The organism is Pseudoalteromonas pernae, assembly GCF_039831865.1.
In the GTDB taxonomy this organism is placed as follows: domain Bacteria; phylum Pseudomonadota; class Gammaproteobacteria; order Enterobacterales; family Alteromonadaceae; genus Pseudoalteromonas; species Pseudoalteromonas pernae.
Map to the genome: position 1 here is coordinate 1 of NZ_JBDODM010000003.1, position 115,343 is coordinate 115,343.

102 protein-coding genes and 3 tRNA genes are annotated in these 115,343 nt (G+C 45.7%); 54 read left to right on the forward strand and 51 right to left on the reverse strand.

Annotation, left to right across the window (positions count from 1 at the left end; genetic code table 11):
- Positions 1-59 precede the first annotated feature (59 nt).
- Positions 60-359, forward strand: a complete 300-nt coding sequence (locus V1358_RS08135) for a hypothetical protein (protein ID WP_239407994.1) — start codon at positions 60-62, stop codon at positions 357-359.
- A gap of 200 nt (positions 360-559) precedes the next feature.
- On the opposite strand, the gene V1358_RS08140 is transcribed toward V1358_RS08135, so the two are convergent.
- The 3 genes from V1358_RS08140 to V1358_RS08150 form a co-directional block, all read right to left on the reverse strand.
- The gene (locus V1358_RS08140; protein ID WP_347390056.1) at positions 560-928 is read right to left on the reverse strand and encodes a VOC family protein; all 369 of its coding nucleotides are present in this window, start codon (positions 926-928) and stop codon (positions 560-562) included.
- Positions 929-1,115: 187 nt separating this feature from the next.
- On the reverse strand, positions 1,116-1,838 hold the full coding sequence (locus tag V1358_RS08145; protein WP_347393183.1) for an SIMPL domain-containing protein: 723 nt from the start codon (positions 1,836-1,838) through the stop codon (positions 1,116-1,118).
- A 65-nt stretch (positions 1,839-1,903) separates the two neighbouring features.
- On the reverse strand, positions 1,904-2,167 hold the full coding sequence (locus tag V1358_RS08150; protein ID WP_347390058.1) for a hypothetical protein: 264 nt from the start codon (positions 2,165-2,167) through the stop codon (positions 1,904-1,906).
- Between the two features lie 120 nt (positions 2,168-2,287).
- Here V1358_RS08150 and rlmF point away from each other — a divergent pair, with 120 nt between their 5' ends.
- On the forward strand, positions 2,288-3,217 hold the full coding sequence (gene rlmF, locus V1358_RS08155) for a 23S rRNA (adenine(1618)-N(6))-methyltransferase RlmF (RefSeq protein ID WP_347393479.1): 930 nt from the start codon (positions 2,288-2,290) through the stop codon (positions 3,215-3,217).
- On the opposite strand, the gene V1358_RS08160 is transcribed toward rlmF, so the two are convergent.
- The 8 genes from V1358_RS08160 to V1358_RS08195 all read right to left on the reverse strand — a co-directional run bounded on the left by V1358_RS08160 (position 3,209) and on the right by V1358_RS08195 (position 10,974).
- Positions 3,209-3,805: a thymidine kinase gene (locus V1358_RS08160; protein WP_347393184.1), complete on the reverse strand. Its 597-nt coding sequence runs from the start codon at positions 3,803-3,805 to the stop codon at positions 3,209-3,211. The two genes, rlmF and V1358_RS08160, sit on opposite strands and share 9 nt — an antisense overlap.
- 88 nt (positions 3,806-3,893) lie before the next feature.
- Positions 3,894-4,691 (reverse strand): transporter substrate-binding domain-containing protein, encoded by a 798-nt coding sequence (locus V1358_RS08165; protein ID WP_347393185.1) that lies wholly within the window; start codon positions 4,689-4,691, stop codon positions 3,894-3,896.
- 25 nt (positions 4,692-4,716) lie between these two features.
- A complete protein-coding gene (locus tag V1358_RS08170; RefSeq protein ID WP_347393186.1) occupies positions 4,717-5,193 on the reverse strand; it encodes a methylated-DNA--[protein]-cysteine S-methyltransferase in 477 nt (158 codons plus the stop codon).
- Entirely contained in the window at positions 5,190-6,539 is a 1,350-nt protein-coding gene (locus V1358_RS08175; RefSeq protein ID WP_347393187.1) for an AlkA N-terminal domain-containing protein, read from the reverse strand. The genes V1358_RS08170 and V1358_RS08175 overlap by 4 nt, the downstream gene beginning before the upstream one ends.
- A gap of 132 nt (positions 6,540-6,671) precedes the next feature.
- Positions 6,672-7,169 (reverse strand): GNAT family N-acetyltransferase, encoded by a 498-nt coding sequence (locus V1358_RS08180; RefSeq protein ID WP_347393188.1) that lies wholly within the window; start codon positions 7,167-7,169, stop codon positions 6,672-6,674.
- Between the two features lie 76 nt (positions 7,170-7,245).
- Positions 7,246-9,486: an aminotransferase class V-fold PLP-dependent enzyme gene (locus V1358_RS08185; RefSeq protein WP_347393189.1), complete on the reverse strand. Its 2,241-nt coding sequence runs from the start codon at positions 9,484-9,486 to the stop codon at positions 7,246-7,248.
- Between the two features lie 116 nt (positions 9,487-9,602).
- Positions 9,603-10,679, reverse strand: a complete 1,077-nt coding sequence (locus V1358_RS08190) for an AI-2E family transporter (protein ID WP_347390065.1) — start codon at positions 10,677-10,679, stop codon at positions 9,603-9,605.
- Positions 10,672-10,974, reverse strand: coding sequence for a hypothetical protein (locus V1358_RS08195; protein ID WP_347390066.1), 303 nt, complete (start codon positions 10,972-10,974; stop codon positions 10,672-10,674). The genes V1358_RS08190 and V1358_RS08195 overlap by 8 nt, the downstream gene beginning before the upstream one ends.
- Positions 10,975-11,069: 95 nt before the next feature.
- Between V1358_RS08195 and V1358_RS08200 the strand changes: the two genes are divergently transcribed.
- The 5 genes from V1358_RS08200 (at position 11,070) to V1358_RS08220 (ending at position 14,678) form a co-directional block, all read left to right on the forward strand.
- Positions 11,070-11,741: a hypothetical protein gene (locus V1358_RS08200; RefSeq protein WP_347390067.1), complete on the forward strand. Its 672-nt coding sequence runs from the start codon at positions 11,070-11,072 to the stop codon at positions 11,739-11,741.
- A gap of 1 nt (position 11,742) precedes the next feature.
- Positions 11,743-13,188, forward strand: a complete 1,446-nt coding sequence (gene bepA, locus V1358_RS08205) for a beta-barrel assembly-enhancing protease (RefSeq protein WP_347390068.1) — start codon at positions 11,743-11,745, stop codon at positions 13,186-13,188.
- A gap of 149 nt (positions 13,189-13,337) precedes the next feature.
- On the forward strand, positions 13,338-13,685 hold the full coding sequence (arsC, locus tag V1358_RS08210) for an arsenate reductase (glutaredoxin) (RefSeq protein WP_347390069.1): 348 nt from the start codon (positions 13,338-13,340) through the stop codon (positions 13,683-13,685).
- The gene (gene wrbA / locus V1358_RS08215) at positions 13,685-14,236 is read left to right on the forward strand and encodes an NAD(P)H:quinone oxidoreductase (RefSeq protein ID WP_347390070.1); all 552 of its coding nucleotides are present in this window, start codon (positions 13,685-13,687) and stop codon (positions 14,234-14,236) included. The genes arsC and wrbA overlap by 1 nt, the downstream gene beginning before the upstream one ends.
- On the forward strand, positions 14,229-14,678 hold the full coding sequence (locus V1358_RS08220; protein ID WP_347393190.1) for a DUF2069 domain-containing protein: 450 nt from the start codon (positions 14,229-14,231) through the stop codon (positions 14,676-14,678). Before wrbA ends, V1358_RS08220 begins: the two co-directional genes overlap by 8 nt.
- A 126-nt stretch (positions 14,679-14,804) precedes the next feature.
- Here the strand turns inward: V1358_RS08220 and V1358_RS08225 are convergent, their stop codons facing one another.
- Positions 14,805-16,142 (reverse strand): ankyrin repeat domain-containing protein, encoded by a 1,338-nt coding sequence (locus V1358_RS08225; protein ID WP_347390072.1) that lies wholly within the window; start codon positions 16,140-16,142, stop codon positions 14,805-14,807.
- 106 nt (positions 16,143-16,248) lie between these two features.
- Here V1358_RS08225 and V1358_RS08230 point away from each other — a divergent pair, with 106 nt between their 5' ends.
- The gene (locus V1358_RS08230; protein ID WP_347390073.1) at positions 16,249-16,437 is read left to right on the forward strand and encodes a DUF2897 family protein; all 189 of its coding nucleotides are present in this window, start codon (positions 16,249-16,251) and stop codon (positions 16,435-16,437) included.
- Here the strand turns inward: V1358_RS08230 and V1358_RS08235 are convergent.
- The gene (locus tag V1358_RS08235; RefSeq protein WP_347393191.1) at positions 16,434-17,798 is read right to left on the reverse strand and encodes a YjiH family protein; all 1,365 of its coding nucleotides are present in this window, start codon (positions 17,796-17,798) and stop codon (positions 16,434-16,436) included. The two genes, V1358_RS08230 and V1358_RS08235, sit on opposite strands and share 4 nt — an antisense overlap.
- Before the next feature lie 105 nt (positions 17,799-17,903).
- Positions 17,904-18,962: an NlpB/DapX family lipoprotein gene (gene bamC / locus V1358_RS08240; protein WP_347393192.1), complete on the reverse strand. Its 1,059-nt coding sequence runs from the start codon at positions 18,960-18,962 to the stop codon at positions 17,904-17,906.
- 337 nt (positions 18,963-19,299) lie between these two features.
- Between bamC and V1358_RS08245 the strand changes: the two genes are divergently transcribed.
- Positions 19,300-19,833: a glycine cleavage system transcriptional repressor gene (locus V1358_RS08245; protein WP_347390076.1), complete on the forward strand. Its 534-nt coding sequence runs from the start codon at positions 19,300-19,302 to the stop codon at positions 19,831-19,833.
- A gap of 10 nt (positions 19,834-19,843) precedes the next feature.
- Positions 19,844-20,317, forward strand: coding sequence for a thioredoxin-dependent thiol peroxidase (gene bcp, locus V1358_RS08250; RefSeq protein ID WP_347390077.1), 474 nt, complete (start codon positions 19,844-19,846; stop codon positions 20,315-20,317).
- 51 nt (positions 20,318-20,368) lie between these two features.
- On the opposite strand, the gene queE is transcribed toward bcp, so the two are convergent.
- On the reverse strand, positions 20,369-21,034 hold the full coding sequence (gene queE / locus V1358_RS08255; protein ID WP_347393193.1) for a 7-carboxy-7-deazaguanine synthase QueE: 666 nt from the start codon (positions 21,032-21,034) through the stop codon (positions 20,369-20,371).
- Between the two features lie 143 nt (positions 21,035-21,177).
- Between queE and queC the strand changes: the two genes are divergently transcribed.
- The 3 genes from queC to V1358_RS08270 all read left to right on the forward strand — a co-directional run bounded on the left by queC (position 21,178) and on the right by V1358_RS08270 (position 23,545).
- Positions 21,178-21,837 carry a 7-cyano-7-deazaguanine synthase QueC gene (gene queC, locus V1358_RS08260; protein WP_347393194.1) on the forward strand — a complete coding sequence of 220 codons (660 nt, stop codon included), beginning with the start codon at positions 21,178-21,180 and terminating at the stop codon, positions 21,835-21,837.
- Positions 21,838-21,987: 150 nt separating this feature from the next.
- The gene (locus V1358_RS08265; RefSeq protein ID WP_347390080.1) at positions 21,988-22,176 is read left to right on the forward strand and encodes a hypothetical protein; all 189 of its coding nucleotides are present in this window, start codon (positions 21,988-21,990) and stop codon (positions 22,174-22,176) included.
- 25 nt (positions 22,177-22,201) lie between these two features.
- Positions 22,202-23,545: a diguanylate cyclase domain-containing protein gene (locus V1358_RS08270; RefSeq protein ID WP_347393195.1), complete on the forward strand. Its 1,344-nt coding sequence runs from the start codon at positions 22,202-22,204 to the stop codon at positions 23,543-23,545.
- 1 nt (position 23,546) lies between these two features.
- Here V1358_RS08270 and uvrB read toward each other — a convergent pair whose 3' ends face one another.
- The gene (gene uvrB / locus V1358_RS08275) at positions 23,547-25,550 is read right to left on the reverse strand and encodes an excinuclease ABC subunit UvrB (protein WP_347393196.1); all 2,004 of its coding nucleotides are present in this window, start codon (positions 25,548-25,550) and stop codon (positions 23,547-23,549) included.
- Positions 25,550-26,911, reverse strand: a complete 1,362-nt coding sequence (locus V1358_RS08280; RefSeq protein ID WP_347390083.1) for an MATE family efflux transporter — start codon at positions 26,909-26,911, stop codon at positions 25,550-25,552. Before V1358_RS08280 ends, uvrB begins: the two co-directional genes overlap by 1 nt.
- 721 nt (positions 26,912-27,632) lie before the next feature.
- On the opposite strand from V1358_RS08280, the gene V1358_RS08285 reads away from it, so the two are divergent.
- From V1358_RS08285 to bfr (V1358_RS08315), 7 genes are all read left to right on the forward strand, one after another.
- Positions 27,633-27,709: transfer RNA gene (locus V1358_RS08285), tRNA-Asn, on the forward strand.
- Between the two features lie 23 nt (positions 27,710-27,732).
- A tRNA-Asn gene (locus V1358_RS08290) sits at positions 27,733-27,809 on the forward strand.
- Positions 27,810-27,828: 19 nt separating this feature from the next.
- Positions 27,829-27,905 (forward strand) — tRNA-Asn (locus tag V1358_RS08295).
- 349 nt (positions 27,906-28,254) lie between these two features.
- A complete protein-coding gene (locus V1358_RS08300) occupies positions 28,255-30,201 on the forward strand; it encodes an EAL domain-containing protein (RefSeq protein ID WP_347389515.1) in 1,947 nt (648 codons plus the stop codon).
- 150 nt (positions 30,202-30,351) lie between these two features.
- Entirely contained in the window at positions 30,352-32,469 is a 2,118-nt protein-coding gene (locus V1358_RS08305; RefSeq protein WP_347393480.1) for a TonB-dependent receptor, read from the forward strand.
- 185 nt (positions 32,470-32,654) lie between these two features.
- Complete coding sequence (gene bfr, locus V1358_RS08310; protein ID WP_347389516.1) at positions 32,655-33,143, forward strand: bacterioferritin; 489 nt, start codon at positions 32,655-32,657, stop codon at positions 33,141-33,143.
- On the forward strand, positions 33,140-33,604 hold the full coding sequence (bfr, locus tag V1358_RS08315) for a bacterioferritin (protein WP_347389517.1): 465 nt from the start codon (positions 33,140-33,142) through the stop codon (positions 33,602-33,604). The genes bfr (V1358_RS08310) and bfr (V1358_RS08315) overlap by 4 nt, the downstream gene beginning before the upstream one ends.
- A 50-nt stretch (positions 33,605-33,654) precedes the next feature.
- Here the strand turns inward: bfr (V1358_RS08315) and V1358_RS08320 are convergent, their stop codons facing one another.
- Both V1358_RS08320 and V1358_RS08325 read right to left on the reverse strand, forming a co-directional pair.
- Positions 33,655-35,208 carry a phospholipase D family protein gene (locus V1358_RS08320; protein ID WP_347393197.1) on the reverse strand — a complete coding sequence of 518 codons (1,554 nt, stop codon included), beginning with the start codon at positions 35,206-35,208 and terminating at the stop codon, positions 33,655-33,657.
- Positions 35,209-35,308: 100 nt separating this feature from the next.
- Complete coding sequence (locus V1358_RS08325; protein WP_347389519.1) at positions 35,309-35,503, reverse strand: (2Fe-2S)-binding protein; 195 nt, start codon at positions 35,501-35,503, stop codon at positions 35,309-35,311.
- Positions 35,504-35,820: 317 nt separating this feature from the next.
- On the opposite strand from V1358_RS08325, the gene V1358_RS08330 reads away from it, so the two are divergent.
- On the forward strand, positions 35,821-36,522 hold the full coding sequence (locus V1358_RS08330) for a TorF family putative porin (RefSeq protein ID WP_347393198.1): 702 nt from the start codon (positions 35,821-35,823) through the stop codon (positions 36,520-36,522).
- 15 nt (positions 36,523-36,537) lie between these two features.
- Here the strand turns inward: V1358_RS08330 and V1358_RS08335 are convergent, their stop codons facing one another.
- Positions 36,538-37,080 (reverse strand): isochorismatase family protein, encoded by a 543-nt coding sequence (locus V1358_RS08335; RefSeq protein WP_347393199.1) that lies wholly within the window; start codon positions 37,078-37,080, stop codon positions 36,538-36,540.
- A gap of 194 nt (positions 37,081-37,274) precedes the next feature.
- Between V1358_RS08335 and V1358_RS08340 the strand changes: the two genes are divergently transcribed.
- Positions 37,275-41,834: an EAL domain-containing protein gene (locus V1358_RS08340; RefSeq protein WP_347393200.1), complete on the forward strand. Its 4,560-nt coding sequence runs from the start codon at positions 37,275-37,277 to the stop codon at positions 41,832-41,834.
- Between the two features lie 22 nt (positions 41,835-41,856).
- Here V1358_RS08340 and V1358_RS08345 read toward each other — a convergent pair whose 3' ends face one another.
- Positions 41,857-42,786 carry a cation diffusion facilitator family transporter gene (locus tag V1358_RS08345; RefSeq protein ID WP_347393201.1) on the reverse strand — a complete coding sequence of 310 codons (930 nt, stop codon included), beginning with the start codon at positions 42,784-42,786 and terminating at the stop codon, positions 41,857-41,859.
- A gap of 193 nt (positions 42,787-42,979) precedes the next feature.
- Here V1358_RS08345 and V1358_RS08350 point away from each other — a divergent pair, with 193 nt between their 5' ends.
- From V1358_RS08350 to V1358_RS08375, 6 genes are all read left to right on the forward strand, one after another.
- Positions 42,980-43,660, forward strand: coding sequence for an ABC transporter ATP-binding protein (locus V1358_RS08350; RefSeq protein ID WP_347393202.1), 681 nt, complete (start codon positions 42,980-42,982; stop codon positions 43,658-43,660).
- The gene (locus V1358_RS08355) at positions 43,648-44,619 is read left to right on the forward strand and encodes an HlyD family secretion protein (RefSeq protein WP_347393203.1); all 972 of its coding nucleotides are present in this window, start codon (positions 43,648-43,650) and stop codon (positions 44,617-44,619) included. Before V1358_RS08350 ends, V1358_RS08355 begins: the two co-directional genes overlap by 13 nt.
- On the forward strand, positions 44,612-45,616 hold the full coding sequence (locus V1358_RS08360; protein ID WP_347393204.1) for an HlyD family secretion protein: 1,005 nt from the start codon (positions 44,612-44,614) through the stop codon (positions 45,614-45,616). The genes V1358_RS08355 and V1358_RS08360 overlap by 8 nt, the downstream gene beginning before the upstream one ends.
- Positions 45,613-46,818 carry an efflux RND transporter periplasmic adaptor subunit gene (locus V1358_RS08365; protein WP_347393205.1) on the forward strand — a complete coding sequence of 402 codons (1,206 nt, stop codon included), beginning with the start codon at positions 45,613-45,615 and terminating at the stop codon, positions 46,816-46,818. Before V1358_RS08360 ends, V1358_RS08365 begins: the two co-directional genes overlap by 4 nt.
- A complete protein-coding gene (locus tag V1358_RS08370) occupies positions 46,815-48,050 on the forward strand; it encodes an ABC transporter permease (protein ID WP_347389528.1) in 1,236 nt (411 codons plus the stop codon). The genes V1358_RS08365 and V1358_RS08370 overlap by 4 nt, the downstream gene beginning before the upstream one ends.
- Before the next feature lie 69 nt (positions 48,051-48,119).
- The gene (locus V1358_RS08375) at positions 48,120-48,953 is read left to right on the forward strand and encodes a patatin-like phospholipase family protein (RefSeq protein ID WP_347393206.1); all 834 of its coding nucleotides are present in this window, start codon (positions 48,120-48,122) and stop codon (positions 48,951-48,953) included.
- Here the strand turns inward: V1358_RS08375 and V1358_RS08380 are convergent.
- From V1358_RS08380 to ahpC, 3 genes are all read right to left on the reverse strand, one after another.
- Positions 48,950-50,575 carry a methyl-accepting chemotaxis protein gene (locus tag V1358_RS08380; protein WP_347393207.1) on the reverse strand — a complete coding sequence of 542 codons (1,626 nt, stop codon included), beginning with the start codon at positions 50,573-50,575 and terminating at the stop codon, positions 48,950-48,952. The two genes, V1358_RS08375 and V1358_RS08380, sit on opposite strands and share 4 nt — an antisense overlap.
- Before the next feature lie 242 nt (positions 50,576-50,817).
- Positions 50,818-52,368, reverse strand: coding sequence for an alkyl hydroperoxide reductase subunit F (ahpF, locus tag V1358_RS08385; protein ID WP_347389531.1), 1,551 nt, complete (start codon positions 52,366-52,368; stop codon positions 50,818-50,820).
- 73 nt (positions 52,369-52,441) lie between these two features.
- Positions 52,442-53,011: an alkyl hydroperoxide reductase subunit C gene (ahpC, locus tag V1358_RS08390; protein ID WP_347389532.1), complete on the reverse strand. Its 570-nt coding sequence runs from the start codon at positions 53,009-53,011 to the stop codon at positions 52,442-52,444.
- Positions 53,012-53,307: 296 nt separating this feature from the next.
- On the opposite strand from ahpC, the gene V1358_RS08395 reads away from it, so the two are divergent.
- Positions 53,308-54,630 carry a GAF domain-containing sensor histidine kinase gene (locus tag V1358_RS08395; protein WP_347389533.1) on the forward strand — a complete coding sequence of 441 codons (1,323 nt, stop codon included), beginning with the start codon at positions 53,308-53,310 and terminating at the stop codon, positions 54,628-54,630.
- Entirely contained in the window at positions 54,627-55,046 is a 420-nt protein-coding gene (locus V1358_RS08400) for a response regulator (RefSeq protein WP_347389534.1), read from the forward strand. The genes V1358_RS08395 and V1358_RS08400 overlap by 4 nt, the downstream gene beginning before the upstream one ends.
- Before the next feature lie 28 nt (positions 55,047-55,074).
- Here the strand turns inward: V1358_RS08400 and V1358_RS08405 are convergent, their stop codons facing one another.
- A complete protein-coding gene (locus V1358_RS08405) occupies positions 55,075-55,497 on the reverse strand; it encodes a GNAT family N-acetyltransferase (protein WP_347389535.1) in 423 nt (140 codons plus the stop codon).
- Positions 55,498-55,724: 227 nt separating this feature from the next.
- On the opposite strand from V1358_RS08405, the gene V1358_RS08410 reads away from it, so the two are divergent.
- The 5 genes from V1358_RS08410 (at position 55,725) to V1358_RS08430 (ending at position 59,782) form a co-directional block, all read left to right on the forward strand.
- Positions 55,725-56,123 (forward strand): DUF3429 domain-containing protein, encoded by a 399-nt coding sequence (locus tag V1358_RS08410; RefSeq protein WP_347393481.1) that lies wholly within the window; start codon positions 55,725-55,727, stop codon positions 56,121-56,123.
- Between the two features lie 60 nt (positions 56,124-56,183).
- A complete protein-coding gene (locus V1358_RS08415) occupies positions 56,184-56,552 on the forward strand; it encodes a hypothetical protein (RefSeq protein WP_347389536.1) in 369 nt (122 codons plus the stop codon).
- 12 nt (positions 56,553-56,564) lie between these two features.
- Positions 56,565-57,365: a class I SAM-dependent methyltransferase gene (locus tag V1358_RS08420; protein WP_347393208.1), complete on the forward strand. Its 801-nt coding sequence runs from the start codon at positions 56,565-56,567 to the stop codon at positions 57,363-57,365.
- A gap of 170 nt (positions 57,366-57,535) precedes the next feature.
- Positions 57,536-59,017: an FG-GAP repeat domain-containing protein gene (locus V1358_RS08425; protein WP_347393209.1), complete on the forward strand. Its 1,482-nt coding sequence runs from the start codon at positions 57,536-57,538 to the stop codon at positions 59,015-59,017.
- 198 nt (positions 59,018-59,215) lie between these two features.
- The gene (locus V1358_RS08430; RefSeq protein WP_347393210.1) at positions 59,216-59,782 is read left to right on the forward strand and encodes a DUF2799 domain-containing protein; all 567 of its coding nucleotides are present in this window, start codon (positions 59,216-59,218) and stop codon (positions 59,780-59,782) included.
- Between the two features lie 42 nt (positions 59,783-59,824).
- Here V1358_RS08430 and V1358_RS08435 read toward each other — a convergent pair whose 3' ends face one another.
- From V1358_RS08435 to V1358_RS08455, 5 genes are all read right to left on the reverse strand, one after another.
- Positions 59,825-61,201 (reverse strand): SLC13 family permease, encoded by a 1,377-nt coding sequence (locus V1358_RS08435; RefSeq protein WP_347393211.1) that lies wholly within the window; start codon positions 61,199-61,201, stop codon positions 59,825-59,827.
- Between the two features lie 182 nt (positions 61,202-61,383).
- A complete protein-coding gene (locus V1358_RS08440) occupies positions 61,384-62,832 on the reverse strand; it encodes an SLC13 family permease (protein ID WP_347393482.1) in 1,449 nt (482 codons plus the stop codon).
- Between the two features lie 11 nt (positions 62,833-62,843).
- Positions 62,844-63,791 carry a porin gene (locus V1358_RS08445; protein ID WP_347393212.1) on the reverse strand — a complete coding sequence of 316 codons (948 nt, stop codon included), beginning with the start codon at positions 63,789-63,791 and terminating at the stop codon, positions 62,844-62,846.
- Between the two features lie 165 nt (positions 63,792-63,956).
- Complete coding sequence (locus V1358_RS08450) at positions 63,957-65,312, reverse strand: sigma-54-dependent transcriptional regulator (protein WP_347393213.1); 1,356 nt, start codon at positions 65,310-65,312, stop codon at positions 63,957-63,959.
- Entirely contained in the window at positions 65,309-67,018 is a 1,710-nt protein-coding gene (locus V1358_RS08455; RefSeq protein ID WP_347393214.1) for a sensor histidine kinase, read from the reverse strand. Before V1358_RS08455 ends, V1358_RS08450 begins: the two co-directional genes overlap by 4 nt.
- Before the next feature lie 171 nt (positions 67,019-67,189).
- On the opposite strand from V1358_RS08455, the gene V1358_RS08460 reads away from it, so the two are divergent.
- Together V1358_RS08460 and V1358_RS08465 are read left to right on the forward strand one after the other, a co-directional pair.
- Positions 67,190-68,062: an EamA family transporter gene (locus V1358_RS08460; protein WP_347389544.1), complete on the forward strand. Its 873-nt coding sequence runs from the start codon at positions 67,190-67,192 to the stop codon at positions 68,060-68,062.
- 167 nt (positions 68,063-68,229) lie between these two features.
- Positions 68,230-70,509: a CHRD domain-containing protein gene (locus V1358_RS08465; RefSeq protein ID WP_347393215.1), complete on the forward strand. Its 2,280-nt coding sequence runs from the start codon at positions 68,230-68,232 to the stop codon at positions 70,507-70,509.
- 216 nt (positions 70,510-70,725) lie between these two features.
- Here V1358_RS08465 and V1358_RS08470 read toward each other — a convergent pair whose 3' ends face one another.
- From V1358_RS08470 to V1358_RS08490, 5 genes are all read right to left on the reverse strand, one after another.
- The gene (locus V1358_RS08470) at positions 70,726-71,262 is read right to left on the reverse strand and encodes a GNAT family N-acetyltransferase (RefSeq protein ID WP_347393216.1); all 537 of its coding nucleotides are present in this window, start codon (positions 71,260-71,262) and stop codon (positions 70,726-70,728) included.
- Entirely contained in the window at positions 71,259-71,639 is a 381-nt protein-coding gene (locus V1358_RS08475) for a VOC family protein (RefSeq protein ID WP_347393217.1), read from the reverse strand. Before V1358_RS08475 ends, V1358_RS08470 begins: the two co-directional genes overlap by 4 nt.
- A gap of 34 nt (positions 71,640-71,673) precedes the next feature.
- Positions 71,674-71,901 (reverse strand): hypothetical protein, encoded by a 228-nt coding sequence (locus V1358_RS08480; protein WP_347389548.1) that lies wholly within the window; start codon positions 71,899-71,901, stop codon positions 71,674-71,676.
- A 313-nt stretch (positions 71,902-72,214) separates the two neighbouring features.
- Positions 72,215-72,658: a MarR family winged helix-turn-helix transcriptional regulator gene (locus tag V1358_RS08485; protein WP_347393218.1), complete on the reverse strand. Its 444-nt coding sequence runs from the start codon at positions 72,656-72,658 to the stop codon at positions 72,215-72,217.
- Between the two features lies 1 nt (position 72,659).
- Complete coding sequence (locus V1358_RS08490; protein ID WP_347389550.1) at positions 72,660-73,142, reverse strand: glutathione peroxidase; 483 nt, start codon at positions 73,140-73,142, stop codon at positions 72,660-72,662.
- Between the two features lie 140 nt (positions 73,143-73,282).
- Here V1358_RS08490 and V1358_RS08495 point away from each other — a divergent pair, with 140 nt between their 5' ends.
- The 3 genes from V1358_RS08495 to V1358_RS08505 all read left to right on the forward strand — a co-directional run bounded on the left by V1358_RS08495 (position 73,283) and on the right by V1358_RS08505 (position 76,221).
- Entirely contained in the window at positions 73,283-74,998 is a 1,716-nt protein-coding gene (locus V1358_RS08495) for a collagenase (protein WP_347393219.1), read from the forward strand.
- Positions 74,999-75,196: 198 nt separating this feature from the next.
- Complete coding sequence (locus tag V1358_RS08500; protein WP_347389552.1) at positions 75,197-75,697, forward strand: GNAT family N-acetyltransferase; 501 nt, start codon at positions 75,197-75,199, stop codon at positions 75,695-75,697.
- Between the two features lie 26 nt (positions 75,698-75,723).
- Positions 75,724-76,221, forward strand: coding sequence for a nuclear transport factor 2 family protein (locus V1358_RS08505; RefSeq protein WP_347393220.1), 498 nt, complete (start codon positions 75,724-75,726; stop codon positions 76,219-76,221).
- Between the two features lie 7 nt (positions 76,222-76,228).
- Here the strand turns inward: V1358_RS08505 and V1358_RS08510 are convergent, their stop codons facing one another.
- On the reverse strand, positions 76,229-76,612 hold the full coding sequence (locus tag V1358_RS08510) for a TonB-dependent receptor (RefSeq protein ID WP_347389554.1): 384 nt from the start codon (positions 76,610-76,612) through the stop codon (positions 76,229-76,231).
- Between the two features lie 137 nt (positions 76,613-76,749).
- Between V1358_RS08510 and V1358_RS08515 the strand changes: the two genes are divergently transcribed.
- Positions 76,750-77,967 (forward strand): iron-containing alcohol dehydrogenase, encoded by a 1,218-nt coding sequence (locus V1358_RS08515; RefSeq protein WP_347393221.1) that lies wholly within the window; start codon positions 76,750-76,752, stop codon positions 77,965-77,967.
- Between the two features lie 27 nt (positions 77,968-77,994).
- Here the strand turns inward: V1358_RS08515 and V1358_RS08520 are convergent, their stop codons facing one another.
- The gene (locus V1358_RS08520; RefSeq protein WP_347393222.1) at positions 77,995-78,873 is read right to left on the reverse strand and encodes a LysR family transcriptional regulator; all 879 of its coding nucleotides are present in this window, start codon (positions 78,871-78,873) and stop codon (positions 77,995-77,997) included.
- Positions 78,874-79,069: 196 nt separating this feature from the next.
- On the opposite strand from V1358_RS08520, the gene V1358_RS08525 reads away from it, so the two are divergent.
- Positions 79,070-79,765, forward strand: coding sequence for a cation efflux transmembrane domain-containing protein (locus V1358_RS08525; RefSeq protein WP_347393223.1), 696 nt, complete (start codon positions 79,070-79,072; stop codon positions 79,763-79,765).
- 6 nt (positions 79,766-79,771) lie between these two features.
- Here the strand turns inward: V1358_RS08525 and V1358_RS08530 are convergent, their stop codons facing one another.
- The 5 genes from V1358_RS08530 to V1358_RS08550 all read right to left on the reverse strand — a co-directional run bounded on the left by V1358_RS08530 (position 79,772) and on the right by V1358_RS08550 (position 86,174).
- A complete protein-coding gene (locus tag V1358_RS08530; protein ID WP_347389561.1) occupies positions 79,772-80,065 on the reverse strand; it encodes a hypothetical protein in 294 nt (97 codons plus the stop codon).
- Complete coding sequence (gene lhpI / locus V1358_RS08535) at positions 80,055-81,005, reverse strand: bifunctional Delta(1)-pyrroline-2-carboxylate/Delta(1)-piperideine-2-carboxylate reductase (RefSeq protein WP_347393224.1); 951 nt, start codon at positions 81,003-81,005, stop codon at positions 80,055-80,057. Before lhpI ends, V1358_RS08530 begins: the two co-directional genes overlap by 11 nt.
- Before the next feature lie 2 nt (positions 81,006-81,007).
- Complete coding sequence (locus V1358_RS08540; protein ID WP_347393225.1) at positions 81,008-82,093, reverse strand: M24 family metallopeptidase; 1,086 nt, start codon at positions 82,091-82,093, stop codon at positions 81,008-81,010.
- Positions 82,090-83,115, reverse strand: coding sequence for a proline racemase family protein (locus V1358_RS08545; protein ID WP_347393226.1), 1,026 nt, complete (start codon positions 83,113-83,115; stop codon positions 82,090-82,092). The genes V1358_RS08540 and V1358_RS08545 overlap by 4 nt, the downstream gene beginning before the upstream one ends.
- Positions 83,116-83,183: 68 nt before the next feature.
- Positions 83,184-86,174 (reverse strand): TonB-dependent receptor, encoded by a 2,991-nt coding sequence (locus V1358_RS08550; protein WP_347393227.1) that lies wholly within the window; start codon positions 86,172-86,174, stop codon positions 83,184-83,186.
- Between the two features lie 598 nt (positions 86,175-86,772).
- Between V1358_RS08550 and V1358_RS08555 the strand changes: the two genes are divergently transcribed.
- The 3 genes from V1358_RS08555 (at position 86,773) to V1358_RS08565 (ending at position 90,210) form a co-directional block, all read left to right on the forward strand.
- Positions 86,773-87,342, forward strand: coding sequence for a hypothetical protein (locus tag V1358_RS08555; protein ID WP_347393228.1), 570 nt, complete (start codon positions 86,773-86,775; stop codon positions 87,340-87,342).
- A 17-nt stretch (positions 87,343-87,359) separates the two neighbouring features.
- Entirely contained in the window at positions 87,360-88,901 is a 1,542-nt protein-coding gene (locus tag V1358_RS08560; protein WP_347393229.1) for a S8 family serine peptidase, read from the forward strand.
- 190 nt (positions 88,902-89,091) lie between these two features.
- On the forward strand, positions 89,092-90,210 hold the full coding sequence (locus tag V1358_RS08565; RefSeq protein ID WP_347393230.1) for a hypothetical protein: 1,119 nt from the start codon (positions 89,092-89,094) through the stop codon (positions 90,208-90,210).
- Between the two features lie 45 nt (positions 90,211-90,255).
- Here V1358_RS08565 and V1358_RS08570 read toward each other — a convergent pair whose 3' ends face one another.
- The 4 genes from V1358_RS08570 to V1358_RS08585 form a co-directional block, all read right to left on the reverse strand.
- Entirely contained in the window at positions 90,256-90,924 is a 669-nt protein-coding gene (locus tag V1358_RS08570) for a GntR family transcriptional regulator (protein WP_347389568.1), read from the reverse strand.
- A gap of 165 nt (positions 90,925-91,089) precedes the next feature.
- Complete coding sequence (locus tag V1358_RS08575; RefSeq protein WP_347393231.1) at positions 91,090-92,586, reverse strand: aldehyde dehydrogenase (NADP(+)); 1,497 nt, start codon at positions 92,584-92,586, stop codon at positions 91,090-91,092.
- 10 nt (positions 92,587-92,596) lie between these two features.
- On the reverse strand, positions 92,597-93,598 hold the full coding sequence (locus V1358_RS08580; RefSeq protein WP_347393232.1) for a 4-hydroxyproline epimerase: 1,002 nt from the start codon (positions 93,596-93,598) through the stop codon (positions 92,597-92,599).
- 3 nt (positions 93,599-93,601) lie between these two features.
- Entirely contained in the window at positions 93,602-94,516 is a 915-nt protein-coding gene (locus V1358_RS08585) for a dihydrodipicolinate synthase family protein (RefSeq protein ID WP_347393233.1), read from the reverse strand.
- 178 nt (positions 94,517-94,694) lie between these two features.
- On the opposite strand from V1358_RS08585, the gene V1358_RS08590 reads away from it, so the two are divergent.
- From V1358_RS08590 to ygjK, 3 genes are all read left to right on the forward strand, one after another.
- Positions 94,695-95,975 carry an NAD(P)/FAD-dependent oxidoreductase gene (locus V1358_RS08590; RefSeq protein ID WP_347393234.1) on the forward strand — a complete coding sequence of 427 codons (1,281 nt, stop codon included), beginning with the start codon at positions 94,695-94,697 and terminating at the stop codon, positions 95,973-95,975.
- Positions 95,976-95,992: 17 nt separating this feature from the next.
- The gene (locus tag V1358_RS08595; RefSeq protein WP_347393235.1) at positions 95,993-97,204 is read left to right on the forward strand and encodes a M24 family metallopeptidase; all 1,212 of its coding nucleotides are present in this window, start codon (positions 95,993-95,995) and stop codon (positions 97,202-97,204) included.
- A gap of 84 nt (positions 97,205-97,288) precedes the next feature.
- Entirely contained in the window at positions 97,289-99,583 is a 2,295-nt protein-coding gene (gene ygjK / locus V1358_RS08600; protein WP_347393236.1) for an alpha-glucosidase, read from the forward strand.
- A gap of 27 nt (positions 99,584-99,610) precedes the next feature.
- Here the strand turns inward: ygjK and V1358_RS08605 are convergent, their stop codons facing one another.
- Together V1358_RS08605 and V1358_RS08610 are read right to left on the reverse strand one after the other, a co-directional pair.
- Entirely contained in the window at positions 99,611-100,012 is a 402-nt protein-coding gene (locus tag V1358_RS08605; RefSeq protein WP_347393237.1) for a cupin domain-containing protein, read from the reverse strand.
- A 572-nt stretch (positions 100,013-100,584) separates the two neighbouring features.
- A complete protein-coding gene (locus V1358_RS08610; protein ID WP_347393238.1) occupies positions 100,585-102,315 on the reverse strand; it encodes an MFS transporter in 1,731 nt (576 codons plus the stop codon).
- Positions 102,316-102,465: 150 nt separating this feature from the next.
- Here V1358_RS08610 and V1358_RS08615 point away from each other — a divergent pair, with 150 nt between their 5' ends.
- A complete protein-coding gene (locus V1358_RS08615; RefSeq protein ID WP_347393239.1) occupies positions 102,466-104,106 on the forward strand; it encodes a sensor histidine kinase in 1,641 nt (546 codons plus the stop codon).
- A gap of 30 nt (positions 104,107-104,136) precedes the next feature.
- Here the strand turns inward: V1358_RS08615 and V1358_RS08620 are convergent, their stop codons facing one another.
- Entirely contained in the window at positions 104,137-106,599 is a 2,463-nt protein-coding gene (locus tag V1358_RS08620) for an alpha/beta hydrolase family protein (RefSeq protein ID WP_347393240.1), read from the reverse strand.
- A 267-nt stretch (positions 106,600-106,866) separates the two neighbouring features.
- Here V1358_RS08620 and V1358_RS08625 point away from each other — a divergent pair, with 267 nt between their 5' ends.
- From V1358_RS08625 to V1358_RS08635, 3 genes are all read left to right on the forward strand, one after another.
- Positions 106,867-107,901, forward strand: coding sequence for a LacI family DNA-binding transcriptional regulator (locus V1358_RS08625; protein ID WP_347393241.1), 1,035 nt, complete (start codon positions 106,867-106,869; stop codon positions 107,899-107,901).
- Positions 107,898-109,127: a glycosyltransferase gene (locus tag V1358_RS08630; protein ID WP_347389581.1), complete on the forward strand. Its 1,230-nt coding sequence runs from the start codon at positions 107,898-107,900 to the stop codon at positions 109,125-109,127. Before V1358_RS08625 ends, V1358_RS08630 begins: the two co-directional genes overlap by 4 nt.
- Before the next feature lie 92 nt (positions 109,128-109,219).
- Positions 109,220-110,446 (forward strand): threonine/serine exporter family protein, encoded by a 1,227-nt coding sequence (locus V1358_RS08635; protein ID WP_347393242.1) that lies wholly within the window; start codon positions 109,220-109,222, stop codon positions 110,444-110,446.
- Between the two features lie 127 nt (positions 110,447-110,573).
- Here V1358_RS08635 and V1358_RS08640 read toward each other — a convergent pair whose 3' ends face one another.
- Positions 110,574-111,179, reverse strand: a complete 606-nt coding sequence (locus V1358_RS08640; RefSeq protein ID WP_347389583.1) for an MlaC/ttg2D family ABC transporter substrate-binding protein — start codon at positions 111,177-111,179, stop codon at positions 110,574-110,576.
- Positions 111,180-111,414: 235 nt separating this feature from the next.
- Between V1358_RS08640 and V1358_RS08645 the strand changes: the two genes are divergently transcribed.
- Together V1358_RS08645 and V1358_RS08650 are read left to right on the forward strand one after the other, a co-directional pair.
- Positions 111,415-111,954 carry an acyloxyacyl hydrolase gene (locus V1358_RS08645; RefSeq protein WP_347393243.1) on the forward strand — a complete coding sequence of 180 codons (540 nt, stop codon included), beginning with the start codon at positions 111,415-111,417 and terminating at the stop codon, positions 111,952-111,954.
- Positions 111,955-112,078: 124 nt separating this feature from the next.
- Positions 112,079-113,032 (forward strand): LysR family transcriptional regulator, encoded by a 954-nt coding sequence (locus V1358_RS08650; RefSeq protein WP_347393244.1) that lies wholly within the window; start codon positions 112,079-112,081, stop codon positions 113,030-113,032.
- Between the two features lie 10 nt (positions 113,033-113,042).
- Here the strand turns inward: V1358_RS08650 and V1358_RS08655 are convergent, their stop codons facing one another.
- A complete protein-coding gene (locus tag V1358_RS08655; protein WP_347393245.1) occupies positions 113,043-115,046 on the reverse strand; it encodes a GAF domain-containing hybrid sensor histidine kinase/response regulator in 2,004 nt (667 codons plus the stop codon).
- Between the last annotated feature and the right edge of the window lie 297 nt (positions 115,047-115,343).

Sequence of the window (115,343 nt, forward strand, 5' to 3'; positions counted from 1 at the left end):
TAACAGCTTATTAGTGAGACCTTGCAAGGTATGCTACCTTGTAAGGTAGGAGATTACCTATGTATAGACAAACTAATAAAGCTTCAAAAAATTATCGTAAATCATACACTAATCGAAAATTTGATATAGAACAAGAAAGCTTTGTAGAGCCACAAAATATTCCTGAACTAAGAAGAATAATCGAAATCACCGATTACGATAGTGGTGAACCCATTACTCATAAGCTTGAACTTTATAAAACTGATCGGATCGATTGTTATAAAGTTTTGGTCGACGGAAAGCTTTGGAAAAAGCGTATTGGTTGGAGCAACATCTTGGCAGGAATTAGAAAAGCCCTCCCTAGATTAGCTAGAGAGTGACAGTCCGTTTTACTCTAAGCCGCCTTAGAGCATTCACTCGTTTTGGGGCAAAAACGAGTTTTTCTGGCCGTCCGCTTTTGCTCACTGCTGCCATTTTTAAACTATCAATTGCGGGTATCAAGAATCTTTTGGCCCTATATTTCTAATCTCGGTGCAAAAGCGGGCATATAGTTCGTTATAAGAGTGTTTTGTAATGCGTATCAAGGCGACTCGACTTGCTCCCAAAGCTCAATCTTCACGCCATTTGGGTCCAGTATCCATGCGAATTTCCCGTATCCTTCGTCAACAGAATCAAGTACTTCAACGCCCCTTGAGGTAATTAATTCGATAAATCCGGCTAAGTCATCCACTCGCAGATTTATCATAAAATTATGCTCACTCGGTTTGAGGTATTGATTGTCTTTAAAATAGCTAATGAGGGAGTATGGGTTGTCGCCTTGCTCTTCTGTCCAACTTAATTGCGGGCCATAATCGCCATCTATACCCAGTTTTTCTCGATACCATTTCTTTGTCGCTTCTACATCACTCACTACGTAGAATACGCCACCTAACCCAGTAATCTTTGCCATGTTATTCTCCCCTATTGAGCATTGGCGTTGGGCCTTCTTCGCCAACAGCTATCAGTAGTAAATTGCCTTTACCATCTCAATGTGATCATTGGATAAGCTAATTGCAATCAAGCCCCCACTACACGCAATTCAGTAACCGATGGCTGCGTTTCATAGCAGCGCCTATCGCGTAACATTAAAGCATGACTTAGTTTATGACCAAGTCGAACACCACATTGATTGTCGAGGTAAACACAATGTTCTCTTGCAAATAACGCCCAGGCTCCTTACTTTTCATTCTTGAGCCGGTTACTTCAATACGCTCTATATCGCTGTTCGCACCATACCTGTAGTAACTGTTATTTGAATTTGAGTTAATGCTGTAAATATGCCCGAGCTTCGCACCGAAAGCGTTCGCCAACGATGTTCCCTTGTCCTTGGCATTTTTAACTGCCAACGCGTTCACTTCATCTTTGATGGCATCTTCATCGGAGGATTTGAGCGTAACACTCTCTATTTCATCAATGCGCACGCTTAAGGCAAAATCCATCAGGTCGTTTAACTTGGTCAAATCACCTAGGGTGACCTTCAAACGTCTATTCGCTGAATACCCCTCTAGTTGCTGTTTGTCATTGTCGTCATAGGTATAAAGAGGCTGTGTTGAAAGGCTCGACGCCGATACATTGTCTTCATTAATAGCAAAACGACTCAAACCCGCTAAGAAGTCATTTACTCTATTATCAACATCCTTTTTAGCATCAATACTCTTGGCTTTGAGGCTCTGTACTTCAAACTGGACCACTGCCAAGTCAGGCTTTGCTTCAAGTTGCGCCGTCCCTGTCACGGCAATATGGCGATTATTGGGTAAGCTATTATTTGCAATTGATGCACAGGAAAAGGCAAGCAACGCAATGATGGATATGTATTTCATGGACGCTCCGTGTGCTCAGGAGCGACGTCTTCGCTCCTGATTGATGGCGAAATAACTATTGGAATTTAATCAACGTTTTTCAGTGCTTTGCGCTGACGACCAAGCTTAAAAATGGTATATGCTTCCCAAAGCATAATTGCGCCACCAACACCAATCATGGCGTAGCAGTTTCGCTCATCATTCAAAAAGTCGATGAAGGCATCGCCGTTAGCGGCAAAAACACCGTACAGACCTAGGCCAAATAATATTGACCCTGGCGCACCTATAAATTGCACTTTCATCATTTTTTTGGTGATGGCTGCTTGTTTTTCTTCCGTGTTATTTGTCATTATTTTTCCTTTGTATGTTGAGTCGTTGTAGCTTTGATTTCCCCGCTCACAGAGATTACACCGCTAGGCATGAATGCCAAGCAGCTATAAACCTCTGAGGCAATCCCTTATACTTACCTTATTATTGCCTTTAGAGAAAGCCTTTTGCACCCAAATAACTGCCATATAAACGGATACGACTTCAACGCTTTATGTAAATCTTTGCCCAGCCTTGAAGCATTTCTTGTGCAGCGTCCAGATGGTAAAGACACCATCAATTTTAGTGATCCTGTTGCCTTAAAAACGCTTAATCAGGCGCTATTAAAGCATCATTACAATGTAGCGATATGGGATTTACCCGCTGGCTTTTTATGCCCACCGGTTCCGGGCCGCGCAGACTATTTACACCATTTGCACGATTTGATCAGTAAAGATACTTCGTTGAATATTAGCCAGCGAAAAGTGCGCGTGATGGACGTAGGTACTGGAGGCTCGCTCATATATCCGATACTGGGCAATGCCTTATTTGATTGGCAATTTTTGGCAAGCGATATTGATACACAATCGATAAAACTCGCTAAACAGCTTGTGCAACTCAACGGCTTGGCAATCAAAGTGGTTCAGCAAAAACAACCTACACGTTACTTCGACGGTATTATCAAAGCACAAGACACCTTAGTGGCAACCATGTGCAACCCACCCTTCCACGATAGTGAACAAAGTGCCAAAGCAGGTTCACAGCGCAAGTGGCGAAACTTAAAAGGTGAGCAAAGCAGTCAATTGAATTTTGGCGGACGCAACAATGAATTGTGGTGTGAAGGCGGCGAGTTCGCGTTTGTTCGCAACATGATTCTCGAGAGTACACATTTTGCGGAGCAAGTAATTTGGTTTACCTGCTTGGTCTCTAAAAAGGAAAATGAGCGCCCTCTAAAAGCTTGCTTGCGCAAAGCAGGCGCAGCACAGGTTGAGGTTGTGGCCATGAATCAAGGACAAAAAGTCAGTCGCTTTATCGCTTGGAGTTTCATGGACCAACAACAACGCACTCACGCACTGGAGAGTCTATTAGGCTAGTTGCCCCTGTTCGCTATTGAGTGCTTCTTTGTAGTGTGCGCGGCACACTGAAACATAGCGCTCATTGCCACCAATTTGCACTTGGTCACCACTGGCCACCGCGTTACCTTCACTGTCATAACGAAGTACATGATTGGCTTTGCGGCCACAGTGACACACAGTTTTCAACTCTATAAGTTTGTCTGCCCACGCCAGCAGATATTGCGAGCCCACAAACAATTCACCAAGGAAGTCGGTTCTCAACCCGTAACACAATACAGGAACACCTAATTTGTCAACAACTTCAGTAAGTTGCATAACTTGCTGCTTGGATAAAAATTGGCTTTCATCCACCAGCACACAATGCAATGGCTCTTCTTTGTGTTGACGCTCAACAAGGGAAAATACATCGGATTGGTCATCAAAAATAAACGCGTCAGCTTGCAAACCAATGCGTGATGCCACTTTACCAACGCCTGCGCGATCGTCAATTGCTGCGGTCATGATCATTGGGCGCATACCACGCTCACGGTAGTTAAACGCAGACTGCAATAAGGTTGTTGATTTTCCGGCATTCATCGCCGAGTAGTAGAAATATAACTGTGCCATGGGAATTCTTGTTAAAAAAGCGCGAGCCAAGCTTACACTATGCATGGAGTAAAGTCATATGCTCACTCCTGCTTAGCATGACACATCTCTATTTATACAGCGTAGTCATAAATAGGTAACGCAAATACATATCCGTGCTGTCTTGCTCTGCCACACTGTCCCACAGAGCTTCGATACGCGGTTGGTGCATTTTGTAGAACTGTGGCGTTACCGCAATGTAACCATGCAACTGTTCAAAAGGCGGATATATTGGGCTTACCCCTTCAATACCACTTTGATCAGCATACACATTGCGGCCATTCACTTGGCACACCCCCATGACTGCATGCACTCGGTCGTTTTTCAGTAAACGATAGCCATCTTTGGGTGAAAAAACAGTGTGCAGTAGCAAAGGTTCACTTTCCAACTTTTCAGCAATGGCATAGCCGTTGGGCACAGCAACAGAGAGAGGCTGGTTTTCAGTTACGTGTTTTTTGCGCCAATACTCATGAAATAATTGCGTACCAATAAAACAGTTACCCACTTGTGCCAATGAGCGGGAGGTATCGAGTTTCCCATCTTTCATCGGGTAATTGAGTTGATCAATGCGATGGCCGCGAAAACTGGCGATTACAGCATCCGCCTCTTGGCGCTCTAACATCTCCCAACAGCGCATCCATGGGCGGCGGACGAAGGAAAATTTTACGTCAGATTTTTTTTCTAATGCATACAAAATATCGATATTGGCACCTGGATTATTGCTAGGTACTTGCTCTCCCTCACCAAGGTAGAATGGAATCACTTCTTTATCTTCGTAACACAAACGAATATCCAATGGCGCGGCAACAGAATTACACGCGTAGATACATGCACTTATTATAATCAGCCAAGTAACAATCTTGCTCACAGCATACTCACCCTTTGTACCTTATTCATTGACGATTGAGTATAGCTTGTTCGAACTGTAACAACCACTGTTTACGCTCAAGTCCTCCTGCATAGCCAGTTAATGTACCGTTACTGCCAATTACGCGATGACATGGCACGATAATGCTGATCGGATTGCGGCCATTCGCAGAGCCCACAGCACGCACCGATTTGGGATTATTAATGGTGAGGGCAATATCTGAATAACTGTGTGTTTGGCCAAATCCGATGTCCGCTAATGCACCCCACACTTGAGCCTGAAAGGCTGTGCCCTTTACATCCAGCGGCACACTGAATTGTTGGCGCTGCCCTGCAAAGTATTCGCTCAGTTGTGTATGGCCGAGCTTTGTCATTGCGTTTTTCTCAGTGCATTTGGGCAAAAAGCGTGATGCATCAAATCCCACATAAGTGAGGCCTTGAGCTGTAGCCTGAATTACCAAATCGCCGAGTGGTGTTTCCATTATTTGTTGATAGGTAGTCATAGTTTTTGCCAAAGTTGAAATGTTAAATAGGAGCGAAATGGTGACGCTTTAAGAGCATCGAAATTCTCAACAGCGTTGAGTGCTTTTTTGACTCCCAAGTCGCCACCCAAATAGATATCAGGATCACTGGTTCCTCTCATTTTGGCGTAATCCACCGTCCACGGTCCTATCCCTTTAATCACCAACCAATCGTCTAAGTTGTCGCAACCATGTTCCACTACAAATGCACTCAGGTCCTTGATTGCTTGCTTACGTCTTGCTGGCATTTTAAAAAACGCCAGTTCGTCTTGGGCGACAACTGTGGGCGTGGGAAAATAGTGGCCGTTTTCGCCAAGTTGCTTCACTAATAAGGTGCATAGTTCACGCGCTGCAGCAACGCTGACTTGCTGCCCTAAAACAGCTCTAATGCCTGCTTCATAAGGGTCCCAAATGCCAGGCAACCTTAATCCTTGGACCAGCTCACACCGTTTATCTAGCGCCTTCTCAATCTGCGCATTAATAACTTGGCTGTCGGCATCTACATCCAAAATGCGGCGGATATTAGCAACCACTCCTTGCAGGTGCTGCCAATTATCCAGCGTGATATCGACCCAAAAGCCCTGTTTGTCGTCATCGAAACGTACTTCAAATTGACCTTTACTATCTCGAAAGGTAAAGGTGCGCCCGTATAGGTTATCCCCTACCCATTCCAACGGAGTAATTACACGTTTAGCCAGAAACGCCAACATCGCCGGCCAATTAAATGGTGGGCGAACACTGAGAAACAAACGAATGTTCTCAGCGCTTTGCTTGTGTGTTTTTCTAATTTCGCTGGGCGTTAGCTGCAGTGTCTTTTTAAATGCATCGTTGAATCGGCGCACACTATTGAAGCCAGACGCAAAGGCAATATCGGCAATTTTTAAATTCGTTTGTTGCAGCAGTTGTTTGGCAAACTGGCACTGGTTAAACAAGGCATATTGCCCGGGTGCGATACCATAATGGCGCTTAAATAGTTGATTCAAATAACTAGATGACACACCGAGTCGGTCACTGAGTTGCTGTGCATCACCGTTACTAAAGTGACCCTGATCGATAAGTTGCTTAGCGCGTAATGCGGTTGTTTGCGCTCCCAACCAAGGGTAACTGCCGGGGCTGGCGTCAGGTCGGCACCGCAAACACGGGCGAAAGCCAGCTTGGCTCGCTTGGTGCGCATGCTCGAAATACTGCACATTACTTTCTTTGGCAGGTGGCGCCGGACAAATAGGTCGGCAATAAATGCCAGTGCTGCGAACAGCCACATAAAACAAGCCATCAAAGCGCTTATCTCTGCTTAGGCGTGCAGTTTGACAGATTGAATCAGCAAACATAAATCTCAGTGAAGTAATCTTTTATAGCGCCAGCTTAGCGCATTTGCAGCACAACACTAGCCGGATTTTGCACTCAATAGTGCAAAGAAATGAAAAATGCCGAGACAAGCTCGGCACTCAAGTAGGTAAGTCTTATTTTTGTTCGGCGAATTGCTGTAGTTCGTCGCCATCTAAACGGTAGATGATCCATTCATCCTGCGGTTTTGCGCCAATACTGTGATAAAAATCTATCGCTGGTTTGTTCCAATCAAGCACAACCCACTCAAAACGCCCACACTGTTTTTCAACCGCTCGTCGCGCAAGGAACTGCATCAGTGCTTTACCTGCGCCTTTGCCGCGTTGATCTTCGTTGACAAACAAGTCTTCTAAATACAAACCATTACGGCCAAGCCACGTTGAGTAGTTGTAGAAATACACCGCAAAGCCAATTGCTTGAGCATCATGCGCATCACTGTCGAAGCATATTACGCTATGCGCGGTAGCCCCTTCTGAAAACAAGGTGCGTTCAATATCCGCCTCAGTTGCAACAACAGCATCGGGTTCTTTCTCATATACTGCGAGTGCATTGATAAACTGATAAATCAACGGCACATCATTAATGACCGCATCACGAATGTATACTTGGCTCATATTGGTTCCTTGGATGTAGCAAATTAAATTAATACCAATCGACTTAAATAGTTAAGTCGATTGGTGTAACTCACCATCATACAAGGGCAAGACCACCTTGCAAGTTATACACGTTATCAAAACCAAGAGACTTCAAGTTATTGATAGCCTGACCTGAGCGGTTACCTGTTCTACAGATCAACACATAACGTGTCTGCGGTGATAACTGATGCGAGAAAAACGCATTTGCAAGTCGGCTCAAAGGCACGTTCAATAATTGCCCGTCGTTAACGTTAAACAAAGAGCGAATATCTTTAGCGCCATGTTCATACGGTTCACGGACGTCTAATACCATGGTTGGGTGCTGTTCATCTTCAAGCATCTGTTGCACTTGCTCAACCGTCAGTTGTTGTGCATTTTCCTGTTTTGCAACCAAACTAAAACCACACAGCGCACCACAATCAGTGATCAGCTGTTCGTCCATTTTTGCTTTTTGCGCGACAAATTCTTGATCAGAAACTTGCTCATTAAGCAGCTGTTGCACAAGAGGTGTTGCTTGTAATTGTGCAGACCATGTTAGTGCAAAACATTGCTCGTAATCATGTGCAGGACAAATAACAGAATCATCACTTAGCGTCGCAGCTAAAGTACGAATAGATTCAGCCATTTGTACCGTGTCTGCATCTTCAAATTGTGTACTACCCAAACCACTGAATATGAATAAATCACCGCAGAAGCAAGCCGTTACATGCTCGCCGTGACGTAACACATAACTGTGACTATCAGCGCTGTGTCCAGGTGTAGCGATACGTGCAAGGGTTTGCGCGCCTAGGCTGATCGGGGCACCCGGCCAGCCTAGTTCGTCACCGTTATCGGCTAAAGACAAACGAGTGCTGAGCAATGCACGCGCAGAGTCTTTGTCTTGATGCTTGTGGGTTTCTAATACGGCTTTTACATGTAACTGTTGTTGAGACACAAGGCGCACTAAACGAGGCACTAGCTCAACAACAGGGTCGATAATTACCGCGTCATTGTTCGGTGCAACATACAACCAACAACAACTACCCTGGTGGCGCAATTGCGTCAGACCCAACGCGCATACTTCATGCTCAGGTTGCGCCGCATCAGATACGATCAAGCAGTTATTAGCAAGAACTGGTTTCAGCGCACAAATACGCTCGCACGCCAAAGCAATATCTTGTTCAGTGGCTGCTGGGCCAAAGGACATGCGAATGGCATTTTCACTTTGCCAATCGCTCGCATTCATCGCATCCAAAACGAAACTGCGCGATGCACCAGAGCTACACGCCGAGCCACCGCTCACGCGAATCCCCGCGGCATCGAACAAGTCCATCACCTCTTTGGAAGTGAGACTGTTCACACAGAAGTTTAATGTTGTTGGCACCGTACCAGACAAAGGAGCATTAAACGTAATGTCTCCAAAGGTGTTTTCCAGTGCGGTGATCAGCTGCTGGCGATAACCGTGCAAAGTCTCTACAGGTTTAAATACGTCTGAGGTTTTATCCAGCAACAAATCAAATAATTCGTAAAGACCGGCAATACCCGGGAGGTTCTCTGTGCCCGAGCGCATGCCGCTTTCTTGTCCACCACCGGCAATAAAGGGTGTGTACGGGCTGTTTTCGCGAATGTATAAAAAGCCAATGCCTTTGGGCGCGTACAGTTTGTGACCAGAGAATGGGGCGTAATCGATGGTGGTGTCGCTCAGAGCCAGCGCTTGCTTGCCTAGCGCTTGTACGCAGTCAACCATCCAGCTTACATCTTTGTTATGTTCGCGGATGACCTGCTCAAGTTGCTGAAGGTTCTGATAAACGCCAGTTTCATTGTTTACCGCCATGGTACAAATCATCAAGGCTCTACCGACGTGTTCAGCAATAAATTGCTCGTCGAGAAGGCCATTTTCGTCCACCGGAATAGCTAATACTTGTGCGCCAAGCCCAAGCACATCATTCCAGTGTTTTAAGGTATTAGGTACAGCTTTGTGTTCAGTGGCGCCATAAAGCAATACGCTATTTGATGTCGCTAGGTGACGTTTTGCCAATAAGGTAGAAACAACTGCAGTTTGTATGCCTTCCGTCGCTCCTGATGTGAATAGAATATCGCCCTGCTTTGCGCCTATGACCTGTCGCGCTTTGGCACGCGTTTGTTCAAGTAGATACTTAGCTTGTACACCGGTGATATGTGAACTTGAGGGATTACCAAAGCACACTCGCATGGTATGAGAAACAACATCAGCGATGCGTGGCAACACAGGGGTCGTTGCATTGGCATCAAGGTATACAAGATCTTGACTAGTCTGAGTGAAAAAACGCTGGGACATAAGACTCTATATTACAAAAAGCTATAACTTATAACCATTGTACACAATTGTGCCCAGCGTCATTAATACCGATTTGTTAGCACCAAAAATGCTTTTATCAGCTTTTCTTCTATAGGTTAGGTGGTTGCACTGTCTCCACTGTCTTCTAATTTAGAAGACCAGGCATTAGCCAGCGCACGTACTAGGGATGCCAACGGGATTGCGAAAAATACGCCCCAAAAACCCCATAAACCACCAAAAAACAGCACGGCGGTAATGATAAAGACAGGATTTAAATCCACTGCTTCAGAGAACAATAAAGGCACTAACACGTTGCCATCAAGCGCTTGAATGATGCCGTAAGCAACCAACACACTCCAGAATTCGCTGCTTAAACCAAACTGGAACAAGGCCACCGCAGCAACCGGAATTGTAACAAGTGCAGCCCCGATAAATGGGATCAAGACTGACAACCCAACCAACACCCCCAATAGAGCCGCATAACGCAAGCCAAACACAGTGAACACAACGAACGACACGCCACCGACAATGACAATTTCAAACACTTTGCCACGGATGTAGTTCATGATTTGCTGATTCATCTCCTGCCACACTTGCTGGATAAGGCGACGCTGATTCGGTAACAACGCGCTGACGCTGTTTACCAACTGGATTTTGTCTTTGAGCATAAAGAACACTAACAGCGGTACTAGCACCAGATAAATCAACCATGCGACGACGTCTTTAAGCGAGGTAAGTGACACAGATACCACCAACTGACCAAACTCCACCGCCTTCGTTTCAACACTGGCAACAATTGACTGAACTTGTTCTTGGGTGATCAGTGTGGGGTAGTCTTCAGGCAGATGAAGCAAGTAATATTTCCCTTGCTCCAACATCGTTGGCGCTTCCTGTAATAAATTAGTCGTTTGTTGCCACAGTATTGGACCAAACCCGAAGATGATCCCAATTGCGGTGGAGCAGAACACGCTCATGACAATAATAGTGGCAATAGTGCGCGAAAAGCCGACCCGCTCTAAACGCAGTACCGGCCAATCAAGCAAGTAAGCTATGACGATGGCAACCAGCACCGGCATTAACAACGCGCCGAAAAAATACAATGCTGCAAACGCACACAATAATAGCAGCAGCAGCGTTACTGAATGCGGATCAGAGAATTTACGTTGATACCACGAGCGCACAAATTCAAACACAGGCAACTGTCTCCACTGTAATTGTTACGTTTTTTTCTTGTTCTATTAATTTATAGGATACTTGTCGCGCCTTTAAGTAGCGCTGAATATCGTTCACGCTCGCACTTTCTTGTTTCGCCAAGGTGAACTCAATGGCAAGTCCTTGTTTTTGCGCAGCAATTAGCGCCAATTTAAAACGCACAAAAAGCTCTGGGCATTTAAAACTCGTTAAATCTGATTTTTCCATATTACCCGGATAATCTTGCTGATATGCAATTTTTTTAAGAGGTAACAACCTCTTATATTGTAACCTCATTTGCTATACCAACTATAATACCTTAAAAATACTTAAAAGGATTACGACATTCGTTTATCCTTATAAGAGCTTGGTGGAATTATAGGAAGAATTATATGGCGACATCGCACACTCGCGCGAAGCTTCCAGCCAACCCCACACTAAAGGAAATAAACTGGTATAAGAAACAGTTAAATTGGGGCGAGTTACCACCGTTTTATCACATGGTGTCTCAAAGCTTAAGCGAGTCCGAAAACCTGTTAGAGCACGGCTTTGATACGGCTATTAAACGTATTTTGGACAAACGTAACTGGAACTTAAAAGCACTCGGCGGCCAAGCTGATGACAATGGTATTATTCGCTGTGATAACAAACCGCATATTGGTCTTCAACAAATGTTTACCGAGCGAGGCTATGAGCTAAAAGCATTCGCTTACGATGGTGACAAGCCAGTAAAGCATTACACTCGCGATGACCCAAAGATGGAGTTTGATGTATGGGAACCTGCGACCATGGAAAATGTGATCCGCATTGGTCAGTTGCATAAGTTTATTGCATTCTATTTCAGCAATGGCGATGATGCTGATAAAGCGCTCATTCTGCACGCCCATAAAGTTGTCCACAATACGGTGGATTTATTACGAAATGAAGTGAACGTTCGCAGCTTTAGTGGTGTCTCAATCAAAGAGTTCTACCACATGTGCGAGAAGAACCAAGGAAAGCAGGACTTCGATCTGGCGATTTCGCGCATGATCCAAATAGACGACGACCCGTATCGCAAGGAATAATATGCTATTTAAACGTATGCTGTTGTGCTGTGTTATGTTGAGCACAACGTTTATACCGGCACAAGCAAAAAGCAATTTTGAGTTACCAGATTTAGGCACTTCCGCACTGCAGGCTTTACCGCTAGAAAAAGAACGCGCTATCGGTGAGGTCATGATGATGCAAGTCCGGGGCACCTCGCCCGTGGTAGACGACCCTGTACTCAACGAATACTTAAGTACGCTCGGCAATACCTTAGTATCACATGCCAATGATGTGCGTTTTCCATTCTCGTTTTTCCTAATTAACAATCCAGAAATAAACGCCTTTGCTTTTTATGGCGGCCACGTCGGCGTGCATACAGGGTTAATTGCGCAAGCGGACAATGAGAGTCAATTGGCGTCCGTTATCGGCCACGAAATAGCACACGTAACTCAGCGTCACTTAGCTCGTCGATTGCAACAACAGCAGGATAACTCGGGGTTAACCATCGCTGGTATGATTGCCGGTTTACTGGCGACCTTGGTTTCACCTGATGCGGGTTTAGCCATTATTTCTGGTACGCAAACACAATCGGCGTTAAGCCAACTCACTCATAGTCGCGGCGCTGAGCAAGAAGCAGATAGAATCGGTATGCGCACGCTCTATGACGCAGGATTTGACCCTAAAGAGTCCGGCGAGTTTTTAACAAAGTTGTCAGCGCAATTACGCTACAAACAAAAACCCCCTGTATTTTTACTGACCCACCCGTTGCCGCAAAGCCGTGTCAGCGATGTACGCTTACGTGCTCAGCAATATGAATCGCGCCAATATACTGATAGCTTGTCTTTCCAATTAGCTAAGGCACGCATAATTGCTCGCTATGGCAGCGACAGTGAACATGCCGAGAATGAATTTAGAAAATTATTAAAACATAACAGCTTCGGTGATACCTCTGCGCTGCGTTATGGCTTAGCGCTTACCTTAATCGACCAAAAGAAATACAAAGAGGCTAAGCCCTTACTTGATGACTTATTAGACGCTTCTCCTGATAACTTATTCTATCTTGATACCCTAACCGATTATTACGTTGGTTTAGGCCAACCACAAAAAGCAGTTGAGTATTTAGCGCCGTTTCATCAGTTACGCCCTAATAATCAAGTCGTCACACTAAACTACGCCCATGCTGCTATCGAGGCCAAGCAATATGATTTGGCAAAAGACCTATTACGTAGTTTCGCACTGGAAAAGCCGGATCATTTCTTAGCGAAGCAACTACTGACAGATACCTATAAACAACAAGACGACAAAGCGGCGTATCACGAAGCCAATGCCGATTTGATGGCGCAAGTGGGCGCCTACATGAAAGCGGCAGATGAAGTGCAAAAGGCCCTCAACTTTATTGAGCCCGATGAAGCGATTAAACAAAAGCGCCTAAAAGCATTACTCGCCCAATACCGCGCCATGCAAAAAGAGTTGGCACGGATGTAATATCACGGATGTAATATCGCGGATGCAAGTTAGAAAAGGAAGCAATGAGCTTCCTTTTTCGTGTTCAGCGGTGCTGTTTTGCGCCAACACTACCTTTTACCCTTACTATCTTTTAAACTACCGCTACTGTAAGAAATTAAGGAAGTTTTATGTCTTTAGTGATTTATCACAACCCACGTTGTTCAAAGTCTCGCCAAACCCTCGAGCTTATCGAAGAAAAAGGTGCAAATGTAGAAGTAGTTAAATACCTAGATGACACACCCAGCGCAGCTGAACTCGCCGAACTGGTTAAAAAGTTGGGTTTTGGCTCTGCACGCGAACTTATGCGCACCAAAGAAGACATCTATAAAGAACTCGACCTTAAAAATGAAAATGACGAGCAAGCACTACTTAATGCGATGCACGCCAATCCAAAACTAATTGAGCGCCCAATCGTAGTTAAAGGCGATAAAGCAGTATTAGGTCGCCCACCTGAAAATGCTCTGGAGCTCATTTAATGACACCTGTTTTAGTGCTTTACCACAGCCGCAGTGGCAGTGTTAAAGCACTGGCCGAAGAAATTGCCGATAGCATAGAAGCAACTGGCACAGATGTATGGCTACGTTGTGTAAGCGATGATGGTGCACACCCTAAAGCATCAAAAGATGAATTAGCTAAGTGCTCAGCCTTGGCATTTGGCACCCCAACACGATTCGGCTCAATGGCCTCACAAGCGAAGCTGTTTTGGGAGCAAAGCAGCGATGTGTGGCTACGTGGTGAGCTTATCGACAAGCCAGCGTGCGTATTTACTTCAACGAGCAGCATGCACGGTGGTAATGAAGCAACGTTATTGAATTTGAGCTTACCGCTTTTACACCACGGCATGGTGATTGTAGGCGTGCCTTATGACGTACCTGCGCTCAACGCAACAACGACAGGTGGCGCTCCTTACGGCGCAAGCCACGTTTCTGGTTTGGATAACAACGCCCAATTAAGCAATGAAGAAAAACAAATTTGCCAAGCCCTCGGTAAGCGGCTGGCAAATTTAGCGAGAAAGTTAAATGACTAATACAGCTAAAAAACCCATAACCAAACGTTTTCAGGTGGCTGCACTTGTTGGCTACTTTGGTTTGTTGATTTTGATGCCTTTATGGCTGTTTGTGCTCTCACCAAGAGACGATTACAGCTTTGCTTTTACCTTCTGTTTATACATAGTACCGCTGTTGTTGCCACTTAAGGGCATTATTCAAGACAAACCTTACACTTATGCATGGGCAAACTTTATAGTCATGATCTACTTCATCCATGGTCTTACCCTACTGTGGGTTAGTCCAGATGAACGCCTATGGGTGGTATTAGAACTGATTCTTGCATCGTGCATGTTTATTGGCTGCACATACTATGCTCGCCATCGTGGTCAAGAACTCGGCTTAAAAGTAGGTAAATTAAAAGATGATTTAGCTAATGAAAAAGCCGCACAGGAATACCACCGCCAGCATAAAGACGATTGAACTCGTTAGCTGCGCCTTACTATGTAACCAATAAAAACGCCGAATATCACTATTCGGCGTTTTTTCTTATCCCAATTTCATCATTTCTTTTGAGACTATTTTCTCTTTCTTAGGGAAGTACCGCGGTTACGCTCCCAACTGACTAATAAATGCCAGCGCCACTACGCTTAACAATGCAATTTGCGCTATCAATGACATCATAGAGCCAAAGCGCAACAAACCCAGCCCAAAGGGGTGGCGAATATGCGGGTATAGCGCACAACGCTTCAAACTAATGGCAAAGAAAATAGCCACGACTGAAAGCAAGGTAAACAGCAGTGTTAATTCACTTTTGAACTCGATGCTGTCATCAAAAAAGAAGAACAGTTGCATAGGCAGAAGAAGCATCACGATAGCGTGTAGTGCGTGCACTTTAGCTATGCGCATGTATTGCCCTTCGGGAGAAAGTTCCTTAATGCCAAACTCTCGTTCCATGAGTCGCACCAATGCTTTGCGATTACGCTCTACTGCATAGCGATAACAGCTCAAACCATCGTTATTTTTAGCATGGAAGTTCGCTCCTGCACGAAGCAGTAATGAAAGACACTGGGTATTGTCTGCATCCACAGCATAGTGCAATGCGTTATTTCCGTTACTGTCTTTAGCATCAATAGCCGTTTCTTTTAGGAGGGCTTCAACCACGCTGACAAAACCCTGTTCGGCAGCCAACATTAGCGATGTTTGCCCTTGTGCATTAGCGATCGAGCCATTGGCACCCTGCTCTATAAAGCGCAGCGCCATACTTTGTTTAGCTTGCTCACTTTGCAAATGCGACAACAAAGCCTGTTCAAGCAACAGCTGGAGGTTGCCCTCTTCTGAGATTGTTTGTAAAAGCGTAAAACAGTCATTGCCATTGACCAGCTCCGTTTTGGTGTCATCCAACAAACTCTCAAGGTCAGCAGCACATTGCGGTAAAAATGGCGCAAACTTATTTCTGAAATCAACTTCTTGCCAAAGCGTCAGAATATCTTGGCTGCTGAGTTTTACTTGTCGTTCAAGTAGCATTTCCAGCAGAGAAAAGTAGCGCTGTTCAAACAGCAATCGCGCCAGTGACAGAGGCGATTCAATGGTTATTTGTGCGTTGATATCCGCGTACTGAGCTAAACGTTCCAGTAATAACTCACTGATCTGCTCAGCTGTATAGTTATTGCTAACAAAATATTCTTTTGCAGCTTGGATATAATGTAAAGCCTGTTCGTTGAAATCACTGATGTGCTGGAAAGTGCATTCTTCAAACGGCTCACGAGGTTGTAGCCAGATCAAATAATAAATGGGTGGCAGCGTGGTGCTACTTACATTTTCTTCGATCCTTGTACTGCAGGTTGGCCATGCTTCAAGAGCATCGAGAATGAAGGCGCCGTTTTGCTCAATGAGCCCTTTGAGTAATAACGGGTATTGTTCCGGCCAGATGAGTACCTTTTCCATTAACTGTGAAGACTCCACTAAATCGTTCTAAAAGTTGCGTCGCAACGATAAACTCAGTTATAAAGGGCGCTCCCTTACCCTTCACTTAATATTAACGGACACTGCAATGCAAACTTGGCATATCATCCTAATCATAGCCCTTGTGCTTGGCGTAATTTGGAGCAATATCGCGCTGTTAAAATATTCGGCAAAAATGGACTTCAAAAAGTTTAACCAAGATCCTATCGAAAAAGCAAAGCGCAACCTTGAAGAGAAGGCGCGCAATGAGAAATCAGAATCTGGTGAAGATAATTAAGCCACCAGCCAATTAGCCATCAAAGTGATAATCGGGAGGCTAATCAATGTTCTTAAAATAAAAATGACAAATAACTCGAAAATATTCACGGGGATCTTACTTCCAAGTAGTAAAGCGCCCACTTCCGACATATAAATAAGCTGAGTAACACTCATCGCCGCAATAATGAAACGCGTCACTTCACTGTCGATGTTTGATGCTGCCAAAATCGATGGAATGAACATGTCAGCAAATCCAACCACGATGGTTTCAGATGCTTTGACAGCTTCTGGGACACCTAAAAATTCAAGGTAAGGAATAAAAGGTTTACCTAACCACTGGAACACAGGTGTGTGCTCTGAAATAAGCAAAGCAAACGTACCTACAGCCATAACCACAGGCAACACAGCGAAGACCATGTCTAAGGCGTTGTGCATACCTTCTTCGACCGTGCCTTTTACACCTTTTGCATGTCTGGCCTTATCTAACGCCATATCCAGTGACTGGCGCCATAGGCCCTTGTTCTCAGGCACTGATTCATTGTCGTGGCTTTGTGTATCACCATCAATATACACATGCTTTTTCAAGCTCAAAGGTGGAATGCGCGGTAAAATCAACGCACACACAACTCCAGCCAAACACACCGTTAGATAGAAAGGTGCGAACAAATGCTCTAACCCCACTTGACCAATTACCACGAAACAAAAAGTAATTGATACCGCAGAAAAGGTGGTGCCGATAATAGCCGCTTCTTTTTGTGTATAGTGTTTTTCTTCGTATTGACGAGCGGTCATTAAGATACCGACACTGCCATCACCTAACCATGATGCCGCACAGTTCACTGCACTTCGACCAGGCACACCAAATAGCGGGTGCATGATTTTAGTGAATAAGGTGCCCACTAGTTCAAGCAAACCAAAATTTAACAGTAGAGGCAGTAAAAAACCTGCGAGGATAAACACGCTAAGTAGCAGTGGCAGTAGTTCAACCAATACAAACGCACCCGTTGCGTCAGAGTAAATCGCTTCGTGACCGATTTCGAAATAGGTCATGACCACAAACACCATACCAATCAAGCGCACCACTAACCAAGTCGGTGTCACGACAAACAAGTGTCTCAGTAATGGCTTTTCAAACAATGCCTTGGGTTGAACCACAGTCATCAACAACGACATGATTGCAGTGATGCTGATGATGATTAACAGCAAGGTGTTAGAGAAAGGCGCAACTGACTGGCGCAGCATATCCGCAAGAATTGCCACGGTGATCTTTATCTGGCCATCCCATGGGATAGGGATCATGAATAAGAACACACCTATGAGTGACGGGATAATGAATGTCAGTAACGTACTGACCATCGAACGGGGCTGGCTTGTTGTCATAGTTATTTACTTATTTTCGTTATAATGCTGGATGTACAAAATGCCTCAAAAACAAAAAAGGAAAAGAGCCCACACCCTTTCCCTTTTTTCATCATTAATTGGACACTAAATTTGAACGCCTCGCGTACGCAACGCGGCAACCAGCGCTTGTTGCAAGTCGTTCATAGTTCCCGGCTCAAGTACTTCGCCGTTTTTATCCATCCATGTAATGCTGGTGCCACCGGCTTGCGCAGGGCTCACAACAATTTGATATTGACCATTTTCCAGTGGCAATTGCATGGTGTCTTCACCCCAAATAGAGTCCCATACACTGCTTTCAGGCTTTTCATAATCAGCTAAAATAGTGCCCTTGCCTTGGTCCACTTCGATAATTGTGAATTGAAGGCGCTCAAGGAAATTGCTGAAACGCTCAAATACGACGTCTGAACTTTGCTCGGTCATCAGCGCTGCATTGCCTTTATTGTCAAAACCAAGCTCAAGAGAAATAACGCCCTGACGTTGGCGCAAGTCCACTTGAAGTTGACGATAACGGTAATCAAATTCGGCAATCGCCGCGTTCAAAGCTCGTGTTTCTAGTCGTTGCTGTAACAGCGGAGTTAACGGCACAGTCTCAGAGCGATAATCAACAAGCTGTGCTTTGAGGGCGGCCGTGCGTTGGTGTTCTTTCTCTTCGATGATGTACTTGTAACGTTGTTCAGCAACGATTTCGTCGTCCCACAACCAACCTTCTTCTACTCGTACGATAGATAACCAATCGCTTTCAATTGTGCCATTGGCCTTATCCGCATTCACCGCGTTAATATTGTAGTCTTGGAAAACAGCTTCAACTGAGCCAAAAATAAAGTCGCTCAGATCTTCGATGCCATCATTTTTATCGAAGTAAACGCGCACTTCTTTGTCGTTTTCTTCAATCCAACTACCTTGGGCAACTGGCATGACCTGCATTGGCGGCTTAACCGCTTTTGCTTCTTCGCTGTTATCGTATGTCGCCACGTCCATCGTATACGTTGGGTCTTGGCGCGGAGCATCGAGTCCCTCAGGAATAATTACTGGTTTGTTTGCTTGATAGTTACGTTTGTGATGCGCGTCGTTGGTGAAAATGCCGCATCCACTTAAAGTTACTAAGGCACTTAACATCAATGCTTTAGGGATCCAATACTGCACGTTGTAATTCTCCTATACTCACCCTTATTATTGTACGGACTTTGAGTCGGTGAGTCGTAATTGGTTCAGTGTCAGATGCAACTTAATGCCCACTTTATCAGCGTTTGTTTCTGACAAAAGCGTAAAACTCTGTATATCGACACCCAATCCACCGCAGCGTGTACACTCGCAGTGGGTCAAAAGTTTTAGCTATGGTACTTTTACATGGGTGTAAAAACAAGAATGTCTCAGCACAAAAGGCGATAAACCTGAACTTCGGCAAAAGTTGCGCTTTAAAACTGCAAATATGCTACACTGCGCGGCCAACAGATTGTTTTCTCGTAATAAGGGTGCCTCAATGGTCGAACTGGCCAAACAACAATTAGTGATCACAGCAATTGGTGAAGATCAGGCCGGCGTGGTCAGCGCTTTGACACAATTGGTCAGTGACTGTCATTGTAATATTACCGACAGCCGTATCGCTATTTTAGGTAACGAGCTTACGTTTATTATGTTGCTTAACGGTGATATGGCCGCAATTAGCCGCGTTGAGCATTTACTACCAAATAAAGGTATGGAATTGGGCCTTCTCACTATGATGAAGCGCACTTCTTCGCATACTGAAGAGCAGTTTGGTGGTGGATATACACTTGAGTATGTCGGTATCGACACCCCCGGGACCCTGAGCCAGATCACCGGCTACTTTGCTGAACACAACATCAGCATTTGCTCATTAAAGTCTGATACTTATGAGCAAGAAAACACAATTCAAATGCGTTGTGAATTAGAGTTTAATGTTCCTCAAGAGCTCGACATTGATGCCTTCAAAGTTTCTTTCGAGGCTCTGTCACAGCGCTTAGAAATCGACTATATCTTTAGAAGAATCAGATAAGGAACTCGTTATGAATACCTTGCAAGCAGGCGATAATGCGCCAATGTTTACCCTTGAAGATCAAAACGGCGAGAGCGTAAGCCTTGAAGCCTTGTTGAAAAACCAGCAAGTGCTTGTGTACTTTTATCCGAAAGCGTTAACACCTGGCTGCACAGTTCAAGCAGAGCAGCTTCGTGACCACAAAGCTGAACTGGCAAAATTGAACACAGTTGCCGTGGGTATCAGTCCAGATCCGGTTAAAAAGCTAAAGAACTTTGAAACCAAAAAAGAGCTCAATTTCCAACTACTCAGTGATGAAGATCACAAAGTAGCAGATGACTTTGGTGTCTGGGGCTTGAAGAAGTTCATGGGTAAAGAGTATGACGGTATTCACCGCATCAGCTTCTTAATCTCACAAGATGGTAAGGTAAAACATGTGTTCAACAAGTTTAAAACTAAAGACCATCACCAAGTAGTTATTGACTACTTAACCGAGAATAACTAACAAGAAAGCGGCTTATAGCCGCTTTTTTTGTACCAAAAATAAATAGCAGGGCTAGTTAATGCCAATGTATTTGTGCACTTGAACAGATAAACGCCAGTTTTTCTTGATACAGGTATCTATCGCCAATTTCGTCGCTTTGGCTTTTTGACTAATAGGCTGTAAGTACACTAACTCTGGAGTTACCCCCGTCGCTTCGAACAAAGCTTCGAGTTCGTCGATGTGCTTTTGCATCGCAACTGGGTGCTTGATTTCATCTGCTCGTTGCATAGCGCTTGCTAGCACTTCATAGCCACCGCGCATGTTAATCTTTGGCGATACCGTAACCCAAGTTTGTGCAGGTGCTTTAATTTCAAATGTGCCACTGGTTTCAATTTGGGTGGTGTAGCCATTGTTATGTAACAACTCGCATAACGGCACCAAATCAAACAGACATGGCTCGCCACCGGTAATAACAACGTGTTTGGCGTTGTAGCCACGGGCATTAAATACCGCTAGCACTTCCTCGGCTGATGCGTTGGCCCAATGCTCTGAGTCAGCCTTTTTTTCCAAAGTTTGCTCAAGCGACACAATAAAGGTGTCCTTCGCTTCCCACGTTTGTTTAGTGTCACACCATGCACAACCCACAGGACAACCTTGCAGGCGAACAAATATTGCTGGTGTGCCGGTGTAACTGGCTTCACCTTGGATGGTTTCAAATATTTCGTTAATTTGGTACAAAAATCTAACCTACTGCTAAAACTGTATATCGACGATTCACAACAACCGCGAAAACGGTGAAAAATTGTGATCTGGCCACAAACCTTGTAGTATACCGCGCCCTAACGTAAACCTCTATTGATGATTATAAGGCTAACAGACAAATGGCAGAAAAGGTCGTTGTAATATACTCAGGTGGCATGGATTCATTTACCGTGCTGAATAAAGCACTTCGCCAAGGCCACGAAGTCTATGCACTATCATTCAATTATGGTCAACGCCATGTAAAAGAGCTCGAAGTAGCCAAGTCAGTGTGTGAAGACCTCGGCGTTAATCACAAAATCGTCGATATCTCAGCGATTAATCAGCTTATTGGTGGATCATCACTGACCGACGACATCGATGTGCCTGAAGGTCATTACGAAGAAGAAAGCATGAAGAGCACCATAGTGCCTAACCGTAATATGATATTGCTTTCTCTTGCTGTGGGCTATGCCGTGTCATTAAAGGCATCAAAAGTGTTTTATGGTGCCCATTCCGGTGATCATGCAATATACCCAGATTGTCGCCCAGAGTTCGTTAAAAAGATGGATGATGTGTGCCGCATCGCGAACTATGATGAAGTAGAAATTGTCTGCCCTTATCTTGATAACAACAAAATCGACATTCTAACTGACGGTTTAGAAATGGGTCTGGACTACAGCCAAACGTGGACATGCTACAACGGTCGCGAGAAAGCCTGTGGTAAATGTGGTGCCTGCCAAGAGCGTTTAGAAGCGTTCGCGTTAAATAAAGCCACTGACCCTCTCCCCTACGAAGCCTAAGCAACCCCATACCTTTATAGCCACTGGCCCTCATCCAGTGGCTCAACTACATTTAGCAGTTATACTTAAGATTAAATTGCTTAATTAGTTAAGAATATGCTTATATACCTGATATTACTGCTCATTATTGTTTGTGTGGTTGTGTGCTTAGTGAGTTTAAATGCGCGCAACAAATATGCACAGCAGTTGCAAGAAATAACCGAACAACAAACGCAAGTAACAGAAAACTTTTCGTCTCTTCAACAACAGTGCACAGCGTTAAAAGAACGCGTACAGGTGTTAGAAGCCATCGTGACCGACAAGGGTTTTAGCGTAGAGCAAGAAATTAGTAACTTATAATAATGGCTAATAAAGCGCGTCGATAATGAAAATTAGATCAAAACATTTGCTGTTGGTTTTGAGTGTACTGTATATCAGTGCGTCTATATTTATCGTCGAGTTTTTTTCGAATCTCTATCAACAAAAAGAGAGTGCCGAAGAGCAAGAGTATCTCGCCAAACAAGTTGCATTGATGCGAGCAAAGATAGAAACCGCCGTGTTTCAAGAAGTGTTTGCTGCCAATAGCATCGTCATAATTGCCAATCTCGACCAAGATTTCATTATTAAGAACTGGCACAATATCACCGCCGCTTTGACAGAAAATTCAAATCTAGTCAGAAATATAGCCTTAGCACCCAATAACGTAATTCAATATGTGCACCCATTTGAAGGCAATGAACGCGCCATCGGTTTCGACTACCGCACCAATGAAGAACAATTGGCTACTGTAGAAAAAGCGCGTTTGTCGAAAAGTGTTTTTATTGCTGGCCCTCTTGAGCTGGTGCAAGGTGGCACGGCACTGATAGTTCGCTACCCCTTGTTCACAGACGTGACGAATACGGATACGTATTGGGGCACGCTAAGTATAGTTCTAGATATCAATAGCTTATATCAATCTCTAGAACTGGATCAGCAAGACAATATCACTTATGGCTTAAAAGGTGTTGACGGTCAGGGCATAGATGGCCAGTTGTTTTTCGGTGAAGAAAATACCTTCACCAATGCCGACACCATACTTAACGTGCAAATACCCAACGGCCAATGGGCACTGGCAGCTAAATTTGGCAAAAGCGAACGAGCTCTCTCGCATGCGGGTACAATCCGTTTGCTCGGTGCCACTGTGAGCCTCATTCTCTATTTCTCGATTCTGTCACTAGCGCGCGCCTATTACTTGGTAAAAGAAACATCGATGCAAGACGATCTCACGCATTTGGCTAACCGCCGTTCTATTATGCAACGCTTGCAACACTTGACCAAAAATTCAAAAGCGACCAAACATTTTGCCATTATCAATATCGACCTCAATGACTTTAAGGCAGTAAACGACAATTACGGACATGACACCGGCGACGCCTTGCTAGTCCATGTCGCGCACGAATTAGACGAACAACTCAGAGACACAGACATAGTCGCTCGCCTAGGTGGTGATGAATTTTTGATTTTATTGCATCGCGTAGCTGATGAAGAGCAAGTGCAGGCTATCGTCGAAAAACTCAGAAAGCATATGCAAACTACCCCTTTGCACTTTAAAGGCCATGAAGTGTATGCGTCACTGAGCTTTGGTTACAGCTGCAACAGCGAATTAACGCTGGATTTAGAGAATCTGCTGAGTGAAGCCGATATGCGTATGTATGAGGATAAGCGGCGACAAAAGTCTGCCGCTAACTAATTTAACTGTTGATAAGTTGCTGCTGCAAAGAATGCACTTCATCGCGTATCTTAGCCGCTTTTTCAAATTCCAATTCGCGTGCAAATTCATGCATTTGCGCTTCTAAACGCGTAATTTCTTTCGCCAATTGTTCAGCATTCATAGTACTCGATTTGCCTGGTTTAGTTTGCGCTTTACGTACACCAGAGGACTGTTTAGGTGAGCTGCCAGTGTCCATTACGTCGGTGATACGTTTTTTCAGCGCCTGTGGCGTAATACCATGCTTTTCATTGTGCGCGATTTGCTTTTCTCGGCGTCGGTTAGTCTCATCGATCGCCTGTCGCATAGACCGCGTGACTACGTCACCATAGAGAATTGCCCTGCCATTGATATGTCGTGCTGCACGACCAATCGTCTGAATAAGCGAACGTGCAGAGCGTAAAAAGCCCTCTTTGTCTGCGTCTAAAATAGCGACTAAAGAGACTTCTGGCATGTCCAATCCCTCACGTAACAAGTTGATACCCACGAGCACGTCAAATACGCCTGCTCGTAAATCACGGATAATTTCCATGCGCTCTACGGTGTCGATATCACTGTGCAGATAGCGTACTCGCACATCATGATCACCAAGATAATCTGTGAGATCTTCTGCCATACGCTTCGTTAAGGTGGTGACCAAGACCCTTTCGTCAATTTCTACACGCTTATAGATTTCTGACAATAAATCATCAACTTGCGTGCTAACCGGACGTACCTCTATCTCAGGATCGATGAGTCCCGTTGGACGAATAACCTGCTCTGCAACCTCGCCTGCCGATTTATTGAGCTCGTAATCACCTGGTGTTGCCGACACGTAAATAGTCTGCGGCATGATGGACTCAAACTCTTCAAATTTAAGTGGACGATTGTCCATAGCGGAAGGCAAGCGGAAACCGTACTCGACTAAATTTTCTTTGCGTGATCGGTCACCTTTATACATGGCACCAATTTGCGACACCGTAACGTGAGATTCATCGATTATCATCAACGCATCATCAGGCAAGTAATCAAGCAATGTCGGCGGTGGCTCGCCAGGCGCTCGACCTGAAAGGTAACGGCTGTAGTTTTCGATGCCAGAGCAATAGCCCAACTCTTGCATCATTTCTATGTCGTATTGAGTTCGTTGCGCGACACGTTGCTCTTCTATGAGGCGGTTGGCGTCCAGTAATTGCTGGCGACGGTCTTTCAATTCAACTTTGATATTATCGATAGCACCGAGGATTTTCTCTCGCGGCGTTACGTAGTGTGTTTTCGGATAAATAGTAGCGCGAACTAAGTTCTTCTCTACATGCCCAGTCAATGGGTCAAACAAGCTCAAACGTTCGATTTCATCATCAAACATTTCTACTCGCACGGCGATATCATCCGATTCAGCAGGGAAAATATCAATCACCTCACCACGAACACGATAGGTACCGCGGCTAAAGTCGATATCGTTTCGCGTGTACTGTAACTCGGCTAACCGGCGCAGCATATCGCGCTGGTCTACGGTATCCCCGACTTTGAGTAACAGCATCATTTTCATGTATGAGTCAGGGTCGCCCAGACCATAAATCGCCGATACCGATGCCACGATGACGACATCGCGACGCTCCAGCAACGCTTTGGTCGCCGACAACCGCATTTGTTCTATATGTTCGTTGATAGAAGCGTCTTTTTCGATAAAGGTGTCGCTGGCAACCACATAGGCTTCCGGTTGATAGTAGTCGTAGTAAGAAACGAAATACTCCACCGCGTTGCTCGGAAAAAACTCTTTCATTTCACCATACAACTGCGCTGCCAAGGTTTTATTATGCGCCATGATGATAGTTGGACGGTTCAAGGTCGAGATGATGTTTGCCATGGTAAACGTTTTACCCGTGCCCGTTGCTCCGAGCAGCGTCTGATGTGCTAATCCAGCCTCTAAGCCTTCAACAAGTTGCGCAATTGCTGTGGGTTGGTCACCACTTGGGGAGTAACTGGATTGTAATTCAAACACATCTTTCATTATGTTGCCTCCTGAGCTTCGACCTCAGTACACTTGAGTCCTTGTGAAAACCAATAATACGCTATGAGGGCTGTAAATAGATTACCAATTGCTGCTCCAACGAATAGCCCTTCTAGTCCCGCAATCAAACTGCCAATGTAAGCAATGGGCACGTAAAACACAAACAAGCGAATAACACTCAGCGCTAAGGCATTTAAAGGCTTGTGCACAGCATTAAACGAAGAGTTGGTGAGAATAATTACACCTTGCAAGCCATAGGTTAACGGTAGAATGTAGATAAACAGTTTAATTAAGTCGCGCACATTATCATCATCAGCAAACGCATTCGCGATAAATGGCGCCACGACAATCAACACCAGGTATATAAAAAATTGCCAAATCATCACGAACTTGAGCGTTTGTTGATAGGCCTGTTTCACACGGTCTTTTTTACCGGCACCAAAATTCTGGCTGATAAAAGGTGGCAAGGTCATAGACAGAGCCAACACAACCAAAGAGGCAATTGATTCGATACGGCTCCCTACTCCAAAAGCAGCAACCGCAGGAGCACCAAAATGAGCGACTATCGCTGTCATCACCGCCATTGCCAGCGGCGTGAGCATATTAGCGCCAGCTGCAGGTAAACCAATCCTCAATATATTTCTGATAGCGTTTTTATAAGTTTGAGTCGCACAGCGTAAACTGACCAATTGGCGCTTTATAATTAAGATGTAGAGAATTGCCACCACGCCTATTACCCAGGAAATTGCGCTGGCAATGGCAGCACCTTGCACCCCCATGGCTTCTATAGGACCAAAACCGAATATTAAAATAGGGTCAAGAATAGCATTGACCAAACCAGACGCACCCATAACGATGCTCGGTGTTTTGGTATCACCATTGGCTCTGAGGACCGAGTTACCGATCATCGGGGTAACGAGTAACACACTGGCAAAAAACCATACCCCCATGTATTGATGAATGAGCGCCAATAAGTGTGGCTGTGCACCCAAAAGCAAAAAGATTTCATCGATAAACACAAAACCGATTATCGCTAAAGCGGTGACCATAACCGCAGACAATGCGATAGCGACACCACCGTGGAAACGCGCTTGATTTTGGCTTCCAGACCCCAGTTCCGTGGCAATGACAGCGGACGTGCCAATCCCCAAACCAATCGCAAGGCTTATAACTGTAAAGGTAACTGGGAAAGTAAAGCTAATAGCTGCTAACGGCTCGGTACCGAGCATACTAATGAAGAAAGTATCAACAAGGTTAAACAGCATTAAGAAAATCATACCGAAGATCATGGGAATGGTCATCTTGCGCAATGTTGGCACAATAGGAGCAGAGAGGATCATTGATGATTCGGCTTTTGCCATGACAACACTTACTTGCTGTTGGAACGAAGCTCTATTCTAATGCATCCGCCCATCCCCTTCCATGGTTAATTGACGCATAAAAAATGTTCATTTCTCGTCTTTGGATAATTTTTCTGGGTCAAACTGCTCAAAAAACAATTAATTTACACCTCGGAAACACCCTTGTTGAATAATGCTTTATTTTTGCACAGCAATAAAAAGCCTGTGAGCAAACACAGCATAAAAAACATTTCTTTAGTAACTTTTAAGAATAAACCATTAACACATTGTTTTTATTGAAAAATATATTTTGCACTGAACCCCTTGCATTATGTCTAACCGCTTGTCGGAGCCTGATTTCTCTACATTCTCAACATTCATAAACAGAGTTATCCACAGATTTCGTGGATAAGTTAACCGAGCCCTTTAAATATAAGGGATTACAGAATATCAGTAAAAAGTAATGCAATCCTAGCGCCGACTATTAACTGAACCACATGCAAATTACTCGTCAGCAAAAACTAAATAAGTACTTGATTGTTAGGCAAGACGCACAAAATTACAGCACTTGGATAGAACGCTTGTAGGCGCAAACTCACTAATTTAAAGAATTTAGCCTGCTTTACAGTCAATTTGAGTGAAAAAACGGCGAACGAGCTGTTTTTTTTATTTTTGCGAGTTTTATTAGTTGACACTAGCGGGTGTCGTCATTAATATTTCGCCCCGTTGAGAGACAGGCGCTTCCCCCTTAGCTCAGTTGGTTAGAGCGACGGACTGTTAATCCGCAGGTCCCCCGTTCGAGTCGGGGAGGGGGAGCCAATATCTTTCAGCACTTAGGTTGTTCCCCCTTAGCTCAGTTGGTTAGAGCGACGGACTGTTAATCCGCAGGTCCCCCGTTCGAGTCGGGGAGGGGGAGCCACTTCCTAAGACGTAATTGTTCCCCCTTAGCTCAGTTGGTTAGAGCGACGGACTGTTAATCCGCAGGTCCCCCGTTCGAGTCGGGGAGGGGGAGCCAAATACGCTCCTAAATCTATTCAAATATCGTACATTCTCCCTAGACATCGTTCATTGAGTGAACTACTCTTCTTCTATATTTTTGTTTATATTCAACATAATACTAAATGTAATTCGATCCCCTGTTTTATTACAAAATGTATCAATGCATTGTCATATTCGTGCTGCTGGCTAATAATGCGCATGCGAATCATGACTATAAGTTGTTGTGATTTCAGGGAATTCATCATGGACGAAGCTTCATATACTAAGAAGTAATAACAAACTCGCGTAGTTTCCGAGTTCATTGTATTGGTCAGTGGCGAGTTGGAACGTCGTTGACTGGTTAAAAGAGTAAAGGATAAGCAACTTTGAAACGGTTCACTCTCTTACAATTTACATTATGGCTGTTAGCCCTGTGTGCAGGAATAGTTGCGAACGTCATGGTTTTTCATGCCTTTAGCACACAACAACAAGATAACATGCAAGCTCAATTGCAGCGCTACCTTGACGCACAGCCTCAACTAACTGCTGAAGAAGCAGCAGAGCAAGCCCCAATGATTGCTGAGCAACTCATCGCCTTGATGCCGATTCAAAGGGTTTGGATTCGCAGCAGCGAAGGTGAAGTTCTCACCACTAAAAGCAAAAAGCCCGAAGACGCTGTTATTTCCCAAATTGCTCAATCCCAATTCGATTCAGTTCGAAGCCAATTTACCGTTAGCCAAAATGGTGAGCTACGAATTGAATTTATCGCTGATTTAAGTGATGTTGCCAAAGCCTTTGAACAAGGCCTTATCTACTTTGTTCTGGTCATTACCTTTATTTGCTTTGTGCCTATCGCTAGTTTGAAAACAGCCTACCGTGGGTACAGACGTCGTATTGCCGATCTAGTGTCAGCTATCATTGATCAATTTGTTGTCAGTAATGACCTTCCCGACCACTTCAGCCGCGCTTTTGCTGATGACAAAGAAAAGTTAAAGATTGCCAATCAGATCTCCCCTGCCCTAGGGCGCTTGAACGCACACCTTGGCAGACAGATGGACAATATCGCCAGCTCAGCCGTAGAAATTAAAAAAGAAGCATATAAAGACGTGGTAACCGAACTAGGTAACCGTAATATGTTTGTCGAATATTATGAGCGCCACATTGAGCATGCCGAATCAGACTGTTTTGGTTGTGTTGCGCTAGTGCGCGGTACCGAATTACAGCATATCAACCAAAGTAACGGTTACCAACAAGGTGATGAATATATCCGCAGTATCGCCGAAATGCTTTCGGGGGCGGTTAGCAACTATGGCGGCAGCCATGTGTTTAGGCTTAATAGTTCAGATTTTGCAGTGGTCCTGCCAAATATCCCGACTAAAGAGGCGGAACGTTTTGCTTCATCTGTACAAGCAAAATTAAACCAATATCAGAAAGTTCATAATCTACCTTCTGTGGCGTATACAGGTATAGTTCCTTACGAGCAACATAAGCCATTAGGTGAACTACTTGCCAATGTCGATGTGGCTATGAACATAGCGCAAAGCAAACAGGCGAATGCATGGCACATTCAACGCCCAGAAGATGTGAGTGAAAGTTCGGTTCAAGGCACTCAAAACTGGCGTAAGATGATCAACGACCTAATTGAAAAACAGTCAGTTGAGCTTGTTATTCAAGCGATCATGCCATTGGGTAAAAGTAACGTTGCCTATTCTGAGATTCAAGCAAGATTTCGTGACAACGAAGATCATATCTTGCCCACCTCATCATTTATGGCAATGGCGGACCAACTCGGTAAATCCATCGAACTTGACCAGATGATCATCGAGCACTCGCTTAAGGCCATTAAGAGCAAGAACCTTAACGCGCATTATTTTGGTGTTAATGTTTCTGCGGCCAGCGCCCATGACGATAAATTTTTAATCTGGCTCGAACGTCGTTTGTTGAAAGAAGGTGAATTGGCGTCTCGTTTAGTGTTTGAAATTTCAGAACTCGGGCTGCAACAGAACATTATTGCGAGTAAACGCTTCATATCAATGTTGCACCGTTGCGGCGCGCGGATCACCGTTGAGAAGTTCGGCGTTGGCCTGACATCCTTTAAGTTCTTTAGAGAGCTCAAGCCTGATTACATCAAAATGGACGCCAGTTACACCCGCGGTCTAGAAGATGATAAAAACAATCAGTACTTCATGCGCTTGATGGTTGATTTAGCACATAGGATCGGCGTTCGTGTATTCGCTGAAGGCGTCGAAAGCCAAGAAGAGAAGCATATCATCGAAGTATTATGCTTAGATGGCGCACAAGGTTATTACATAGAAAAGCCTAGAGAGCTGTAAATTACATATTTCGCGAAAAAGGAGGGGCTGCCCTCCTTTTTTTGTTTGAGCTTTGGCATCTAATTCATTAATTATTAAAACTTCACAACAAGCTTGTTATTGAGATTGATTTGCATTACCATTCGCAAAAATATCAATATCAAGGAATTTATTGTGCGTTTTCCACTATCTATACTTTCTCTCGCGCTAAGCACTTCAGTATATGCTCAACAACCAAGCAATGATCTAGAACGTATCATCGTCACAGGCAGCCGTGTTGTCGAAAACATTGACGAAGTACCTGCATCCGTGACCGTTATTACCCGTGAACAAATCGAGGCACAATTAAAAGTAAGTCCAGAGCTGCAAAACCTCCTAGAAGTTCTCGTGCCGGGTATGGCTCCAAGTACGAATAGTTCAAGTAACACCGGCCAAACTCTGCGTGGACGCGCGCCTTTGGTGATGATTGATGGCGTGCCACAATCAACTCCTTTACGTAACGGCTCGTTGGGGGTTCGCACATTAGATCCAAGCGTCATTGAGCGTATCGAAGTCATCAAGGGGGCTACGTCGGTATATGGTAACGGCGCAGCAGGGGGTGTTATTAACTACATCACTAAGCGCCCTCATAGCGATAACGGTGCAAAAATTTCAGTGGATTTATCGAGCCGCTTCAGTGCGGTAAGAGCCGATGAGTCTCTGGGTGGACGATTGGAAGCATCAATCAATGGTCGTCAGGACGAATTCTCTTATTTAGCTACCGTCAGTGTCGAAGAAAATGGCGTTCAACGCGACGCAGAGGGGGATATCCTTGGTCTACAGTATGGCCTAAGTGATGTAGAGACTCACAACTACTTCACCAAACTAGGCTACGACTTCGATAACGAAAAGTCGCTTTCTATTACTTATAACTACTATAAATCACAGCAAAAAACTGATTTGGCAGACGTATTCGGCAACGTTAATACAGGTGAAAAGTCTTACGCTATTCATGTGCCACAAGAGCAGCAAAAGCAGGGCCTACCGCAAGGGCCAAGTGGTAACACCAACATCATGCTTAAATACACGGACAGTGAAATATTCAAAGCAACCGCATTGACATTCGATTTATACGCACAAGACATTGAGAATGTGTTCTTTTTCTCGCCCAACTTAGCCAACCCAAGTGAAGGTTACGAGGGCGGCCAGTCTATCATCGCCTCTGAGAAAAAAGGTCTGCGTGCAACCTTTAACACCTTATTTGACCTCGAAAACACTGAAGCGACGCTTATTTACGGTGTGGACATTCTCAATGATGTAACCTCTCAACCTCTGGTGGATGGCCGCGTTTGGGTACCTGAGATGGACATGAGTAATTTTGCTGGCTTCTTACAAAGTAAGTGGGTGGTGAATAACCACTATGTGCTCAAAGCCGGTGTACGCCACGAAGATATCGACCTGAAAGTGGATGACTATCGCACATTGAAGCTGTGCCGAAGCGAAACTCAATGCTCCGTTCCAATCGATGTGCGCGGTGACACACTTAACTACACCGCGACCACCTACAATATCGGTTTAAAGTACAATGCCTATGAAGCATTCAGCCCATTTGTGAGCTACTCGCAAGGCGCAGACATTTCAGATATTGGTCGCTTACTGCGTACAGCCACTGTCAACGACATTGCACTCATCCAAACCGAAGCATCAGTCATTGATAACTACGAAGTAGGCTTCACCTCAGTAATTGATAAGCTGCGTGTTGAAGGCTCTTTGTATCGCAGTACATCAGAGTTGGGGACAACCAACTCATTTGACCCTACAACCGGGGTTTACATGCCTGTGCGTGCACCACAAGAAATCTGGGGTTACGAACTACTTGCTGACTACCGCTTCAACAAAGCATGGCGAACTACCCTCACCTACGCTTACGTAGAAGGAAAGAATACGGCTGATGATATTTACCTAGGTGCACGCCAAATTAGCCCACCTAAGGCGACAGCCAACGTGCAATGGCAGCCGACGCAAAACACATCTTTGGGCCTATCTGCCTTATACGTAGGTGATAGAAAGCGCTTTGAAGCCAATGACGCGGGTGACTATGTTGGCGACCAAGCGCCGATTGATGATTATCTGGTATTGAATATGAGCGGCCAGCACCGTTTTACCGACCAACTTAAAGGGTATGTGGGTATCGAAAACCTACTAAATCGCGACTACTATCCTGCTCGCGCCCAGGCTTATACCTACGGTGGATACAACATAAAGGGGCTCGGCACGACGATAACCGCAGGTATTAATTACCAATTTTAATTAGACAACATACTTAAGCCCACTTTGCTTGCAAACGTGGGCTTTTTTTATGTAAAAGCGGAGCGAAACCTTAATTGGAATGCGAATAAGTCACAATTGTAACTGGCTGATTTTAAAGAAAATAATTGATTTCCCGAGAGAATAAACTAAACTTGACGCATCAAGAAACTACGAGGCCGTAGCAAATGCAAGGTAAACAACGAGTTATCGACAGCTTCAACAAATTGCTCGCAAATGAGCTGGCTGCAATCGACCAATATTTCATCCATTCACGCATGTATGAAGATTGGGGATTAAACAAATTGTATGTGCGTTTAGAACACGAACGCGAGGAAGAAACCGAACATGCCGACTGGCTAATCAAACGCATTCTCTTCCTTGAAGGCGTGCCAAACATGACTAAACGTCGTGACTTATTGGTGGGCAAAGACGTTAAAGAAATGATGGCAAACGATTTAACCTTGGAACTTGAAGTGGTTCAAAGCGTGAAAGAAACCATCAAAATTTGTGAAGAAGAGCAAGATTATCAATCGCGCGAAGTGCTGGAAAAACTGTTATTTGATACCGAAGAAGACCATGTTTATTGGCTTGAACAGCAACTTGGCTTAATCGATAAAATCGGTATTCAAAACTATCTGCAAGCGCAAATGGGTGAATCTGAGGTGCCATCATGAAAGGCGATAAAGACGTCATCAGTGCATTAAACAAAGTGCTCGCAAATGAGCTAGTGGGTATTAACCAATACTTTTTGCATGCACGCATGTTTAAAGATTTTGGCTTTACAAAATTAGACAAAGCGGACTACAAGGTCTCCATCCAAAAGATGAAGAACGCGGATCGCCTCATCGAACGCATTTTGTTTTTAGAGGGTCTGCCTAACCTACAAGATTTAGGTCGTCTGCGCATCGGAGAAGATCCTGAAGAAATGATCGCTGCTAATATGCACTTTGAAATGGAATCACTCAAAGACTTACAAGCTGCCATTAAGCTCTCAGAAGACCGCTTAGACTACATTAGCCGTGAAGCGCTTGATGCCATTCAACATGAGCAAGAAGAGCAAATTGATTGGCTAGAGACACAGCAACATTTGATTAAAGTGACCGGCATAGAAAACTACTTACAGTCACAAATGTAGTATTCAGACCTAAAAAAGCCGCTATTTAAGCGGCTTTTTTAATGCACAAATTACAGTGCTTTTTCAATTGGTAATAACGACATCATCCACACCGTGAAACGTTGCCATCCTGTGGTCTCTGGTTCTTCATGCAGAACAGTACCGCTCTTGTCTTGCCATTGTAGATCACCATTTTCATCGAGCGTCACGCGCCACGCAAAGTCTGGCATATTGTTCTTAACCCAATCGCGCAGCATCTTGTTGAAGAGGTGAGATTCCATGACCACACCTTGCTCTGTATTTAAGTTAAAAGAACGAGGATCAAGATTTAAAGAACCTATGAAGATACGGTCATCGTCATATGCCATCGTTTTTGCATGCAAGCTGGCCGTGGAGGAACCACCAAAACTCTTAATCTTTAAGGGCTCTTCCGTCTCATCAAAGTTACGCTTCAATTCCCATAAATTAACCCCCATCTCGAGTAATTCTTTGCGATAATTCGAATATCCGGCATGGACTACAGGCACATCAGTCGCTGACAAAGAGTTGGTTAATATGGTGACATCAACCCCTTGGTCTCGCCACTTTTTGATTAGCGCTACGCCACTTTTACGAGGGATGAAGTAAGGTGAAACGATCACCGCCGTGTCACGTGGGGTGCCCATCGCGACCAGCATTTTAGGTGCCATGTGCGTGGTAGTATCTCGGCTATCGGTGATAAGTTTATTTGGGTCGTCAACGTACAAGTAACCAGGTGACCAATCAAGGTTCAACTTACCCTGGCGCAGTTGAGAGACAATATCTGATTCTTTAAGACGCTTAACATAAGGGCTGTCTTGTCCATAATCCTTGGAGCTATAACGCTTTAAGTTCTCCGAAAGCTGCTGATAGTGTTTGTTATCGCCTCCACCGTATAAGCCTTCGATGGTTTCAGCTAGAGGATTGTTCCAATATAAATCAAAAGCATGTGCCGCTTTTTCTACAATAGGACCAATCCCAAGCACGTCTAAATCAACAAATTGGGCGTGATCTTCACCTGAGAAATAGGCATTCCCTATGTTTCGCCCACCCGTTATAAAGACCTGACTGTCAACGATAAAGGTTTTGTTGTGCATACGTCTTGATACGCGAGGGTAATCGGTAAGGAAGCTCAAAAAGCGTAGGTTGCGATGACTTAATGGGTTGAATAACCTGACTTCGATATTTTCGTGTAAAGCAAGGGCAGCTAAATCTTGCTCTGATTCTGCTTGCGACATGTCGTCTAGCAAAATACGCACACGCACGCCTCTTTCCGCTGCTTTAAGAAGATACGCTGCCAGCAGTGCCCCGCTCTCTTGGCGGTGATACAAATAATATTGAATATCAACTGATGTATGTGCGGCATCGATAAGTGCAATACGTGCTGCAAATGCATCTAACCCATCTATTAGGGGGTAGAATCCCGACAGGTCAGGGTCTGGTTGTTCATCAAAGAATTTATCAACCAACTGAGTATCCTCCGCTGTTAGGGCGTAGCTTGGCTCTTGCTCTGAGACTGATTGATATTCAGGTACAGAGGTGCAACCTAGAAGATATCCTAAAAATAAAGAGATACAAAGGGAACGAAAGTGAAAGTGTTGATCCATGCTGCCTCGGCCGATTGCCGTAATCCATGTTTATAAAATATAACAAAGACGCACAGATATAAAAGAATTAAGTGATTAAAAGGTAAATGAAAATTAAAACTTAAGCGACTTCTTCCGTGACATCAACGATCTCAATAAGCTTTTGGTTTAGTATTTTTTTCGCGCAGTTGCAGCACTTACCACACTGAGACCCCACCTTTAGCTCAGAGCTCAAGTCACGCATAGAACGTGCGCCATTATCGATCGCCTGTTCAATCTTTTTATCTGAAACACCGTGACAAAGACAGATATACACGAATACAAACCACTCTCATTTAGACTATGCCGAGGATTTTAATCTAAACAAAAATAGTTATCAATAAGAATTTGAATGCGATGTAGGTCTGTAGCGCTTACCTATTTAAGCTCTGCATTAAGTTCTACCGATTTATTCCAGCTAGCTATTTATTTTTACTCAGCTTTTTTCAACAACTGAGTATGACATTAAAAAATTGAACTATGCTTTAGCTACATGGGCACAGTTGCCACGCAATGCGTGCCTGAGCGCGAACCTAACGCCCAGACTCTGCGTAAAAGGCACGCATTCACACAACTTGTTCACTAGGAGTACACATGAAAAACGTACTTTATTCATTGAGCGCACTCTCACTGTTAGTTACCTCACAGACGGCTTTGGCACAATGGTCTACGACACTCACCGGTGCAAGTGACTATACCTTTAACGGTGTAAGCCAAACCCTGAACGACCCGGCATTGCAAGGAAGTATTGATTACGCTCATGATAGAGGCTGGTATGCGGGAGCGTGGGCGTCAAATGTTGATTTTGGTGATGGTACAGATCTCGAAGTCGATGTGTATTTGGGTAATTACCGGGAGTTGAGTAAAGCATTATCTGTCGACTATGGTATTGCTTATTACACCTACCATGGTGCTTCCTATTCTAGCGATAGCGACTATGCCGAGGCCTATACTAAATTCGCCTATCAATCCTCATTGGGTGTGAGTGAAGCCAATATTTGGTATTCATGGGATTATGCCGGTACCGATGCTGGTCATATAATCACTATGATCGCCCATAGCTTCGATATTGCCGATGGCCACACAATCCGTGCAAGTATTGATTCGTCAAACTCATTAGATGGCGATAAATTCATGTGGCAAGATAACCACAAGTCTTATTACCATTATCGATTAGCCTATCAAACTGCGTTTGCTGGCTTCGATTTTGAAATCGCGGCAGAAGACACAGATATAGATAGCAAATACGCAGATGAGCGCGTGGTCTTGTTGATCAGCAGAACATTCTCCCTCTAGTATGTACACTAGCACTTATTTAATAAGTGCTAGTACTTCCCTAAATCTTGGATGCTCACAACTATTAAGCCACGCAAACATGACGGTTTCACTGGCACACACCTGCACGCCGTTTGCTCTAAGTTGGTCCATCGCCAAACGTTTATTCTCTTCTTTGCGTGAACACACTGCATCAGCAATCACGGTGACTTGATAACCCAGATTACATAACTCATTGGCGGTATGATAAACACATACGTGACTTTCCATACCACAAAGGTACACATGGCAAGTGTTGGTGTTTGCTAATGAAGCCAAAAACGACTCGCTTTGTGCAGCACTGAAGGTGGTCTTGGTCAGAACAACCGCATTTTGGCTCAGTAAACAGGGGTCAGTGTGCCCCAACCCTTTTGGATTTTGCTCGGTTATCACGTGTTTAATATTGAGTATCTGAGCCGCTTGCGTGAGTTTAGCGACTACATCGCGAACTTCAGCATAGCTGTCCATTGCCGGTGCCAAGTTACTTTGCATATCAATCACCACGAAAATTGCTGGCTGAGTGAGCCGCTCGACTGTCATGTAGCCTCCATGTAAACGGTACATTTGTACCACTTATGTTTACAGTTTTTTTTAAGTAAAATTATAAAGATATAGTGACGATCTGTACTTCTATGCTAGATTTATAACATATTTGTTAATTCTGTGTTGATAGACCTATTCAGTCAAGGAACCAGGCTATTGAATCGGTTTCAGCGTTCACTTGGAGCAGAAAGTTGCGTCGGTACATAAAGATCGCGCTTTGCGCGTTGTTGTTCTTTTCAATTTTACCCGCTAGTCCATTAAATGCTTTACCAAGTACAGCCAAATACGGCTACCAGTTGGAACGTCTTTCGACGGAGGAAGGCTTAAGCCAAGGTACCGTAAATGTGATAGCACAAGATGAGTTCGGATACTTGTGGTTTGGTACTCAACGTGGGCTAAACCGCTATGACGGTTACAACCTGACATTATTCGAAAATTCAGAGACACCGTTTAGCACCGATAGCATTATCAACATCACCCGATTAAACAACGGTCTTTTTCTTGTATCTGCGCAACTCAATGGACTATACCTAGTCGATCCAGCAACGCTGACATCAAAATTATTGTTAACCAATGCCCAATCTGAAACTGGCGATAGCTTTGCGGTTGTTGGGCATGTTGCACAAGACAACAACGATCCCAACTTAGTTTGGCTTGCTATCAACAACTTTGTATACAGCTACAACTTGAAAACAGAATCTCTCAACAAAGTGATCAGTTTAGATAAACCATCGCAAGTGGTGAGGGTGATTTTACCCAGTGATGATGCACTGTATATTGGCTCTTCTGCTGGTTTATTTAAATATGAGTTAAACAGTGGCGAGCTGAAATTATTACAACACACCCCAACAAGCACACCCACAAGCGACCAAAACAATGTCAAATTTTTGCAATTTGACAGTGAATACACGCTACTCGTCGGTACTGTGGAAGGGCTATATAGCCATAATTTAAATGACAATCAACCCAGCATAAAAACCTTACTTCCCCAGCGCAATATATGGTCGCTGCAGCGCTATGGTCTCATTGACTTAATTGCCACGGACGAGGGGCTTTACGAATTCGACAGATTAACCAAAAAAGCACGAGTTTTGGTCCAATTCAGTGATTCTCGTTATCCGGTGCAAGACAATACCATCATGAGTATGTACCGCGACAAAAGCGGAATGCTGTGGCTAGGTTCACGCGCACAAGGTGCTTTCGCTTGGTCCCCGTTATCGATGCGCTTTAAACAGCATGACCTCCTGAGCTCTCAATTTGAGCATGGCGCTGCTGCATGGGGCATGTACGAACAATCTGATGGCACCCTTTGGGTTGGAAGCGGCAATGGCCTAAACCGCATTAACCCCGATGGCTCAGCTAAGACCTATTGGACCTCTGACGACGAAAAAGTCGCTATGGATGAACAAGCCGTTTATCGAGTGTCAGCTGCCGTGCATACAAATGATGGAGTATGGATTGAGACACCAATGGGTGTCCTGTTGCTTAATAGCCAAACAGGTGAAGTCAGCAACCCGATACAAGATGCAGCGTTGCCACCTCAATTGCAGCCAGGCTTTATATCTTGGGGTATTGAACAATTAGCAAATGGCGACGCTTACTTTTTCACAGACAAAGGCTACTTCCGTTATAAACCGCAAGCCAACACGGTTGAGGCATTAGATGCCTTTAGCCAACAGCTTCCTGCAGAGAATGCATCGCACTTTTTGCCACCTTTGCCTACGCATAAAGATGATCCATTACTCAGTTATAACGGCGCGTTATACCGCTTCGATGTAGACAATAATACGGCACATCTGATCTATCAAGCCAATAGCCCTAACGCCCAGTTTTTTTACTTTATTGATTCTTGGGTATTGGACCAAAATAACAGTTTGTGGATCAGTATTGATGGAGAGGGCTTGGTTGCTCTAGATTTAGAAACCCTCGAAGTTCGTGACAGGATTGGCGTTGAAGACGGCTTGCTCAATACCAACGTCTACCAGCCCATCATTGATAATTTCGGTGTTCTTTGGTTTAGCTCCAACAATGGACTATACCGCTACAACATCAACACTGAACATTTACGTCATTTTAGTGTGATAGATGGCTTGAATGCCGCTGAATTTAATAGTTTTTCGGCTATGAACTTATCTTCTGGCGAATTAGCTTTCGGTACAGTGAAAGGACTCATTCTTGTCGACCCAGCTGATTTCATTACAAGCACAAACCACTATATTGCGCCTGCGCCGCAAATCACCGATATTTCTTTGTTATCGCGCCCGCTAGGTTATACGCCCATTAGCTATGCAAATAGTCCACTTGAACTCGAATACGATGACCTTGGGTTAACCATTTCATTTTCGAGCTTCGATTTTATCCATCGTGATCAGGTTCGTTACAAGATAGCACTCAGTGGTGCCAGTGACTTCAGATACCCAAACTACAAAGAAAACACCTTGCAGTTTGCCAAGCTAAATCCAGGTCATCACCAGCTCAGTATCAGTGCTTACGACCCCGTCTCGGGCAATTGGTCGCGTACATTGCACCTGGCTATCGTTGCCAAATACGCACCTTGGCGCTCTCCTGGAGCGATTACTTTTTACATTGTTATGAGTATCCTGATTGTCGGCAGTTGGATTATTTGGCTACGCCGCCAACAAACAAAAACACAATTGGCGCACAGTCAATTATTGGCGTCGCAACAACAAACAGAACTCGCACTGCAAAGCAATAATAGTGGAACTTGGTATTACAGTGTGAGCGAGCGATCGTTTGTGCAAAAACGGCTCGCGGCAGAACTCGGTTACAGTAAAAAGAATGATGCCTGCTCATTTGAACAATATTTAGAATACATTCACCCCCATGATGTGGATCGATACCGCCTCAACTGGAAGCGCTTTTTAAATCAAGGTGAAGAGGCAACGTGGGATTTCACTTATCGATTAAGTCATAACCTCGGCACATGGCATTGGTATCATGAAGTAGGCAAGATCACTGAGTTTGATAGTTTCGGTCATGCCAAAGAAGTGTCCGGTATCTACACCAATATCACCGAGGCTAAAGCGTCAGCTCAGCAAGCAACGGTATTAGGTGAAGCCATTAGCCAAATAAGTGATTGGTTGCTTATTCTCGACGAAAACTTGGCACCTTTCTCTGCCAATGAAAGCTTCCAACGCGCCTTTGCACAAGCAAACGAACAAGAATTGAAGGTACAACCCTTCGTACGTGCGTTAGGCAAAGAAAAATTCAACCGCTACATGAAAGTCATTAGCCGCCTTAAAGCGGGTGAAAATTGGCGCCTAGAAGAGCAAATTCGCACCAAATACGACAAAAAACACCCAGTACAAATTAGTGTTACTGCCGTTTGTCGAGACAAACAAGATAACACCGATGAAATCAGCTATTACGTTATCGTTATTACCGATTTAACTGAGCAAAAACGTGCCGAAGATGAACTGCGTTATCTGGCTAATTATGATCCTTTGACGGGGTTACCAAACCGCTCGATGATGCGAGGAAAAATTGCCCAAGCAATTGAGTATGCGAAAGAAAATGCACAGCTTTTAGCTCTGCTGTTTATCGACCTTGATAAGTTCAAACCAGTAAACGACTCGTTTGGTCATGCTGTAGGTGACCAAGTATTGTGCTGTATCTGTGAACGCATTAGCGATGAGTTGGATGATAATTCCCTACTGGCGCGCCAAAGTGGTGATGAGTTCTTGCTATTAATTGAACGTGTACAATCGCCTCAAGCATTAAGTGAATTGTCCGAGCACTTAGCAAGAACGCTCGAAAAGCCAATTAAAATTGGCAACATCACTATCAATATTTCTGTGAGTATCGGTATTGCCCTATCACCATTTGACGCAGACAATGCTGAGGACCTGATTCGCAACGCAGATATGGCAATGATTTATGCCAAAAATGCTGGCCGTAATGGCTATAAGTTCTTCACTGAACAGATGAATAACCGCATCACTCACAAACTCATGTTAGAAAATGCGTTGCAAGACGCCTATCGTGATGAGCTATTGATCAACCATTACCAACCGATTGTGCACATCCATCAAAAACGCATTGTGGGTGTGGAGTTGCTGCTACGCTGGCAAAGTGATGGCAAATTCATTTCGCCGGGCGAATTTATTCCAGTCGCTGAAGAAATAGGCTTAATCGATGCTATTACTGAGCAAGCATTGCACCGTGCACTAAGAGAACTCCAGCAATGGTTTGATAGCTATGATGATTTCTATCTGTCAGTCAACTTATCGCCCATTCATATCTTAAAATCGAACCTTACAGAGCGTTTTATCGATATCTTGGCAATGCACAATGTACGCCCAAGCCAGCTGCGCTTAGAGATCACTGAAAATACCCTTCTCGATGACAAGGCAAAAGCGGCTGAGCAGTTAAATAAACTGCGTGCGGCTGGCCTCAAACTGTTTTTAGATGACTTTGGTACCGGTTATTCGAGCTTGACCTATCTTAATCAATTCCCGATTGACGTTATTAAGATTGATCAAAGCTTCGTACGCCAAATAGGTGTTAACCCAACCAATGAAGCGATTATTCGCACTATCCATAACTTGTCTAATAGCCTCGGTCTGTACTGTATTGCTGAAGGTGTAGAAACGCGTGAGCAAATCTTCTTCCTTAACAAACTGGGTTGCCATCACCTACAAGGTTTCTTCTTTGCCAAACCAACGGACGCAATTACCTTGGGTTCTAAAGAGTATATAGAGCAAACGCTAGATAAGATGAAAAGTGTTTAGGGTGTAATAAATTTGCGAGTGCCTATAAGGCACTCGCGGAGGCACTCGCACAATGTTGATGATCGTGGTCATGTGTATTGGCTTCAATTTGCAACACACTGTGAGAAATATTAAAGCGCTGTTTCAACATGCTTTCAGCAGCATCACGCAAAGCGGCATCATGGGCTTCAATCGTACATTGGTGTTTAAGCACTAGGTGCGCTCCAACCGCTGGTGCGTTATCAACTAAAGACACCGTCACGTTATGTACACTGGCCACATGCTCCAACTGAGCTAACGCCTTTTCAACTTTTACCGCTTTAGGTAGGGCCTCAGTGCCCGAGCGCAGACGCTGCACACACTGAAAAATCAACCGTAAACCGGTGAACAATACAAATACCGAAATCAACATACTGAAGATAACATCGATTTGTTGCCAGCCAGTATACGCAATAATCACACTCGCCAGCAAAGTAGTCACTGTCGACAATAAGTCAAAAAAGGTATGCAAAAACACCGCATACACATTGATGCTGTCTTTGCGGCCTTTGTACAAAACCCAAGCCGCAGCACCATGAAACAAAAAGCCGAGCATGGAAACTATGGCCATAATTTGCGTATTAACGCCACCTTGTTCATGACCATGGTGAATATCTATGTAGCGCTGCGAACCCACCGAAAGAATGGTCAAACTAATCGCCAAATACAAACCGCCGTTGACCAAGCCACCTAATAATTCCGCCTTGTTATATCCTTCATTGAAGTTACGCGCTAAATGAATAGCAATTGATGAGGCAAGAATGGCGATAAACAAAGAACTGTTGTGAACAAATAAGTGACCAGCATCAGCAAACACAGCCAAAGAGTTTGCAAAGTAAGCACCGACCAACTGGATCACCATAAAACTACACGTAATCGCTAAAGCGATGAGCAGGCGTCGACGTGATGCTTGGTGGGTGGTGATGTCAGTCATGGATACAAATTCGCCAGAAAAGAAATGATATATAGTTACAATTCTACTCTGTTTGCACGAAAATTACATCCGTTTTGCACGACTTGAATACGTGTTCGCACAAGAAATCGACGTGTCACTTCCTCTCATAAAGGTTTTAACCAATCTAAGAGTATGTTATTAAACCCGTATTAGTCATTAGCATTACAATAATATGATACAAGTTCAGGGACTTAGAAAAAGTTATGGGGATGGAGAATCCCGTGTAGATGCACTTGCCGGTGTATCGCTAACCGTTAAAAAAGGTGAATTCGTCGCCATCATGGGTGCCTCTGGCTCAGGCAAGTCAACGCTTATGAACATCCTGGGCTGCCTCGATACCCCTACTGAAGGCACCTACCTTCTCGGTGACGAAACCATTGCCGATGTTGAAGACGAACGCTTATCATCTATTCGCAATCAGCACATTGGTTTTATTTTTCAAACCTTTCATTTGTTGTCACGCCTTAGTGCACTTGAGAACGTTATATTGCCACTTCGCTACACTGACATTGATGCAGAGTCAGCAAAGAAAAAAGGGTTGGAGATGCTAGATAAAGTGGGCTTGAGCCATCGAGCACATCACAGACCTAATGAAATGTCTGGCGGCCAACGTCAGCGTGTGGCTATTGCTCGCGCTCTAGTGAATGACCCAAAAGTTATTTTTGCTGATGAACCCACCGGTAACCTCGACAGTAAAACATCTTACGAAATTATGGCCTTACTCGAGGAGTTACATCACCAAGGTAATACCCTCGTCATGGTGACACATGAAGCGGACATTGCCGCTTACGCACAACGCACCATTACCATGCGTGACGGTCATATTATCGAGGACTCGCAATGCCAACAGTAAAGCACATCATTTTAAGCCTTGTGCTGATGTTCGTGTCCATCAGCAGTGTGGCTAAGACCTTATTACTCAGCGGCGAACTCAAAGCCAGTGAACAACAACGATTCTATGCACCAAAAACCGATAACTGGCGCGTGCAAGTGCAATGGTTGATGAAAGAAGGCGAGATCGCTCAGCCCGGAGACGTGGTCGTAGTGTTTGACAGCGGCTCTGTAGCTGCAGAGGTAGAACAAACCCAACAAAGCCTTATAAGTAAAAAAGAAGAGTTGCAAAAAGCGCAAAACGACGGCAAACAAAAACTCGCTGAAGCGCAGTTCGCGCTTGAGCGTGCGCAATTAGTCGTGGATAAAGCACGCATTGACGCCCGTATTCCTGAAACCAATTTAAGCCGTTACGACTACGAAGAAAACCAACTCGCGCTTGAACGTGCACTTGTTGACAAGCAAAAAGCAGAATCCACCTATTCGGAAACTAAAACCTCTACAGAAGTGGAAGTGAACAAAAAGTTGTTGGAAATTGAGCTTCTGGAATTCGACTTACAACACCAGCAGGCATCACTTGAAAAAATGAGCCTAACTGCCGAACGCAGCGGTCCGGTTATTTGGGCAAATCACCCATGGAATGGTAGTAAACTGTTTGCCGGCGTTACCGCGCAACCGGGTTGGAAAATTGTTGAAATCCCTTCTCTCTCTGAGCTTTATATTGAGGCTTGGGTACACGAAGTGGATTACCCACAACTAACAATTGGTGATAGCGCAGAATTGGTGTTTGACGCGCATTTGAACACCCGCCACCAGGCCACACTGACGGAGCTATCTACGCAACCTGAAGAACGCAGCCAGTGGGGCGAAGATGCTTATTTTCGCGCGCGGTTTGACTTCGATAACAGCCAGATCAGCGCGTTATTGCCTGGAATGAGTGCCCGTCTTGCAATCACTCAAAAGGAGCTCACAGGTGAATAAATACGTTTTTTCCATCGCTCTTGCTTTAACTCTTGTAGGTTGTGACGACACCGTTGAGCCACAATCAACCGCTGACAAACAGTCTGCACAGGTAATCACTGCCAGCGGTGAAATCACCTCGCAAAGCACTGCTCAGTTAGCACCACCTTCTATCACCCGTATGTGGCAATACCAAATCAAAACGCTGGCGCCAGAGAATACCCAAGTGCAACAAGGTGACCTTATCGTGAGTTTTGAAGACAAACCCGTGCGCGACCGTCTACTAGAAAAACAAGCCCAGTGGCAACAAGCCGTAAAGGAACTTGAAAACAAAGAAGCTCAAGAGAATGCGACGCTCGAGGAGCTCAAACTCAAAGTGGCGCAGATGCAAATGGAATTCGACAAAGCCAAACGCAAGGCTGAAATTGTTGACCACTCACGCTCTGAAATCGACCGCAAGAAAGCACAAATCGATTTCACTATTGCCACGTCAGATTTAAAACTAGCCAAAGAAAAGCTCGCTTTTCACCATGACAACACTGAATTGAATCTGCAACTAGCCAAAGCGAAAGTGGCTCGTTTAGCTAATGACGTTGAACAGCTCAAAAACGATGTCGAAAAGCTCAAAGTAAAAGCACCTATCGCTGGTTTAGTCATTTATCACACAGATAATGAAGGTGAAAAGAAAGCTGTGGGCGAATCCGTACATTTCGGCCAACCCGTGGTGCAGCTTGCTGTGCTTGAGCAAATGCAAGTGCGGGCGCAAATCAACGAACCTGACAGCGGCAAAATAAAGCCGGGACAAAAAGTTGAAATCATCATAGACGGCAGCAATGAAATTCACACCACTGGTACAGTCGCGTCACTTGGGCGCGTGTTCAGAGAAAAAAGCTGGCAGGATAAACGCCGAATCATTGATGCCACCATCACCTTGGATAAAATTGATACGCAAAAAATGCGCCCAGGCATGACAACCCGATTACGCATTCATACGCAAGCACAGGAGGTGAGCGAATGAGCAATAAATTTAACCCGTTCATTGGCATATTCGCCCTTGCATTACTGGGTGGTTGCGCTGAACAAGCACAACAACACGACGCGTTGACATACACCCTCAAAAAGCAAGAGTTTGTAACCACAGTTCCAGCACATGGCGAACTCATCGCCGCCAATGAAACTGTGATCACCACACCGATGAACAGTCGCGGGCCACAAACTCTGGAATGGCTCAAAGAAGAGTATTCAGTGGTAAAAAAAGGCGAAGTCATTGCCCGCTTCGACGGCACATTTATGGAACGAGAGCGTCGTACAAGCGAAAACAAACAGGCAATTTCGGCTGAGGATATCGACCAAAAACAAGTACAGCTCGAGCAACAGCAAGGGCAACTGCTTTATGACATGGACTTACTCAGCGAAGAACGTAAATTCGCTAAAGAATTCAGCATTGATGACATCCGTATTCGCTCCAAACTAGAGATTCTTGAGTCGATGCAGAACGTGGAATTTCTGGATGCGAAAAGCGAATACTTTAGCTGGCAAAAAGGCCAGTTTGCAGACTCTGCAGGAGGTGAACTTGACCTGTTGAATATGCAACGCAAAGAACACAGCGACAAAATCGCGCGCTTGGATGCAAATTTATCGAGTTTAGAGGTCATTGCACCGCACGATGGTTTGCTCACACACCAAGCAAACTGGCGAGGTGAGAAGCCAAAACCGGGTGAAACTCTATGGCCAGGGCAAAAAATTGCAGCGCTGCCAGATACCAGCTCACTGCAAGTTAAATTGTTTGTCTCTGAACGTGAGGCATTGGAACTAGCGCCTGAGCAAAAGGTCCTCGTCACCACCCTAGCCTACCCAGAACAGCCGTTTACAGTGCAAGTAGCGTCAGTGTCACCTATGCCTAAATCAATCGAACGCGGTGACCCACGCAAATACTTTGAAGTGCTCACTGATGTGATTACATCAAACACAGGTGTCACTTTACAACCCGGACTCAAAGTAAAGGCGTTGATCACCACCAAGCCAGAACAAACGGGGCTCATGGTGCCAAGGCAGGCGATTTTTGCCGAGCAGCAAAAGCAATTTGTGTTCGTTCAAGACAGCAATCAATGGCGTCGCCAAGAGGTGTCGGTGAGCGGCGGCAATTTATCACTCGTGGAAATTAAATCAGGATTAACGGCCGGAGATATTATCTCGCTGGTAAACAGGGATGCATCATGAAGTACTGGCAATTATTTATCGATACGCTCGCACAACTTTGGCAGCACAGATTACGCACGCTCCTTACCTTATTGGGGATGATTTTTGGAGTCGGTGCGGTGATAGCCATGCTTAATATTGGTGAAGGAGCCGAAAAAGAAGCGCTCAAAACCATTGACTCTATGGGGCTTTACACCGTCATTGCCAATGCCAAAACCTTCGAGCAAAAAGAGCTCGCGGAACAACGCAAATATTCTAATGGCTTATCGCTGCGCGACGGCGAATTGGCCCTATCGGCGATGCCCTTTGTGACAGACTTTTCGGCAGATAAAAAAATCGACAGTTATCACATATTCAGCGCTTTCGGAGAAACTTCCAGTGACGCTATGGGCGTAAGCAGCAACTATTTCGAAATCGCGCAATTCCAGTTACAGGCGGGACGCTTTTTCACCTCTGAAGAGACAGAGTCGATGGCGCAGGTGGTGATGCTAGGAGCTGGAGCTGCACAAACACTGTTCCCTGAGGGTAATGCAATAGGCCAATATGTGAAAGTGAATCACTTGTGGTTTGAAGTGGTTGGTGTATTAGCCCCTCCTTATATAGGAAAGGGGGAGTTTCAAAGTCTGAACCTTGATAAACAACAACATACCGTATTTATGCCACTTACCAGTGCGTTGCATCGCTTTGCCCAAGAAAAACTAGCGCCGCAATTAAGCAGCTTGAAGTTTTCCATCAACCCAGACTTTGATCCTGGCCAAGCCAGTGAAGCAATCCGTCATTTCTTGAATTACCGACACAACGACGTTGATGATTACGAACTCGTTGTGCCAGCGGCGCTGTTGGCGCAGCAAAAACAAACGCAACGTATTTTTAATATTGTCATGTCCTGTGTAGCGGGGATATCCTTACTCGTTGGCGGTATCGGTATCATGAATATCATGCTGGCCACTGTGCTCGAACGCACTAAAGAAATAGGCTTGCTACGTGCTGTTGGCGCAACAAAGAAGGACATTCGCATCCAGTTTATCGCCGAAAGCTTTACCATTTCCGTCTTGGGCGGGATTATTGGCGTCGCATTTGGCATCATTCTCTCTGAGATGATAGCGCTATATTCTCAATGGGCGGTAGCCTGGTCTATCAGTGCCATTATTCTGTCTTTCAGCATTTGTGCTCTTGTGGGTCTCACTTTTGGTGTATATCCTGCGATTAAAGCATCAAAACTCGATCCAATCGATGCGCTGCAAAGCGAATAATCCGATCGAGTGCTCGCGCACTCGACAGTGATTGAACGCCATTTAAAGAGCACAAGGTGTATATTGCAAGTGACTGACTCTAAGAACATTTCTCAAGCATTAGTTGTGGAAGGCGGCGCTATGCGCGGCATTTTTGCCACAGGTGTACTTGATGCTTGGCTTGAGCAAGGTTACCAACCGTTTGACATGTATTTTGGTGTCTCGGCTGGCGCGACCAATATCGCCGCCTTTTTATGCCAGCAGCATGGTCGAAATTATAAAGTGATCACCGATTACTCGTGCCGCCCCGAGTTTATCAGTTACAAACGCTTCGCTTTGGGCGGGCATTTATTCGATTTAGATTGGTTATGGCACAAAACCATCAGTGAAATTCGCTTAGATTTAGCAACATTTGCCAAGCAGACGAGTCCTTTTTATATTGTTGCCACTGATGCCGACAGCGCTCAAGCTCAGTATATTCAAGCCAGTGCTGATAATTTAGAACAAGTGTTGAAAGCTTCATGCGCCCTGCCCTTAGCATATCGAGACTACCCTGCTTATGAGGGTAAACGTTATACCGACGGTGGTATCGGCGACTCTATTCCGGTGCGCCAAGCCTATGCAATGGGAGCGCGAAAAATTACGGTGATCCTATCGCAGCCTTTGGGTTATCGTAAAAAACCGGCGCGCTTTAACTGGCTAACCAAACAGTTGCTAAAAAGCACACCAGCGCTTGTAAGTACCATGCAAACTCGCTGGCAAGATTACAATGCAAGCTTGGACTTTATCGCTAGCCCACCCGAAGACTGCACTATTGAGGTGATCGCACCGCCGAGCGACTTTCGAGTTTCGCGCACCACCCGCGACTTGGCTTTACTTGACGCTGGCTATCACATGGGGATCAAGGCAGCACAATACGCTTAAATCACAAAAGCACTGACTTGGTCCTGCAACTTCACCGCCAGCAATGACAATTCCTTGCTGGCATCGGCGTTCTGTTGCGAGCTTTGCGACACCGAGCTGATGCTGTCATTAAATTCCGTGATATTCTCGTTTATTTCCGCAGCGACTGTGGTTTGTTGCTCAGTGGCCGTCGACACTTGCAAATTCATATCAACAATTTCAGCTACTGCCGCACGTATTTGCTCAATCGCATCCGCTGATAACTGACTAAATTCTGCACTTTGTTGCGCACTGTTGTCAGCGCCTTGCATGGCACTCACCGCTTGCTGAGCCATGTCTTGCAGCGCGTTGATCATGCGATTGATATTTTCAGTTGCTTGTTGAGTATTGTGCGCCAAAGTGCGCACTTCATCAGCCACGACAGCAAAACCACGGCCTGACTCACCTGCTCGTGCAGCTTCAATCGCCGCATTAAGCGCTAATAAGTTGGTTTGCTCAGCCACGCCTTGAATCATCAACACCACTTGGTTAATTTCATTAGACTGTTCATGCAATTTGTTGATCAACATACTGTTGTCAGTCACGATAGCGGACAAGGTTTGGATGGAAGCGAGGTTATTTTCAATCGTTTGCCCACCTTGTAGAGCTAGTTGATCCGCTGCCTCAGCACGCTGAGACGTGGTCAGCGCATTGTGTGCAACCTCTTGGATCGCGGCACTCATTTGCGTAATAGCCGTGGCTATCATCGCACTTTGTGCCTCTTGCTGTGTCGCAGTGCTAGCCACTTGCTCACTGATCATCTGCATTTGCTCAGACGCCGATGATAAGGTCAACGACGCCCCCATCACATCGGTCACCAAGGTATGTAAGCGACTCAACATTTGGTTAAAGTGCTCTGCCGTTTGTGCAAGCTCATCATTGCCTGTTACCTCAGCGCGCACGGTTAAATCCGCTTTTTGTGCAATATGAGCGATGGTACCTTGTAATTGTTTTAATGGTGTATGGATAGAACGATAGGTGAGCCACGCAAAAATCCCCACCAACACAACGGTCAAGAGAACCCCGCCGATCATTAAAGTGGTAACCATTTGGCTATTACTTTGGGCAAAATCACGGAACTTTTGGGCCTCATGGAGTTGCAGGTCAATCAAGTTACTGTAACTGGCGCTTAGGGGATCAAATGTCGCATACAACTCATCGACAAACTGATTTTGGTCCATAGCCATAAAGCGCTGTGCTTCAATTTGCCCCATATATTTGTTGATAAGCGTCACTACAGGCGCTAAATAACGCTCAACTTCGCCAACCAAACGTTCTTCTTCAGCTGTGAGTTTGGTACCCAAATACGCCTGCCATTGCTCATCGGCTAGCGTGCGTGCCCCGTTGATGTCGTTCATTACCTCTAAGCGCTCGACCACACCTGCACGATATTTATGCAATAGGTCAACAATGTTCACCGCGTAATTGTCCGACACCACTTTGATTTGTTTCAGTGGTACCACTCTATCTTCGTAAATACTGTCGATGTTCTGAGCAAACATCCGCACTTCATAAATACTGATGATGGCAACGACAATAAGTAAACTTATTGGAATGATGCAAAGTAGGATTAACCGCGTTTTAACTGACGTGTTGTTAAGCATGGTACACCCTCATATAAGGTAGTGATTGATTTTCGCAATCCATGCCTGTGTTGCGCCAACTTGCGCTTTATTAAGTATTTTCTAAAACTCGCAATCGCGCCAATCTAAAGTAAAAATGTAGGTTTTTGATACGGTATACAAAAAAAGCCGCTCAAAAGAGCGGCTAGAAACACTGCACCACTGGAGATTTCAGGGTGTGTGTGCAGTTTGGTCTACCTAATTGGTTAGGTTCACTTATGTCACTACTGACCATGGCGGATTAAGTAATCAAATGCGCCTAAGCTTGCTGTAGCTCCCGACCCCATAGCAATGATGATTTGCTTGTAAGCCGTGTTAGTTGCATCGCCTGCAGCATAGACACCTTCTAAATTCGTTGCACCACGGTTGTCGATTTCAATTTCACCAAACTTTGACAGGGCGATACCACTGTCTTTTAACCATTCAGTATTTGGCACTAAACCGATTTGTACGAATATTCCAGCTAAATCCAATGTATGTTGTTCACCATTTTCACGGTTGGTATAAGCAATACCTGTTACCTTGTTACCGTCACCCAACACCTCTGTTGTCTGCGCGTTTTTGATGATGGTGATATTCGCTAAACTGTTTGCTTTACGCACCAAGACTTCATCAGCTCGTAATGTGTCTGCAAATTCTAAAACCGTTACGTGTTCAACAATATTCGCTAAATCGATTGCCGCTTCGATACCCGAGTTACCACCACCGATGACAGCAACTGACTTACCTTTAAATAAAGGACCATCACAATGTGGGCAGTATGCAACACCACGTCCGCGATATTCGCGCTCGCCTGGCACATTCATTTCACGCCAGCGTGCGCCAGTGGCTAAAATAACGGCTTTAGTAGTTAACGTCGCGCCATTTTCTAATTGAATATGGTTACCATTGTCTTGGTACATACGCGCCGCAGTTTGGTTATCTATAACATCTACATCGTAATCTTTAACATGCTCTTCAAGTTGCGCTACCAGCTTTGGACCCTCGGTGGCTTTGACCGAAATAAAGTTTTCAATCGCTAACGTATCTGCAACTTGGCCACCAAAACGCTGTGCCACAACACCTGTACGCAAGCCCTTTCGCGCTGCATAAATTGCCGCTGATGCTCCCGCTGGCCCGCCGCCAACAACGAGTACATCGTATGGCGCTTTGTCGTTAAGCTGCTCAGCCTGACGCGCCGCCGCTTTAGAGTCCACTTTGTTCAAAATATCATTTAGGCTGATCGCGCCTTGGCTGAACACTTCGCCATTAAGATACACGGTTGGTACCGCCATAATGTTGCGCTGCTCAACCTCTTCTTGGAACAATGCGCCGTCGATCATGGTGGTAGTAATTTGGTTATTAATCGCCGCCATGGTGTTTAGCGCCTGCACTACCGCAGGGCACGTTTGGCAGCTCAAAGAGATGTAAATCTCAAAGTTTAATGCTTTATCAAGCGCTTGAATTTGCTCTATTTGCTGATTGTCGGCTTTAGTTGCCACGCCACCGCTGTGCAAAACTGCTAACACTAACGATGTAAATTCATGGCCCATTGGCACACCAGCAAAGCTGATGCTGGTATTGTTTGAGCCTTTGACCGTCATCGAAGGACGACGCAAAGTATTGTCATCACTATGAGTAACGGTGATCTTCTCGCTCAACGAACTTAAGTCGTCAGCAAGAGATTGTAATTCTTTACTTTTATTCGTTTCATCAAGGGCTAGAACCAGTTCTATGTCACCCGTCAACGTACTAAAATGGCTTGATAATTGATTCTTAATTGCAGTGTCTAACATGGTTTGCCTCAATAAAATCTTGGAAAAAGGCGGTGTCTCCACCGCCATGTGTGCGATTGACTAATCGAGCAATTTAGATTTTGCCAACTAGGTCTAGTGAAGGAGCCAGAGTCTCTTCACCTGGCTGCCAAGATGCTGGACATACTTCACCATCATGTGTTGCGATGTATTGTGCAGCTTGCACCTTACGAAGTAGTTCAGTTGCACTGCGGCCAATGCCTAAGTCGTGTGTTTCAACTACTTTGATTTCGCCTTCAGGGTTGATTACAAATGTTCCGCGAAGCGCTAGGCCCTCTTCTTCAATCATTACACCGAAGTTGCGTGTAATTTGACCTGTTGGGTCACCAATCATTGGGAATTGGATCTTCTTGATTGTGTCTGAAGCGTCGTGCCATGCTTTGTGCGTGAAATGAGTGTCAGTTGACACTGAGTAAACTTCAACGCCCATTTCTTGAAGCTTTGCATAGTGATCCGCAAGGTCACCTAACTCTGTAGGACAAACAAATGTGAAGTCCGCAGGGTAGAAGAATACGATTGACCATTTACCTAGCAAGTCTTGCTCTGATACAGGTGTGAAATCGCCATTGTGAAATGCAGTTGCGTTGAATGGCTTAATTTTTGTGTTGATTAAAGAGTTGCTCATTTTGTCCCTCGTTTATCTGTAGTGAGTAAATTAAGTGAGGCGTTTACTTGCCCCGTTTGCTTGAATAATAAGATAACGACGGACGAACCATAAATAAAATTGATTGTTTAGATTACAATAATCCAATTTATAGATTGGTTAGTTTTAGCTGCACTTAATCTTGTTTCCAATCTGACCACTAACCCGTTGGATTTGTGGAATATTCGTATGCGAGCTAGGATTAAACTAGCGACTGAATGGAATCAGTACACAAAAAATAGAAATGCTTAGCACAATTAGCTCTTTAGGGTAACTACATGAAAGAATCACTCGCGAAGGTGACTGTACGGGGTGTTGAGCAAGCCGTTGAAGTGCCTATTATGGAATTCGCTGACGAAGAATTCCAAAGCAAAATATTTGAACAATGGCAGCGCGTGCTCGACCTCATTGCCCAAATTTATGATATCCCCGCCGCATTGGTAATGCGGCTGCACGAAAAGGACATTGAAGTCTTTGCCAAAAGCAACTGTGAGAACAATCCCTATCATGAAAATGAAACGGCCGCGTTGGGTTCTGGGCTCTATTGCGAAACAGTAGTAGGCACAGACAGCCAATTCGAAGTTGAAAATGCGCTTGAAGATGAACGCTGGCATGACAATCCGGACGTGCCACTGAATATGATCAGTTATCTCGGTGTACCGCTCAAATGGCCTGATGGTGAGGTTTTCGGTACCATCTGCGTGCTTGATTCTAAAAGCAGAAAGTTTCACGACCTCAATAAACAACTGCTACAAGAGTGTCGTAAAACGCTGGAAAAAGACTTAGAAATGATTGTAAAAAACAATCAACTCAATGCCTCATTGGCATTGTTAAAGCGCACCCAAGAGAAAGTCATCGAAATGGAGCGCAGCAAATTAACCTCTTCGTTGGTTTCAAACATAGCCCATGAAATTAATACGCCCTTGGGCATTGCCTTAACGACGGCCTCAGCGCTGGAGCATATTGTTGACTCTATCGATGGTCACACTGCCACAGACATTAACCCAAGCGAGTTTAAAGCTCAGTTGTTGGAGTTTACCACATTGCTTAGCACCAGCTTGAACAAAACAAAGAGCTTGATGGAGTCTTACAAAAAAGTGGCACAAGATCAGAGTAAAGGCGTAAAGGAGTGGTTCAACTTAAGCGAACACTTACTGAGCCTAGCTACCATTCTCTCTGAGCAATTACAGCATCACGACATCCAATGTGAAATCGTTTGCCCCACAGACATTACATTGAATACATACGGTGGTTTGTTGTCTCAGGTGCTCGAAAGTCTTATTAAAAACACCATGGAACACGCATTCTCCCCTTCTCAACGGGGGAAAATTACCCTTGTGTGCGCTAAGCACACTGACAATTTAGGACGACAAAGCGTTCTTATCGAATACCGAGATTCAGGTAAAGGCATCAACAAAGCCCATGTCGAAGATATCTTCCAACCATTCTTTACTCTCGAGAGTAACAGTGGGCAAAGTGGTATGGGCCTGAGTATTGCTCGGGATATCACGGAGAAATCACTGAACGGACAGCTACATTGTGAAGCAGTAAATCATGGCGCCAAATTCGTCATTTCATTGCCCGTGCAGGAGCCTATATGAAAGAGTTTTCAATTTTAGTGGTGGACGATGAGCAAGATGTATTCATCGTCACCAAGCTCATCGCCAGTACGGTGAAAGTGGATGCCGACACAGTGCAATTGCATTATGTGTCATCGGGGCACGAAGCCTGCACATTCCTATCCCAGCACAATGAAATCGGCCTCGTACTATTGGATATTGTGATGGAAACAGATGATGCTGGATTTAAAGTGATTGACTATGTGCGTAATACCCAACACGACAATCAAACCCATATTGTCGTGCGTTCAGGATTAACAGGCACAATTCCAGAGCAATTTATGCATCTGGCGAAGGGAATTAACGGCTACATTAACAAGCTCGACTTCACTCGCACTCATTTGGAGAAGTTGGTCAATGCAGCCATTAACGCTCAGGGTGGAAGTGCAAGCTACTAGTACAGCAATCGTCCAGGCTTTACTAAGCTCAGACGTCGAGCATAGAAAAATGGTGACTGGCGATATTGAAACCCTCACGTAAATAAAAACGATGGGCAGCAAAGCGTTGCACACCTGAATCAAGATGGATCTGCTGCACTGCGTTTTGTTTGGCGAACCGCTTGAACCATTGCAACAAAAATGTTCCTACGCCGGTGTTTCGACAATGCTCGCTTGTGACCAAATCATCGATGTAGATATGGTTCCCCCAAGCGAGCTTCTCACCCATCACGAAACCTGCGACTCCCACCACTTCACCTTCTTTGTGTGCATAAACGATTTGGTACCCAGCCGCTTGCTGTTTTTCAATCTGCTGGTGCAAACTATCAAACGTGTATTGGCTCCTCAGCTGTTGCAGCACTGCCAGTACCCCGTCATTACGCTCACCAATGCCTAATAATTTGGCTTCCATAAAACTCCCTCTTGATGTCTATTGTCGCGCATTTTGCACACTTACCACTCTATAACCGTTTTCCCAACAAACGTAACAGGCAACGGCACAGCCCACAATAAACAGATACAGCGAAAATATTACTGTTTTGCCAAGGTTTGTTGAACTTAAGCGGTTGTCGCACGTACAATTAACAAGTTATCTATTCAGTGGAGTATTTCGTGTCTTTAGAACGTTATGTTAATCATATGCAATTAGGGTATCTTGGCCTGTTGCCATTTCTCGCAATGGTGGGCTGGGCTTTACTCTCTGGCCAAGGCGACAACGTTGCACCACTGTTTATTTATTACAGCATTGCTATTGTTAGTTTCTTGAGCGGGCATTTATGGCGCCCAGGTGAACAGACTCAAGGCCGCGCCATTGCCGCGATATTACCGACGTTGCCAATTCCCTTATTGGCTCTGGGAAATGATATTTTTGCCCTCGCATGGCTGGGTGTCACATATTGGGTTGTGCTGATGTTTGAAGCTAAAGCCCCCGCTTGGCAAGAACACCATAAAGATTATCGAAAAATGCGCTTTGTACTCACTTCTGTGGTGTTTGTGACCCACTTGTTGATGATTGCGTTTTTATTAGATAACTCTTAGACAGCCACAGCGCGATGCTTTACACTGCGCGCGCCGAAAATCTTTAGTGAGTCTTAAAATATGATTGATGCATTACGTCAAGCACTTGATGACATAGGTGAAATTTACGTAGAAAAAAATGCTGTTTTCAAAGTAAAGGTGATCCCATTCTTTTGTGCTGTGAATATCAAAAAAGACCACAAGCGAGAAGGCAAGCTCACTTTCTACAGCAATCAACTATTGGAAATTGCCTTAACTCTGTTGTTCGTTATGTTTGGCGCCAGTATCTATAATCCTGAGTTAGGCGTTACCCATGGCCCTGTGCACTTCGCTATTGCTGCGCTTATTGCCATGCATGTACTCATTCGCCAGATTGCGACCGAATCGCTCAAAGCACGCCTGTACAGCGCCGGCGCGTTAACACCGCGTGAAGAAAACAACGACGCATAGGCGCTAGTAGTAATGTATCTCAACCCTGATTGGCGCATTTTAACGGTCGGTGATGGCGATCTTAGCTTTACCCGGGCGCTATTGAGTCGCGTTGATGCCAGCCAATTGCATGGCAGCGTCTATGACAGCGAAGAGGTGTTAAGAGATAAGTATCAGCAACACGCAGTGGACGACCTTGTTCAATGCCAGGTTCCACTGTTGTTTGAATTTGACGTCACCGACCCTCTCAGCTGGCAGCGTTTGCAAGGTAAACAGTTTGACCTTGTTATTTTCCAATTCCCTTTATTAAGCCAACTGGGATCAGCCGCAGCCTTTAGTTCAATTAAACACGTCGGTGGGCTCAATACGCTAAACCGCGCTTTGCTGCACCAATATCTATTCTACAGCGCACGTTATGCATTAGACCCAAATGGTGCAGGCGTCTGTTACATCACTTCAAAAGATGTAAAGCCTTACAGTCATTGGGGTTTAGACCATGCACTCACTGCGCACACGCCTATGCACTATATCGGCGAGCAGCACTTTGATTTAAAAGCATTTGCAGGTTACAAAGTGCGCAATGTTGACCGCGATAAGCATGTTAAAGACACTCTCGGTATTACCTATACCTATGCCTTGCAACACGATACGATGACACAGCACTGCCATCGACGTCATTATCTAGACGATGATAACTGTTGTATGTTGTGCCGAGCAGGTCCTTTCCAAGGCGTAATGGATAAAGAAAATCACTTCAACAGTAAAAGCCATCAGCAAATGCAACAATTCTCAATGCATTGGCAGCATTGGCTATCCGAACGTTATAACAAATAATTACTCACACTTGCTTACAGATTCTTACTTGCACTGTATTGGCGCTATGGCACTCTATTAACAGTATTTTTGTAACTACTTGCAGGTACTGAGATATCACCTTGGTGAATTTGATCTTGTTTCTCAGCGCCCGAGTATAACCTAAACCAACAAGAATAAAGGGTGAGCTCTTGAAAGGACTTCTCAACGTTGCATTGTTTAGCACCTTAGTCAGTGCAACTTCTGCTATTGCACAGCCATTCTCAGTTAAGTCATTAGATTTTGATTTTACTATCAGTCGCCCTCCTTTAAGCGCGAATTTAACGTCGCATCCTGGAGACGAAATCGTCGTTTTTGGTCGTAACCAAACCCAAGCTCAACAAATTGCGGTCGTTGCTTTGGTAGATGGCGAACTCAAGCAAATCGATAGATTTGCCATCGGCGAACAATATTTTGGTTATGACATCAGCGACTATGAAGCCGAGCAAGACACCTTGTATTTTCTAGCGAAGGATCACATCGCGCAGTATCAATATCCGCAAAAAGATGGTGAAGCCCGATTACTGGCCTTTAGCGATGTGCAATCGATTTACCGTATCGCCCAAAGTAACTATATGAAGCAAATTGATTTCATCTATGACATCAATAACGATGGTCTAAGCGATGTGGTGTTGCCTGATTTCTCACAGCTCAATGTGTGGTTATCGCACCCAGAGCGCGAGTTCAAAAAAGTATCATTGCCCGTTGCAAGCCACACCCTATTGGAAAGAAATGAGTTTTCCGCCTCACCCGCGCAAGTATTCACGCTTGATGTAAACAACGATGGGTTATTAGACATCGTCTATCTCGAAAAAGGCGCGCTCAAACTTCATATTGCCCATAAACGCCACTTTGAAGAACAAAGCGTAGCAATCCGCGAAGGCGTGTATGCCGTAGACTGGTGGGATCAACTCGGAGAAGATGGCCAACCCCTTGATCAAAGTGACTTAAAATACAGAAAGCTTGAACGGGTCGAAGACGTGAACGGGGATAAAATTCCAGACCTCGTCGTACGCTACACCCAAAGCTCAGGGGTGTTCGATAGAACCAATGATTATGAGATGTATTATGGCCAGTTAAATGCCAAAGGCGCATTGAGCTATAACAACGTCCCGAATACCACTATCAGTTCAGAGGGGACCCTCACCGACTTGCAGTTACAAGATATCGACGGCGATGGCGCAAAAGAGGTGATGGTCGCCAGTTTTGAACTGGGCGTTGGGCAAGTGGTATCGGCTTTGCTCGCAAGCAGTATAGACCAAGATATTTTTGTATATTGGCAAAACCAGCTTGGTGAGTATCCCAAAAATCCAACCTTGGACTACGAAACTGAAATTGGTTTCAGTATTAGTAAAGGGCGCGCCAGCGAGCCACTCGTTATGCTCAGTGATATCGACGGTGACGGCCGCAAAGATTTGTTATTTTCGCAAGATGATGCCCTGCTTTACCGCCTCAATGACGGCCAGCGTTCATTCGCCAGAAGCAAAAAGCAAACTGCTCCCTTACCCAAATCAGGCAACCAAATCAGTAGTGCGGATATCAATAGTGACGGCAAAAACGACCTCATCATGTATTACGGCAAGCTCGACTCCGCTGAGAAACAAAAACGATTGAGCGTGTTGATCGCTCAGTAAACTAATCGGTAAGATTCACAATGCCAGCCTTAGCTGGCATTTTTGTATCTCCAAAGTGCGCAGTTAAAAACAGCACAGGTTCATGTTGGCGCTTTATAAATGAATAAGTATAAAATCTAAGTATTTTTTATGAGTGATGACAATTCCTCTCTTTTAATAACCACTTAGACTTGATGATGGGATAATAGGAAGGCATAAATGAATCGAGTTTCACTGACTTTGGGGATGGCACTTATTGCTCTACTTTCCGGCTGTAGCAGTATTTCACAGCAGCAGTGCGATCGCGGCGACTGGTTCGATATTGGCTTTGATCACGGTCGTGACGGCTATAGCCTGTCGCGGGGCAAAGACATTATTTATGAGTGCTTAGAATACTCAATACGCCCGAACCTTGCAGATTACCAGCGCGGCCACAAGGAAGGATTAAAAGACTACTGCCAAAGCGAAAATGCCTTTCAACTGGGTTTGCGTGGTGAACGCTACAACGGTATTTGTGGCACGGAGGAATTTCGTATCGCATGGCAACAAGGTTACGACCGTTACACGCTGACGCAACGTCGTTACGAGATCAACTCACGGCTCAATGCTATAGACTCTCAGCTTAAAAACATTTCCTATCGCTTATATACCGAAGAGCTTGATTCTTCGCAGCGCAAAGAGTTACTGCATCAGCGCCACAGACTTGAGCACGAACAAGATGACTTGCGCCAAGAACGAGCGTTACTGCCCGTTATCCCAGGCTCATCACCTGTTTATCGACGCTAAGTAAATGAGCACAGCGGCCACTGTGCTCATACGATATCTTTGCTACACCAAAAAGACGAAGCACACCACAGCGACAAGACTAGAAATCAGCAGGCTCAAAACCGCCCCTTGTTTTACCATGTCCTGAATTTCAATCTCTCCGGTACCGTAGGCAATGGCATTAGGTGCCGTTGCCACCGGTAACATAAAGGCACAACTGGCCGCCATTGCTGCGGGGATCATAAATGCTGTTGGCTCATAGCCCGCAGACAACGCAGCCACAGCAAGTATTGGCATGAGCAAGGTAGCAGTGGCCGTATTACTGGTAATTTCCGTAAGGTAAGTAACAACGAGACACAACACCAAAATCATCATCAAAGGGGGTAAGTAAGACAGCGATGACAGCCACTCTCCCAACATAGTACTGAGCCCTGATGCACTGAATCCTTTAGCGATAGCGATGCCACCAGAGAACAGCAACAACATGTCCCAAGGTATTGACTTAGCAGAAGGCCAATCTAATAAGCGCCCGCCTTTACCATTAGACACGATAAACATCACGACCACCGCAAAAAGCGCCACAGTGCTATCACCTGCTCCCTCAATCCCAAACAATGCACTCCAACCACCAAACGGCTCACTTCGCGTTATCCAGGCCAACGCGGTTAAACCAAATACAATGAGTGTGCGTTTTTCCTCGACGCGCCATGGGCCCGGTTGAGGTAGTTCAATTTCATGATCCAACTTCACATTACGGGTGAGCCACAAAGCCATAACCGGAATAGCAAGGATGACAACGGGCACACCTATTTTCATCCAATCGACGAAGCCGAACTCCATCCCTGTATGTTCCTCGTAAATTCCCGCAAAAATAACATTGGGAGGCGTGCCAATCAGTGTCCCGAGCCCGCCCACACTCGCTGCATAAGCGATGCCGAGTATAAGTGCGGTTTTGAGCTTTTTATTATCTACATGACTTAAAATTGCTAAGGCCATGGGTAACATAATTAAGGTGGTTGCCGTGTTGGAAATCCACATACTTAAAAAGCCAGCGGCAAGCATAAAGCCGAATACCAGTTTGCGCGCGCTGGACACCCCGACCATACGCACCATGTACACAGCTAACCGTTCATGAGCGCCACTTTTTTCCAATGCTTTTGAGAGCATAAACGCCCCCATCAGCAACAAGATCACATGACTACCCAACGATGACGCCGCTGTTTTATGATCGATGACCCCAAAAAGCGGTAACAACGCAAAAGGCACAAGTGAAGTTGCAGGAATAGGTAGAGCTTCAGTGACCCACCAGATCACAGTCAGCAATGTAATTGCGCCGGCGTAAGCGCCCTGTTGCGAGATCCCAACTGATGCCAGAAAAAAGTAAAATGAGATGCTTAAAATAGGGCCGATTAAAATAAAGTGTTGGCGAGTAATAGTCATTAACGTTTTCTTTTTATTATTTTTATTGCTCTTGGCTAAGTATCAACACAGCGTGTTGTATTAGCGATTGGCCTGCATTTATAACCTTAATCATAGTGCTAGAGCAACTTTACACAACAAATAAGCCGTAACAAAAAAGGCCGCAGAGCGGCCCTTGGTTAGGAAAGGTTATGGGCTGTGAATTAGTAACCCAGCACACTCGGTGCGAGAAACAGAGTTACCAGTGTGATCAACGCGATGGCAATGAGGTTGAGCACAAAGCCTGCACGAATCATGTCTTTGATCTTGATTTCACCCGAGCCAAATACGATGGCATTAGGTGGCGTTGCCACTGGCATCATAAAGGCACAGCTCGCCGCAATCGCCGCAGGAATGACCCACACCAATGGCGTGCCCGTGATTGACTCAGCTACGGGGCCAAGTAGGGGTAAAAAGCCCGCGGCAGTCGCTGTATTACTGGTAATTTCCGTTAAGAAAGTGATCAGCGCCGCGACAATTAATACCCCAACCGCTAGCTGCAATGACCCTGCGCCACTAAGCATGTTGGCGATATAATCAGCCAAACCAGAAGATTTGATCTGTGCAGCAAGCGTTAAACCGCCACCGAATAGCAATAGTATGCCCCACGGCACTTTAGCGGCATGATCCCAATCCAATACTCGTTCATCACTGCCTTTTTCGGCGGGTAACACAAACAGCATCAGGGCCGCAGCAATGGCAATACCAGTATCAGAAATCGCCAGTCCTGTTAGGTTTGCGAGCAAAGGTCTGAACACCCAACACAGTGCCGCAGCAGCGAAAACAACCAGCACGCCCTTTTCCGCTCTAGACATGCTTCCAAGCTGCGCCAACTGCTTTTTAAACATACCTTTGGTTTCAAGCGTTGTGCCACTTTGATCTACCTTGTACATCACTTTTGTTAGCCAAACCCATGTCAGTATTAGCATTACAACCGACAACGGCACGCCAATCATCATCCATGTGGCAAAGCCGATTTCTATGTTGTAGCTGTCAGATAGATAGGCCGCCATTAGAGCGTTGGGCGGTGTGCCAATAAGGGTTGCAATGCCGCCAATACTCGCGCCATAGGCGATACTCAATAGTAACGCTTTGGCAAAACCCTGGCACTCACTACCATTGTTTTTGAGCAAATGGACTACGGATAATGCGATAGGAAGCATCATCACCGCTGTCGCCGTGTTTGACATCCACATTGATAAAAATGCCGTCACTAACATCATCGCCATAATTTGTGTGCTGGGTTTATTGCCCGCTACCAGCAAAGTGGTTAAGGCGATGCGCTTGTGTAACCCCCAACGCTCCATCGCTATAGATAATAAGAAACCGCCTAAGAACAGATAAATTAGTGGGTGCGCATAGGGAGAAGCGACCGCTTTTATCGGCGCAATGTCTGCTAGGGGGGCAATCACCAAAGGAAGTAAAGAAGTAGCGGGTATCGGCACCACCTCACTGACCCACCAACTTGCCAACCAAAAAGCTAAACCTGCGGTGCGCCATCCCGCTACCGATAAACCACTGGGAGGTTCAACAAAACCGGTGAGCAGCATAAACACAGGTCCAAGCCATAAAAACAGGTGTTTTGTGAGGGTGTTACGTTTTTCTTGAGTCATCATTCACCCCGTTAGAATAAGTATTTCAAACCAATAGCAGTGCTGGTATCGGATTGTGTTTCTAGCTCTAATTGCGAGGCCATGATGTAGGCGGTTGTTTGCTTATCAAACACATAATCTAGACCCAAAGTAAATTGCTCTACTTCTTCGGAGTGACGCAATAAGCTATTGTCACGGGCATATTGCACCTTTGGCTGCCACGTGTCCGTTAATTTATAGCGGGCACTGAGCACCATGCCATTGCCGTCTTTGCTGCCATCTAGGCTTTCGCTATTTTGTAAAATCGCGCCAAGTTGCAATTTGTCCCATCTGTACGCCGCACTAAAACGGGTCGCACTAAGATCCAGCAATGAATCGGTGTAGCTTAAGGCGAAGTAATAAGGCACGGTTTTCAGGCTACGGTCACCATAGCCAACAACCGCAGCCACACCATTTTTATCGCTGCCAGCGTCATCTTTTGGTGCCACAGTTAATACCACAGTCCAGTTTTTTAGGTTCGGGCTAACATAGGTAATGGAATCGCCAACTCGATATTGGCCTGCCAATACTTGGCCGATATCCGCTTGGGTTTCATTGAATAAATCGACTTTGCCTTCACTGCGTTTAAAGCCTGTGTCATTGCGGCCAAGCAATAATGAGCCATATTGAGATTTGAGACCAATGTAGGTGTTACGCGCGGAGAGCGGCTCATTGCCATTGTCGCCTTCTACGCCATTGATTTGTACTTCGTACTTGAAAATAACTTGCGTGGTTTCATTTAAATTGTGGCTACCGTTAATACCCAAACGTGAGAATGGTGAGTCAACTTGGGTGCCTTTTTCGGTGTAGCGCATGATGCCTTTGTCAGTGTGCGCAAGTTGCACCTCGGCTTTGCCATAAATATTGTATTCGCCAGCGAAAGCGGTGTTTGACGCCAAAAGCGCCAAAGCGAGAGTTGTCAGCATAGGTTGTTTTATCATCGTTGTATCCTCTTGTTGCTTTGTAGGATACATTCAAAAAACTAACCAATATTAAAAATATAAAATAAACAATAAGTTAAAAATAACACTGTATTATTTTCAAGCCGGCGTGTGCGGATTTCCACACACCAAGCTCACACAAATTCACTAAATCCACACAACGGCTTAATCATCTTGCGTGTACATAGTGCGCTGCAAACCGTACTTGGCCATTTTGTCGTACAAGGTTTTACGTGGGATCTGTAGCAGCTCCATCGCGTGTTTAATACTGCCTTGGCTCTGCGCCAGCGCATCTTCGATTAAAGATTGCTCGTAATATGCCACTTTTTGGGCAATGCTCAGGGTTTCTGATTCTTGCGCGCTGATCGGGCCTGACTGCAACGCTAGCTGCTCGCCCAGTAAAACCGTGCGTTCGGCATGATTGCGCAACTCTCGAACGTTCCCCGGCCAATCATATTGCATCAAACTGGTGCGCAGAGCATCACTGAGCGGCACAAAAGACTTATGAAAACGCGCAGCCGCAATAGATAGGAAATGCTGATATAACAGTGGGATATCTGCTTTTCGTTGACGCAAAGCTGGAATTGGCACCTTAACCAGATTTAAACGAAAAAATAAATCGGCGCGAAACCTTCCCTCATCCACAAGAGTTTGTAAATCCACTTTGGTTGCAGCAACCACACGAATATCCAAATTAATAGCTTGGTTGCTGCCCACCGGAGTAACCGCGCGCTCTTCCAATACTCGCAGCAGCTTAACCTGCAAACTCGGCGACATAGCCTCGATTTCATCAAGAAACACCGTGCCACCATTGGCAAACGCAAATTTACCTTCTCGCGCTTGGGTTGCCCCGGTATAAGCACCGCTGGCGGCACCAAAGAGCTCACTCTCAATCAAGTCTTCTGGAATAGCGCCACAGTTAATTGCCACAAAATGATGTTCTGAGCGGGCACAATGCTCATGTAGGTATCGGGCAACCATCTCTTTGCCCGTCCCCGTCTCACCTTCGATAAGCACATCTGCTGGGGTGTCGATAACCGCATCGAGCAGCTGCATCATCTGCTGCATTTGCTGAGTTTCCCCGAGAATACGTACCCCTGGCGCCGATTTTTGCTGCACTTGCCTTTTGAGCTGGCGGTTTTCTAGTACCAGAGTGCGTTTATCTAGCGCGCGAGCGATGCAATCAAGTAGTTGTTCTGTGATCGGTTTTTCAAATAAATCATAAGCCCCTAGTTGCATCGCTTTTACCGCGGTGGAAACATCTGCATAGCCAGTAAGAAATATCACCGGTAACTCAGAGTCAAACTGCTGCACTTGGGTCAAAAAATCGATGCCGTTCATCATAGGCATGCTGATATCACTGAGTACCACGCCTTCAAAGCGTCGGCTCAGTGTGTGCAGCGCTTTGTTTGCATCATCAAAACACTTAACCGCATAGCCTTCGAGCTCCAATAGCTGTTGCAGTGAGTCGCGGATACTCGCTTCGTCATCGATGACATAAATGACCTTGTTTGTGCTCATGATTCAGGCTCTTGTTGATGTAAACTGATTAAAAATTCCGCACCACCGTCAGGGTGATTATGGGCGCTCAAATTACCGTGGAACGACTCTATAATTTGCTTTGAAATCGATAAACCCAAGCCCAACCCATGCTCCGATTTAGTGGTGTAGAACGGTTCGAAAATACTGTTCAAAGCATGGTGTTCTATCCCCAAACCGCTGTCGATAATCGACAAATAGACTTTTGCATCTTGGGTCATAGCTTCAACACGCAACTGTTTGTTGCTTTGCTGCTCCATAGCCTGACAGGCATTGGAAAATAAATTTACCAATACTTGTTCGAATTGATAGGGGTCAACCCACACATTCACGTCGATAAGTGTTTTTTCAATACTAACCTGATGGCGGTTGAGCTCTGGTCCAACAACAATTAAGGCATTATCGATACACTGCACTAAGCTAGCCTCACACATTTTGTTGTCGTGCTTTTGTGAAAAGGACTTTAGCTGCGCCGCAATTGCGTGCACTCTGCGGATCAGCTGTTCAATCAAAGCAATATTTTCTAAGGCTTTGTCCGTTTCACCACGCGCTATTAAGCGTTTGGTTGCTGCCGCGTAAGCACTCATGGCGCTTAAAGGCTGATTAATTTCATGATTAACACTGGCACTAAGTTGGCCGATGGTCGCCAACTTTGCCGCACGAATAAGTGCATCTTGTGCTTGTTCAAGCTCTATAGTGCGCTCTTGCACTTGGGCTTCAAGCGAACTTTGGCTGAACAATAATTGTCGGTAGCCAGCAAGCTTTACCGACAAATATTCCACCAGCAAAATCAACAACAGCAGCACCACAAAAGCCACAGCGAGGCGTGCGGCATGGGTATCGGCGAAAGGCGATATGGGGCTGAGCATCCATAAGCGGTAATCGGTATCAGTAATAGGCGCTTGGCTCATCACATAGAGTTGCTTGTTTGCACGCACCATAGTTTGGCTATCATGCACCTGCCAATCAATCGCTGCGATATCACGAAACAAAAACTGTTGTGAGGACTGAAGTTGCCGCTGTTGCTGCTCGGGTAACGTGCTCACACTGTGTAGCTGCCATTGTGGATTATTCGATAACAACACCACCTTGTTTGTGTCGAATAACACGAACTGACTACTATCAGAGGTATCCAAACGTGCTTTATCAGTCTCGAATTTACTGGCGTTGGCTTTAAGTACAATCACGCCTTGAATTTCACCGTCTATGGCAACGCCCTGTGAGAAGTAAAAACCGCGCTGCTTTGAGCGTTGACCTAGGGCAAAATCAATAACGCTCTGCCCCTGTATCGCCCGTTTGAAATAGGGGCGAAATGCAAAGTTATTACCTTTGTAACTGTGCTCAAGCAGCCAGTTGCTCGTCGCTATCACAGTGCCATTGCGGTCCAACAAATAAACATCTGAGGCGCCGCTGGCTTGTTGTACGTCGTTTAAATAACGGTCCACATCATCAGTAGCATTACCTAGACTGATCGTTTGGCGAACCATAGCACTGTCACTTAAAAACTCGACGATACGACTGTAGCGGGAGAATTCACTGTCTATGTATTGGGCCAATTGCTGCGCATGGCGCTGTGTACGCACACGATTATCTTCAAGAAGCTGCTCTTTGGTAAGTTGGTGAGTTGCTGCCAAACCAACAATCAGCAACACTGCGTACATCGCAAATTTAATAATCTGATTTGACACTCTTTTCCTCAGTAACACCCTATATAGCGCATTGCAGTGTACCAATGCTGTTGCCATCTGGGTAGCAAGGTTGCGAAGGAGAAAAAAACTAAACCCGAGCAAGCTTCATTTATTTACCCATAGGCTAGGCTTAGTTACACTAGCGCCCTATTTTTTCCTCGAGCTCAGTTAATGCTTTCTCCGCATCACCGCATCTTATTTACCGCCATTGCGTGTGTGTTGTTGGCTATGGTTACAATCCAATCGGGTGCATCCATTGCCAAGCAGTTATTTCCTTTAGTCGGCCCAGAGGGCACGACAGCCCTACGTCTTGGTTTTTCGGCTTTAGTGTTGTGCTTAGTATTCCGTCCTTGGAAAGCGCTACCGCAAGGTCAGCAATGGCGTAGCATTATCGTCTATGGCCTGTGCTTAGGGGGCATGAATATCACCTTCTACTACGCCATTGAGCGTATTCCTTTAGGTATTGGTGTAGCGCTTGAGTTTACCGGGCCTCTGGCGGTGGCATTACTGAGTTCCAAACGTAAGCGCGACCTGTTGTGGGTGGCGTTTGCGATCGCTGGTATTGTGCTGCTGTTGCCAGAAATCGATGCCGAAAAGGGTTTAGATCCAGTCGGTGTAGCTTTAGCATTAGTAGCAGGGGCATGTTGGGCTGGGTATATCCTGTTCGGCAAGAAGACCGGCACGCAAAGTTCTGGTGGGCGAACAGTTGCCTTGGGTATGACGGTTGCGGCCTGTGTATTAGTGCCATTTGGCGCCGTGCAACAAGGTACGGCGCTACTGAGCTGGGAAGTGATCCCGCTTGGCTTCTTAGTCGCAATCATGTCCAGCGCCTTGCCCTACACACTTGAGATGGTGGCTCTGCGCAACATGCCTGCACAGGGGTTTAGCGTGATGATGAGTTTAGAGCCCGCTTTCGCTGCATTGGCCGGCTTCCTAATTCTTCATGAGTTGCTTTCACCACTACAATGGGTGGCCATCGCCTTAGTTATCATCGCATCGGTAGGCAGTTCAATGCAGCCACCAGCTAAAACGCATTCTCAATAATTAATATTGAAGCCTGCAAATCTGCAGGCTTTTTTGTGCCACATGCCATAGTTGAGCTTGTTATTTTTTTGTTAAATTAAATGTGATCTTTCCTGATTCGCCTTGCGTACACTTAGATTACGCGGACACGAAGTATCGTCCTATATGTGTGAAAAAAGGAACATCCTATGAGATATTTACTACTCGTTAGTAGTCTGCTTCTCGTTAGCGCTTGCAGCGATGACGATGATGATACTGAAATTATAACGCCTCCAACTCCTCCTCCCGTTCAAGAATTTAGTGCTAGTCAAACCTACGAATTAACACTTTCCGGCGCACAACAAGTACCGATGAACATGTCGATGCAATCAGCAACTGCGACCGTTGAGCTCGATGAAAGTCTAATGCAGTTTCGGGCAACGTTAGATGCCAGTAGTGTAGAGGGCTTCAGTGCTGCGCATATTCACGATGGTGACCTTGGCGCCAATGGCGATGTTGCGTTCGCATTTGAAGCCGCTGGCGAGGGCATGTATGAAGTTGCGATTACTGAACTAGACGAAGCGTTAATCGCCGATTTAATGGACGGTGATTGGTACATCAATCTGCACACTGATGCCTATGCAGATGGTGAATTGCGTGCTCAGATAGTCCCTGAAACCACAAGCATTATCACTTTCGCCTTAAATGGTAGCCAACAAGTACCTATGAATGACAGTGATGCCATAGGTTATGGCTATGCGTCTTATGACAGTGCCAGCACAGAGCTGCGTTTAAGAGCCGTGACCATGGGTGTAGATGACGCAACTGCTGCGCACATTCATACCGGTGCATTGGGCATGAATGGCGATGTATTCGTAGTACTTGAGCAAGACGATGTAGTCATGACCGATTGGGTAACCCCCGAAGGCACGACTATCGACAGTGACACACTTGCTCTGCTTCTCGATGGCGGCCACTACGTAAACGTGCACACGCCTGAGTTTACTGGCGGTGAAATTCGCGGCCAGATATTAACAAACAACTACGCTGTCGCTACCTTTGATTTAAGTGGCGCGCAAGAAGTGCCTATGGTCAGCACTATGGCTGATGGCGATGGTTATGCATTAGTCGACACTAACGATTACAGTGTTGAATTAACTGTGCGTACAACGGGTGTTGATGATGCGAGTGGCGCACATATTCACACCGGACGCGTTGGTGAAAATGGCGCGGTGTTGGTTGCACTTGAGCAATCGATGGACGATACAAATGTATGGATGACACCAGCGAATACCATGATTAACGCGGACATTTTTGCAGTGCTTGCTTCCGGTGGCCATTATGTCAATGTGCATACCCCTGCAAATGCAGGTGGCGAGCTACGTGGGCAAATCCTCACGAGCAACTATCTGTTTACTAGCTTTAAGCTCAGTGGCGAGCAAGAAGTCCCCGCTGTCGATACTGATGCCAGTGGTGAAGCCTATGCGTTAATTAACATGAATGACTACGCGCTTGAGCTGCGCGTTAATACCATGGGCGTTGATGACGCCACAGGTGCGCACATTCACACCGGTCGCATTGGCACCAATGGTGATGTGCTCGTAGCACTTGAGCAATCTATGACTGACCCTGCAGTGTGGACAGCGCCCGCCAATACCATGCTCAATGCCGATATCTTTGCGGTGCTAGCGTCAGGCGGTCACTACATCAATGTACATACGCCAGCAAATACAGGCGGTGAACTCAGAGGGCAAATTATTGCTGACAACTACGTGTTAGTCACCTTCCCCCTTAGCGGCATGCAAGAAGTGCCGGCTGTAGATACCATGGCGTCAGGTGATGGCTATGCGTTGGTGAATATGGACAATTACCACCTTGAGTTAAGAGCATTAACGCAAGGCGTTAGTGACGCCACTGCCGCACACATTCATACTGGCCGAATTGGTATGAACGGCGATGTATTAGCGGCTCTTGAACAATCTGCCGATGATATGAATCTGTGGCAAACACCAGAAAATACTATGATCAATGCTGACATTTTTGCAGTACTCGCATCAGGTGGCCACTACGTTAACGTGCATACGCCAGCGAACCCGGGCGGCGAACTACGTGGGCAAATCCTAACCGACAACTATGTGTTCGTCACCTTCCCTCTAAGTGGTGCACAAGAGGTGCCCGCAGTTACAACAACCGCAAGCGGCGATGGCTACGCTCTGGTTGATACAAACACCTACAGTGTTGAACTGCAAGTATTAACCTCTGGGGTTAGCGATGCCACAGCTGCTCATATCCACACCGGTTTTGCTGGTGAAAACGGCCCTGTGCTTGTAGCGCTCGAGCAAGATATGGACGACATGAACCGATGGATGAGCAGTACGGGCACTATGATCAATGCCGATATTTTCTCCGTACTTGCAATGGGTGGCCACTATGTCAATGTGCATACGCCCGCAAACCCAAGCGGCGAAATTAGAGGTCAAATTCAGTAACACCAGAGGATGACACCTCCCTGTCCAAAGGCCGACTTAGCTCGGCCTTTTTCTTGCCACGCAGAAATTTATGCCCGCCGACAAGTCTGAGCTGATCGTTTAATAATCAATGCACGTATAGATTGTTACTTGTTGTTAATAGGCATGATTTGAATTAACTAAACAAGTTGTGAGGATTTTTATGGGCACTAAAAAGCCAGCTAAGCGCTGGCTTTTTTATTCGTGCACCACGTTATAAATATAAAAATGCTCAGTGAGGTGAGCGCCCTGTTGCGTAACCTCTTGAGGAATCTCTTGCAAAGTAAATCCAAGATTATTCAGTAATTTAATTGACGCTTCATTACCTTTATCAACTCCAGCGATCAGCGTTTGCCATTGTTGCTGTGGCGCATATTGTTCAACAAATGCTGTCATCAACTCAGTAGCAACACCTTGCCGCCAAAATTGCTCTGCCAGTAAATAACCTATGTTAGTGCTGTGTTGAGTATCTATTGAAGCAAACATGAGCCCCATGAGCTCGCGGTTTGCACGTGAACATAGACAATAAACTCGACTCTGCTTAAGCATATTTTCCAACAGATCTCGTGCAGACTCCCTATCCCTCACCCTAGCAAAGAATGGCGGTAAGTAACTGACTACGGCTGGAGTCAGGATGTCGCTTAACTCCTGAGCAAAGGCATCTATTTGCTCAGCAGAGGTTAGTGAAGTCAGTTCAATAACATCAAGTCGCTGAGTTGAATAGGCAAGTATCATAAGGTTTTATGCACTTTCCAAGGTGGACTCAAGCGATTTTCACCTGCCCAGTAAAGCTTAACTTTGTTGCCCGAAGGGTCTCTCACAATTGCTTCTGTCCACAAATACCGCTGCTCTGTCGGCATTTGCTCAAACTCGATTCCACGCTCAATAAGCGTTTGTACCAGCTCATCAAGATGCTCATGCTCGAAGTAAATCACTGCCCCACCTGAGTTCGCGTCACTATCAAGTGACAAAGAAAATGTGGCCTCGCCATCAGGACAGGAAAAACGCGCATAATGGGGCGTATCCACTATCTGCGTAAACCCTAAAGTAAGGTAGAAGTTAACCGCCAGTTCCATGTTTTTAACTGGCAAAGTGACTTGATTTAAATTCATATAGTGCTCGTTAAGTAAGTTATCTGCACGTTTTCTAACGTTTATTTTCGGGTAAATCGTTACACAAAGAGCAGGCTATATTTTTCTTGAAATTATAAGCGCGCCTAAGTGCAAATACAGTAATTGAAATCGCTGCCCAGATTAACCCAAATTCGATGGCATAATCTAAATCACGCCCCTTAAAATACTGCACCCCCGCCAAAAGCATCAACACTACAGGAAAGGCGATAAGGTATTGTATTGTCCATTTTCTAATTGGCACACTTGTTCCCTCCGCTTAGTATTTTCAATACTTCACATTAACGAGTTACAAGCCTGTTGCAAATATCATTTTCTACTGGGCTCATCACACGGCAATTTCGCGCCTAAGTCTTCCTAATTCACTCTGGAGGTCACAAGGCCATGTGAGAAAGGCGCTGTTCAATGTCGAGTCTAACGAGCCAAGGTGCAATCGCTAGCGCCATGAGTAGTTTATTATGAGCGCTTTGCATCAATCTTCTTTGCGCAAAACAGCAAGTATGCCCACTGTGCTTCAGCCTTATAACTATGCCTAGTCTAGTAACCTAGATTAGCGGCTACTCGCCTAGCAGCGCGATAAAATCATCTAACTGCGATGCTAATTCTCTGAGCTGCTGCTCATGGCAAAGCAGCGGCTCGCGCAATTTCGCTCGCCAACTCTCAGCTTTTGGTTTCAACTCTAAGCCGCCAGCGGTCAAATCGATTTTCAATTGACGCTCATCTATTTCACTGCGTACACGACTGATTAATTCCAACTGCTGCATGCGCTTTAGTAAAGGCGTAAGCGTACCAGAGTCGAGATGCAGCTTATCTCCCAGCGCTTTGAGAGACAGTGGCAACGATGCTTCTTCATGCGCTTGCCAAAGCACCATTAACACCAGATATTGGGGATACGTAATCCTCAGCTCTTTTAGCATAGGTTGATAGCCACGCACCACAAGGCGCGACGCCGTATAAAGCTTAAAGCACAACTGATTGTTCAGATGTAATGCATCACTCATATTACGCGCTCAGCAATGCCTCGATATCTTTGCGAATATCTTCTGGTTTAGTCAATGGGGCATAACGCTTGAGAACCTTGCCGTTTTGGTCGACTAAAAACTTGGTAAAGTTCCATTTGATTTTCTTGCTGCCCAAGATGCCAGGCGCTTGTTCTTTTAGGAAATTAAACAATGGGTGCGCATCTGCGCCATTGACATCAATTTTGCTCATAATCGGAAACGACACGCCGTAATTGAGTTCACAAAACTCACTTATTTCGCTGTCACTACCTGGCTCTTGCGCGCCAAACTGATTACAGGGGAAACCAAGCACCACAAGACCTTTATCTTGCAAGTCTTTATACAAGTCGTTTAATCCTTGATACTGAGGAGTAAAACCACACTTGCTCGCCGTGTTCGCAATTAACAATACCTTGCCTTGGTAGTGCGACAACTTAACTTCTTCACCGCGGTTATTTAGTGCTGAAAAATCATAAATGCTCATAAAGGACTCCAAAATAAATTGTGCACAATATAATTGATCAAAATTCACTTTGTTGCAAGATGAGGTAAAGATCTCAATATTGTATACAATATATTTTTAGTGTAATTTGTCCGTCACCAAACAGTTAGTGACAACAAAAAATGAAATACCTCCTTATTTTAGCTTGCGCACTCATCCTGAGCGCGTGTAGCTCCTTACAGTACAGTAATAATGACGAGCAACCCTACGAGTATGTTGATGCTTGGGCTTTCACCCCCTCAGAACAACAGTTCAGTGCAGCACTCGATTACATCAGCGCACAAACCAACTATGCAAAACCCAATTGGAACAGCATTAATGACGCACTTTACTTTATGCGTGCTTATAGCTATTACGGAGATTTAGAAGCGCTTACTGACGAGCAACTCCAAAGTTTAAATGATGCGCTGGTTAGCTTAGCTGGAAAAGCAGATACTGCTTCGACGCCCCAAAAGCAGCGTTTTATGGAGCAATTTGCCGTCACCGTGTATCGCTTATTAGATACACCCAAATTGCATCAAAACGCCTCACAATGGCTCTCGACCATCGCACAACAGCTTACAGAACAAACGTCTTCGAGCACTTTGGCGAGCGATTACGCTTTGTGGGAAAGCTATCGCATGATTGGCTTTTTAGCGTTTAGTGCCCGCAGTGAAGAACGCCTAGCCAATGCGCTCGTCTCGGATGAACTTCTGCAACAAGTACTAGTCGCACATATCGCCCACGGCGACTGGCATCAAGCGCATGCTCTATGGGCGCTTGGGTACATGCATCAACTACTTGATGAGCAGGCACAGCAAGCGTTAGATCAACAAGTCTGGCAACAAATTACGCGTTATGAGTCGGACTTAGCAAAACAACAATCTCTGTTCTCAGGTATTTACCTAGTTAATAGCTTTCGAGGATTGAGCAGCTGTGAAGAAACTTTTCAAGGTCAATGTAGCGTTAACGATATTGATGATGCGCTACCCATTAATCATGCCTGTTCAGAGTCGTTGTTCATTCGCGCCACCTCGCTAGATTCCAGCCAACTCGCCTATAGCTGTGAGAAACTGACTGCTCAAGAGGAAGACTTTCATCGCTTATTAGCGACGCACAAGCAGCCTGTTGCCAATGACCATAATACTGCATTGCGGGTAGTCATATTCGACAACTACAGTGACTACAATCGCTATGGCCAACTACTTTTTGACATCAACACCAATAATGGTGGCATGTACATTGAAGGCACTCCCAGCGATCCAAACAATCAAGCAACCTTTTATTCATTTCGTGCTTTTTGGACACAAGACCGCAACAAAGTGTGGAACCTCAACCATGAATACGTGCATTACCTCGATGGCCGTTTCAATAAATACGGAGGTTTTGGTCACTTCCCCGCTCAACTAGTTTGGTGGAGCGAAGGACTCGCTGAGCTTATCGCCAAAGGTAATAATAATCACCGCGCTAATGAAGCGATAACTGAAACGCCAAAAGCGGAGCGCCCTACCCTAGAGGAAATTTTCGCGACTAACTACGAAAACAGTAGTAGCCGCCAAATATATCAATGGTCTTATCTGGCTATTCGCTATCTCGCTGAACATGACCTTCAGGGCCTGCGTCTGCTACAACAACATCTAAAGGGTGATTTTTATCAAGGATACTCAGACACACTCGCTATGTTGGCGCAAAAACACCAAGGTCAATTTGAGGCGTTTTTAAATCACTATCCTGAAGCAATAAAACAACAAGCAGCGAAGGAAAAACGCAAAGTAAACAAGCTTTATCGCTATCTTTACCGCGATTATTTGATGCCTGAGCACTTGAGTTACGGCCAAGGGCATAAACATATTTTTTAGTCGCGTTAATGATGGGGCAATTGTTGCCCCATCATTGCTAGTTCCGCTCACCACTTTGCTATAAGCTCTAGGATGGCCGACTCATTTGGATGACCAAACAACATCGACGATGCCTTGTGATGAAAAATTTTGACCGCCAACACAAAAAATGAACAAAGATAAACACACCCTAAAGCAAGCTGTTAACGAGCGAAATACATGGATTTAATCACACCCACCTTGGCGTTAGAATCAAGTTATCGAAGCTATATAAGAGAGTTAGGCGATGAAGAGCGCTACCCGTTTCCTCTGGATTTTGAGGATTCAGACTTCACCGCGCTGTTGGCACGTATCGAAGAGTTTGCGCAAGGAAAGAACCTGCCCGAAGGCTATGTGCCCAGCTCAACGCTTTGGCTTGTTGAGCAAGACGAAATTGTTGGTATCACCAATATACGACATATCTTAAATGACAACATCAAACATTGTGGTGGCCATATTGGCTTAAGTATTCGCCCGTCAAAGCGAGGACAAGGCCTAGGCAGAGTGTTGATGCAACAGTCCATTGAATTTTTAGCTTCACATGGCACCTCCCAAGTGCATATTCACTGTTACAAAGACAACACGGCATCTGGGAACACAATTAAGGCCTGTGGGGGCATTTTGCACTCTGAGATTGCCGCAGGTAACCAATTGGTACAAAGATATACAGTCACACTGTAAGGGACTCATTTACACAGGAGTAAACAATGTCGATAAAGCAGCTGATATTTGTATTGTCTCTATTTCATAGCTTTAACCTCAATGCGAAAACCGTTGAGGCGAGTATGGACGACCTTTGGTCTGGACTGTCACATGCGGCCAACGAAGCCGCAAATATTGCCGTGCTCGATGACGTGTTTCACTCCACAGCAACAATTTACGGTGTGCGATACCAACAACAGGCTGCAAATTTGCGCGTACTGACACGAGATGAGTTTTTAAGTTCGCTTGCTAAAGTGCGCGACACTGGATTTTATGAGTGCGAAATTGCTCGGAAAATTATCCAGTATGACCGATTTGCAACCGTTTACAGTGTTGTTGAATCCCGCACCGACAAGGCACAAACCCACCCCGATTTTACCGGAGTGAATAGCGTGCAATTATACAAAGACGATGATCGCTGGCGCATTGTGTCTTTGTATTACCAAGTAGAGCATCCTAGCATCCCCATCGAAAGTACTTTGCCCAAGCGAGATTGCAAATAACACCTTATTACTGGTTATTTGTGCGCGTACAGCGAATAAACTCTATTTTCATCAACACCAAGGCGATGAACACTGCAATGGAAGAAATACCTAGCAACGGGTCAATCGCTTCTAGTGATACGAAGCGCCCATAATACAAAAATAGCCCGATTAGCACTGTAACGGCGCCTAGTTGATGCACATAAAACTGCACAATAGCCAGTTTAGAAGTCGAATTATTTAGCCACAGCTTATGGCACAGCCCATAAATGAACGACAGCAAAAAGCCAATCAACATAAAATGCGCATGGGTCACATGTTGTGTTGGGTTTTTAGATGCAGCCATGTAAATCCCAAGCAATAAACCTAAAATTGCATAGCCAAAGGCCGTTAAAATAAATTTGCGGTCCATAAGCACCTCCGTTTTGATTAAACAAAATTGTAGTCCAAGTCTTGATATCGCGATGGTTTCACTTGATACCACAACCTTTGAGTAAAGCTGGTTTTCAAATCACAAATCTGTTTTTATAAACAATAATCAAAAACTTAATGGTTGAACTTTTGGCACTCAAACACAGTTTATATCGGCTATACCATTTCGGGCTGCGCCTTGCTGCCTTGGCTTTGCCCATTCCCGAACCGCATGTTTTCCACGGTGACCACGCAATTCACAACTGGTTGCATGACCTTGCTGATAGCGAATGTAAACGGATATTGCTAGTTAGCGACCCAGGCATTATTTCCCTAAATTTACACAGTCCCCTACTCAATGCGCTCAACAAGCAAGGTGTTGAGGTGGTGATATTCAGTGAGCTCAGTGCCAATCCGAGCATTGCTCAGATTGAACAAGGCGTAGGTGCCTACGTGCAACATAAGTGTGATGCCTTGCTTGCCATCGGTGGCGGCTCGGCCATGGATTGCGCCAAACTAATCGGCGCACGAGTGGCTCGTCCGCAAAAGTCATTGCGACAGATGCAAGGCTTGTTTGGGGTACTGCGCAAGTTACCACCTCTTTATGTGGTGCCTACCACTGCGGGTACAGGCTCGGAAGTCACAGTCGCTGCTGTTGTGAGTGATACTGACAAACACCTTAAATTCTCCATCAACGACTTATGCTTGGTGCCCAAAGGCGTGTTGTTTTTGCCTGAACTGACTACCGGGCTCCCCCCCGCACTCACTGCAACTACGGGGATTGACGCACTCACCCATGCTATCGAGTCATACATCGGGGTAAACGATACTCGCTACACCCGTGAAAAAAGTGAGCAAGCGATAAAAATGATTTTTGCCGCCTTACCAACGGCATTTCATCAGCCAGATAATTTATCAGCACGCACCGAGATGCTCTGGGCTGCAATGTATGCAGGGCAAGCGTTTACCCGCACGTCGGTGGGATATGTGCACGCCATCGCGCATCAACTTGGGGCGCTATACGGCATAGGTCACGGGCTTGCCAATGCGCTCGTGCTGCGTGCTATGTTAGATTTTTATGGTTCTAGAATTGACGTTAAGCTGACACAATTGGCCAAGAAGGTGATTGGAAATGACAGTACCGCGGCACAGTTACGCCAGCGTATCCAAGCGCTACTCGAAGATTTAAACATCCCTCTTCATATCAAGCAATTACGTGAACAGGACATTCCACTGATTGCTTCGCAAGCACTAGCTGAAGCGCACCCTGATTACCCAGTGCCATGCTTTATGAACCAAACAGATATGGAATCCGTGTTGCACTCTTTACTTGCCAGTCACCCTAACTCAAGCTAAATAGCTAATCATGTTAGCGGGCGCTCGTTATTCTTGGGCCAAGTACGCCTCAAGCTCTTTTGCCAACCATTGCGTGAGGCCGCCCAGTTGGCTATAACGATTTTGGATCATACCGTAGGCTTGGCGTTTCATGGCTTGGTCGTAATTGAGCACTTTGACGCTACCGTCACGCAAGTAAGGGGTGATCAGCACTGAAGGCACATTTGAAAACCCCGTGCCATCTAGCACCGCATTACGTAGGTGCTCATAAAATGGTAATGCTATGTAATTACTCGACGCCGGTGACACAGCGCGCAAACCATCTTCATCGATTGTCGCAAGTGCGAATTCGGTGTAGCGAGCCAAATCTGAGCTGACTACGTTGGATAACTTACTTAATGGGTGCTCGCTTTTAGCCACCGTCATCATGCGGATTTCACCCAATTTTACATGGTGTGTGCTGGGAAGTTTATTGGTGTAAGGCAGTAAACAATAGGCAATGTCGACCATGTTTTGCTCCACCATATCATTCAACTCTGGCGGCGGTGCCATATACACAGACACACTCGTATTAGGAAATTGCTGACTCATTTTATGAATAAGTTCACGCCAGTAAGATTCAGGTAAGGCATCATCTCGAGCAATACGCAGCACCGATTCCACTCCTTGCAGATGCTGCTGACAGCGCCCCGTAATGTCGTTAGCAATCATCACCATGCGCTCACAGTCGTTTTTAATGACTTGGCCAATATTAGTGAGCATCACTTGATTGCCCGTGCGCTCAAGCAGTTCCACGCCGAGCTCATCTTCCAGCGCACTCAGTGACGAACTTAAGGTTGTGCGGCTTTTACCGACTCTACGCGCCGCCTCGGCGATGGAGCCTGACTCACTGATAGCAAGGAACATCTCTAATTGGCTTATTTTCATTTTCAGACTCCAAGGTGTGTTGATGTCGAAGTAACTGTAATCACTGAATTTAACCTTTAGTGAAACAACACTTCCCACAGCGACGATAATATCGTCGCTCAGCGATTTTGGAAATAGAAAAAACACCCATAAAATAGCGCTCAGTCAGTAACAAGCCTACCTAGACTGACGAGTTTTCGATTAATCCGAGGTGTTTATGCCAAGCAACCATTCATTAGAGAAAAAATTACTGACCTTCTCTACGCTATCAGCCCTGCTCTTTGCCCTAATGGGGATTGGCTTGGGTGTGTGGATGGGCTCTTTGGTGATCCTATTTGATGGCGCGTATTCGTTTGTCAGTTTACTGCTCACAATGCTGTCTTTAGGTGCAGCTTGGTACATCAACGCTCCTAAAGCAAAACGCTCAAATCCGCACATAGATTTGGTTGAGCCACTTGTCATCGCAATAAAAGGCTTTGCCATTACGCTCATGTGTTTGGCGTCTTTCACTTCTGCCGTGTTTGCCATTATGGCAGGTGGTCGTGAAGTGGATACGGGTTTGGCATTGGTGTTTGGCGTGATTAACCTAGCGGGTTGTTTAGGCACCTATTGGGGGCTGGCAAAACGCGGCAAACAATCTAAATCCGCCCTGATTGAAGCAGAATCAAAACAATGGTTAATGGACTCAGTGATAAGCGCTGCGGTAATGGCTGGATTCGTGCTTGCAAGTATTCTAACTTACGCTGGTTTATCGCATTACGCAGTGTACGCCGACCCAATTATGGTGGTGATGGCCTCTGTGTACTTTACAGTCGTGCCGTTGAAAATGATGTTTGGGGCATTGAGTGAAGCGTATGATATCTACTCTAAGAACACTGGAGCCTTTGGTAATACAGCACAAAAAGCTAGCTGATTGAGCCTAGATTAATAAGCTCCCACCGATCACTACGAAAATTAATGCCAAACTAATCAACACATAAGTCAGTCGGCGTTGTGCCAAGGTGGTGATCACACCGTGTTCATCGGCAAGTACATAGCGCGGAGCGGGATCGTTAGGTTCAACCGGCATGACTTGCGAGCGTAATTCATTACCATAGCGGTAGGTCAACAGCATATGCTGCTGACCTACCAGTTCCAAGGGAAGAACTCGGTTATCTCGCACGGCAGTAATTTCGACCACCTTGCAGCTTCGTGCTTTGGGTTTACGCCACATGACCAATTTCATCGTAGGCCAATTTTGCCGCAATCAAGTCACTCAGAGCCGTGCCCACAGATTTAAACAAGGTAATATCCGTATTATTCGCACGCGCAAAAGTGTTGTCTCTTGCTAAGTCCTTTAGCTCACCTAATACATCTGATTCACTAAACACGCCTTCACTCATAGGAATGAGCAACTCGCCCGCCTCGTTCAGTACGTTCTCGCGGCTATCAACAAACACCTTTGCCCTTGTCACCGTCTGGCTATCGCACTCTCGGGCATCACGGTGGTGGTTACCAATTAAATCTACATGCGTGCCAGTGCTGAGCCAGTGACCTTCAAACAAAGGTGTATGACTGCCAGTGGCGCAGCAAATGGTATCTGCACTGGCAATCAGTGCTTCATTGACTGCTTCATGACTAAATTCACACTCAGGGAACTGCTCTCGTAGTGACTCAATCACCCTCTGCGCTTTTTCACTATTACGAGCAACAATGCTCACTTTTTTGTAATCGCGCACAGCCAAATGAGCTCTAGCCATAAAAGGCGCGAGTTTGCCCGAACCGAATAACACTAAGTGTTGGGCATCTTTTTTTGCAAGATAATCCGCTGCGAGTGCAGAGACTGCCGATGTACGCCACAAAGTCACCTCGGTGCCATCAACCAGTGCCAGCGGCTCACCATATTGGCGAGAAAACAGCATGATTTTGGAGTACAAAGAAGCGCGACCTTGTTGCTCATTCTCAGGAAAATAAGTGAACGCTTTTACACCGATAACGTCGTCATTCCATGCCGGTAATACCGCAAATGCATCGTGATTATCGGGCATCGTATCTAGCGAATACACATTTCGCCTAGGCGTACCAGCCTCGCCCGCAAAGCCTTTTTGCAACGCTTTGAGCAAAGGTGGATACGCCATAACCTGTTGTACGTGTTCAGCACTCACAATTTTCAAAACTAGCCTCCTAAAATAAACTGCTGTGGAGCGTGGGTTAAGCATTCATAGCCATTTTCAGTCACCACAATATCTTCTTCTAAACGCACACCACCAAGATCAGGAATGTAAATACCCGGTTCGATGGTGATCACATTGCCGGCTTCAAGCTGGTATTGCACACCGGGCTTCAAAAATGGAATTTCATGTAAGAACAAACCAAGACCGTGGCCAAGCCCCTCTCCAGCGTATTGCGCGAATGGACTCGCTTGCAGCACTTCATGTGCTATGGCGTTAAGGTCATGGGCACTGATACCCGGGCGAACTGCGTTGAGCGCTGCTTGCTGTGCCTTTTGCACCGTGTCAAATATGGCTTGTTGCTCAGCACTGGGTTGGCCCCACACGTAGCTTCGGGTCATATCTGAGCGATAGCCATTTACCACTGCGCCAAAATCGATAAGGATAAAGTCTCCTTCGCGCAGTTGTTTGTCACCTGGGTTGCCATGAGGCAATGCACTGCGCTCTGCAAACAATAAAATCGTGTTAAAAGAGGTGCCGTTTGAGCCTCGTAATTGCATCTGATAATCAAGTTCAATAGCTAGCTCACGCTCAGTGATACCTGTTTTTATGCGTGCGAGCGTATGCGCCAGAGCACTATCTGCGATTCCTGCCGCTTGTCGAATACAGTCAATTTCATTGGCATCTTTAATACGACGCAACGACTCCACTAAGTCCGTGCGAGGATTCAACTGCGCGGCGTTTAGTTCGCTGGCAATACCTTGCCACTGAGCCACATTAAAATGCGCGGCCTCAAAGCCTACACGCAGATTGGACCCTGCTAAACGGGCAATACATGCCCCTAACGTCTCGTTGTCGCGGTCACGCTGCACCACGTCGATATCCTTGGTCTCAGCCAAGGCGCGTTGATAGTAGCGATAGTCTGTGATCATCACCGCTTTTGTTGGCATTACTAATAAGGTCGCGGCATTGCCAGAGAAACCAGTGAGGTATGAGATATTCTCAAACCCTTGAACAATCAGTAATTCATCGCCCAATGAGGCAACGAGATTTTGTAATCGAGCTAAACGCGCTAAAAAAGTCTGAGTCATCGTAAAATAAACCCTTGAATGAGAGGATCCTGCGGATCGAGATAAAACTGATGTGTGCCAGTAATATACGCTTGCCCTGAAACGACAGGTACAATGGCATCGCGTTGGTAGGCAACGCATAGCGCATCAATGGCAACATGAAAACCTGCCCCTAAGATACCCTCAATAAAGACACTTTGCCCCTTTTTGAGTTGGTTGCGCTGATGCAAAATTGCCACACGCGCACTCACGCCTGTGCCTGTTGGGCTTCTATCAAGCTCACCTTCAGCGAAGATGCACACATGGCGAGAAAAGTGCTCTGTGTTGTGCAACTGGGAATTACTATAAAAAATAATGCCATATAGAAAATTCATGTCTGCATCTGGGTGGTCCAAGTTCAACTTGGGAGCCAGCTGTGCCTTTATTTGCTGCCCTACGCTAATAAGTTCACTGTGGTTGTCGAGGCTTAAAGAAATATCGAGTTCGTCAGCATTAACAAACCCGTAAAATGCGCCGCCAAAGGCCACATCGCAGCTCACTTGTCCATATAAAGGTAAATGTACACTCTCATCTAAACAATGCACGTAGGCTGGCACATTGGTAAATTTGACAATATCGCTGTCATCACGATAAAAGCTGTGAATAGTGCCTGCTGGCGTATCAATGCTCAGCGCGACTTCCTCATGCCCATTGTGTGTATTGGCATGTTTGTGTAATTGGGTTAGGGCAATAATGGCGTGCCCACACATGGTCGAATAGCCTTCGTTATGCATAAATAGCACGCCAAAGTTACTACTGGGATGCTCCGGCTCAGTAATGAGCGCGCCATACATGTCAGCATGACCGCGCGGTTCAAACATCAATGCTCGGCGATAATGCTCATATTCGCTTTGGCAATAACGCCTTTTCGCTAGCATCGTCTGCCCCTGAGGTTCAGGTATCCCCGCAACAATAGTGCGTAAAGGCTCACCCGCTGTATGGGTATCGATGCACTCTACAACATACTGTCTATCAAGCTTGATTGCGTTTAAATCTAGGCTCATACATGCTCCAGGCAAAAGGCCGAGCACCGTGTGCTCGACATAGTGTCACGTTGAAAACGTGTTAGGGGTTAAAAGCTAATGCGCGCCATGAGCGACACGTAACGCGGTGACTGACGCCACGTTGTCATCCCATAATCAGGGTTAAGTTCAATGCCGTTCGCACCGTACTGTGTGCGCTCTTCATTAATGCCTATTGCCGTGTCGCTATTGAGTAGGTTGTACACCGTGCCTTTTACCAACACGTCTTGTCCAAATAACTCAGCGTTGTAGCTCAGTGACATGTCAATATCCGTGCGCCATGGCAAATTGCCCTCACTGCCACGTGGCGATGGATTACCGTTTTCATCATAATGTGATGCATGGTCATAGTAACGACTGATACACGCATCCCACGGATTACCCTGCTCGCAGCTGTCTACACCAGCGGGGTGAACACTGAAATAGCTCTTCGGACGGCCAGAAATGCTTCGCGCGACCAAACCAAAAGTGAGGTTGTCAGTAATATCGTATGTGCCTGATAGCTTGATTGAATGACGGTGGTCGTTTGGCAAATTACCGTAACCGTGGTCCATCAAATCGCCGTAGTCATACGATGTTGTCCAACCTGGATCAGCCTGATCATTGTCGGTTTTAACAAGACCTTCTGTGTTACCCCAGCTGTGTGACCAAGTGTAAGATGCATCAATACGCATTCTGTCTGTAATGTTGCCATCAAGGGTGAACTCAAACGCTAAGTATTTACGCTCAGCTTTGGGTAAGGCCAGCTCTTGTGCACTGAGTGTGACGTCATCAATCTGGCCGTCGCCATCAAAGTCATAGCTCATTTGCACACTCTCACCAGGGTTATTCAACACATAGTAAGAGCCTTGACCCACGTTATCCTCAATCCCCAGTTCAGCCAGCTTTTTCGCTAGTACAGGGCCTACATCGGTGTCTTCTACACTGCGCCCGAGCTCGCGATAAATAGCCCGCGCACCAAAGGCCATGTCACCAAAGACTTCTTGCTGATAACCCAAGGTAAACTCATCAGAATACATAGGTTTAATGTTGCTCGATGCAATTAACCCTGGTTCAGTGATACCGCGCTGACGCCAACGACGCTCACGCAACATGTCGCCACGACTTGGTGAGCCATCCGCCTCTAAAACTGGCTCGCCATTGGCATTCACTTGGTCTAAATCGAAATATTCAAACCACTCTACCGAGGCTGAACCTTGAGTGATGTTCATGTTTGCTGAAACCGGCTGGAAGTAACGGCCAAAGGTCGCGAATATTTTCGCGCTACCGTCGCCATGTAAGTCATAAATGGCTTGTAAACGTGGCGCGATTTGGTTGTCGATATCCACGTAGGCGCGACCATCCGTTACCGTGTTTTCAAACTCGCTATAACGCACCCCTAAATTAAGAACGAGCTGATCGCTCACCTGCCAAGAATCATTGATATAGAACGCCAATGAACTGGTGTCTGAATCAACTTCACGGGTGCGCACACGACGTTCAATGTAGTCTTGACCCGCCGCAGCGCCAGAGATGTCATTGTCGCCAGCAGTGGCTATCGTCCACCACCCCATAGCGTCACCGATACCGTTTTGGCCAGAGAAGTAATCCACGTCAACTTTGGTGTAATCAACACCAAATTGCACTGCGTGCTCGGCTAAATCCCAGTTGAAGTCGATACGTAGCTGGTCGCGAATGAACTCCTGTTCAGATACGCTTGATGCGGTGTGTTCAGACAGGGTGGTAAACCCATCTCGCTCATCCCATACACCTGGATTTGGCGATGCCACAACGTTCTCAACGTTTTCTGTTACGCGACCGGCAACGGCGGATACAGATAAGTAATCACTGAGGTAACCGTTATACGCCAAGCTATACATGTTGCCGCCATCTTCGCCCGGTGCTGTCACACCTTGTTGGTCGCCAATTTCATTACTGCGCCAATTGTAGGCAAAGGTGTCAGTTTCCCATTCACGCTTATTGCTCATAGCGGAAAAGCCGAGTGAGTGATTTTCATTGATAAACCAGTCTAGTTTGGTAAACCAGCGGTTTTCGTCACGGCTAAAATCACTAAACGTGGTCTGCCCAGCTCCCTCAGATGAATCGCGACGAGGGTTGAATAGCGCATAAGCAAATAGCGTATCTTCAATCAATGCGCCACTTGCCCATACTTGCAGCTCACTAAAATCATAGCTACTGCGCATGGTGTTAGTGCTGATTGTGCCATTGCTTTGATATATTGAGCCGTGGTGAGCAGCGAGACTGTCGGGCTCCCAGCGTACTTCAGCACCTGCGGTGAAGTCGTTGTCACCTGATTTCGATACGGCGTTGACAATACCGCCCATGGCGCCACCAAATTCAGGATTGATACCACCCGTTTTCACTTGGGTTTGTGAAATTGCTTCCCAAGGGAGGCGAATCGAGCCTAAACCTGTACGAATACTTGTTACGTTTAAGCCGTTGAAGTAGTAGCCATTTTCTGCTGACGATGCACCACCAAAACTCGAGGCGCCGTTGAAGCTACTGCCGCCGGTTGCCGCCGTACCTGGCGCTAAAAGCGCCATACTTTCAAAGCCACTTTGTACCGGCATGACTTTAATTTCTTCATCCGAAAACGTAAGACCGGATGTGGATGAGCTTAAGTCGACGCGGCGGATTGCAGCACCGGTGACCGCAATGCGTTCCATTGTGTCGGCGGTGGCTTGCTCCATAGTTACATCAAGAATGATTGATTGACCAATGGTGACCGCTACATTGTCTTGCACCACGCTTTGATAGCCTGGTTTACTAATAGTGATGTTGTAATTACCCACTGGGACATTACGCAGAATATATTCCCCATCTGCGCCTGTTTTGATTTCATATTTAAGGCCTTTTGTGGTGTGAACCAAAGTGATCACCGCATCAGAAATATCCTGACCACTGTTCGTTTCGATACTGCCTTTGACGATACTACTGCCATCAACCGCCAAAGCGGGGGCAGTAGCAAAAAGCGCTAAGGCGATTGCGCTTACCTTAAATGCCTGCTTGCAAGAGCGCGTACGCTGCATTGATTTTGCCATTGTTGTTTCCTGTTTGATGTTGTTTTTATTTGCTTGAAGCAAGAGCACCATAACGCTTTTACATATTGTATACAATATTAAATATACATAATTTACTTATATCGTTAGTCCAAATTTTTATTAGCGCTCATAAAAACCACAGGTAAACCAATGGGGAGAAAGATATATAAAACACTAAAAATCAATTGGTTATTTGCAGTTCAGCGTGATTGGTTGGTGCAGTTTTTACTTTTAGACCACCTGCATATATCAGCCAACTCGAAACTGAAAGCCGAGTAATTCTCAGCGGAATTTAGCTAAACCTTTTTACCCACAGAGCAAATATTCTAAAACAATAACAAAGTTGTAAGCGCATTAATTTTGTACAAAACGGCACACTTTAATACCAAATAGCACATTTTAATTTACTTAATTTTAACATTTTGTTAATCAAGGATTTTTTCTTTGTATCTTCTTTATCTCCTTCTTTTTATTTCTTTTTTATAGGCTCTAGCGGGATTGTAAAGCGTGGATGACTCGTCTAATTATGGATGCGAGAGAAACACGACTGAGGCAAGTCGGAATAAAACAAAAACCAATCTCTATGAAGGAAAGTTAAATGAGATCAACGTATTTAGGGTTACTAGTATTAGGTGCCATTACCACACTCAGTGGCTGCGCTAAATTAGACGGGCGAGTCACAGCTGGTGGCACATTGAATTCACAAGGTGGTGATGGCAAAGCTGTATTTACAGCGCATGCAGCTCGTTGCGATGGCCAGATCAGTGGCCGCGTTAACTATCAAGATAAAACAGCTATCGATTGGCAACAAATGGGAGGCGTCGCATTTAACGCCAAGGTTTCTGATGCTGGTTTATGCAGTGAAGATCCTGTTTCACCAGACGGTATTGAAGATGAAACCCGTCATTGTAAACAAGACATTTGTACCGAGGGCATGTTTCAGGTTGAGTTCGACTACAACTCGACCAACCCAGCAGCACCGGGAGAAGGTTCAGGCTTTGCGTGCATGATGGATATCGGTGAAGGCGTGAAAAGTGGCTTTGGTGCTAACGGCATTCTGAATGTCATGCTCCTAGAGTCTGGTCCATATCAGGGTTACCACAATGCTGGCACCATGGGCGGCAACGTACAGGTTCACGACTGTCCATCAAGTGATGACGACGCATAAGCGCAAGGAGCAATATAATGAAACTATTAAAAAATAAAACCTTACTTGCAGCGAGTATTGCCTCAGTGCTGAGCTTACCTGCCGCAGCACAATCGATGCGCATGGTGGTCGAAACCAATGGCAATGATTTCGATAAAGTGAAAACTGAGTTAGTCGCTCAAGGCATTGAAATTAATCGCGAACTAGCAGATTTAGGCAGCTTCGCTATCACTTTGGATAAATCACAACTTGGTGCAGTATCAGGACTTAAGGGCGTTCAGGGCTTTTACCCCGATGTACCGAGAAAATTGATGTCTGAGGGCTCTGCTCAATTCATCCCATACGGCTTACCCATGGTACAAGGTGACCAAGTAAGTTACCAAGGTGGTCAAAAGGTGTGTGTTATTGACAGTGGCTACGATATCACTCACCCAGACTTACCATCAGCTGCGGTTACAGGCTCAGATAACCACGGTGCAGGCCCTTGGTATGAAGATCAATTCGCCCACGGCACCCATGTGGCGGGCACTATTGCCATGGTAAACAATAATATTGGTGGCGTAGGCTTCGTCTCAGACCATTCACTGGATATGCACATTGTACGTGTGTTTGCTGGTAACGGCGCTTGGGCTTACTCCTCTGACTTGGCTCATGCGATTAATGAATGTGAGCAGGCAGGTTCGAATATCATTTCAATGAGTTTGGGCGGTACTTTCTCAAGCCCGCTCGAAGAACGAGCTATTGATCGAAGCGCTCGCAATGGCGTGCTAATGATTGCAGCTGCTGGTAACTCTGGGCAGCCTACACACAGCTATCCCGCTTCCTATGACAGTGTTATTTCCGTCGCTGCAGTTGACAGTATCAAACAGCGAGCATCGTTCTCTCAGCGTTCTAGCCAAATTGAATTCAGTGCACCGGGCGTAGAAATATTCTCCAGCACCTTTCAAGGACGTGGCGCGCGATTCAATAAGTTCAGTATTGAGCAAGATGACCTCAATCTACTTTACTTCGCAATGGAGAACTCAGGATTAGGCTCTGTAACGGGTGAGCTCGTCGACTGTGGTAAAGGAGCAGAAAGTTGTGGTGACGTCACTGGCAAAATCTGTCTGGTAGAGCGTGGCGAAGTACCATTTTTCCAAAAAGTTGACCAATGTGCAGCAGATGGCGGTGTAGGCGTGATCGTACGCAATAATATGCCAGGGCGTCTAATCCCCATGATTAATCCGACAGACATGATTGCTGGTGCTGTGACGTACAGCGAAGGTTTAAAACTGATGGAAAACTTGGGTAAGGAAACCACTATTTCAACGGCAAACTTCCCTGACCATGACTTTATGTCGGGCACTTCTATGGCCACTCCCCATGTAACAGGGGTCGCTGCACTCGTGTGGAGTAACTTCCCTGAGTGTTCTGCACAAGGAATTCGTATGGCGCTGCGTGCCTCAGCGGAAGATTTAGGTGAACAAGGATACGACTATGCTTATGGCTGGGGTCTAGTGCAAGCGAAGGACGCGGTGGACTACATTCAAGAAAATGGCTGCCAAGCACCTAATGGTAATGTTAAAGGCGGTCGAGGTTAATGGTGTAACTCTTTGATTCCTGATGATTGTTACCCAAGCGCTCTTTATGAGCGCTTTTTTGTTTGTGCTTCCTCTTTTCTTTGAGAGCGTTGTATCTTATGTCTGAACCTGATATCAATACATAAGATCCGAATAGGGTTTAATTGAATAATTTCATTCATTTAATAGGATATTAGGGAAGTATACCGACATGGAAAAAATGCAAAAAAAAGTATTATTCAGTGCATCGGATGCACAAGGAAATGAACGCAATGGGTTCATAGACGCCAATACCAACTCAGAAGCTATACAAAAACTAGAAGAAAATGGTTTCTCAGATATTACTCTTCACTACGATGCAATAAGTTGTGGAAACAGAGATGATCTCGAAGGCTTAAGCGAACGAGAACTCCAAAGAATTGCCAATATCGAAATACAATCCCTCCAAGGTGTAGGCTCTGGTACACTATTTTTGCAAGCACTTAGACAAAACTGGTTCGTCATTTGTATTGGTCTTGCAGGGTGTGCTTGGGGCATCTACAGCAGTAGCACAGTCTTCTTTGTGCTCGGCGGCATCATTGCCTTGATTGCTCCAGTCATCAGTTTAAAGAATTTAATCACTCTATCTCAGTACACACGGCTGCATGAAGCCACTGCACTTGGTGAGCATGACAAAGCATTGAAGCTTATCCACACCCTAAGACCCAAGTTCAAAGCACCTGAAATGGCTTTCGACTTAGATATTAAAGAAGCCTGTATTATGGCAAAACAGGGCAATGTGAGTGGTGCTTTTGATTTTCTAGCTCCGTGGCAACAGAAGTTTGATTTCTCTTCTCCTGGTATGTATGAAAGCCGAGCTGCCGCAATCTACTATATCAATGGAGACTTCGACGATTTATTAGAGATGATGCGAGAGGCTTATGATAAATCAGATAACAACCAAATGATTCTCTTAGATTTGATATCGATGGAAGCTCGCTACGGAGATATCGATAATGCTCAATCCCTCATGTCAAACATTGAAATGCATGCACTAGCGCCAATGTGTTTACCTTTTTTAGATTGGGTACGCGGACTGATCGCCAGTCGCGCCAATGATCCAAGCGCTAGCAATTCACTTGCAGCTGCTGTGAGCAAGATGCTCGAGTATGGAAATGACTCAATCACGTTAGTGTTACTTGCCCTGATGACCGGCTCATATGCACGCGAATTACAGCGCAACGGAGATAATGAGGGTGCCCAAAAAGTACTTCACAATATTTGGCCAGTATTGAAGGAAAATGGTGATGAGCAACTGGTACAAGAGCTAGCGCCGCTCATGGAAAAGTAGTATTAGTTCGCAAGATGCAGACTTTGGAGTCTGCATCTTCAATGTCTATGCGCCCTGCTCTTCCATCTTGATCAGTAGATTCTTGATATCTTCTTTGGCGCCTGTGATATGACGAATCAAATAATCACACGCAGCATCAACGTTCTTTGCGCGGCACAGTTTCAACAACTCACGATGCTCTTCTGGAGCGGTGTTTAGGCCACCAGCTAAAAGAATATGCATGCGCACGTAACGTTCGGAGTTTTTACTAAACTGCTCAACGAGTTCACGGGTTTGTGGACGCTCGGCTTTACTGTAAAGCTTGCCATGAAAAGCGCTATTCAGGTGGCCTGTCGCGGCTTGTGTATCACCCGCAGCCATCGCAGCTTCGAGTTCTTGCAGCAGAGCTTCAGCACTTTGAAAATCATCTTCACTTAACTTTTCAAGGGAATGACGCAACAGCTCAGCTTCCAGTAATGCGCGCAAATCGAAGATTTCATCGACTTGTGATGCACTTATCTCAGTAACCGTCGCCCCCTTATGGGCTTCAAAGTTAACAAGTCCCTCCGCCTCTAACTGTAATAAGGCCTCACGCACAGGAATGCGGCTAACATTGAGTTCTTCAGCAAGTGCAGCCTGACGCAGCGGTTCTCCAGATTTGAATTCCCCCAGCAGGATTTTTTCACGAATTGCTTCAGCGACCAATTGGGTTCGGGTTTTATGTTCGATTGCCATAATACTTTCAATAAGTTGCATCTTTTATACAGTATACCGATGCTCTCGCGCTATTTCGAGTCAATTGTATACATTGATGTCAGACACAGAAAAAAGCGCCACCGCTAACAGGGATGGGTGGCGCTTGGGGGACGTTTTGCTTAACACATATTTACGACTAGGAACTTAACTTTGCACACACAAAGGGCGCATAAATCGGCGCATAGCCTCAATACCCACAGAGGTAGAGCGTACATCGGTAGATGAAGGGAATGGGCCACCGTGATTCATCGACTGACACACCTCAACACCGGTTGGCATTTGCTCTAAAATGAGACGCCCAACTTTATAACTCAGTGCCTCGAACACGCTTTGGTCGATGTCACTTTGCTCGTTAAATCCATGTATCGAAGCTGTGAGTTGTCCTTCAAGAGCATTAATAATGCTCAGTAGCTGCGTCATATCGCGATAGCGCACAATCAATGCACTTGGGCCGAATACTTCCTCATGCAGCAAAGGTGTGTCTAAAAATTGTTGAGCATCACAACTGAACACATGAGCATTCGCGTGAAAATCTCGCGATTTTTCACCTTTTGCGACGAGGTTTGTCGCAGTACATTGAGTGAGACTGTCAATGGCCTGCATAAAGGATCGCAGGATACCGGGTGTTAGGAGCGTATCCGAAGGCGCGGCACTAATACTCTGTTGCACCTGATGCAAAAACTCATCTGCACCATCATGAGGTATTAACCACAACCCAGGACTGGTACAAAACTGACCATTGCCCATAAGCATTGATGCACACAACTGCTGTGCCAATTGCGGCTTGCTTTGCAACGCGTTTGGCAAGACCACTTGCGGGTTAATTGAGCCTAACTCTCCGTAAAATGGGATTACCTCTTCACGGCTTTGAATCGTGGTCATTAATGCTTTAGCTACGCCCATAGACCCAGTAAAGCCCACAGCCTTGATTTGCTGTGCTGCCACTAAGCGGTGAGCAATGTCGTAGTTCACACCTTGTAGCATAGAGAACACGCCCGCTGGCATGTTGCAGCGCATGATTGCCTTGTCGATAGCCTGAGTCATTAGTTCACTGGTGCCTGGATGGGCACGATGACTTTTCATAACAACCGGACACCCTGCCGCGAGAGCTGCCGCTGTGTCACCTCCCAAGGTTGAAAAAGCATAAGGGAAGTTCGACGCTCCAAATACAGCAACAGGGCCAACTGGCAAGTGCTTAAGCTGAGTGTGCGGTTTGGGCAGCGGCTGACGCGCAGGATCTGCGGCGTCTTCACAGCGCAGATTCAAAGGTGCAAGGTCTTGCGCTAAGGCATCTGCAAAGGCACGCAGCTGATTCATGGTTCGCCCTTTTTCGCCTTGCAAACGCGCCATTGGCAAATTGGTTTCTTGGTGCGTTGTGTCAAGCAACTGCTCACCCAACGCATCGATTTCATCAGCAATAGCGTGTAAAAATTCGCTGCGCGCTTGCATACTTGTTTGTCGATATGCAACAAATGCCTGCTGCGCAGCACTGCATGCAGCATCAACTAAATCTAACGTGATGTCGTAATATGCTTGGTTCAGCGGTTCATTTTGCGCGGGGCTAAAGCCATAGAAGCGCGTGTCGCTTCCTTGGTGCCATTGACCTGCGATGTAACTAAATCCGGTTAACGTATGTGGCATTACTGTCTCCTTATAGAACTTGAAAGCCGAAGGCATATGGATCATCGTCATCAACCACGATGCTGTTATGGCCCGTCACACGAGCCCAGCCTTCTATGCTTGGCATGATGGCAGCTTTTCCTGCCACTTCAGTCACAGACTCGATGCAACCAACAAACTGACTGCCAATGTAACTCTCGTGCACGAAAGGCTGGCCTTGCTTTAGGCGTCCCTTGGCAAATAATTGTGCCATGCGTGCACTGGTGCCTGTGCCACACGGCGAACGGTCTATAGCTTTGTCGCCATAAAACACCGCATTGGCTGCATCAGAGTCGCTGTTTTTGGGCTGACCTGTCCAAAGTACGTGCGAAGCACCACGCATGGTGGCATCTTCTGGGTGAATGCATTCTAGTTGCGCGTTAATCGCAGCTCGAAGTTGTGGACTCCAGCGCAGCAGCTGAGCCGCAGTGCATTGTTCTATGCCTTGGAAATTCGCTTGTGGCTCCACAATAATGTAGAAGTTGCCACCAAAGCTCACATCCACCGTTAATGTGCCAAGCTCCGGCACATCAACCTGCACATTTTCGTGGGCGAGATAAGCGGGCACATTGAAAATCTTCACCGCTTCAACTTTGTCACCACTGCATCGATAATGCGCTTCGACTCGCCCTGCTGGCGTGTCTAGCTTGACAATGCCTGGGGTACGCGGATGCAACAAGCCACTTTCGATGGCAAATGTCACCGTACCAATTGTGCCGTGACCACACATGGGCAAACAGCCTGAGGTCTCAATAAATAAAATGGCCGCATCACCATCAGATGTTGTCGGTGGATACAGGAACGAGCCTGACATCATGTCGTGACCACGAGGTTCAAACATCAACGCCTTGCGCACCCAGTCGTATTCGCGCAAAAAGTGCTGACGCTTTTGGCTCATACTTTGTCCTTCGAGAGGCGGATGGGCGCTTGTTACCAAGCGCACTGGATTCCCGCAGGTATGGCCGTCAATACAAAAGAAGGTTCCGCGGTTCATAGGCTAGTCCAAGTTGTACTTGCTTAGGTCAATGCGGTTCGCAAGTGCCTCGTTGTATAGGCGCTCAACATACGCTTTTTGATCCGCAGGAAGCGACAAACGTGGCGCTCGAGTGCGCTCACTGCCACGACCAGCGAGTTGCTCTGCATATTTGATACATTGCACTAGTGTTGGAATAGTGTCCAAGCGCAGTAGCGGTAAGAACCAGCGCCACAGCTCTCTTGCTTCTTCGTAACGACCTTGTTGTGCTAGCTTGTAAATAGCCACAGATTCGCGTGGGAAGACGTTGGTCAAACCCGAAATCCAACCGGTAGCACCGAGCATCATTGATTCAAGGGCGATATCATCTACTCCGCCAAATACCACAAAGCGATCACCAAAGGCACTGAACAGCTCGGTAATACGACGGGTATCTTCAGTTGCTTCTTTTACCGAGACAATATTTGGCTCATCAGCAAGTACGCGCATGCCATCTATAGACACATCAACGCCGTAGGTAACGGGGTTGTTATAGATCATGATGGGCAAGGTCGTAGCACGGGCGATTTGCTGGTAGTGGTCAATCGCTTCGCGTTCGCTGCTGCGATAAACCATGCCTGGCAATACCATCAAGCCGTCAATGCCCAGTTTTTGTGCATCTTGTGCGAATTCGATTGCAAACTGAGTCGTTGTTTCAGCGACACCACTGAGCACGGGGACGCGACCGGCCACAACTTCTTTTGCCATGGCTAATACTTGACGCTTCTCTTCACTTCGTAGCGAACAATTCTCACCAACCGTGCCAAGCACGATGATGCCGTGCACACCCTCTTTAACTAAGGTGTCGATCATCGCTGCTGTGGTTTCAAAATTAATGCTGTCATCATCATTAAACTGGGTTGTGACTGCTGGGTATACACCCTGCCAATTTACCTTCATGGTTAATCCTCATGTTGTCGTTATGCTTGCCATCATAGATATATTGTATACAATATTCAACATTGAAAATTAATTTACGCCGTTTAAGTGTGATTTCGGGTTCTTATAAGCACTCAAAATAACAACCAAGCCATTGAAAATATTAACTAAAAATATTTTTAAAATTTACGGCAAAGAAATGGATAAAGCAGGCATGCAAAATCACTCTAGCGACAAGCAAAGCAAAAAGTTACCGATTGCGGTGGTGGGTGCGGGAGTTGTCGGGATCAGTTGTGCGTTGCAATTACAGCGCCAAGGTTATGAGGTTCATTTGTACGACGCACAGCAACCCTCAAGCCAATGTTCATACGGAAATGCCGGACATTTTGCCACTGAGCAAGTCTTTCCGCTGGCCTGTAAGAGCTTATTGCCCAAACTGCCTAAAATGCTACTCACACCATCAAGTGCACTGCGTATTCGCCCTGCTTATCTATTCAAGTTGCTGCCATGGCTTTGGCAATTTTGCCTGAATATGCGCAAAGCCCCCTACAGCAAACACACGCAAGCGCTAAAAGCGCTGAACGAGCAAGCACTCAGCGCGTGGCAAAGGTTATTGGGAGCAAAATTTGCAACACATATTCAACTGCAGGGATCGCTACTGACATTTGAGCGCACTCAGTTGGCGACCATCAACAAATTGATGGCTAAATACCAAACACAAGGGGTGGAAGTTGAGCTGCTCACGAAGGAACAAACGTTGCAACTTGAACCTGAACTAAACAAGCACATTACTCACGCACTGTATTTCACCCAGGTTGGTCACACCGCTTCGCCAAAAGCATTAAGCGACTACCTGTTTGCAGAATTTATAGCGCAAGGCGGGCAATTCTTCGCGCAAAGTATTGAGCATTTAAATCATACTGACGAGCATTGCCAGTTAGTCACCGCACAACAGTGCAGTGATTATCGCAAAGTAGTTGTATGTACTGGCGCATCCAGTAAAGTGCTGTGTCACAAATTAGGCTACTCGTTGCCAATCGAAGCAGAGCGCGGATACCATTATCAGTTAACAACACACTATAATGTGACTCGCCCTATCGTCTGTGCCGAACGGCAGTTTATAGTGACGCCCATGACGTATGGTTTACGCTTGGCGGGCACCGTTGAGTTTGCTGGGTTAGCAGCGCCCGCAGACTATCGCCGTGCTCATAATCTACTTAAACATGGCAAAGCGCTCATACCAAAAATCAACGAGCACTTCGAACACGACGCCTGTTGGCAAGGTGCCCGTCCGTCACTGCCCGACTCTTTGCCAGTGATAGGACAAGCACCGCACCATCAACATATTTATTTCGCGCTGGGGCACCAACATTTAGGGCTTACCCAAGCGGCGATAACAAGCGAGCTGATAGCAGCAAGTATTAACCAACAACCCACTGCGATAAATATCGATGCATTTTGCATCTCGCGGTTTCAATAACTAAGGAGCTAGGCGCAATGAAAGGCATTGGCTATCAAACACAAGAACAAGCGTTGGCACAACTGAGCGACATGACTACAGACATTAAGCCAATTGCAGAGGCTGAATACCGCGCGCGTATCGCTAAAGCGCAAGCCTACATGCAAGCGAATAATATAGACGCTGTATACCTTAACGCTGGCACCAACATGACCTACTTCACCGGCTTAAAATGGTATGCAAGCGAGCGCCTTGTGGGTGCGTTGCTTCCTGCACAAGGTGATATCGCGTTCGTTGCACCCTTTTTTGAAATTGGTTCACTGCGTGACTACCAAGTTATTGATGCCCCCATCCACGCATGGCAAGAAGAAGAAAATCCGTATGAATTAGTGCGTGATGTGATGGTGCAACTAGGTTATGGCGACAACGCCACGTTGGCAATTGATGAAAGTGCGCAATTCTTTATTGCCGATGGCATCAAAAAGGTGGCGCCAAATTACACCTTAGTTAACGGCGGCGACGTAACCAAACATTGCCGTATGCAAAAATCAGCCAACGAGTTGGCGTTGATTCAACGTGCAATGGACATGACCCTTGAGGTGCACAAAGCCGCGGCATCTATCCTTCATGAAGGGATCACCACGCGCGAAGTGGAAGCCTTTATAAACGAGGCGCACAAAAAAGTAGGCGCGGTGGGCGGCAACTACTTTTGTATCGTGTTATTCGGCCAAGCCACCAGCTTCCCTCACGGTGTGAAAGACGCGCAAACACTTAAAAAAGGCGACATGGTGTTAATTGACACTGGCTGCCAATTAAAAGGCTACCTAAGTGACATCACTCGTACTTATGTATTCGGTGAAGCCACACCGCGCCAGCGAATGTTCTGGGAATTTGAGAAGAATGCCCAACTCAAAGCGTTTGCTGCCGCACAAATAGGCAACACCTGTGGCGATGTCGACTACGCTGCACGCAGCTACTTGGCTGAACAAAACCTTGGTCCGGATTACCAACTGCCGGGTTGCCCACACCGCACAGGTCATGGTATCGGGATGGACATTCACGAATGGCCGTACCTTGTAAAAGACAACCCGCAACTACTTGCCCCTGGCATGTGTTTTTCAAATGAGCCTATGCTGGTGATCCCCGATGAATTTGGTGTTCGCCTTGAGGATCATTTCTACACCACAGAAGAAGGTCCAGTGTGGTTCACAGAACCTGCGCACAGCATAGACAATCCATTTGGGTTGTAACAGCAGGCATTTAGAACGGCAGCACCTCATCGGTGCTGTCTTTGAGCCAATGTAATATTCATTTGACGCAGAGCAAGGACAATCATGCGCCTACTACTATTTGTTGCGTTACTTGTGTGCCTATCAGCGCACGGCAACAACAACACGCTGCCCCAAAACAGTAACTTGATCAATCGCGAAGCCAACGTGCTGGCAATGCAAGACCAAGACAAATTTGGCCATTCCCGTCACAACCCGTTTTTTGATATGGGCGCATGGCACGGCCATTTACTTAATGCCCAAAAGCAACCCGGTTTGGGTGCTCTAGCGTTGCTAAATGAAGAATATCTTAATTATTTCGCGAATGAATTCGAACGCTTAGAGGTATTGCACAATAACCAAGTTGTGGCGCTGGATGTAACGCAATATTCATTACCCGGTGCGTTAGTCCAAGAGCTTACCACGAGTCATATTCACATTCGCCATACGCTGCGTTTTGTTGATGCGCGCACCTCAGCACTGCGCACAGAAGTGATAAAAGGTCATAATCTGACACTTAATTATCGGGGCAAATTGCTGGAGCATTTCCACGCCAAAGAGCAAAAGCTTAATGAGCAAACCATTGCCGCACGCTTCAATACCTTAAATCTGCACTGGCAGCAACGAGAGCAAGATATTGTGCTGAACCTTGGCCGTACGCGAGACAGTTACAATCTAATGACATCGGGCAGCGCCCAGTTTTCCATTACACGTAGTATTGAAAGTACCCACACAGTCCAAGCCAATACATATCAAAGCTCAATTTCTATGTCTCAAGGGCAGACACTGTACAGTCGCTATCGTTACATCCTGGACGAACACGAATTAACAGCATGGCCAGCCAAAGTAGACTGGCTTGCACTCGAAACACAATTTGCACAGAGCGCGCTGCGCTGGCAACAACGCATCACCGAAGCAACGGCCGGAATAACATCAATAGCGGGTCAACGTATCGCAGTGAAGTCAATGCAAACGCTCATTGGCAATTGGCGTTCCCCCGCCGGAGCGCTGCAATTTGACACTGTTTCTCCATCAGTCACTGCGCGGTGGTTCTCGGGGAACCAAACATGGCCGTGGGATAGCTGGAAACACATAGCTGCACTCGCCCACTTTGAGCCTGAACTTGCCAAAGCCCACATGAGAGCCGTATTTGCAGAGCAAATTCAGCCCAACGACGCCGTACGACCACAAGACGCGGGCATGCTACCCGATCTGATTGCCTATAATCGCAGCGCTCAGCGCGGTGGTGATGGCAGCAATTGGAACGAGCGCAACACTAAACCTTCGCTGGCGACATGGGCCCTGCACATTCTTTTTGAGCAGACAAAAGATAAAGCGTTTGTACAAGAAATGCTCCCCAAGTTAATTGCTTATCGCACTTGGTGGCACACTAATCGTGATAGTAATCACAATGGGCTGATGGAATACGGTGCAACCCGTGACAAAGCCCACAACAACCCCCAAGGTGAACTACTGTTTTATCACAACAACCAAGCAATGTATGGCCTAGATGCACTGGCTCAAGCGCGTGCTCAAGGTGGTGAGATTGATATACCCGCGCTCACAGCCGCTTCTTGGGAAAGCGGCCGCGACCATGCAGCAACATTTGGCTTTATCAGCAATATACAACTTAAAGAATATATCTCCACAGGCGGAAACCGCAGCGACTGGGAAGTACAATTAGCACCGGTGTTTAGGGCTAACGGTGATCTTGCAGGGTTTGTCATAGACCAAGAATCAGTTGATCAATCGAGCTATTTTGCCAATGAAGCAAAACGACTTAGCGAGTTAGCCAAAGATATCGGTGACATTGACCTGCATAAAAGGATGGCTCAGGAATACGCTACCCTAAAAATAGCCATTCAAGAGTGCATGTTTAGTGATGAGCACGGTTTCTTTTTCGATGTGTACACAAAGCATCATGGCAATCAATGTCAGGCTATCGCTCAGCGCGGTATGGGTCCTGAAGGTTGGTCACCACTTTTCAACGGTATTGCCACTGACGAGCAAGCTGCTCAAGTCCGTAAAATCATGCTCGATGAGCAGCACTTTAATACGCGAGTGCCGCTAGGGAGCGCTGCAAAATCTAATCCGGCATTTGGCGCAGATATATATTGGCGCGGCCGAGTGTGGCTAGACCAAGTTTACTTTGGCTTAAAGGGGCTCAGTGATTATGGGTATGACTCTGATGCACGCATGCTCGCTGCCAAGCTATTAAATAATGGCGATGGTATTTTAGATAGCGCCCCTATTCGTGAGAACTACAACCCATTGACTGGGGAGCAACAAGGGGCCCCCAACTTTTCTTGGAGTGCCGCTCATTTATACCTCATGGCAAAAGAGAATTGGTTCGCGGATTAACCTGAAATAAAGCGCGCAGCAGCGACTTTACTGCTGTGGCGCTTCATCCACATTAATGCGTATGGGCTTGCCCTGTTCATGCACGCGAAACACCACAATTGATACAGGCTCAGCACCGGTTATCGCGGAATGAATTTGTTTAAGCGGTATTTTTATTGCATCGCCGGCTGTCATTAAGGTGTCAGGTTTGCCCTCTTGCCACAACGTGACACTACCGGAAACGATATACACATACTCTTCTCCCGGATGCCAATGTTTTGGCAAGCGGGTATTCGCTGGTATGTTGAGCTGACTCATCATCACCTCAGTACCACTTGCTACAGAGGACACGTCTTTGAACAAATTCGTCACGGCAGGGCTCTGCGCTTGGGTATTAAACGTGATGAGTAAACTCACACCTAAAGCTGTTAGTAATTTGTTTTTATTCATATGTACACCGCTCACAGTGAGCTTCTATATCAGTCATCTATGGTCAACTATAGCTGCTCAGCTCCTAATTTGCGTCGCCACATCTAATTGTTTGCTCACCAAGATGATAGGTGTTATTTACCAACACATAGGCTCCGGAAACTATCGCGGTTGTGGGAACTAATATGGGAGACAGCAAAATTCCGCTCACTGAATAGTACGTGTTGGTTTCCTCTGCTACATCCACGATTTGCAATGTTTTCTTATCTGAAGATAGTTTGCAGGTTTGCACATGCTCAGTGTCTTTCACCGGCACCACCACACACCCACTCAACATCAATCCGCATATTACGGGAAAAATACCTTTGTTCACCTTATATCCCTAAATTTGAGCCGTTAAGGTAGATTAACAGCTACGTATCTACCCAGCCACAGCTTAAATGTTAGTATTTGTTAGATACAAATTTAGGCACCTCTTGTTTCATCCAGGCCGAATTAGTCATCCCCCACAAGTGCGCACAAACATCCTCAATGACTAAAAGCCTCTATAAAGGTCCATCACTGCCATCTACTGATGAGTTCACATGGAACTGTCACTGTTTAGGCTGCGTATGGTGAAACCAATACAAAAGCGCAGCAGTAATAAGCGCGATGGTAGCAAAAAGTCCCCACATCAGTTCTGGTCGATGCATTGCCAGTGTTAACTCGGCATAACTCCAACCGGATAAAAAGCCAGCAAACAAGAAGCCCAGAGCCATGGAAACAAAATAGTAACCCATGTACAGCGCGGCTTGGCTTTTATCAGCAATACTTGCCACATATTCTTGGCTTTTTGGCGAGGTAAGCATTTCAGCCAAAGCGATCAGCAAGATAACCGTAACTACCATCACGCCACTGGTATACATGCCCGAAGCCATCAACACCACAAATGCGATGACCATAACAACCAAGCCAACACTGAGTACATAAAAGGTTTTAAAGCGCTGGCACAAGGCGCTAACTGCAATTTGTGCCAAAACTATGGCGGCAAAATCTAGGTTAATTAGATACTCAGGGTTAATTTGTCGAAAACTAATCAAGCGCTGACTAAAATCGGCAACTTGTTCAGTTCTTAATTCAGTTTGTAAGCCACTGATCACAGAAAGCTCATTTACCAATACAGTCAGTTCACTCGCAGGCACGTTAATTTTATCGTGCACCCACTGCAAGCGCAGTGATTCAATATTAATTTCGACTCCCTGTTGAAGTTGACTGAACAGGGCCTGCACGTTGGTTTGAATTTGCCCCGAGTCGACAAAAGCAAAGAAGTTGATGGCGCCATCGCCAAAGAGCCCAATAATACTGAGCAAGTCTCGTGTATCAACGAAATCACGGATATACAATGGCAGGGTATAAAACAACTGGTTGTAGACAGTCCAAAAGCCGGTGAGAATCAATAAATACAGAGCGAAACGCGGATTACTTACCCTGATTTTTTCTTGCCACCAGCGCGCTTTGTGCTCATCGCCGCCTGCTAATTTGTTCCAGAGCACATTGATAACCGCCCAGGCTGCAATGGCTAAAAACGCTAGACTATAACTCATCCATTGCACGCCTGCTGCCATCAACAATAGGATGCTAACGGCGAGTAACAGAGCTAAGCGTGCATTGCCAAGCACATGTTGCGCTTGCTTTACTGTGTCTTTGAATGAACTCTTTTGACGATTTAATGTGGGGGGATCGCGATAGAAAAAAAGTACGGGAAGAAAATTAATGAGGATCCACCCTGCCGACATCATAAATACCGCATCCCAACTAATTGCTCTCATTGCCCCTGCGATCATGGGTCCAATAAAGCCCCCGACATTGACCATGGTATAAAAAATGCCAAATCCAAGTCCTCGATTGCGGTCATTCGTACAGTGAGAAATTGTCCCCACAACGACTGGTTTAAAGCAGGCTGCACCCAAAGCGACTAAAGACAAAGCTCCAAAAAAAGCCCAGAAGCTATTTGCCTGCCCAAGGATAAAGTAACCCGGCGCCATAAGACTAAAGGAGAACAGGAACATTTTTCGATATCCCAGCTTATCTCCCAATGCACCAGTTAGCACAGGCAGTAGGTATAAGAAAAAAGGAATAATGCCTTGCACTGCCCCTCGCTCCACCTCAGAAAATCCGATTCCGCCTTGGCTTTTTGGGGTGGTCATGTAAATGGAAGATACCGCGAAGAATCCATACCATGCGAGACGCTCGAATACCTCCATAACGTTGGCAATGTAAAATCGTGAATCAAAATGCCAATCACTGGCATTGGATGAACGTGCGGTTGCGAATAGACGAGCCATAAGGGTTGCTTGTTATTATTGTATACAATATACATACCATGAATCATTACATCGTTGCAAATCGATAAAGCGGCGAAAAGCGAAAATATTAACCTATACTTGGTAGCGACAATATCCATCGCGAAAACAAGCGGCTAGCGTATGAGTGGTGTGAAAAACACAAACAATCCGAAAAACTTTTTAAGCTTTAAATACTTCGAGCAGCTTGTTGTCGCGTCCATCCTGTTGTTTGTGGGTGCCATGTTATTTGTTGTCTTTGCCTTTATGAGCAAAAGCGCCCAACAAGAAGGGTTACAAAAACACTTTAACTTGGTATACCTGTCTCAAGAACTGAGATTAAGCTCAGATCAATTGACTATGATGGCCAGAGCCTATGCGGCAACTGGCAATGAAAAATTCAAACAGTTTTTTGAACAAATCATTGCTATTCGCTCGGGCGTCAGCCCTCGGCCGCAACATCTTAATCGCGTGTATTGGGACATGATGATGGTCGAAGATGGTCAAGCTCCATCGGCAAGTGGCAAACCGCAGTCTCTGTTAAGCCTACTCGAAGAAAATGGCGCTTCAACCGCGGAATTGAATGCTTTGACACACGCGTACAACCAGAGTGAATCACTGGTACAGCTGGAAAAACAAGCCTTTGCTTTGGTTGAGCAAGACGACCGAAGTGGTGCATTGGCAATCCTATACAGTGAAGACTATCTGCAAAGCAAAGTCGCAATCATGACACCAATAAACTCGTTTTTAGCTAACCGCGAAGAGAAATTACAAACGTTTATTCAAGAATCTTCTCGTCAACTAACCATTTTATACAGTGGTGCATTGCTGTGCTTTTTACTTCTGCTAGCAACCCTTCTTGTTATTTACAATGCACGCTCGAGCATTCGCAACAATATCATTGCCTATCTAAACAACGAGGTGAAAAACCAAACCAAACAACTCACGGTGAAGAACAGCGCGCTAAACGAAGCCATCGCGGATTTAAAACATGCACAAGCACGATTAGTTAGTGCCGAGAAATCTGCAACCTTGATGCGGCTAATTCCAGGGCTAGCACATGAGATAAATACTCCTGTCGGTATCGCTGTAACCGCCTCAAGCAGCCAATTGATGGCACTGGAAGCAGTAAAAAGCCAAGTAAGTGAAAACAAAATCGCAAAAGCAACCTTGCTGGAAACCATTGACACGATTGAGGATTGTGCAAATTTGGTCGGCAACAGTGCGAACAGGATCAGCACCATCATTAATAAACTCAAGATAATCACTCAAGATGGCTTTACTGACAAAGCACAGACTTTGGTGTTGGCTGATGAAGTAAAAGCCTGCTTGAGTGCAATAGACAAGCCAGAATTAGACGTCAAGGTCAGTTTGGATGTTGACGAACAGATCCGTATTCATGCACCTAAGTTTCTGCTCCAGCAATGTCTTTGTGCATTAATCGAAAACAGTTTCAATCATGCTTTTGAACCCGACTCATTGGGTCAAGAACTGCGCATTCAAGCAAATGTGATCAACGACAAACTGACCATCCGTATCTGCGACAATGGTCATGGTGTGCCAGATAGCATCAAGGATAAGCTTTTTGACGCTTTTGTAGTTGGCAACCGAAATGCTAAAGGGATGGGTTTGGGATTGAGTCTGGCAATGGCGATAATAAATCAATATTTCTGTGGCACTTTGGAATATCAACCGCACACTGACGGCGGTACCTGCTTTGTGATATCTATGCCCATAGATGGCTTTTTGCAATCGACAGCACGGGAGCAGATCGCATTAAAAACCCACGCATAAAGCGTGGGTTTTTAAGTCAGTTAAAGCGAATTACTCTGATGCTTCGTCACTCAATAAGTATTTATCTAACCACTGCTCTTGCTCCCACAATACGTGCAGCAAGCTCTTGCGGGCCTGATAACCGTGAGCTTCGTATGGCAACATAACCAAACGAGCATCCTTACCTAAGCCTTTCATTGCCGCAAACATGCGCTCACTCTGCATCGGGAAAGTGCCGCTATTTGGGTCTTCTTTACCGTGGATCATCAACATAGGCTCGTTAATTTTCTCTGCATGAAAAAATGGCGACATGTTTGCGTATACCGCTTGGCCTTCCCAGAAGTTTCGCTCTTCGCCTTGGAAGCCAAATGGCGTTAAGGTGCGGTTGTAAGCACCACTGCGAGCGATACCTGTTTTGAATAAGTCACTGTGAGCCAGCAAGTTCGCCACCATAAAGGCACCGTATGAGTGACCAGCAATGGCAATTTTGTCTTTATCCGCGACGCCTTTTTCTACTAATACATCCACCGCTGCTTGTGCACTAGCAACCAATTGTTTGCGGAAGGTATCATTCGGCTCTTGCCCCTCTACACCCACAATCGGCATTTTCGGGTCGTCGAACACTGCAATCCCTTTAGCCAGATAAGGCATGGGTCCCCAGTAGCCAATATAGGTAAACTCATAAGGTGATTCACGTACCTGAGAAGCTACACTTTTATCTTTATATTCAAGCGGGTAAGCCCACATTAGCACGGGAATAGGACCTTGCGATGCATCATATCCCGCTGGCAGATACAAGGTGCCTGATAACTCTACACCGTCGTCGCGCTTATAGCGGATCTGCTCTTTTTGAATTCCTTTAAATGCAGGATATGGATGTGGGAATTGAGTCAATTGCACCAAGGTGTCTTCATCTAAGTCACGAACAAAAATATTAGGCTGTTCAGTCTTAGATTCACGAATAGTGATAAAGCGTCGACCTTCATCATCTAGTAAGGCAATAACACGCTCATAAAAAGGCGACTCACTTCGCCATAGGCGTTCCGTGGTGTTTGTTTTAACATCGAATCGGTCTAAAAATGGAATATAACCTTGCTCTGATGCACCGTTACCGCGTAAGAAAATATAGCGGTCACCGATAACCTGCATCACACCTACCCCCAAATCGTTGTAAGTATAAATTGGGTTACCCGGGTCTTTGTAGGCATCATTGTAACTGCGATCCGAGAACAGCACTGGGTTGGCATCTGCGTTGTTCGGTGCAATGATCCACGTACGCACATTGCGGTCGCTGAAGCGCCATTCCGATAACATAGCGACGTTGTCATTACCCCATGTGAAACCTGAATAACGGCGCTCAGTTTTTGCAAGTAAGCTCGGCTTACGCTTAAAAGGAGAGCTTAGGGTGTAAATAAAATCATGATGTGGCACATCTTTTTTCATATCGCCACCATCTTGAGCCTCAGCCCAAACTAGGGTTGCGCCTTTATCTGCACGCCATTCAAAATCACGAGGACCAGTGCGAACACTGTCGAAACCTTGTGGAATGTTGTCGGCAAGAGGTTGCTTAACCAATTCTTTCAATTCATAGCCACTCATGCCCCACACAGACCAAGTGCTCGCAAAGCGGAAATACGGTACTTGATATGAGAACGGCTCATCCAGCGAAGACACTAAAATGTTGTTACTATCCGGTGAAATGCTGAAATTACTGAATAGCTTGGCTTTACCAATCGCTTTTGCCTGTCCGTCCAAGCTCACACGCATCAATTGACCTTGGCCATAGAATGAAAACAGCGCTTCATCATACGGGCTGGTTAACAAATTTTGGTAAGTACGCGCGGGTGCTTTTTCACCAGTGGTTTGTTGAATAACTGGAACCACAGTATCAGCATTATCTTTTGGTTGTTCTTTGCCAATATTAACCGCGTGGTTAATGATGACACCGCTGGCATCTGGCATCCATTCATAAGGAGTCGAGGTAACTACAGAGTTCAACGCATACGGTGTTAACTGTTTTAACTCGCGGGTAGTGATATCGTAAAGCCAAAGAGTTGCCTCTTTTGGGGTTTCAAATACAAAGCTCAGGTATTTACTGTCACTGGACCACTGTGGTGAGCGCAGTATGCCTTCACCTAAATTCGCCACGTCGATAGTGACGTCACCCTCAAGCGCTTTGAAGCTTAGCGCAGTGTACTTATTGCGAACACGCGAGCGCGAAAAGTTATCTGGATTAAGCTTAATTCCTGCAAGCTTCAACTCAGGTTTTGCAAGCTCCTGCAAACTTTCTACACGACGACGCTCAAGTAACGCTAACCATTTACCATCAGGCGACAACATAGAGCGTGGTGCTAATTTAGCATCAACGACTTGGGCTAATTCGGCTGAAGGTACTTGGTAACCGCTGGAACTTGCAGCGTCGGTTGTCGCAGCACTTTGCTGAGCATGCGCACCTGCAGCACCTAACAAACCAAATGCGCCAATAAGAACGCTGGCAATGAGGTGTTTTTTCATAGAAAACCCTTTTATTTTGATTATTATCCGTTCAGGTACAGTGTACCTTGGTATCTTTATGAGGCAACTAAATAAGCCTAAGCGGTTATTTTTTAAGTTAATACGCAAAAATGACGGGGTGAGGAGTGACCACGCCTGTTTTTATCGAATCCAAATACGCCAAATCAATACTTATGCTATTTATCCTATATGGCAGTGACCATCATCACTTTGCGGTTTTTGGCTGACTCTATTGTAGGTATTCTGGTACTATGGAAAGCTTAATCAATGCATTACAAAAACATGACCCACTCACCTATGTATTCAAAAGTCACCATTATCGACGTCGCTCAACACGCTGGCGTTTCTAAATCGACGGTGTCTTTAGTGTTGTCTCAACCAGAAAAAGTGAGCGCTAAAACCAAAGAAAAAGTGCATCACTCGATGACTGAGCTGGGGTATGTTTATAACCGCGATGCGGCTTCATTGCGCTCCAAACGCTCCGGCTTGGTAGCCATCATTTTGCCTTTTTTAGACAACCCCACCTTCAATGACATCGCTAACACCTTGCAACAAGGCATCATGCAGATGGGGTTTGTGCCTATGCTTCTGTGTAGCAACGATGATGTGCTCACCCAACAACAACTTGTGAACCGATTAAAAGAATCAAATGTCACCGCAGTACTGCTGTGCCCTGCCCACAACACTGATGTAAATTGGCAAAATGCGCTTGCACAATCAGGGATCACGGTGATTAATATTTTGCGTGAAGTGTCGTTGAGTGAAGCACCATGTGTACTTGCCGACACCAAGCGAGGCACGTTTTTGGCGACCCAAGCGATATTGGATAAAGGCTGTAACTCGGTAATTCTCCTCGGTGGCAAGCCAACCATGAGTGGCTACAGCCGTATTGTCGAAGGATTCCAGCAAGCCGCACAATTGCATGAACGTAACGCCAATATTCACTTGATTGAGTGCGCCAATACTCGCAGAGCGAGCCAAGAGGCACTGAGTGAAAACACCCTACTTGCAAGCAAAGAAGGACCAATCGGCATCGTGTGTTTCAGTGATATTGTCGCCTACGGCGTGCTCGATATGCTGACTAATTATGGTTTAGTTGCAGGCGTAGATGCCTTCATTGTCGGTCTTGGCGACTTCCCCGATTCCAAGTTGTTGCCCTGCCCTTTAAGCTCTGTGGCAATACGCAGTCAAGAAATCGCAGAGCACACATTAAATAACCTAACCGCATTGCTTAACCAGCAAAGTGTCGCCCGTCGCACACTTATCGATGTAACTTTAATAAAACGAGCTTCTTGTTCATGACTCAAGTATTAGTAATTGGCTATGTGTGGCCAGAGCCCAATTCGTCAGCCGCTGGCACACATATGATGTCGCTGCTTAAGCTATTTCGTGCACAAGGGTGGCAAGTAGAATTTGCATCACCCGCACAGCGCACTGAGCACATGGAAGACCTCAGCCAATACGATATCAGCAGTGCTGAAATTGCCCTCAATTGCAGTAGCTTTGATGAATACATTCAAATATTAAAGCCAGATATTGTGATGTTCGACCGTTTTATGATGGAAGAACAGTTTGGTTGGCGCGTTGATAAGTTTGCGCCTAACGCATTGAAAATTCTCGATACTGAAGATTTACAATGTTTACGCGGAGCGCGACAAGAAGCACATAAAGCCCAAAGGCCTTTTGAGCAGGCAGATTTGCATAGCGATTTGGCGAAGCGTGAGATTGCAGCCATCCTACGCAGCGATCTCAGTTTGATCATCTCAAGCTATGAAATGCAGCTGCTTAAAGAGGTATTCAAGGTTGATGAGCAGCTGGTCCATCACCTCCCCTTTTTAGTCGACCTTGAAGCGTTACCGCAACAAGTGTTGTCGTTTGATGAGCGACAACATTTTATGACCATTGGCAATTTCAGGCATGCTCCAAATTGGGATGCGGTCTTGTATTTGCAACAAATATGGCCACTGATCCGTAAGCAGCTGCCCAAAGCAGAACTGCATATATACGGCTCTTACCCGCCCCCAAAAGCAACAGCATTGCACAACCCAAAAACCGGATTCCTTATTAAAGGGTGGGCGGAAGATGCGTTGGCGGTAATGGGGCAAGCACGAGTATGTTTATCGCCGTTGCGTTTTGGCGCCGGAATTAAGGGTAAATTACTCGAAGCGATGATCACCCAAACTCCGTCAGTAACCACCGCCATCGGCGCTGAGGGTATGCATCAAACCTTGCCTTGGAATGGCGCCGTCGAGGACGACCCGCAGCTCTTCGCCGATGCCGCTGTAAAATTGCACGAAGATGAAACGCACTTTGTTGAGGCTCAACAAAATGGATTAGCTATACTTAAGCAAGTATATGATAAACAAGCGTTGTCTGACGCCCTACTGAAAACAATAGCAGCAGTGCGTGGTGACTTAGTTGCACATCGACAACGCAATTTCATCGGGCAAATGTTGAAACACCATACGATGCGCAGCACTCAATACATGGCGCAGTGGATTGAAGCAAAAAATTCACCTAAATCTTGATAGAAATCAGTAGACAGGTAATGTTAGAACACTAAAATGCGCACGCTCTAAGTGGCCTGTCGCCACTCACCCCATGACCGAGGAACAATTGCGTGGAAGACGCTCTATTTAAAGAAAAACGAAAATTCATCGTGAAGCTTGGCAAAATGCTGCACAAATACGGCACGCCAGCTTACCGATTAGAAGCACACCTCATGGAGGTGGCCACGCATTTAGAGCTGAAATCCTCGTTTGTAATGTCGCCAACTTCTGTAACCTTCGTTATCTGGACTGAAGGCCATGAAAATGAGTACACCCACGTCGCACGTGTGGACCCAGGTGATCACGATTTAGGTTCCTTGGCAAACACCGATGAAGTAGTCAATGAGCTACTAAGCGGCTTGCTCACTATCAGTGAAGCAGATAAACGCCTCGATGAAATTGCTGTGATGCCTGCACCGTACAACCGTGTCATCACCGCGGGGGCCTTCGCCATGACTGGTGGTGCCTTCGCGATGCTTATGGGCACCAGCTGGAACGACGTGTTTTGGTCTTCATTGCTTACCCTTGTCGTGTATTTGTTCGTGCTGTGGTCGAGTTATTCTCGACGCGTGGCGCACATGCTCGAGCCCGTGGTTGCAGTGGTATCCGCTATTCTCGCGTGTGCAGTCAGTGTGTATCTCGACCCACATATCAATATTCGCTTGGTGGTGCTCTCTAGTATTATCGTCTTCATCCCAGGTTTGGCTCTTGCGCTTGGCTTGGCAGAGCTCGCAGCAAGGCATTTGGTATCAGGTACAGCAAGAGTCATGGACTCATTTATGTTGCTGTTTAAGCTGTATTTTGGGGCATTTATTGGCATAGGTATCGGCTTTGCACTGTTCGGACAAGCCGATTATGTATCACCGGATCCGCTACCCAAGTGGACGCCCTGGTTAGGGGTATTATTCCTGTGTATGTCACTGGTTGTGATTTTTCGAACCAAGACCAAACACGCACTGTGGTCTTTAGCCTCAGGCTTTATTGCCTATGGTGTGAGTATCGCCGGCGCAACGTATCTCGATTACACCTTGGGTACCTTTGTGGGTGCTATGGCTGTGGGTGTATTCAGTAACCTATTTAACCGCATAGCAAATGCCCCAGCGTCCATCGTCGCGATGCAAGGTTTGATTGTCTTGGTGCCAGGTTCGAAAACTTATATCGGACTTAATTCACTGATTGAAGGGCAAGATTTTGTTTACGCCGACCATATCGGCCAACAAACATTCTTGATTTTCATGTCGCTTGTGGCGGGACTCATTTTTGCAAACGTCTTGTTGCCACCAAAGAAAAGCTTATAAAAAAAGAGGGTGAACTTCCAAACGGAAAAGCCTCATGGGTAAAAGAAGGCTAAAGTTCACCCTAAAACACTGCAGGAACAACAATGGATTTTAAAAATACGCTGGTTGAAAGGATTAACGACCGGCGTTAACCCTTGGCTAAAAGCTCTTCATTTACCTTATCAATACCCACTTCCGAAATACGGGTAATGATCTCTTTTTGTTTCGCATCCAAAAGCGAAATACCTTCGGCGACTAAATCATATACGCGCCATTGACCCGATTTGTCTTGGCGTAACTTGAATACGATATCTATGGTGGGTTTGCCCGGCTCAACAATTTCTGTTTTTACCGACGCATAACCATTTGTGGATTGCGCATTAGGCGCAATGAAACGCACTTCTTGGCCGTTGTAGCTCATTAATGCGGTTGCATAAGTCGTTGTTAAATAAGACTCCACCGCGTCGATGAAACTCAACGCCTGTTCTTTGTTTACGTCACGAATATGCTTACCTAAAAGCTTAAAAGACACAAATTTAATATCAATGTGTGGGATCAGCTGCTGTTTAACAACTTCACGCAATAGGGCTTTCTTTTGTGCTTCGGTTGCATCGATTTTGGCAATATCGATAAATAGTTGTTCACCTACTTCTTTTAGCAGGGTGTATGGCTTGTCTTGCTCAGCTGCATTCGCCTGACCGACAAACAGGGCAAAGACAAAAATGACTAAGGAAAATAGTGTTTGAGCTCTCACGGACACTCTCCAGACGATGAATATGGGCGGCATCTTAGTGGATTCTTTCTCGCAATATAAGCAACAAATTCGCACATTATTGATTCCAAAAATGCACAGAATAAAAACCACATATTTTTCAGTCAGTTATGCTATTGATGCCGTGATTGCACAGCTGCTGTGCACATTCACGCGTTGAATGGCAAAAAGGCAATGTAGATAGTACGCGCCCATTTCGCAGTATTAGGTTAGAAGTATGAAACCTTTTTTAGTGGTATTAGTTGTTGTTTTAATGAGTGTTACTCAGGTAGCGAGTGCGAATTCAAGCGAACCTTCTCGGCATGGTTACACCTTGCATTACATTCAAGGGGAAGGTGATGTACAAGGTATCAAACTGGGCTACCAACATTATTTAAGTCAGTATTTACCCGAGCAGTTCGCACAATTTGAGCTGTTGTTTGAAAGCAGCGTAAACTTTTGGCGCTATGGTGATAGTAACGACTATGACCGCAATTTTGTGCTCGCCTTGACCCCTGTGTTCCAATACCCAATAACGACATTGAAAGGCAAGCCCGTATTATTTGAATTTGGTATCGGTTTATCATTGCTCAACGACACAAAATTTGCCGGTAAGGATGTCAGCACTCACTACCAATTTGAAGACCGTATCGGTGTAGTTTACAAACTAGATAAAGCGGAAATTGGATTAAGATATTTGCATTATTCTAATGCGGGGTTTAAGAGTCCAAATCCGGGTTTAGATTTCATTTCGTTGTCCTATTCGAAACGCTTCTGAGCCAAAAACCGTGACGTTCAAGCATATAAATTTGCACTACAGATCTCGAGCAAACTGGTCTTATACGAGTGTTAATGCCAAAATAGCATCAATCCCACCAAATATTATCTGTTGGACGTCACATATGGATACCAGTAGCCGACTCATTATGTTGCTCGAGGTTGTTGAGCAAGGCTCCTTCTCTAAAGCTGCGGCGATGCGCAATATTGACCGCAGCGTCATTTCTAAACAAATTAGTAAGTTAGAAGAAGATTTGGGCGTCAGGTTACTCAATCGCACCACCCGTTCTTTTTCACTTACAGCCGCCGGGGCAGAAATGGTGAAAAATGCCAAAGAGCTGCGTATGTTGTTATCAGAAACAGTGCGCTTGGCAGAAAACTACCACCAGGAGCCACGCGGATTACTGCGTATCGCTACATCGCACACTTTGGGACGGCGCTACATCCAACCTGTGATCAACCAGTTCCAAAAACAATTTCCGCAGGTTAACGTGCATTTGCAACTTGATGACCGCCCCGTTGATTTAATCTCCGAAGGTTATGATCTGGCGTTTCGTATCGGCGAACCCAGAGACTCTTCCTTGATCGCGCGTAAAATTGCCCGCAATCGTATGCTGCTGTTGGCGAGCCCTGAGTTTATTGAAACATATGGCATGCCACAGTCGATGGATGAACTTGCACAATTGCCAGCGGCGACCTATTCAAGCTCACACAAACGGCTCGATTCAATTACCTATATTAATGATCAAAGTGAGCAGTGCGAACAAGTCATCAATTCGGTTTATACCTCTAATGATGGCGAAGTTATTTTAGATAAAGTGCTCTCCGGCACCGCATACTGCATCACTCCTGCTTTTCTCATTGAAGATGAGATCACGCAGGGATTGCTCACGCCATTGTTACCACAGATAAATTTACCCGACTACAGCGCCATGTATGCGCTCTACCCACACAGAGATTTACCTGTTCGGACACGACTGTTGCTCGAAGCGGTGCGTGAATATATTGGTGAGCCAGAGCCTCGATGGGAACGCAATATACCGAACCTAGCCGAGCTTTACCGCACCCAAAATAGTTAATGTTTTCACATTAAAAGACGGATAACGCCTGTGTGAGTTGCTCAAACCCCACAGGCTTACCGATGAAATCATCCATACCCGCATCTAAGCAATGTTTTTTGTCTAGCTCCGAGGTATTGGCGGTCAGCGCAATTATTTGTGGCTGAGTAATTGCGCCGCTTTTGCGAATTTTTCGGGTTGCCGTAAAACCGTCCATCACCGGCATAACACAGTCCATAAAAATGACATCGTACTTGCCTTCATCACTAAGCGCTTTGTCGATAGCCTGTTCGCCATTTTCAGCAAAATCAGCCTCCAATCCCAACTTACCTAACAAAGCTTTCATCACCAAGCGGTTCATTTGGTTATCATCCACCACCAAAACACGAATGTCTTTATTAAGATCAGCCACTTGTGGCAAAAACGTCAATTGCTTTTGAATCGGCTTCCCTTCAGCGACTTGTATCGTAAAAGAAAATTGGCTTCCCTTACCAAGCTCACTGGAAGCTGAGACTTCACCATGCATCATGCGGCAAAGCTCATGGACGATAGATAAGCCTAAGCCTGTACCTCCATATTCCCTCGCAATGTTAGTCCCGCCTTGAGTAAAAGGTTTGAACAAGGTGTTTTTCACTTCCTCGCTCATACCTATTCCTGAATCCTGCACCTGACAACTTAGCTTGTATCCATCAACCTCACTCTGTAATTGAGCCTTCAAGGTAATACTGCCCTGAGCGGTAAATTTAAGTGCATTGCTTAACAAGTTGATTAATATTTGTTTGATACGTGTACCGTCGGCTCGGATCCACACCTCAGGATTGATGGCAAAATCATATTCCAAACGCACACCTTTGTCGGCACACAAGGGGGTGTACATGGATAACACATCATTTAGCAAAATGCTGACGTTAAGGTCCTGCGCTTCGAGTTGCATCTGACCAGCATCGATTTTTGAGTAATCAAGTACATCATTGACCAGTCGCACTAAGGTATCGGCGCCACTCAATGCTAAATCGATGCGCTGAGAGATCAGTTCCAGATCGCTCTCACCGCGCATTGCCAATAACATGCCGTTAATACCATTGATGGGAGTCCGCAGTTCGTGGCTTATTTTGGCAAGGAATTCAGATCGCGCTTTGAGCAGGGCTTCTGCATGTTGGCGTTGCTTGGCCAGTTCATTTCTGGCTTGTACCACGTGACTGATGTCTTGAATGGCGCCACTAATGGAAGTGCATTGGCCATTTTTGAACTCAGGCTTACCCATAATCGCAACCCATTTTTGTTGGTTGTTGCCAGCAATAAGTTGCGACTCGCAGTACCACGGGTTGCCGTCTTCCACGGCTGCTTGGATATAGCTCTCAATGCGAGTGCGTTCATCCTCGGGATAAAACGACAAAGCCGCTGTTAAACTGGGCACATAGCTTTGCTCCACTTCATGCAGCGCCTTTGTTTGCTGCGACCAATACAAAGTGTTCTTAGTGAGGTCAACTTCCCACGCACCAATCTTAGCCATTTCACTCATCGCATTGAGTGACTGGTGTTGAAGTCGCAACTCCTTATTGTCGAAGTAGCGCGCTATTTCAATGCCTATCCACTGTGCTAGCAAGGTCACATAATCTAATTCATCCGTGGTGAACGCCTGTGCACGGGCACCAGCAGAAGAGAAGTTAACAGTGCCGTACACCGCACCTGAAACCACAATTGGCGCACCGATATAGCTTTCGAGCTTAAAATTTTGATAGCAAGGATGAGTAGCAACGTAACTTTGGCCTGCATGCTCAAAAGCAAGTGCGGAATCGGCAACCAAGGTATGGGAACAATAAGTTTCCCCCAAAGCAAATTGAGTACCTCGTGATACTGAATCATCGGGTGTTATAACATGCTCTACGGTGTAAACATCCCCTACCACACGACTGACAATACCTATATCCAACGCGAATTCGTCTAAGCCAAATTGCAGCAGCTGCGCGAGCTTTGATTCAAAGTCTAAGTTTTGGTCAGAGGTAATATGGTGGAGCCTTGCTAGCGTGGTCATGAATGTGCGTCCCTTCCCAGTGTGCCACTAGCTCATTACTCAATGCAGCGCGACACTATCTTCTGTGCTTATGAGATACTAGCAATAATAATACAAATATCTACTTTTGATTATATTAATTAAATTCAAGTAGTTATATTGAGTACAAATATGAAAGTCGGTAAATTTTCAGCTCGCTCAAGCCAGCAAATTGAGGGAGCAAAATATGTAAAAAAAAATGGAGATTTGGCTACATTTTTTAACGTCTTTGTAAGGGACTGTAAAGGCGAGTAATACTATGTAAAAGTAAGAATTTTA

Bases quoted from the DNA above. Each gene is read 5' to 3' on its own strand.
- V1358_RS08135 (WP_239407994.1), top strand. From the start codon at position 60: ATGTATAGACAAACTAATAAAGCTTCAAAAAATTATCGTAAATCATAC.
- V1358_RS08140 (WP_347390056.1), bottom strand. From the start codon at position 928: ATGGCAAAGATTACTGGGTTAGGTGGCGTATTCTACGTAGTGAGTGAT.
- V1358_RS08145 (WP_347393183.1), bottom strand. From the start codon at position 1,838: ATGAAATACATATCCATCATTGCGTTGCTTGCCTTTTCCTGTGCATCA.
- V1358_RS08150 (WP_347390058.1), bottom strand. From the start codon at position 2,167: ATGACAAATAACACGGAAGAAAAACAAGCAGCCATCACCAAAAAAATG.
- V1358_RS08160 (WP_347393184.1), bottom strand. From the start codon at position 3,805: ATGGCACAGTTATATTTCTACTACTCGGCGATGAATGCCGGAAAATCA.
- V1358_RS08170 (WP_347393186.1), bottom strand. From the start codon at position 5,193: ATGACTACCTATCAACAAATAATGGAAACACCACTCGGCGATTTGGTA.
- V1358_RS08175 (WP_347393187.1), bottom strand. From the start codon at position 6,539: ATGTTTGCTGATTCAATCTGTCAAACTGCACGCCTAAGCAGAGATAAG.
- V1358_RS08180 (WP_347393188.1), bottom strand. From the start codon at position 7,169: ATGAGCCAAGTATACATTCGTGATGCGGTCATTAATGATGTGCCGTTG.
- V1358_RS08185 (WP_347393189.1), bottom strand. From the start codon at position 9,486: ATGTCCCAGCGTTTTTTCACTCAGACTAGTCAAGATCTTGTATACCTT.
- V1358_RS08195 (WP_347390066.1), bottom strand. From the start codon at position 10,974: ATGAGGTTACAATATAAGAGGTTGTTACCTCTTAAAAAAATTGCATAT.
- V1358_RS08200 (WP_347390067.1), top strand. From the start codon at position 11,070: ATGGCGACATCGCACACTCGCGCGAAGCTTCCAGCCAACCCCACACTA.
- bepA (WP_347390068.1), top strand. From the start codon at position 11,743: ATGCTATTTAAACGTATGCTGTTGTGCTGTGTTATGTTGAGCACAACG.
- arsC (WP_347390069.1), top strand. From the start codon at position 13,338: ATGTCTTTAGTGATTTATCACAACCCACGTTGTTCAAAGTCTCGCCAA.
- wrbA (WP_347390070.1), top strand. From the start codon at position 13,685: ATGACACCTGTTTTAGTGCTTTACCACAGCCGCAGTGGCAGTGTTAAA.
- V1358_RS08220 (WP_347393190.1), top strand. From the start codon at position 14,229: ATGACTAATACAGCTAAAAAACCCATAACCAAACGTTTTCAGGTGGCT.
- V1358_RS08225 (WP_347390072.1), bottom strand. From the start codon at position 16,142: ATGGAAAAGGTACTCATCTGGCCGGAACAATACCCGTTATTACTCAAA.
- V1358_RS08230 (WP_347390073.1), top strand. From the start codon at position 16,249: ATGCAAACTTGGCATATCATCCTAATCATAGCCCTTGTGCTTGGCGTA.
- V1358_RS08235 (WP_347393191.1), bottom strand. From the start codon at position 17,798: ATGACAACAAGCCAGCCCCGTTCGATGGTCAGTACGTTACTGACATTC.
- V1358_RS08245 (WP_347390076.1), top strand. From the start codon at position 19,300: ATGGTCGAACTGGCCAAACAACAATTAGTGATCACAGCAATTGGTGAA.
- bcp (WP_347390077.1), top strand. From the start codon at position 19,844: ATGAATACCTTGCAAGCAGGCGATAATGCGCCAATGTTTACCCTTGAA.
- queC (WP_347393194.1), top strand. From the start codon at position 21,178: ATGGCAGAAAAGGTCGTTGTAATATACTCAGGTGGCATGGATTCATTT.
- V1358_RS08270 (WP_347393195.1), top strand. From the start codon at position 22,202: ATGAAAATTAGATCAAAACATTTGCTGTTGGTTTTGAGTGTACTGTAT.
- uvrB (WP_347393196.1), bottom strand. From the start codon at position 25,550: ATGAAAGATGTGTTTGAATTACAATCCAGTTACTCCCCAAGTGGTGAC.
- V1358_RS08280 (WP_347390083.1), bottom strand. From the start codon at position 26,911: ATGGCAAAAGCCGAATCATCAATGATCCTCTCTGCTCCTATTGTGCCA.
- bfr (WP_347389516.1), top strand. From the start codon at position 32,655: ATGCAAGGTAAACAACGAGTTATCGACAGCTTCAACAAATTGCTCGCA.
- bfr (WP_347389517.1), top strand. From the start codon at position 33,140: ATGAAAGGCGATAAAGACGTCATCAGTGCATTAAACAAAGTGCTCGCA.
- V1358_RS08320 (WP_347393197.1), bottom strand. From the start codon at position 35,208: ATGGATCAACACTTTCACTTTCGTTCCCTTTGTATCTCTTTATTTTTA.
- V1358_RS08330 (WP_347393198.1), top strand. From the start codon at position 35,821: ATGAAAAACGTACTTTATTCATTGAGCGCACTCTCACTGTTAGTTACC.
- V1358_RS08335 (WP_347393199.1), bottom strand. From the start codon at position 37,080: ATGACAGTCGAGCGGCTCACTCAGCCAGCAATTTTCGTGGTGATTGAT.
- V1358_RS08345 (WP_347393201.1), bottom strand. From the start codon at position 42,786: ATGACTGACATCACCACCCACCAAGCATCACGTCGACGCCTGCTCATC.
- V1358_RS08350 (WP_347393202.1), top strand. From the start codon at position 42,980: ATGATACAAGTTCAGGGACTTAGAAAAAGTTATGGGGATGGAGAATCC.
- V1358_RS08355 (WP_347393203.1), top strand. From the start codon at position 43,648: ATGCCAACAGTAAAGCACATCATTTTAAGCCTTGTGCTGATGTTCGTG.
- V1358_RS08365 (WP_347393205.1), top strand. From the start codon at position 45,613: ATGAGCAATAAATTTAACCCGTTCATTGGCATATTCGCCCTTGCATTA.
- V1358_RS08370 (WP_347389528.1), top strand. From the start codon at position 46,815: ATGAAGTACTGGCAATTATTTATCGATACGCTCGCACAACTTTGGCAG.
- V1358_RS08380 (WP_347393207.1), bottom strand. From the start codon at position 50,575: ATGCTTAACAACACGTCAGTTAAAACGCGGTTAATCCTACTTTGCATC.
- ahpF (WP_347389531.1), bottom strand. From the start codon at position 52,368: ATGTTAGACACTGCAATTAAGAATCAATTATCAAGCCATTTTAGTACG.
- ahpC (WP_347389532.1), bottom strand. From the start codon at position 53,011: ATGAGCAACTCTTTAATCAACACAAAAATTAAGCCATTCAACGCAACT.
- V1358_RS08395 (WP_347389533.1), top strand. From the start codon at position 53,308: ATGAAAGAATCACTCGCGAAGGTGACTGTACGGGGTGTTGAGCAAGCC.
- V1358_RS08400 (WP_347389534.1), top strand. From the start codon at position 54,627: ATGAAAGAGTTTTCAATTTTAGTGGTGGACGATGAGCAAGATGTATTC.
- V1358_RS08405 (WP_347389535.1), bottom strand. From the start codon at position 55,497: ATGGAAGCCAAATTATTAGGCATTGGTGAGCGTAATGACGGGGTACTG.
- V1358_RS08410 (WP_347393481.1), top strand. From the start codon at position 55,725: ATGCAATTAGGGTATCTTGGCCTGTTGCCATTTCTCGCAATGGTGGGC.
- V1358_RS08415 (WP_347389536.1), top strand. From the start codon at position 56,184: ATGATTGATGCATTACGTCAAGCACTTGATGACATAGGTGAAATTTAC.
- V1358_RS08420 (WP_347393208.1), top strand. From the start codon at position 56,565: ATGTATCTCAACCCTGATTGGCGCATTTTAACGGTCGGTGATGGCGAT.
- V1358_RS08430 (WP_347393210.1), top strand. From the start codon at position 59,216: ATGAATCGAGTTTCACTGACTTTGGGGATGGCACTTATTGCTCTACTT.
- V1358_RS08435 (WP_347393211.1), bottom strand. From the start codon at position 61,201: ATGACTATTACTCGCCAACACTTTATTTTAATCGGCCCTATTTTAAGC.
- V1358_RS08440 (WP_347393482.1), bottom strand. From the start codon at position 62,832: ATGACTCAAGAAAAACGTAACACCCTCACAAAACACCTGTTTTTATGG.
- V1358_RS08445 (WP_347393212.1), bottom strand. From the start codon at position 63,791: ATGATAAAACAACCTATGCTGACAACTCTCGCTTTGGCGCTTTTGGCG.
- V1358_RS08450 (WP_347393213.1), bottom strand. From the start codon at position 65,312: ATGAGCACAAACAAGGTCATTTATGTCATCGATGACGAAGCGAGTATC.
- V1358_RS08460 (WP_347389544.1), top strand. From the start codon at position 67,190: ATGCTTTCTCCGCATCACCGCATCTTATTTACCGCCATTGCGTGTGTG.
- V1358_RS08465 (WP_347393215.1), top strand. From the start codon at position 68,230: ATGAGATATTTACTACTCGTTAGTAGTCTGCTTCTCGTTAGCGCTTGC.
- V1358_RS08470 (WP_347393216.1), bottom strand. From the start codon at position 71,262: ATGATACTTGCCTATTCAACTCAGCGACTTGATGTTATTGAACTGACT.
- V1358_RS08475 (WP_347393217.1), bottom strand. From the start codon at position 71,639: ATGAATTTAAATCAAGTCACTTTGCCAGTTAAAAACATGGAACTGGCG.
- V1358_RS08485 (WP_347393218.1), bottom strand. From the start codon at position 72,658: ATGAGTGATGCATTACATCTGAACAATCAGTTGTGCTTTAAGCTTTAT.
- V1358_RS08490 (WP_347389550.1), bottom strand. From the start codon at position 73,142: ATGAGCATTTATGATTTTTCAGCACTAAATAACCGCGGTGAAGAAGTT.
- V1358_RS08495 (WP_347393219.1), top strand. From the start codon at position 73,283: ATGAAATACCTCCTTATTTTAGCTTGCGCACTCATCCTGAGCGCGTGT.
- V1358_RS08500 (WP_347389552.1), top strand. From the start codon at position 75,197: ATGGATTTAATCACACCCACCTTGGCGTTAGAATCAAGTTATCGAAGC.
- V1358_RS08505 (WP_347393220.1), top strand. From the start codon at position 75,724: ATGTCGATAAAGCAGCTGATATTTGTATTGTCTCTATTTCATAGCTTT.
- V1358_RS08510 (WP_347389554.1), bottom strand. From the start codon at position 76,612: ATGGACCGCAAATTTATTTTAACGGCCTTTGGCTATGCAATTTTAGGT.
- V1358_RS08515 (WP_347393221.1), top strand. From the start codon at position 76,750: ATGGTTGAACTTTTGGCACTCAAACACAGTTTATATCGGCTATACCAT.
- V1358_RS08520 (WP_347393222.1), bottom strand. From the start codon at position 78,873: ATGAAAATAAGCCAATTAGAGATGTTCCTTGCTATCAGTGAGTCAGGC.
- V1358_RS08525 (WP_347393223.1), top strand. From the start codon at position 79,070: ATGCCAAGCAACCATTCATTAGAGAAAAAATTACTGACCTTCTCTACG.
- V1358_RS08530 (WP_347389561.1), bottom strand. From the start codon at position 80,065: ATGTGGCGTAAACCCAAAGCACGAAGCTGCAAGGTGGTCGAAATTACT.
- V1358_RS08540 (WP_347393225.1), bottom strand. From the start codon at position 82,093: ATGACTCAGACTTTTTTAGCGCGTTTAGCTCGATTACAAAATCTCGTT.
- V1358_RS08545 (WP_347393226.1), bottom strand. From the start codon at position 83,115: ATGAGCCTAGATTTAAACGCAATCAAGCTTGATAGACAGTATGTTGTA.
- V1358_RS08550 (WP_347393227.1), bottom strand. From the start codon at position 86,174: ATGGCAAAATCAATGCAGCGTACGCGCTCTTGCAAGCAGGCATTTAAG.
- V1358_RS08555 (WP_347393228.1), top strand. From the start codon at position 86,773: ATGAGATCAACGTATTTAGGGTTACTAGTATTAGGTGCCATTACCACA.
- V1358_RS08560 (WP_347393229.1), top strand. From the start codon at position 87,360: ATGAAACTATTAAAAAATAAAACCTTACTTGCAGCGAGTATTGCCTCA.
- V1358_RS08565 (WP_347393230.1), top strand. From the start codon at position 89,092: ATGGAAAAAATGCAAAAAAAAGTATTATTCAGTGCATCGGATGCACAA.
- V1358_RS08570 (WP_347389568.1), bottom strand. From the start codon at position 90,924: ATGGCAATCGAACATAAAACCCGAACCCAATTGGTCGCTGAAGCAATT.
- V1358_RS08575 (WP_347393231.1), bottom strand. From the start codon at position 92,586: ATGCCACATACGTTAACCGGATTTAGTTACATCGCAGGTCAATGGCAC.
- V1358_RS08580 (WP_347393232.1), bottom strand. From the start codon at position 93,598: ATGAACCGCGGAACCTTCTTTTGTATTGACGGCCATACCTGCGGGAAT.
- V1358_RS08585 (WP_347393233.1), bottom strand. From the start codon at position 94,516: ATGAAGGTAAATTGGCAGGGTGTATACCCAGCAGTCACAACCCAGTTT.
- V1358_RS08590 (WP_347393234.1), top strand. From the start codon at position 94,695: ATGGATAAAGCAGGCATGCAAAATCACTCTAGCGACAAGCAAAGCAAA.
- V1358_RS08595 (WP_347393235.1), top strand. From the start codon at position 95,993: ATGAAAGGCATTGGCTATCAAACACAAGAACAAGCGTTGGCACAACTG.
- ygjK (WP_347393236.1), top strand. From the start codon at position 97,289: ATGCGCCTACTACTATTTGTTGCGTTACTTGTGTGCCTATCAGCGCAC.
- V1358_RS08605 (WP_347393237.1), bottom strand. From the start codon at position 100,012: ATGAATAAAAACAAATTACTAACAGCTTTAGGTGTGAGTTTACTCATC.
- V1358_RS08610 (WP_347393238.1), bottom strand. From the start codon at position 102,315: ATGGCTCGTCTATTCGCAACCGCACGTTCATCCAATGCCAGTGATTGG.
- V1358_RS08620 (WP_347393240.1), bottom strand. From the start codon at position 106,599: ATGAAAAAACACCTCATTGCCAGCGTTCTTATTGGCGCATTTGGTTTG.
- V1358_RS08625 (WP_347393241.1), top strand. From the start codon at position 106,867: ATGCATTACAAAAACATGACCCACTCACCTATGTATTCAAAAGTCACC.
- V1358_RS08630 (WP_347389581.1), top strand. From the start codon at position 107,898: ATGACTCAAGTATTAGTAATTGGCTATGTGTGGCCAGAGCCCAATTCG.
- V1358_RS08645 (WP_347393243.1), top strand. From the start codon at position 111,415: ATGAAACCTTTTTTAGTGGTATTAGTTGTTGTTTTAATGAGTGTTACT.
- V1358_RS08650 (WP_347393244.1), top strand. From the start codon at position 112,079: ATGGATACCAGTAGCCGACTCATTATGTTGCTCGAGGTTGTTGAGCAA.
- V1358_RS08655 (WP_347393245.1), bottom strand. From the start codon at position 115,046: ATGACCACGCTAGCAAGGCTCCACCATATTACCTCTGACCAAAACTTA.